This is a genomic window from Collinsella sp. Sow4_E3, assembly GCF_052116285.1.
GTDB lineage: Bacteria > Actinomycetota > Coriobacteriia > Coriobacteriales > Coriobacteriaceae > Collinsella.
In genome coordinates this window covers 1-115,343 of record NZ_JBQKLJ010000004.1, presented here as the reverse complement: position 1 = coordinate 115,343, position 115,343 = coordinate 1, and the positions used below count along the sequence as shown (strand labels likewise).

General features: G+C 59.6%; 87 protein-coding genes and 4 tRNA genes (1 of these 91 running past the window's edge). 7 read left to right on the top strand and 84 right to left on the bottom strand.

The genetic code is table 11. The annotated features are described in order from the left end of the window. Nucleotides 1–675, top strand: the final stretch of a protein-coding gene (locus ACTQ48_RS04435; protein WP_441570227.1) for a L,D-transpeptidase. It extends 783 nt beyond the left edge of the window; 675 of the gene's 1,458 nt are visible here — the last part of the coding sequence; its start codon lies beyond the left edge, outside the window; it ends in the stop codon at nt 673–675. Nucleotides 676–926: 251 nt separating this feature from the next. Here the strand turns inward: ACTQ48_RS04435 and ACTQ48_RS04430 are convergent, their stop codons facing one another. The 12 genes from ACTQ48_RS04430 to ACTQ48_RS04375 form a co-directional block, all read right to left on the bottom strand. After that, nucleotides 927–14,894 (bottom strand): SpaA isopeptide-forming pilin-related protein, encoded by a 13,968-nt coding sequence (locus ACTQ48_RS04430; RefSeq protein WP_441570226.1) that lies wholly within the window; start codon nt 14,892–14,894, stop codon nt 927–929. Between the two features lie 246 nt (nt 14,895–15,140). Further along, nucleotides 15,141–16,802: a sensor domain-containing diguanylate cyclase gene (locus ACTQ48_RS04425; protein WP_441570225.1), complete on the bottom strand. Its 1,662-nt coding sequence runs from the start codon at nt 16,800–16,802 to the stop codon at nt 15,141–15,143. 194 nt (nt 16,803–16,996) lie between these two features. Then, nucleotides 16,997–17,608 (bottom strand): TetR/AcrR family transcriptional regulator, encoded by a 612-nt coding sequence (locus tag ACTQ48_RS04420; protein ID WP_154515566.1) that lies wholly within the window; start codon nt 17,606–17,608, stop codon nt 16,997–16,999. Nucleotides 17,609–17,744: 136 nt separating this feature from the next. Continuing rightward, the gene (locus ACTQ48_RS04415; RefSeq protein WP_441016276.1) at nt 17,745–19,037 is read right to left on the bottom strand and encodes a lysylphosphatidylglycerol synthase transmembrane domain-containing protein; all 1,293 of its coding nucleotides are present in this window, start codon (nt 19,035–19,037) and stop codon (nt 17,745–17,747) included. A gap of 151 nt (nt 19,038–19,188) precedes the next feature. Beyond that, nucleotides 19,189–19,265 (bottom strand) — tRNA-Glu (locus ACTQ48_RS04410). A gap of 22 nt (nt 19,266–19,287) precedes the next feature. After that, a tRNA-Glu gene (locus ACTQ48_RS04405) sits at nt 19,288–19,364 on the bottom strand. Nucleotides 19,365–19,590: 226 nt separating this feature from the next. Next, nucleotides 19,591–20,985, bottom strand: a complete 1,395-nt coding sequence (locus ACTQ48_RS04400; protein WP_441570224.1) for a CCA tRNA nucleotidyltransferase — start codon at nt 20,983–20,985, stop codon at nt 19,591–19,593. Nucleotides 20,986–21,177: 192 nt separating this feature from the next. Then, nucleotides 21,178–22,110 carry a 1-phosphofructokinase family hexose kinase gene (locus ACTQ48_RS04395; protein WP_441570223.1) on the bottom strand — a complete coding sequence of 311 codons (933 nt, stop codon included), beginning with the start codon at nt 22,108–22,110 and terminating at the stop codon, nt 21,178–21,180. 226 nt (nt 22,111–22,336) lie between these two features. Further along, entirely contained in the window at nt 22,337–23,269 is a 933-nt protein-coding gene (locus ACTQ48_RS04390; RefSeq protein WP_427793762.1) for a 1-phosphofructokinase family hexose kinase, read from the bottom strand. A gap of 74 nt (nt 23,270–23,343) precedes the next feature. Further along, entirely contained in the window at nt 23,344–25,047 is a 1,704-nt protein-coding gene (gene ptsP / locus ACTQ48_RS04385) for a phosphoenolpyruvate--protein phosphotransferase (RefSeq protein ID WP_427793764.1), read from the bottom strand. 133 nt (nt 25,048–25,180) lie between these two features. Beyond that, the gene (locus ACTQ48_RS04380; RefSeq protein WP_022094575.1) at nt 25,181–25,444 is read right to left on the bottom strand and encodes an HPr family phosphocarrier protein; all 264 of its coding nucleotides are present in this window, start codon (nt 25,442–25,444) and stop codon (nt 25,181–25,183) included. A gap of 529 nt (nt 25,445–25,973) precedes the next feature. After that, entirely contained in the window at nt 25,974–27,983 is a 2,010-nt protein-coding gene (locus ACTQ48_RS04375; protein WP_441048795.1) for a fructose-specific PTS transporter subunit EIIC, read from the bottom strand. Between the two features lie 271 nt (nt 27,984–28,254). On the opposite strand from ACTQ48_RS04375, the gene ACTQ48_RS04370 reads away from it, so the two are divergent. Then, the gene (locus tag ACTQ48_RS04370; protein ID WP_427795869.1) at nt 28,255–29,112 is read left to right on the top strand and encodes a MurR/RpiR family transcriptional regulator; all 858 of its coding nucleotides are present in this window, start codon (nt 28,255–28,257) and stop codon (nt 29,110–29,112) included. Between the two features lie 220 nt (nt 29,113–29,332). On the opposite strand, the gene ACTQ48_RS04365 is transcribed toward ACTQ48_RS04370, so the two are convergent. The 25 genes from ACTQ48_RS04365 to ileS all read right to left on the bottom strand — a co-directional run bounded on the left by ACTQ48_RS04365 (nt 29,333) and on the right by ileS (nt 55,290). Further along, a complete protein-coding gene (locus ACTQ48_RS04365; protein ID WP_441570222.1) occupies nt 29,333–30,961 on the bottom strand; it encodes a DNA repair protein RecN in 1,629 nt (542 codons plus the stop codon). Beyond that, nucleotides 30,951–31,811, bottom strand: a complete 861-nt coding sequence (locus ACTQ48_RS04360; protein WP_427728169.1) for an NAD(+)/NADH kinase — start codon at nt 31,809–31,811, stop codon at nt 30,951–30,953. Before ACTQ48_RS04360 ends, ACTQ48_RS04365 begins: the two co-directional genes overlap by 11 nt. After that, on the bottom strand, nt 31,808–32,611 hold the full coding sequence (locus ACTQ48_RS04355) for a TlyA family RNA methyltransferase (RefSeq protein WP_441570253.1): 804 nt from the start codon (nt 32,609–32,611) through the stop codon (nt 31,808–31,810). The genes ACTQ48_RS04360 and ACTQ48_RS04355 overlap by 4 nt, the downstream gene beginning before the upstream one ends. A gap of 8 nt (nt 32,612–32,619) precedes the next feature. After that, nucleotides 32,620–32,886: an exodeoxyribonuclease VII small subunit gene (locus ACTQ48_RS04350; protein WP_154515533.1), complete on the bottom strand. Its 267-nt coding sequence runs from the start codon at nt 32,884–32,886 to the stop codon at nt 32,620–32,622. Nucleotides 32,887–32,888: 2 nt separating this feature from the next. After that, nucleotides 32,889–33,473, bottom strand: a complete 585-nt coding sequence (nusB, locus tag ACTQ48_RS04345; RefSeq protein WP_427717322.1) for a transcription antitermination factor NusB — start codon at nt 33,471–33,473, stop codon at nt 32,889–32,891. Between the two features lie 3 nt (nt 33,474–33,476). Beyond that, nucleotides 33,477–33,839 (bottom strand): Asp23/Gls24 family envelope stress response protein, encoded by a 363-nt coding sequence (locus ACTQ48_RS04340; protein WP_427793770.1) that lies wholly within the window; start codon nt 33,837–33,839, stop codon nt 33,477–33,479. 24 nt (nt 33,840–33,863) lie between these two features. Continuing rightward, nucleotides 33,864–34,427 carry an elongation factor P gene (gene efp / locus ACTQ48_RS04335; RefSeq protein ID WP_154515524.1) on the bottom strand — a complete coding sequence of 188 codons (564 nt, stop codon included), beginning with the start codon at nt 34,425–34,427 and terminating at the stop codon, nt 33,864–33,866. 159 nt (nt 34,428–34,586) lie between these two features. Then, nucleotides 34,587–35,717, bottom strand: a complete 1,131-nt coding sequence (locus ACTQ48_RS04330) for a M24 family metallopeptidase (RefSeq protein ID WP_441570221.1) — start codon at nt 35,715–35,717, stop codon at nt 34,587–34,589. Between the two features lie 132 nt (nt 35,718–35,849). Beyond that, complete coding sequence (locus tag ACTQ48_RS04325; RefSeq protein ID WP_441570220.1) at nt 35,850–36,959, bottom strand: hypothetical protein; 1,110 nt, start codon at nt 36,957–36,959, stop codon at nt 35,850–35,852. Then, nucleotides 36,956–37,489, bottom strand: coding sequence for a shikimate kinase (locus ACTQ48_RS04320; RefSeq protein ID WP_154515515.1), 534 nt, complete (start codon nt 37,487–37,489; stop codon nt 36,956–36,958). Before ACTQ48_RS04320 ends, ACTQ48_RS04325 begins: the two co-directional genes overlap by 4 nt. 8 nt (nt 37,490–37,497) lie before the next feature. Further along, nucleotides 37,498–37,995: a YqeG family HAD IIIA-type phosphatase gene (locus ACTQ48_RS04315; protein ID WP_441570219.1), complete on the bottom strand. Its 498-nt coding sequence runs from the start codon at nt 37,993–37,995 to the stop codon at nt 37,498–37,500. Nucleotides 37,996–37,997: 2 nt separating this feature from the next. Further along, complete coding sequence (mltG, locus tag ACTQ48_RS04310) at nt 37,998–39,431, bottom strand: endolytic transglycosylase MltG (protein WP_441570218.1); 1,434 nt, start codon at nt 39,429–39,431, stop codon at nt 37,998–38,000. Then, nucleotides 39,424–39,852 (bottom strand): Holliday junction resolvase RuvX, encoded by a 429-nt coding sequence (gene ruvX, locus ACTQ48_RS04305; protein WP_441570217.1) that lies wholly within the window; start codon nt 39,850–39,852, stop codon nt 39,424–39,426. The genes mltG and ruvX overlap by 8 nt, the downstream gene beginning before the upstream one ends. 17 nt (nt 39,853–39,869) lie before the next feature. Then, on the bottom strand, nt 39,870–42,527 hold the full coding sequence (gene alaS / locus ACTQ48_RS04300; protein WP_441570216.1) for an alanine--tRNA ligase: 2,658 nt from the start codon (nt 42,525–42,527) through the stop codon (nt 39,870–39,872). 148 nt (nt 42,528–42,675) lie between these two features. Continuing rightward, nucleotides 42,676–44,085, bottom strand: coding sequence for an AI-2E family transporter (locus ACTQ48_RS04295; RefSeq protein WP_441570215.1), 1,410 nt, complete (start codon nt 44,083–44,085; stop codon nt 42,676–42,678). Beyond that, nucleotides 44,082–44,873, bottom strand: coding sequence for an RNA polymerase sigma factor SigF (locus ACTQ48_RS04290; RefSeq protein WP_427717298.1), 792 nt, complete (start codon nt 44,871–44,873; stop codon nt 44,082–44,084). The genes ACTQ48_RS04295 and ACTQ48_RS04290 overlap by 4 nt, the downstream gene beginning before the upstream one ends. Before the next feature lies 1 nt (nt 44,874). Further along, complete coding sequence (locus ACTQ48_RS04285) at nt 44,875–45,252, bottom strand: ATP-binding protein (RefSeq protein WP_154515503.1); 378 nt, start codon at nt 45,250–45,252, stop codon at nt 44,875–44,877. After that, nucleotides 45,245–45,835: a hypothetical protein gene (locus tag ACTQ48_RS04280; protein WP_441056195.1), complete on the bottom strand. Its 591-nt coding sequence runs from the start codon at nt 45,833–45,835 to the stop codon at nt 45,245–45,247. Before ACTQ48_RS04280 ends, ACTQ48_RS04285 begins: the two co-directional genes overlap by 8 nt. A 100-nt stretch (nt 45,836–45,935) precedes the next feature. Beyond that, nucleotides 45,936–47,285, bottom strand: a complete 1,350-nt coding sequence (locus ACTQ48_RS04275) for a replication-associated recombination protein A (protein WP_118237456.1) — start codon at nt 47,283–47,285, stop codon at nt 45,936–45,938. A gap of 60 nt (nt 47,286–47,345) precedes the next feature. Beyond that, on the bottom strand, nt 47,346–48,593 hold the full coding sequence (locus ACTQ48_RS04270) for a deoxyguanosinetriphosphate triphosphohydrolase family protein (protein WP_441570214.1): 1,248 nt from the start codon (nt 48,591–48,593) through the stop codon (nt 47,346–47,348). A 31-nt stretch (nt 48,594–48,624) separates the two neighbouring features. Further along, on the bottom strand, nt 48,625–49,047 hold the full coding sequence (locus tag ACTQ48_RS04265; RefSeq protein ID WP_441041128.1) for a prepilin peptidase: 423 nt from the start codon (nt 49,045–49,047) through the stop codon (nt 48,625–48,627). A 77-nt stretch (nt 49,048–49,124) separates the two neighbouring features. After that, complete coding sequence (locus ACTQ48_RS04260) at nt 49,125–50,420, bottom strand: glycosyltransferase family 2 protein (RefSeq protein WP_154515488.1); 1,296 nt, start codon at nt 50,418–50,420, stop codon at nt 49,125–49,127. A gap of 82 nt (nt 50,421–50,502) precedes the next feature. Further along, nucleotides 50,503–51,516, bottom strand: coding sequence for an RluA family pseudouridine synthase (locus ACTQ48_RS04255; protein WP_441570213.1), 1,014 nt, complete (start codon nt 51,514–51,516; stop codon nt 50,503–50,505). Beyond that, entirely contained in the window at nt 51,516–52,055 is a 540-nt protein-coding gene (lspA, locus tag ACTQ48_RS04250; protein ID WP_441570212.1) for a signal peptidase II, read from the bottom strand. Before lspA ends, ACTQ48_RS04255 begins: the two co-directional genes overlap by 1 nt. Before the next feature lie 457 nt (nt 52,056–52,512). After that, complete coding sequence (gene ileS, locus ACTQ48_RS04245) at nt 52,513–55,290, bottom strand: isoleucine--tRNA ligase (RefSeq protein WP_427794734.1); 2,778 nt, start codon at nt 55,288–55,290, stop codon at nt 52,513–52,515. 510 nt (nt 55,291–55,800) lie between these two features. Between ileS and ACTQ48_RS04240 the strand changes: the two genes are divergently transcribed. Next, nucleotides 55,801–56,889: an iron-containing alcohol dehydrogenase family protein gene (locus ACTQ48_RS04240; RefSeq protein WP_441570211.1), complete on the top strand. Its 1,089-nt coding sequence runs from the start codon at nt 55,801–55,803 to the stop codon at nt 56,887–56,889. 130 nt (nt 56,890–57,019) lie between these two features. Here ACTQ48_RS04240 and ACTQ48_RS04235 read toward each other — a convergent pair whose 3' ends face one another. Next, complete coding sequence (locus ACTQ48_RS04235) at nt 57,020–57,472, bottom strand: DUF523 domain-containing protein (protein ID WP_441063418.1); 453 nt, start codon at nt 57,470–57,472, stop codon at nt 57,020–57,022. Between the two features lie 75 nt (nt 57,473–57,547). After that, nucleotides 57,548–59,440 carry an ATP-dependent zinc metalloprotease FtsH gene (gene ftsH, locus ACTQ48_RS04230; protein ID WP_195838531.1) on the bottom strand — a complete coding sequence of 631 codons (1,893 nt, stop codon included), beginning with the start codon at nt 59,438–59,440 and terminating at the stop codon, nt 57,548–57,550. A 92-nt stretch (nt 59,441–59,532) separates the two neighbouring features. Here ftsH and ACTQ48_RS04225 point away from each other — a divergent pair, with 92 nt between their 5' ends. Then, entirely contained in the window at nt 59,533–60,018 is a 486-nt protein-coding gene (locus ACTQ48_RS04225; RefSeq protein ID WP_441570210.1) for a cob(I)yrinic acid a,c-diamide adenosyltransferase, read from the top strand. 85 nt (nt 60,019–60,103) lie between these two features. Here the strand turns inward: ACTQ48_RS04225 and ACTQ48_RS04220 are convergent, their stop codons facing one another. The 4 genes from ACTQ48_RS04220 to thyA form a co-directional block, all read right to left on the bottom strand. Continuing rightward, complete coding sequence (locus tag ACTQ48_RS04220; RefSeq protein ID WP_441548346.1) at nt 60,104–61,453, bottom strand: MATE family efflux transporter; 1,350 nt, start codon at nt 61,451–61,453, stop codon at nt 60,104–60,106. A 126-nt stretch (nt 61,454–61,579) separates the two neighbouring features. Continuing rightward, a complete protein-coding gene (locus ACTQ48_RS04215; protein ID WP_441570209.1) occupies nt 61,580–62,494 on the bottom strand; it encodes a TrmH family RNA methyltransferase in 915 nt (304 codons plus the stop codon). 109 nt (nt 62,495–62,603) lie between these two features. Beyond that, on the bottom strand, nt 62,604–63,122 hold the full coding sequence (locus ACTQ48_RS04210; protein WP_441068690.1) for a dihydrofolate reductase: 519 nt from the start codon (nt 63,120–63,122) through the stop codon (nt 62,604–62,606). 9 nt (nt 63,123–63,131) lie between these two features. Then, nucleotides 63,132–63,980, bottom strand: coding sequence for a thymidylate synthase (gene thyA / locus ACTQ48_RS04205; protein ID WP_154515464.1), 849 nt, complete (start codon nt 63,978–63,980; stop codon nt 63,132–63,134). A gap of 218 nt (nt 63,981–64,198) precedes the next feature. Between thyA and ACTQ48_RS04200 the strand changes: the two genes are divergently transcribed. After that, entirely contained in the window at nt 64,199–64,963 is a 765-nt protein-coding gene (locus ACTQ48_RS04200; RefSeq protein ID WP_427794672.1) for a NifB/NifX family molybdenum-iron cluster-binding protein, read from the top strand. A gap of 116 nt (nt 64,964–65,079) precedes the next feature. Here ACTQ48_RS04200 and ffh read toward each other — a convergent pair whose 3' ends face one another. The 27 genes from ffh to ACTQ48_RS04065 form a co-directional block, all read right to left on the bottom strand. Further along, nucleotides 65,080–66,582, bottom strand: coding sequence for a signal recognition particle protein (gene ffh / locus ACTQ48_RS04195; protein WP_441570208.1), 1,503 nt, complete (start codon nt 66,580–66,582; stop codon nt 65,080–65,082). 10 nt (nt 66,583–66,592) lie between these two features. Continuing rightward, the gene (gene ftsY, locus ACTQ48_RS04190; protein WP_271807278.1) at nt 66,593–67,510 is read right to left on the bottom strand and encodes a signal recognition particle-docking protein FtsY; all 918 of its coding nucleotides are present in this window, start codon (nt 67,508–67,510) and stop codon (nt 66,593–66,595) included. Then, a complete protein-coding gene (gene smc, locus ACTQ48_RS04185) occupies nt 67,510–71,046 on the bottom strand; it encodes a chromosome segregation protein SMC (protein WP_441570207.1) in 3,537 nt (1,178 codons plus the stop codon). The genes ftsY and smc overlap by 1 nt, the downstream gene beginning before the upstream one ends. Nucleotides 71,047–71,056: 10 nt before the next feature. Next, nucleotides 71,057–71,782: a ribonuclease III gene (rnc, locus tag ACTQ48_RS04180; RefSeq protein ID WP_154515455.1), complete on the bottom strand. Its 726-nt coding sequence runs from the start codon at nt 71,780–71,782 to the stop codon at nt 71,057–71,059. Nucleotides 71,783–71,785: 3 nt separating this feature from the next. Continuing rightward, nucleotides 71,786–72,028 (bottom strand): acyl carrier protein, encoded by a 243-nt coding sequence (locus ACTQ48_RS04175; protein ID WP_154515452.1) that lies wholly within the window; start codon nt 72,026–72,028, stop codon nt 71,786–71,788. 117 nt (nt 72,029–72,145) lie between these two features. Then, nucleotides 72,146–73,162 (bottom strand): phosphate acyltransferase PlsX, encoded by a 1,017-nt coding sequence (plsX, locus tag ACTQ48_RS04170; RefSeq protein ID WP_154515449.1) that lies wholly within the window; start codon nt 73,160–73,162, stop codon nt 72,146–72,148. Between the two features lie 88 nt (nt 73,163–73,250). Continuing rightward, a complete protein-coding gene (rpmF, locus tag ACTQ48_RS04165) occupies nt 73,251–73,430 on the bottom strand; it encodes a 50S ribosomal protein L32 (protein WP_022094017.1) in 180 nt (59 codons plus the stop codon). 64 nt (nt 73,431–73,494) lie between these two features. Then, nucleotides 73,495–74,049: a YceD family protein gene (locus ACTQ48_RS04160; protein WP_154515446.1), complete on the bottom strand. Its 555-nt coding sequence runs from the start codon at nt 74,047–74,049 to the stop codon at nt 73,495–73,497. Then, complete coding sequence (locus tag ACTQ48_RS04155) at nt 74,049–74,546, bottom strand: ATPase (protein WP_154515443.1); 498 nt, start codon at nt 74,544–74,546, stop codon at nt 74,049–74,051. Before ACTQ48_RS04155 ends, ACTQ48_RS04160 begins: the two co-directional genes overlap by 1 nt. Nucleotides 74,547–74,614: 68 nt before the next feature. Next, entirely contained in the window at nt 74,615–75,112 is a 498-nt protein-coding gene (gene coaD / locus ACTQ48_RS04150; protein ID WP_154515440.1) for a pantetheine-phosphate adenylyltransferase, read from the bottom strand. Beyond that, entirely contained in the window at nt 75,105–75,749 is a 645-nt protein-coding gene (rsmD, locus tag ACTQ48_RS04145) for a 16S rRNA (guanine(966)-N(2))-methyltransferase RsmD (protein WP_441570206.1), read from the bottom strand. Before rsmD ends, coaD begins: the two co-directional genes overlap by 8 nt. Continuing rightward, nucleotides 75,746–77,923, bottom strand: coding sequence for an ATP-dependent DNA helicase RecG (recG, locus tag ACTQ48_RS04140; protein ID WP_441570205.1), 2,178 nt, complete (start codon nt 77,921–77,923; stop codon nt 75,746–75,748). The genes rsmD and recG overlap by 4 nt, the downstream gene beginning before the upstream one ends. 10 nt (nt 77,924–77,933) lie before the next feature. Next, nucleotides 77,934–79,595, bottom strand: a complete 1,662-nt coding sequence (locus tag ACTQ48_RS04135; RefSeq protein WP_427728121.1) for a DAK2 domain-containing protein — start codon at nt 79,593–79,595, stop codon at nt 77,934–77,936. 27 nt (nt 79,596–79,622) lie between these two features. Beyond that, the gene (locus ACTQ48_RS04130; protein ID WP_187361832.1) at nt 79,623–80,012 is read right to left on the bottom strand and encodes an Asp23/Gls24 family envelope stress response protein; all 390 of its coding nucleotides are present in this window, start codon (nt 80,010–80,012) and stop codon (nt 79,623–79,625) included. A gap of 161 nt (nt 80,013–80,173) precedes the next feature. After that, nucleotides 80,174–80,248, bottom strand: a tRNA-Asn gene (locus ACTQ48_RS04125). Between the two features lie 33 nt (nt 80,249–80,281). Next, nucleotides 80,282–80,356 (bottom strand) — tRNA-Asn (locus tag ACTQ48_RS04120). 342 nt (nt 80,357–80,698) lie between these two features. Beyond that, nucleotides 80,699–82,042, bottom strand: coding sequence for an RNA polymerase sigma factor RpoD (gene rpoD / locus ACTQ48_RS04115; RefSeq protein ID WP_370450567.1), 1,344 nt, complete (start codon nt 82,040–82,042; stop codon nt 80,699–80,701). A 110-nt stretch (nt 82,043–82,152) separates the two neighbouring features. Continuing rightward, nucleotides 82,153–84,261 carry a DNA primase gene (gene dnaG / locus ACTQ48_RS04110; protein WP_441570204.1) on the bottom strand — a complete coding sequence of 703 codons (2,109 nt, stop codon included), beginning with the start codon at nt 84,259–84,261 and terminating at the stop codon, nt 82,153–82,155. Continuing rightward, nucleotides 84,254–85,261 carry a riboflavin biosynthesis protein RibF gene (gene ribF, locus ACTQ48_RS04105; protein WP_441570203.1) on the bottom strand — a complete coding sequence of 336 codons (1,008 nt, stop codon included), beginning with the start codon at nt 85,259–85,261 and terminating at the stop codon, nt 84,254–84,256. The genes dnaG and ribF overlap by 8 nt, the downstream gene beginning before the upstream one ends. After that, nucleotides 85,258–86,190 carry a tRNA pseudouridine(55) synthase TruB gene (truB, locus tag ACTQ48_RS04100; protein WP_441570202.1) on the bottom strand — a complete coding sequence of 311 codons (933 nt, stop codon included), beginning with the start codon at nt 86,188–86,190 and terminating at the stop codon, nt 85,258–85,260. The genes ribF and truB overlap by 4 nt, the downstream gene beginning before the upstream one ends. A gap of 15 nt (nt 86,191–86,205) precedes the next feature. Beyond that, nucleotides 86,206–87,249, bottom strand: a complete 1,044-nt coding sequence (locus ACTQ48_RS04095; RefSeq protein WP_427719632.1) for a DHH family phosphoesterase — start codon at nt 87,247–87,249, stop codon at nt 86,206–86,208. Next, nucleotides 87,242–87,652, bottom strand: a complete 411-nt coding sequence (gene rbfA, locus ACTQ48_RS04090; protein WP_006234038.1) for a 30S ribosome-binding factor RbfA — start codon at nt 87,650–87,652, stop codon at nt 87,242–87,244. Before rbfA ends, ACTQ48_RS04095 begins: the two co-directional genes overlap by 8 nt. Nucleotides 87,653–87,663: 11 nt before the next feature. Continuing rightward, a complete protein-coding gene (gene infB, locus ACTQ48_RS04085) occupies nt 87,664–90,339 on the bottom strand; it encodes a translation initiation factor IF-2 (RefSeq protein ID WP_441033496.1) in 2,676 nt (891 codons plus the stop codon). Between the two features lie 91 nt (nt 90,340–90,430). Further along, nucleotides 90,431–91,678 (bottom strand): transcription termination factor NusA, encoded by a 1,248-nt coding sequence (nusA, locus tag ACTQ48_RS04080; protein WP_154515419.1) that lies wholly within the window; start codon nt 91,676–91,678, stop codon nt 90,431–90,433. Between the two features lies 1 nt (nt 91,679). Then, nucleotides 91,680–92,174: a ribosome maturation factor RimP gene (gene rimP / locus ACTQ48_RS04075; RefSeq protein WP_441068673.1), complete on the bottom strand. Its 495-nt coding sequence runs from the start codon at nt 92,172–92,174 to the stop codon at nt 91,680–91,682. Between the two features lie 256 nt (nt 92,175–92,430). Beyond that, a complete protein-coding gene (gene leuS, locus ACTQ48_RS04070; RefSeq protein WP_427747319.1) occupies nt 92,431–95,007 on the bottom strand; it encodes a leucine--tRNA ligase in 2,577 nt (858 codons plus the stop codon). Between the two features lie 259 nt (nt 95,008–95,266). Further along, complete coding sequence (locus ACTQ48_RS04065) at nt 95,267–96,778, bottom strand: IMP dehydrogenase (protein ID WP_441570201.1); 1,512 nt, start codon at nt 96,776–96,778, stop codon at nt 95,267–95,269. A gap of 193 nt (nt 96,779–96,971) precedes the next feature. Here ACTQ48_RS04065 and ACTQ48_RS04060 point away from each other — a divergent pair, with 193 nt between their 5' ends. Then, on the top strand, nt 96,972–97,316 hold the full coding sequence (locus ACTQ48_RS04060) for a winged helix-turn-helix domain-containing protein (protein ID WP_427794685.1): 345 nt from the start codon (nt 96,972–96,974) through the stop codon (nt 97,314–97,316). 101 nt (nt 97,317–97,417) lie between these two features. Here the strand turns inward: ACTQ48_RS04060 and ACTQ48_RS04055 are convergent, their stop codons facing one another. The 14 genes from ACTQ48_RS04055 to ACTQ48_RS03990 form a co-directional block, all read right to left on the bottom strand. Beyond that, nucleotides 97,418–98,410, bottom strand: coding sequence for a PLP-dependent transferase (locus ACTQ48_RS04055; protein WP_441570200.1), 993 nt, complete (start codon nt 98,408–98,410; stop codon nt 97,418–97,420). A gap of 66 nt (nt 98,411–98,476) precedes the next feature. Next, nucleotides 98,477–99,142 (bottom strand): DUF4956 domain-containing protein, encoded by a 666-nt coding sequence (locus ACTQ48_RS04050; RefSeq protein WP_441570199.1) that lies wholly within the window; start codon nt 99,140–99,142, stop codon nt 98,477–98,479. 3 nt (nt 99,143–99,145) lie between these two features. Further along, nucleotides 99,146–99,937 carry a polyphosphate polymerase domain-containing protein gene (locus tag ACTQ48_RS04045; RefSeq protein WP_441570198.1) on the bottom strand — a complete coding sequence of 264 codons (792 nt, stop codon included), beginning with the start codon at nt 99,935–99,937 and terminating at the stop codon, nt 99,146–99,148. Further along, on the bottom strand, nt 99,924–101,693 hold the full coding sequence (locus ACTQ48_RS04040; protein ID WP_441570197.1) for a CotH kinase family protein: 1,770 nt from the start codon (nt 101,691–101,693) through the stop codon (nt 99,924–99,926). The genes ACTQ48_RS04045 and ACTQ48_RS04040 overlap by 14 nt, the downstream gene beginning before the upstream one ends. Continuing rightward, nucleotides 101,683–103,227: an exopolysaccharide Pel transporter PelG gene (pelG, locus tag ACTQ48_RS04035; RefSeq protein WP_441570196.1), complete on the bottom strand. Its 1,545-nt coding sequence runs from the start codon at nt 103,225–103,227 to the stop codon at nt 101,683–101,685. The genes ACTQ48_RS04040 and pelG overlap by 11 nt, the downstream gene beginning before the upstream one ends. Before the next feature lie 3 nt (nt 103,228–103,230). Further along, nucleotides 103,231–104,658: a GT4 family glycosyltransferase PelF gene (pelF, locus tag ACTQ48_RS04030; RefSeq protein ID WP_441570195.1), complete on the bottom strand. Its 1,428-nt coding sequence runs from the start codon at nt 104,656–104,658 to the stop codon at nt 103,231–103,233. Then, nucleotides 104,655–106,535 carry a DUF2194 domain-containing protein gene (locus ACTQ48_RS04025; RefSeq protein WP_441570194.1) on the bottom strand — a complete coding sequence of 627 codons (1,881 nt, stop codon included), beginning with the start codon at nt 106,533–106,535 and terminating at the stop codon, nt 104,655–104,657. Before ACTQ48_RS04025 ends, pelF begins: the two co-directional genes overlap by 4 nt. Next, nucleotides 106,532–107,437: a hypothetical protein gene (locus tag ACTQ48_RS04020; RefSeq protein ID WP_441570193.1), complete on the bottom strand. Its 906-nt coding sequence runs from the start codon at nt 107,435–107,437 to the stop codon at nt 106,532–106,534. Before ACTQ48_RS04020 ends, ACTQ48_RS04025 begins: the two co-directional genes overlap by 4 nt. Continuing rightward, entirely contained in the window at nt 107,434–109,572 is a 2,139-nt protein-coding gene (locus tag ACTQ48_RS04015) for a DUF4118 domain-containing protein (protein WP_441570192.1), read from the bottom strand. Before ACTQ48_RS04015 ends, ACTQ48_RS04020 begins: the two co-directional genes overlap by 4 nt. A 344-nt stretch (nt 109,573–109,916) precedes the next feature. Then, nucleotides 109,917–110,414, bottom strand: coding sequence for an RloB family protein (locus ACTQ48_RS04010; RefSeq protein ID WP_441570252.1), 498 nt, complete (start codon nt 110,412–110,414; stop codon nt 109,917–109,919). A 9-nt stretch (nt 110,415–110,423) separates the two neighbouring features. Beyond that, nucleotides 110,424–110,585, bottom strand: a complete 162-nt coding sequence (locus ACTQ48_RS04005; RefSeq protein WP_441570191.1) for a hypothetical protein — start codon at nt 110,583–110,585, stop codon at nt 110,424–110,426. Nucleotide 110,586: 1 nt separating this feature from the next. Further along, a complete protein-coding gene (locus ACTQ48_RS04000; protein ID WP_441570190.1) occupies nt 110,587–111,729 on the bottom strand; it encodes an AAA family ATPase in 1,143 nt (380 codons plus the stop codon). 449 nt (nt 111,730–112,178) lie between these two features. Further along, nucleotides 112,179–113,078 (bottom strand): hypothetical protein, encoded by a 900-nt coding sequence (locus ACTQ48_RS03995; RefSeq protein ID WP_441570189.1) that lies wholly within the window; start codon nt 113,076–113,078, stop codon nt 112,179–112,181. Continuing rightward, nucleotides 113,065–113,577: a hypothetical protein gene (locus ACTQ48_RS03990; protein ID WP_441570188.1), complete on the bottom strand. Its 513-nt coding sequence runs from the start codon at nt 113,575–113,577 to the stop codon at nt 113,065–113,067. The genes ACTQ48_RS03995 and ACTQ48_RS03990 overlap by 14 nt, the downstream gene beginning before the upstream one ends. 859 nt (nt 113,578–114,436) lie before the next feature. On the opposite strand from ACTQ48_RS03990, the gene ACTQ48_RS03985 reads away from it, so the two are divergent. Beyond that, on the top strand, nt 114,437–115,111 hold the full coding sequence (locus ACTQ48_RS03985; RefSeq protein WP_441570187.1) for a hypothetical protein: 675 nt from the start codon (nt 114,437–114,439) through the stop codon (nt 115,109–115,111). Nucleotides 115,112–115,343 lie beyond the last annotated feature (232 nt).

Here is a 115,343-nt window from a genome sequence, read left to right as displayed (position 1 = left end):
CCGGCCAACCCCACACTCGATACGTCGCAGATCGGTAGCTGGGCAGCCGAGCTCGCCAACGGCTTTAATACCGTGGGCACCACCCGCTGGTGGACGCGTGCCGACGGCAAAGAATGTGCCGTCGAGGGCGGTGACTTTGGCTGGTCCGTCGATAGCGACGCGCTTGCCAAGCAGGTCGAGGACGCCATTAACAACAAGCAGACCGGCGAAATCGAGATTAAGTACTCCCAGAAGGCCGACACCTATACCGCAAAGGGAGAGCCCGACTGGAAGGCGTATATCGACGTCGACCTGTCCGAGCAGCACGCGCGCTACTATGACGAGAACGGTAATATCGTTTGGGAAGCCAACTTTATCTCGGGCAAACCGGGAGAGGATGCCACTCCCGAGGGCGTTTGGCAGATCAATAGCAATGACGGCGCAAGCAAGCTCATCGGTGCCAAAGACCCAAAGACCGGAAAACCAAAATACGAAAGCCCCGTGTCATATTGGATGCCGTTTGAAGGCAACATGGTTGGTTTCCATGATGCAACATGGCAAAACGATCAGAGCTTTGACGACCCAAATTCGTACAAATGGTGCGGCAGCCACGGTTGCATCAACTTGCGCCTGGCCGATGCCAAGGCACTCCACGATTGCATCAACGTAGGCCTATGCGTGGTCGTGCACTCATAGCACATCACATGCAACACAACAAAGCCTCGTGTCACCTACCTTTTAATGCTGAAAGAAACACGTATACGCACCCGCCCCAACCGGCCGGACAGAGCGTCAACGAGAGCGCACGGTAACAGGCGGCACGATCATGGGCGAAAGCGATACGAGCGGCGAAGAACAGCTGCTAACGCGGGATGACGCATCAGACAAGAAAGGCGGGGCATACGGTGATGAACCGTATGCCCCGCCTTGGCGTAATTAATTACCGCCTAGCTGCGTCGACGCGTGCGACGCAAGCCAATGGCAAGCGCCATGAGACCAAGCGTTGCGAGCGCGTCAGAGACGGCAAACAGACTGTCGCCCGTGCCGGGCATGCCGTCCTTGGAACGCGAGACCGTATGGGCCTTATCGGTCACGGCAAGCTCAAGCGAGCCCGTGCCACTCATGGACCAGACGGCGGGGTTGCTCTCACCCACAGCGGACCAAGATCCGTCTGCGGCAACCGAGAAGGAGAACGATGCGCTCGCGGCGGTTCCGTCGCCGATCATGTAACCGGCAGGCGCCGAAGTCTCCGTCACGGTATAGGTCTCCCCGGCCACGAGCTGGGCCGAGCCAAGCGAGGCGATGCCATCGTCGCCGCAAGCAAGCGTGGCAACAGTGGAGCCGTCGGAGAACCGGCCTTCAACAGTAAAGACCGCACCGGGCAGCGCATCGCCGGACCCATTACGCTTGAGGAGCTTTAGGGCAAAAGCCGTATTGGTCACTGTGCCGCAGTCGAGCGGTAACTCGATGGAACCGGCCACATTATCTGCCGTAACGGTCAGTTCGTTTGTAGCGACTTCCTCGCGATCGAGGTAATAGCCAGCCGCGGGGGCGACTTCGACAAAGCGATAGGTGCCCCACGCGAGACCCGTCGCCACGATGGAGCCGTCTGTATCGGTTGCGCGGCCATCGCCCACATCGACCCAGTCCGAACCGCTCTTGAGCTGCAGCTTAAACGTTGCGCCGGCAATGGGCTGTCCGCCCTCGTCGACTTTGCGCATCGACACGCTACCCAGCAGCGGCTCGTTGGTAACGACGGGAGCCGAGCTGTCTGCCGTGGCGAGCACGTTGTCGACCCCATTGGCAGCATCGAGCACATCGAACGAGCTCACGAGCGAGCCGCCCGGCGCAACCGGTGCATAGCCGGTTGCGGAAACCGTCTCGATCAGCCGATAGCCGCCCTTCTTGAGGCCCGTCACCTTAAGGCAGCCGTCCGCATTTGAGGAATGCGCCGCCACTTGCGTGCCCGTCGCGTCGAGCACATATGAACAGCCGGTCTTAAGCCCGGAGATCGTCACGGAGTCAGTCTTGCCAAGCGGCGTGTAGACGAGCTCGAAGTCCGCACCGTTGACCGGAGATCCGGTAGCGGCATCGCGTTTCTCAATGGCGAGCCCCGCGTTGAACTCGCCGTTCTCGACCTTGACGGCCTTCGTCTCTCCCCTATCGCTGCCACCCAGCGTGAACGCGGTCACCGCGCCGGCCGCGCCGGGCTTCTTGGTGAGCGCGGACTCGCCCGTCTCCACCAGGTAGTAGTCGCCCGCGGGCAGGCCGTCGGACTGCCTGACAAAGTAGCCGGCGAGCACGCCAAAAGCGTCATCGCGGTTGAGCCATTCAGCGGAGCCGTCCGCGCGCCACTCACCATCGGCATCAGTCACGATCGCGGCGATCTTCACGCCGCCGCCGTCAACGGAGGAGGCATCGTAGGTGCCGCGGTAGAGGTCGAACGTCATGCCCGCGACCGGCAGCTCGGAAGAACCGTGCCTGTAGACCTTCTCCAGCGAGAAGGCGGAGCGGTAGAGCGGATCGGCCACCGTGATCTTGGCGGCGGAGGCGTCGAGCTCGACGCCCTCGGGAGCGCCCCCGAGCGTCACGACGCCCTCGGCATCGATCTTAACCGTGAAGTCCGCCACGGCGACATGGCCCGCGGGCACCACGGACTCGTGGACCCGGTACGTGCCGGCGGGAAGGCCCACGAGCCAGCCCGCGTCAGCGCCGGAGCCGGACTCGCCATAGCCAGACGCAACGGTCGTGGAGACCACGCCTTCATCGGAGCGCGCCCACGTGGCCACCACATCGGAGCCGCTCGAGAGCTCGAAGGCAACGCCGTTGAGGGCGGAGCCTGCAACGGCGCCCGTGCCCGAGCCGCCCTCCACCTTATCGAACGTCAGGCGGTTGCGCACGTTGTTGGCGACGATCGCACGACCGTCAGCCACGTCCCAGCCCTCGGGGGCCCGCGAGAGCGCCACGCCGCGCTCGTCGACCACAACAAGGCGCTCGCCGCGCTCGTCGAAGCGAACGTAGAGCGGAGCGTCCAGGCGCCCGTAGCCAGCCGGTGCGGCAGTCTCCTCGACACGGTAGACCTCGCCGTTGATGAGGCCGCGCAGCTCGACGGCGCTGTCCACGGGGCTGACGGTCTTTGAGCCGTCGGCGCTATCGGAGAAGCGCCCGGTGACGGTAAAGGTCGCACCGGCCACGAAATCGCCCGTCGCGGCGTCCGCCTTGGAGAGAGAGACGCTGTTGGCCCGATCCTTCATGGCGAGCGATAGCCTGCCCGTGCCGGAGAGCGACCAGATGCCGTGCTTGTAATCGCCAACGGCGGTAAAGGAACCGTCGGATCCCACCCTGAAGGAGACGGAGGCGCTCGCAGCGGATCCGTCGCCGATCTTGTAGCCCTCGGGCGCCGCAGTCTCCGTCACGGTATAGGTCTCCCCCGCCACGAGCAGGCCATCGGGCAGCGAAGCCGTGCCGTCAGCGGCGGTCACGAGATCGTGCGCGGCCGAGCCGTCGGAGAATGCGCCAGCCACCGTAAAGTGCGCGCCCAAGAGGCGCTCGCCGTCGTCGTTTAACTTGACGAGCCCGAAGCCGAGCCTCTTGTTGGTCACCGTGCCACAATCGAGGGGCGAAACGATGGAGCCCGCCACGTTATCGGCCCCAACGGTAACGCTCTTGGTGGTGACGCTGCCGCTCATGTAGAAGCCTGCGGCAGGCGCGACCTCGGCAAAGCGATAGGTACCCCAAGCGAGACCCGTCACGGTGATGCGCCCGTCAGCGTCGGTCGTATAGAGGCCGTCTGCCACATCGTTCCAGTCGCCGTCAGCCAAACGCTGCAGTTTAAATTGAGCGCCCGCGATCGCGTTGCCGTCAGTGTCCACCTTATGCATCGTCACGCTGCCCAGCAGCGGCATGTTGGTGACATCGGGGTCGGGGACAACATTTGCAAGCCCGGCCGAGCCCTCGCCCACGACAAACTCTCGCACCACCGTGCCATCGGCCCCAAGGGAGCCATAGCCAATCGCCGGCGCGGTCTCGACAAGCTGATAATGGCCCTTCTTGAGGCCCGTCACCCTGAGCGCGCCCGGCGTGGCGGGAACGGGGGCCAGGCAGCCCGTGCCCGCGGCGTTAAGCGCGTACGAATAGCCGGACTTGAGCCCGCCGATAGCCACAGCATCAGTGGAGCCCAGGGGCGTGTAGCGCAGCTCGAACGCGGCGCCGTTAACGGGAGCCCGCGTGAGAGCGTCCTGCTTATGGATCTCGAGCTGAGCGTTGAACTCGCCGTTCGTAACCTTGACGGCCTTCACCGCGCCCCTGTCGTTGTCGCCGAGCGTGAACTCGGTCACCGCCCCAGCCCCATCGGGCTTCTTGGTGAGCGCGGACTCGCCCGTCTCCACCAGGTAGTATTTGCCCGCGGGCAGGCCGTCGGACTGCTTGACAAAGTAGCCGGCGAGCACGCCAAAGGCGTTCTCGCGGTTCATCCACGGAACGGAGCCATCGGCAGACCACTTGCCGTTGGCGTCCGTCCTAATGTCGGCGATCTTGATGCCGCCGCCGTTGGCAGCGGAGGAATAGTACGCACCGCGATAAAGCTCAAAGCTCATGCCCGCAACCGGCAGCTCGGAGGAACCGTGCCTGTAGACCTTCTCCAGCGAGAAGGCGGAGCGGTAGAGCGGGTCGGCCACCGTGACGGTCACACCGTGATCGTCAAGCGAGACGCCCTCGGGAGCGTCCACCAAAGAGACCTTGCCCTCGTCATCGATCTTGACCTTAAAGTCGCTAACGGCAAGGTGTCCAGCAGGCACACGGGACTCGCGCACCGTATAGACACCGGCGGACAAGCCAAAGATTACACCAGCATCGGCATCGCTGCCGGCCTCGCCATAACCGCTCTTAACGGAAACGCTCACGTTTCCGTTCTCATCACGAGACCAGCTTGCAACAACGCTAGAACCCTTCAACAGCTCAAGCGTAACGCCGTTAAGCGAATTCGAGGTACCGGTACCGTTACCCGCGGCGTCAACCTTGTTAAAGCTCAAACGCGTCTTGCTGTCGAGCGCGGCAATCGCCTCGTTTTCGGCGATTTCCCAGCCGCTCGGAACACTCTCGAGCGCGTTGCCTTGGGCGTCCACCACGGAAAGCTTGCTACCGGCAGCATCAAACTTGACGTACAGGCTGGAGCTCAGGCGCCCGTAGCCAGCCGGTGCGACAGACTCTTCGATACGGTAGATCTCGCCGCCAATGAGGCCACTCAGCGTAACCGCACCGCTGGTGGGCTGCACCGTCTTGGCATCCTCACCCGTATCGGAGAACTTACCATACACGGTAAACGTCGCACCCGAAACAAACACGTGCGAGCTCGCGTCGGCCTTGGAGAGCGAAACGGCATTGGCCGTGTCCTTCATGGTGAGCTCAAGCGTGCCCGTGCCCGCCGCAGACCACACGGTGTTGGAATAGGTGCCGTCAGCCGCAAAGGTGCCGTCAGCCTTGACGGTAAAGCGGTAGGACGCGCTTGCCGCAGAGCCGTCGCCGATCTTGTAGCCCGCAGGGGCCTCGGTCTCGGTCACGGTATAGGTATTACCCACGATCAGTTGCGCAGACCCCAGCGAGGCCAGGCCGTTCGCATCGGTCACGAGCTCCTTGGAAGTCGTGCGATCGGCAAATGCGCCCCTAACGACAAAGCGCGCGCCCGGCAAATCGTCATGGGAATAGTTAACCTTGCGAATCTTAAGCCCGAGCGCATGATTGATAACGGTTCCGCAGCTCAAAGGCGTAGTAACGGAGCCCTCAACATTGCTTGCAGAGATGGTGATCTCATTGGTTGCAACAGTGCCAGAACCCACGTAGTAACCGTCCGCGGGGGCAACCTCCACAAAGCGGTAGGTACCCCAAGCGAGATCGGATACCGTAATGGCACCATTGCTATCGGTCACAAGAACATCACCGTCAACATCAATCCAATTATCACCGTCACGGCGCTGCAGCTTGAACTTTGCACCCGGAACGGCGGTGCCGTTGTCGTCGACCTTGTTCATCGACACGCTACCCAGATACGGTTCGTTGGTAACAACCGGGGCCGCTCCGCCGTTGGGTGCCAGGACGTTGGACGAGCCGTTTTGGTCGTCCGCCACGTAAAACGTAGCCACGTCGGCCTTACCGTCGCCACGCGCCTTATAGCCTGTAGCCGGCGCGACCTCGACAAGCTGGTAGCTGCCCTTCTTGAGTCCGGAGACTTTAAGGTCACCATCGGAGGCATAGGACGTCTTGCTCGAATCGAGCGCCGTACCCGTGCCATCAAGAGCATAAGATTGGCCGCTCTTGAGTCCCGTGATCTCAACGGGAGAGGTCGTATTCATCGGCGTATAGACCAGCTTAAACGTTGCCCCGCTAATGGCCGCATTGGTCTGGGAATCGCGCTTGGCAATGGCGAACCCCGCGTTGAACTCGTCGTTCTTGACATCGACCGAAATAGTCTTACCGCTGTCGCCCAGCGTGAACTTGGCCACCGGGCCGGCCACGCCGGGCTTCTTGGTGAGCGCGGACTCGCCCGTCTCCACCAGGTAGTAGTCGCCCGCGGGCAGGCCGTCGGACTGCCTGACAAAGTAGCGGGCGAGCACGCCAAAGGCGTCATCGTGGTTGAGCCATTCAGCGGAGCCGGCAGCGCCCCACTTGCCATCGGCATCCGTCACGATCTCGGCGATCTTCACGCCGCCGCCGTTCTGCGCGTCCGCGCTATACGAACCTCGGTAGAGATCGAACGTCATACCGGATACCGGCAGGGGGGACCCGCCATGCTCATACGTTTTCTTGAGTTTAAAGGCCGAGCGATAGACCGGATCGGGAACGATCACCGTAAAGTGATCGACAGTAACCTTAAGGTCACCCTGCGGGCCCACAAACGATACCTCGCCGTTGTCGGCGATCTTAACGTAAAAGTCCGCGACGGCGACATGGCCCACAGGAACAGCAGCCTCGTGAACCTTGTACTCCCCTGCCGGCAAACCCACGATCCAGCCAGCGCTTTTACCTGCGCCAGCCTTGCCATAACCGTTCTCGACACCAACGGAGACAGCACCACTCGTATCGCGCGACCACGTGGCAACCTTCTGACCAGTGTTATCGTAGATCTCAAACGTCACGCCGTTGAGCTTCGTATCGGCGACAACGCCCGTACCGCTTCCGCCCTCGACCTTGTCAAACGTCAAGCGCGTCGCAGCGTTGGTAAGCGAGCCATTATCATTCTGAGCGTTATACCAACCGGCAACGGACCCGTCGACCTCTTTCACGCTGTAGGAATACACCTTGCCGTTCTGGTCGGTCTGGGGCAATCCCGTAAACTTGTAGGTCCAGGTGCCATCTTCATTCTTGGTCCACTTAGGCGCCGCATCACGCAGGGTGCCAGTGGCATCGGCAACCTTGACAAGCTCCTCGCTGCCACCCGCAACCTTTCGATACAAATTGAGCTTAATACCGCAGGTAGAAGGATCAAGCGTCGAAGCAAGCCCCGTGCCCCAGTCATTCCAAGTCTTAGTACCGGTAACTGTGGTCGTCACCAGCGTGTTCACATAGCGCTGAACCCCTTCTTCTGAGGCCGGCACCAGCTCAAGACGCATCGAGCGGTCGTCGCTTATAGCGAGAACATCCGCCGAAACAGTCGTGGCCTCATAGCTGCCCTTAACCAGCTCCACTGCGCGGTATTGGTACTCAACGGCCTGACCGTTCACACCAACGCCTTGCGCAGGCAACTTATCAAAGGAAAAATTGGTATCTGCGACACTGACATTTCGGGTAAGCAGGTTATCGTTAAGAATCGAACCGTTAAATGGATTGTCGACAACGGACCCGTACTTGGTAAACCACTTCCACGTACGCCCGCCATCAGAAGAGCGCTGCAGGACAAACGTCGTAGCCCAGGAGTCATTTGGAGAAGACGTGCCCGGACGAGTTACCCAAGCGTTGCCACTGTCATTCCAGGTCTTTTGCACCGTAACAGAAGTGGTTCCCACTGTACACACATTCGTGATGTTTGACTTCCAGTTTGAGCTACTTGGCTCATGGGTTTCAGACTGAGAGGGAAGGTAGACACTCGCCGCGGAATTCTTAATTGAATAATTCCCGTCCCTATCGCACTCGAGGTAGACCTTGACGGTATTGGAGCTGCCTGCCTTCTTATCATAGATAAGCAGGCTCTCAACCACGCGGTACTCAACCTTAACCCCACCGCTCGATGTCTTGACTTCCAAGGGAAGATTCGTCCAAGTAGTGTTCGAGTCATACGTGGTGGAATCTGTAGCGTCCGCGGTGAGCTTATCGACCGTATATCGATTGCTGCCCGGAAGCTTATAGGCGATCAGGCCCGTATTGTCATAATTGGTATTTTTCTCGAGATCGACCTCGACAATCCCACACGAGACAAAGAACGAGCCGGCCTCTTGCCATTCATCGCTGGAGCCAAGCTCGCGAGCCTGAAGCGTGTAGTACTGAGCAGGACGCTGTGCCCAAGCGTCAACCTGATCCCAGCTCTTTTTAAACCCAACTTGACCCATCAACTCATTCTGGATCAACGGGAACTGAACGCCCTCGGAATTAGAACCATCGGTCGAAAGGCACGATCCGCCTTTATTCTCGGCATTGATTTTGTATTGGTATGGCATGTCAGCAGGCGATTCCGAGACCTCATACTTCCAAGCGGTACCGTCGGGCGCCCACTTCTCAAGGTTTTTGATGGTATAGGTCCAGATGTCTCCAGAGGATTTATCCCATTCGATGTAGTTAGCTCTAGAAGGATCGCTGCTTTGCAGCGTGACGCCGCCAGGGTTCTCTTCATCGGGGCCACCGCTCTGGTACCAGCGCTTAAGCGTCAGCTTGATAGATTCCGGACGCGTGCCAAAGATATTATTGCTGTCGACCCACTTCTTCTGGCCTTTTAGGTCAACCGAATCGACCACGTAGGCATTCTTAAACGTCTCGCTCACTGCGGAAGGGTTCTCATCAAGCTCAACGGTGGGACCCATGGAGAGGGTGCCTTTTACGTCCGTGGGAAGAACGACGTCATATTTATTCGCCCACTCATCCGAAGACTTAAAACCAGAAGCATCGGCGGCAAGCTCGCCTATGCCGCTCGTGGCGGTGTAGCCGTTGGGCACAACCTCAACGGCAACGTATTGCCACTTGGCACCTGAGGGCGCGTAGATGTCGAGGTTGTCAAACGTGACAGCACCGGACTCGGTGGCATGATTGACGTCCTTGCCCTTGAGCGTCTGCTCAGCCACAAAGGTCAGAGCGCTCTTGGAGTCATCATCCTTGACGTAGTAGCGGTAGAGCCTAAACGTCGAGTCGGGGTACTTAGTGTCAACGTGGGCACGCCCCGTAAAGACCTTGTACAGCGTGAGCTTGCCCTGCTTAGACTTATAGGTATTCCTGATCGAGAAGTCCGTATATCTAATATCGTAGACCTTGTCAAAGGCCTTCTCGAGTTCGCTTTCGGACGTGAGGTGCCAACCGTCCTTACCAACAATGCCATCGATGACCTCGCGCACACGGTACTCAATGCGACGTCCCTCGGCATCGTAGGCCGCGAGCTTATTATCGCTCGGCAGAGCGTTGCTATTGGAATTGTCCCCGTACTGGCCGATGCTGAACGTCCAGTTGTTGCCGTCCTTCTCAAGGCTGTCCGTCCAGGCCACAGCAGTCTTGCCGTCAAGGATCTCCTGACCAGAGTCGGTCTTACCCGTATTAGAGCTGGCCACGGTATAGCCCTTTGCCTGCGTATCATCCACAGTCAGTGCAAGGCCAGACCAAGGCAAAACAGTGACATCGGTCCAGTTGCCGTTAGCCCCGTACGAACCCGCAAGCAAGCGGCGCTGCACGTAGATAGAAATCGCCGGCAAGTCGTCTTTGGAGTAACCGACAGGGACGTTCTCCCACAGCTTCTCACCCGAGACCGTTACCGAGCCGTGGATATGGAAATTGAACGTCGAGTCCTCACGGTAAACGAGCTGCTGGTCGTTGTCTGCAAGGAGGCAATCGGCAAACGATCCAACCTCGTCATCTGCCTTATCCCACGAGCCGGGGTCCTTTGTATAGGAATCCTTCGAAACCGTATCGTCATCATAGTAGTCGAGCGCGCCCTTGGTATCATCCAGGACATTCATATCCACACGCGCGTAATAGACGTACTGTCCGCCGTTGCCGTCGTACTTGGGAAGGTTCTTGAACGTGGCGTATTGGGTAAAGTCACCCTTGGTGTCGTTGCGCAGGCGATCGGCTTGGTCGGACGACACCCACTCAAAGTGGCCGTCGTACTCGGAAGGAGAAACCGACGAGAGCGTGATTACGGGATTTCCTTTGCCATCTTTAATGATATTGCCGTTATCGTCATACGTATAAGCCGCACGATACAGCACCAGCTTAACGTCAGGGCGCTGGTTGAGGACGTCCTTGACGTAGTGGTCAAACCACTTGGTATGGAACGTCACGTCCTTGGTGCCCGTACGCTTGTTAGTAAACGAATAGTTGAGCTGGTCTTCCTGGTGCCAGGGCGAACCGAAGTCTGTGCTCGAAAGTCCGCCGACGGATCGATAGTCACCGGCATTGACGATATGCTCCTCGACCTTCCAATCAACGATGGCGCCGGAAAGATCGTACTTAGGAAGCCCCACGACGGAGAAGAAGGATGAGGCCTTGGTCACATCGACCGTAAAGGTAATGGACCTTGAATTCTCTGAAACAATCACATCGGTGTTTACGGAGGCGTCAGCAGACCCAGTTAGCGAGCTAACGTTGCCCTCCGAATCTTTTTTCTTTAGAGGCTGGTCTTTTTTACCGGCAACCCTAACGGACAGCTCCCGACTCTTGTCATAGACAAACCTAAACTCGGAGCTCGATGCGGGCGCAGAGATTGTTATCTGAGCTTTGGGGCGCTTGCTCGCAGCAGATCCAGCGTCAGCCCAGGTCTTATCGATAGAGATATCCACCGAACCAACGCGGCGATTCGTGACCTCGAGAGAATTTTTATCGCGATTTTCCCCATACGAAACCTCATACGAAAAGCCCTGCGAAAGGTTCTTGGAGATCATGCGAGTAGAGGTATCTGTCTCAGGCCAATTTCTAAGCAGCGAACGATAGGCCGCAATCTCCTCGGCAGAGCCGTCTGTAGCCCTGCGAACAGCAGTATCGCGATCGATGACCTCATATCTTAGGTCGTCTGGTGTATCGCTGCTATTAAGCGTAGACAGCTCTCTGATAGAGACGTCATCCTTGGAAAGCCCGCCAACTGGGACATTTAATTCGTCGTACCAAGAGTTCTCTTCGTTAAGAGTGGCCTCAGTAATCAGTTGTCCCTCTGCATAGGCCAACTGTCCATCCCTTTGAGAAACGATATCGTGCTTCGCATACAAGCCAATCTCAACAGGCACGCGGGAGGCAGCGTTGCCGCTATCAAGCCATTTCTTGGAGACCGCAAATTTCGAACTGGAGGCATTGCCTTCAATCACGGGCCGGTTATAAAACTTGGTATAGATATTACGAGACTCTGGGTCGATACCGCGAACCGTATGGTCTAGGTTAAAGCCATCCACCGATTCCTCAAGAAAGAGGTAGTCGTACTTAGATCCGTTGTCGTCATATTTGGGTAGACAGATAAACTCAACATGCCAAGGACTCCTCTCCTGCCAGCCAAGCTCCCAGGAAGAGCCAGGAATCGCCTGAAAATTGGGCGTGGGATCAACGCGACCGTCCAGCTCAATCTTTGCAAGCAGCGAATCGTTACGGATTACCTTGACCGTTACCTTTGGAGCAACGCCATTAACACATTGATTGGCATCCTGTGTCCAAATAGGATTGCCATCGGCATCAAGGGCCTGCCAATACTTATCAACGATCGCATCAACTGTATGCACGTAGCTGTTGACAAAGCATTTCTCTTTAGCATCATATTCGCCATTAAAGGAAAGGAGATTCTGGTTGCCGTTAGCATCAGTAAACGTGCCAAAAAACTCAAACGGGCCGTCCGGTGTGGTAGGCAAGGCAGAGAACCGGTCAGGATCCTGCGTGTCCAGCACCTCAACCTCTTGCCAGCGGTAAACGTACTCGTTGCCCAGCTCGTCATATCGGGGCAGACCGCTCTTCGAGAAGGACTGCTCAGAATTCTCGGCGCTCCAGCCGTTAAGCGTGACGCGACCGTCAGCGACGTCGTTCCAGGTATAGGTGCCGATAAGCGAGCCATCAGCTCCATACATGGGCTCTTCCTTAGAGAACCACTGTCCGTTGTTATATGTAGCATGCTCTTTAAGGATGCGCTGGAGCTGAAAGCTCACCTCGACGGTACCGAGCTGATCTTGATAGGCTCCGATATCCCAGCGCTTCTTAGCGCTAACGGTTTCGGTCTCAGCACGACGATTGGTGAGCGTACCGCCGTTGTAGACGCCAAAGTTGTCGGAATCGGAGCGCATCCATCCATCAAGCAAATACTCGGTGTATGTATCGCTTGCACTGAAATAGTTGGGACCGAGATCGCCCGTCGTGTTGCCCTCGTTGTCGACCTTGCCGAACACATGCTCATAACCCGAGAGGTTCGACTCGCGGAGCTGGTAGATATAGGGGTAGCCCTCGGGATCGTACTTGGCAAACTGCGTGAAGCCATCGGTGCCGTACTTATCGCGCAGCATCTTTCCAAGGTCCATCGTAGCGTTGTTGATGGAACCGTCTTCACTGCTGTAGCTCGCGCCCAGCTCATTATTCTGCTCGGCCGTGACCTCGAGCTTTACGAACTCGCCTTTGCGATCACCCGTCATCGCGACCACCTGCGCCGCGCTCCGCGCATCGTTGCCGGGCCTTGCGGAATAGCGCCACAGGGTATAGGTGGTCGCGGGGCGCGAAATCTCGTTGCCTTTGGAATCGGTCGAACCGGGCGCGTAGTCGTCGAGCCAGACCTTGGTAGCCTCAAACCGCGTGGTGCCCGTATGGCGCACCGTCATAGTACCGCCGCTGTAGCACGCGGAGATATCGCTCGCATAGTCGGGAACGACCTTGTTGTCGTAGGAGACCTCGTAGGCATCGCGATAGCCGGAGGTGCCGGAGTTATCTATTGTCTGCTGGATCAGGCGGTACTTCATCGACACGCCGGATGGATGGTAGGCCGGCATGCGACCGCTTATAACATAGTTGTTGGAAGCATTGTCATTCCAGGTAACACTAAAGAGCTGGTGTTCGATGAGCTGCAGAAGACCGTCCCCGTTGATATTGCTTACATCCTTGTCGTCAGACGCACCCATATGCCGCGCAGCCGTAAGGGTCAGGTACTGACCCCATGTCGAATACCAGCCATGATCGCCGGAAAGGTTGTGATCCACCATATCGTTGCCGATGTGGACATCGACGTTGAAGCTAACGTTTTTGAGCATCATCAGACATTCTTTGGCAAAGGGCTCCACATAGTCCGTACGGTCACTCAGCATGGAGGAGTCGGGCACGATGTAGTCGCCAGACTCAGAGCGCTGCGAAGGGTCGGCGTTGGAGTTAGGATAGAGCGTCGAGCCAGTTTTGACTTCCACGTCCCCATCGCCCGCCGTCACGTGGGAAATTGCATACGTGATGGGCTGTTCTTGCGCCGTGCCGTCGTCCGTTCGCCTCACGACCTTGGCGGGAAGCTTGCCAGCGAGTACCACGGACGCCTCGTATTCGGAGACCGTGGACGCTGCAACGCTTACCAAGTGGCCATCGGTCTTGGCGGCATCGAGGGTCACCTGGGTAAATCCGAGCTGCGTGGCCGCCTCATCGGACAGGTTATCCCCGTCCTTGGTGAGCGCCACATAGGTCTTACCGCCATCAAGAGAATAGAACACGCGGTATTCGTTTCGTTCCTGGAGAGCCTCCGCGGACGGGCGGTTGGCGTTGTTGTTATCGGCCCAAAACGTGGTGAACGTGATCATGCTGCCGTAAGAATCCACAGGGGTCACCTCAGAAACCGGATCCTGGGAGGTGCCCGCCACAGTGACGGCAACCGTTGAGGAAGCATCGGCCCTATCAATCCCAAGAAGCTCCTCAACATGGGAGCGCGCGGGAATAGTGAGCTCGCAAGTGCGCACGCCCTCGGTCTGCGTCTGTTGTATCGCCCAGTCAAGCGTTGACTCCTCGTCTTTGAGGAGCGCGGAATCGAGCAGTACATCGGCATCGACGGCAAAAGACTCTTTAGCCTCAAAGGAAAGGTCGGCATCGGTCTGCTCGTCATGCGGAGTAGCAAAGGCCACAGTAAGCTTAGTGGCAGTGAGCTGTGCATACCCAAGGCGGATGCGCGTGGTATTGCCCTCAGCATCCAAGCGGTAGAGGGCAATGCGCTTGATGCCATCATGGTCCTGGAGCTTGGCCGAATCGAGGTCGAATGTAAGCCCGGCGGGAAGATCGACGTTAAAGGTGTCGCCTTCAAGCAGCGCCGTGTTGAGAACACACTTGATGTTGAGCGAGGCAGGCAGCTGCACAGGAATTTGCTCGATGGGGCCTGCTCCAGCAAGCTCTCCCAAGCGCTTGTCAAAGGCAAGGCCCTCGGAGGATACCGTGAGCGCGCTGGCATCGTGCGACCAGTCGCGCGGGACCACGTCAACGGCATCCTGGTTGCCAGAAGTGTCCTCGTTGGAGGCGGTGGTGTTGTTGGAAGTGTTTGAGTCAGACTTATCGTCGTTCGAAGCACTCGCGCTAGCCTCATCCGAACTATCGCTCGACGAGACGCCCGATGCGGCGGGGGAGCCGGTCTTGTCATCCGACTCCCCCGCCGCATCGGTCTCGGCAAACGGCTGGACAATGTCCTGCCACGACTGAGCGTCCTCAAGCGTAAGGGCAACCGCGCTCGCAACGCCGTTACCCAAAAGGGCCTCGACGCACATGATAAAGGTGAGGGCAAAAGCCACAGCACGCTTAATCTGCCTCATCCCAACCTACTTTCGGTATTAGTGTCCCTAAGCCTTATATCTTAGCGAAACAACAACCGGAGAAAAATAGGATTAATGAAAGGCGGTGCACTATTTGCCCAGGCGAAATGCTTGTCTGGGCATTTTCAGACTGATTAAATGCAACATCCATCTGCTTGAAAGCGACATCACGAACCGCGCTGCCCTGTGCGGTCAAAGTCGTGAAATACCATTCAGTTTTACGTTTATATGCGCAGCTTTTCCCTCTCACAAGCTGTGCTTTCTCCGATCATTCCCTGCCGAGATGTAGTATTGCTTCTTGTTTTCATACATTTGCGCATCTGCGGCTTTCAGAAGCGACTCAAAATTCGTATCCTTTGTGCCGCTTATCGTCGTACCGAGGGACGCGGTAGCCCCCAGTTGGCTTTTTGCCGTTTCCAGTAGTTTCTGAAACGCCGGATGTGTGATGTTTGGCAGAACCGCAATGAACTCGTCTCCGCCAAGCCGATACACATGACGCTTTCCGAACACAGATTTCAGCGTCTGTGCGGTCTGCACAATGGCTTTATCACCGGCGTCATGTCCCTTTTGGTCATTTATTTCCTTTAGGCCATTTAGGTCGCACATGACAACCGCCAGGGGAAAGTACTTCCCCAGCTTTTCTGTGTACGCCCAATCCAGTGCTTTTCTGTTTTTACAATCTGTGAGCTGGTCATATAACGCACTGTGCTCCAGTGCATTCGCATTATCGCGCAGTCTTATCATAAAAGAGACCATAAACTCGATCATATCCATCTCATTCGAGATCTCGTGCAGTTTCTCTTTGGGAGGATTGTCCACACCGTAGAATCCGACCATCTTGCCGTTGATTTTGATTGGCCCTGTCACAAGGGTATTGACACCCTGAGGTTTCAGCCGTTCATAGATGGCTTCGTTTGTTTTTTTGCATTCTTCAATGTCAAGGATAATGGCATTGTTAGATTCTTGATATTGTGCAAACCATGTTTCAATGATGCCTTCATACGGCACATCCTGCAGGTTATCTTTTTCTTTGGGTACGCCCGCTTTGCACCACTCGTAGGTGTTGTCAAACGTTCCGCGGTCATTCTGTTCAAAGATGTACGCTCGATCGGCGGTCACACGCTGTCCGATATACTCCACCAGTTGATTCAGTACTTTGTCCGGAGTTGCTTCTGAAGCGGCATACCGAACCATGTCCGTGAGGAATCTCTCGTAATTCAGGAGTCGTTCCTGCGATTCGCGCTTGCTGACTTCCAACGCTTCCATTTCCTTATGGTACAGGATTATCTGGAGCTTGCTTCGCATCACCGTGGCAGTCAGAAACATACTCAGCACCCCGTACAAAATAACATTCACGAGGTTTTTGGATAGAATTGGGTTATGCTGCGCAAAGAAAGCAAGTCCGATATAGAGCAGCATGCTGCTCAGAATCAGCCCGTTCATGACCGCCGCTCTAGCGGTAAACAGCAGCGGCGCTACCATCATGAACACAATGTAGTTGACCGTGAGCTCCTCCGGCGTAATCAGCGTTCCCGTAATAATGCCAAACAGCAGCAGCACGGCAAAAAAGCTGTATACAACCAGCTCTTTCCCCATGAAGCTACTAAGTTGACAACGAGAAATGCAAAAATAGAGCAAAGAAAGGAACGTATAGGCCAGATACACCCATTTATATTTTCCGATACTCAGAGAAACCGCACTCAGCAGCGTTATGACTCCAAAGGCAACAAGCGCCACAACAGAATACAGCCGCATGGCTTTCCAGTTTTCTTCCCATGCATTCTGTTTTACTTTCTCATAATCACAACGACTAAACATAAACAAGGAAACGATATTATTCATACGTATTTTTTCAATCTCTGTTTTATTGCTACTTTGCCCGTTCATAACAAACATCTGAATATCCATCAGAATCAGGCCATAGTCACCGGGTTCAAAACAACCTAAATTAGGTTTTACCACTCTCCCGCAATAATTCAAGAAAACCGATACCGATCTTTCGGGTATCACCGGGCGTATTTACTCAGATTCATCCCAACCAATCGAGCATCACACTACGGATAGACGACCTAAACGGCAAGGGAGCCCCAGGGGATGCCGCACTAAGACAAACGGGTCTCTAGGCTCGACAGGCCGTTCAGGGTCAGGTCGTTGGCGACCGCCGAGACGCGCTCGATGGGAACCGATCCGTCGGATAATGCCCACGTGCGATAGATACCGATAATACCGGACAGCAGAAACGCCAGGTAGTAATCGAACATCTCGTCCTTGAGACCTTGGGGCAGCAGATCGCGCTCGGCAATCTCATGTTCGAGCGGCGCACGAAGACGAGCCATAAAGTCGTCGAGCGGAATGTTTTCAATCAGCTGGCGATTGAGCACCAAATTGTTGCACAGCGCCTCGTTAACGGTTTTGAAGAAGGTCGCCGCCGCTCCGAGTGCTCGCTCGTTGGTGTTACCGCCCATAGAGGAAAGCGTCTTCTCGACTGAGTCGACAATCATCTCGACCACATCCACGGCAATGGCATCGAGCAAGCCGTCCACCGTGCCAAAGTGCACGTAGAAGGTCTTACGGTCGACATTTGCCTCGCGCGCGATGGCGCTCACCGTAATATCGGCGAGGGGCTTTTCCATCAGCAGTCGCTCGAATGCCGAAAGAATCGCATTGCGACTGCGAACGATGCGGCGGTCAAGGCGCGGTTTAGTGGTGGCCATAGACGTGTCCCCTTCATGTCAACTGCCCACCTATAGCTCCTGTACAAGTGGGAGATAATCAACGTAAGAGGATTATCCTACATCTAGCATCGCAATGACGAGCGTCATTAAGAACGCACGACTCACCAACTGGGCTCTAGGGCCGCTTCTTTTTATTGAGCGCCGCAGGGGAAACGCGGATACCGTCGCCAGTCTGACGAACATAGGTCTTCCGTGCCGGTTTAGAGGCCACAGCAGTCTTTTGAGCATGCTGATTGGGGTCCACGGTAACCTGAGAGGTTGGATGTGCCTTAACGGACGCAGAAGGCTTCTGAGGAGTGCGCCCGAGCTTGCACATCATACGGTCCCAGCGCGCATGGATACTCTCGTTATGAGCGCTCTTAAGGCCCAAAAGAGGGGCGGCCAAAATGGTCGGCGCGATAAAGGTGATCAGACGCCAAAGCAGATATCCGGCAGTCGCTGCCGTGCCAAAAAAGTGACCCAGGAACAGCGCGAAGCCGCCCTCGGCACCACCGGTGCCACCAGGCAGCGGGACGGCGGAACTCAACAGCTGTACAAAAGCACTCGCCGCCATGACCGAGAAAAAGTCAACGTCGTACTGACCAAAGGCAAGCATCAAAAAATACGGAACCAGGTAGAAAAACGCCAGCTGCAACATGGTGATGACGACCGTGAGCAGCATGGACGAAAAATGGCCGGCAGAGAGTTTGAATTTCTCGGAGAACGAGTAGATCTCGCCATCGACAAAGGTACGCCAGCCCTCGATCTTAGTAGCGGAAACACCCATGCGCTCGAGCCAATTGATAATACAATGTGCGACGCGCGTGACGGTCTTGGGCATCAACGCCACGGCAAAGATGCCGAGAAGAATGCAGCAGTGGCCGCCAAAACTAAAGACGCAAAGCAGCGTCATGTCGCCATAGCGCTCGGCGAAAAACGGCATGCGGGCGAGCAGCAGAATGGCACCCCATGCCACCAAACCAAACTGGTACACGATAAAGCGGGTGAACTGCGTGGCACCCGCTTCGCCCACATTTTGGCCGGCTTTGGTCAGGCGATAAATCTGGGCAGGCGTGGAGCCCATCATCATGGGCGTCAGATTGCCAAAGAAGATGCCGCTCGCCTCGACCGAAATGAGGTCGCGGATGCCGACAGGCGAATTGGGATCGAGCCATACGGCAATCGCGTACGCCACGATGCCAAAAAACAAGTATAGGAACATGCAGAAGCACGCGGCAGCGAGCCACGGCGCCTGAACGCTAGCCATGGCGGCCCAGAACTGACCCATCTGACCGGTCACGACCAAATAGACGATATAGCCCGCCAGCACAATGCCAATAAAGATGGCACCACGACGTGCGCTCTTGTTGTCATCGCCGCCCGAAACATCGACTTGAGGCTGTGGGGTATGCTGAGAGGACTCCGTCATGAGGCTCCTTCTGACCGTCAATGTATCTGGCCTATTGTACCCGTATGGGAGATAAGCAAAACGTAAAGCTATGGGGCAAATGGGATTAACAGACAAGCCCGCAGGTAATAAAAAACCCGACCTTCAAAAAGAAGGTCGGGTATCAAAAACTTGGTAGCCCGTACCAGATTCGAACTGGTGATCTCCGCCTTGAGAGGGCGGCGTCCTAAACCGCTAGACGAACGGGCCATAAGCCTCAGCAGAAAAGAAGTGGTAGCCCGTACCAGATTCGAACTGGTGATCTCCGCCTTGAGAGGGCGGCGTCCTAAACCGCTAGACGAACGGGCCACATGACATCTGCACTGCCGTGCTGCGAGGACATATATTACGGGACAAAAAACGCGAGCGCAAGAAGAAATTCCAAATTGGCCAAATTTTGTCGTGAGGTTATGGAACACACAGGTCAACCTGGTAGCTAATTTGGGACGGGGCTTTTTTAGCTACCCCTGCCAAAATCACGATTGTTCGTCCTATTGACAGCGGGGGTAGCTAAAAAAGCCCCGTCCCAAATGAGCTACCCCAGGTTGAGGTGGGCCAGAAGGGCTTCGCGGGTATTGGGAACGTTATTCTCGATCACGGCGTCGAGGGCGACGTTGAGAAGCTGTCCCAGCTCAGGCCCCGGTTTGACGCCGGCGCGAATCAGGTCCCCTCCGTTGATGCCAAGCATCTTAAGCGTATAGGGCTCCCCCGCTTCCAACAGTTCGTGGGCGAGCGAACGCATCTCCTCGATCGTCTCGACGTAATAGAAGCACGACGGTGCCTTACCCAGCGTATCGGCACGCTTAAGGTCCATAAGCTCGTCAATCAAACGCGGCGTGTCGACGCCCTCACCCGAAAGCGAGCGCATCATATTGAGCAAACAGGAGCGCTCGGGGCGCAACGGCTTATCGTGATACCTGATAAGCAGACACACGTCGCGAACCAAATCGTGCGAAAGCGCCAAGCGATCCATAATAGCGCGCGCTTTCTTGGCGCCAAGCTCAGGATGACCGTAAAAGTGGCCGCTGCCCGCATGATCGACCGTAAAGCAATCGGGCTTGGAGACATCGTGCAAAAACGCTGCCCACATTAAGCTCGACGAAGGCGCCACGCCGTCACACAGCGCCAGCTCCCCCGCTACCGTCAAAACGCGAGCGATATGCTCGTAGACATTAAAGGCGTGGTAGACGCTGCGCTGGTCAAACCCACGAGCCGGCGCAAGCTCGGGCACGGCGGCGCAAACAAGCTCGGGATAGCGTAGCATCGCGTCTCCCCCGTGGCCGGTCGATAGAATCCCCTCGAGCTCAATGCCCACGCGTTCGCGTGCCACGGCATCGAGCAGCGACGAGCACTCGGCAAGCGCCTGTTTGGTCTTAGGCTCGATCATAAAATCCAGACGGCAGGCAAAACGCACGGCGCGCAGCATGCGAAGCGCATCCTCGTTAAAGCGACGCTTGGGATCTCCAACGGCACGAATCAGCTTACGCTCCAGGTCGCCCTGGCCATCATAACGGTCGACAAGACCGCGCTGGGGATGCCAAGCCATGGCGTTAACGGTAAAGTCACGACGTGCCAGATCGTCCTCAAGCGACGCCGCACGCTCCACACTCTGGGGATGGCGACCATCGGTGTAAAAACCGTCCAGGCGATACGTCGTGACCTCAATACGCTCATCGTCACAAAGGGCGGTAATGCCGCCAAATTTTATGCCCGACTCAACTACCGCAATGCCGGCTGCCTCGAGCGCCGCCTTGGACTCTTGCCACAGGCCGCTACAGCACATGTCAACATCGTGGCTGGGACGTCCCATCAGGGCGTCACGCACCCAACCGCCTACGAACCAGGCCTCGAGACCGGCGTCCTCAAGCGCACGTAGCACACGCAGGGAGGCATCTGTGGGCTGCGTACCGTTGAGCAAAACATTACACATACCTATGGCCTCCTTCGCTTGCGAGCGTTAAACGATGGTTCTCAAGCAGTCTAGCAAGAAACAAGCGTGAGCGCACATGAAATCACATCGTCGATTCGCGCGAACGAGACAGTAGAGCCCATGCGGCCAACAGATAAAAACACCCGCCTCGGAGATCCAAAGCGGGTGTTCGGCAACGATATGTCTAAACGGTTAGCAGACCTGGCGAACGTCGATGTGCTTCTTATATTCGTCCACCTTGGCAAAATCGCCCAAACCAGGGCACTCGACCACGTTGGCACCGGTTGCCATCGAGAGGCGCAGGGCGTCCTCGACGCACTCGGGGGCATCGTGCCACACGGACAGGAAGGCGGCAAGCGAGGAATCGCCGGCGCAGACCGTCGAGAGCAGCTTGACCTCAAAGGTGCGTTTGGCAAACCAAATGTGCTCGCCGTTGGAGAAGTACGCGCCGTCGCCACCAAGGGTCAGCAGCACATTCTTAGCGCCCTTGGCGTGCAGCTCAGCCATAGCGCCCTTAACGGACTCGTCGTCGCCACCGCTCACCTTAATGCCAAAGATGTCGAGCAGCTCGTCGTCGTTGGGCTTAATGAGCAACGGCTCCATGGCAATGAGATCGGCCAGCTGATGGCTCGAAATATCGAGCACGAACTCGGCACCCTTTGCCTTAACACGGCGAAGAACCTCGGCCAGGAAACCCTCGGAGGTGTTGGGGGGCAGCGAGCCGCTAATGACCAGGCAGGTCATGTCGTCGAGCGAGTCGATGAGCTCAAACATCTCCTGCTCGTTGGCAGCATTGATGGCAGCGCCTGCATTGACCATGTTGTACTCGGTATCGGGACCGGCGTTGAGGAAAACGTTGACGCGCGTGATGCCGTCAGTCCACACGGGCTTGACGGGCACACCCAGGGCCTCGGCGCCCTTGACGATATACTCGCCTGAGAAGCCGGCAAAAAAGCCCAGGATCGTGGTGTCTACACCGTAGTAATCGAGGGTGAATGAGACGTTGAGACCCTTGCCATTGGGCGTATAGACCGCGTTGCGCGTACGGGTGACGGTGTTGGCGGAAAGTCCGTCGCAGGAAATGTTGTAATCAATGGCGGGATTTGCAGTAAGCGTGTAAATCATGAATGTTCCTTTCACAAAGCAACGTGATAATGAAAGTATATTCCACGTCTTGTGAAAAGACCATAGCAACTCGGCGAACGGTGTAGAACGCGTGCAGGTCGACAGAAAAGCAGCAAGGCGGGGCAAAAAATCAGGAGTGCTTGCCCTGAAGCTCATTTGCAATTTACAAATAAGCGCCCCGGCTTAAACCGGGGCGCCATATAGCCACGAATATGTAGCGTTTCGCTTACTTGCGATCGAGCTTGCGGACAGCAACGCGCTTACTATACTCATCGACGTGACCGAAGTCGCCGATGCCCACGGACTCGGCAACATTGGCGCCGGTGGCCATAGCGAGCTTCATGGCCTCCTCGACGTTGTCGCGATCCCTGTACCACTTGTACAGGAACGCAGCGAGCGTGCAGTCGCCGGCGCAGACGGAAGAGACCAGCTTGATGTTGAACTCACGCTTAGCGTACCAGATGTCCTCGCCGTTGGAGAAGTAAGCGTCGCCGCGGCTACCACGGGTGAGCAGCACGTTCTGGACGCCGGCATCGTGAGCCATCTTCATAGCAACGCGGACCTCGTCGTCGGTGTCGACCGGCACGCCAAAGATGGCCTTCATCTCGTGATGGTTCGGCTTGATGAGCAGCGGCTTCTTGTGAGCGAGCTCCTTGAGCTTGTCGGAAGACAGGTCCAGGACGACGTCGGCGCCACGAGCCTGAGCGTGATCCATGACCTGAGCCAGGAAGTCGGGCGTAGCTTTGGGAGGCACGGAGCCGGAGACGATCAGGCACTCAAGATCGCCCGCGGTGTCCAGGATGTTGTAGAGCTCCTTCTGGTGCTCCGGCGTAATCGGGGCGCCGGGGTTAAGGATGCCGTACTCGTGCTGGCCATCGTTGACATAGGTGTTGATACGCGTGATGCCGTCGGTCCAGACCGGGCGGCACAGGCAACCCAGGTTCATGACCTCCTCGACGATGAACTTGCCCGTGAAGCCGGCGAAGAAGCCGAGCGCGACGGTGTCGACGCCCATCTTCTTAAAGGCGAAGGACACGTCGAGGCCCTTGCCGTTAGCCGTGTAGCTGGCCGAGCCGGTGCGGACGTTCTCGTCGGGCTCGAGCGGAGAGCTCGAAACCGTCATGTCGACAGCCGGGTTAGCGGTTAGCGTGTAGAACATTTACAGTACCCCCTGTATATTTGAGGGCCGCGCGGCCAGCCCATTCCAACCACGCGGTTACCTCTGATACCAAATTAGCGAGCGGCAGCCTCAAGCAGCGCCTTGACCTCTTCGGCAGTGGTGCAGGCGAGCGCCTTCTCGGCGAGATCGTCGCACTCGGCCTTGGTCCACTGGCTGATGGTCTTGCGGGCGCGAAGGATAGACGGAGCGCTCATCGAGAACTCCTCGAGGCCCCAGCTGATCAGCAGCGGCTCAAGCAGCGGATCGGCAGCGGCCTCGCCGCACATACCGACCATGATGCCAGCCTTGACGCCGCTCTCGATGATGTTCTTGAGCGAGCGAAGCACGGCGGGATAGTACACCTGGTACAGGTTAGAAATGGTGTCGTTACCACGGTCGGCACACATGGTGTAGCCGATCAGGTCGTTGGTGCCGATCGAGAAGAAGTCGGCGACCTCGGCCAGGCGGTCAGCGATCAGCGATGCGGCAGGCGTCTCGACCATAATGCCGACCTCGATGTTCTCGTTGAACTTGCGGCCCTCTTCGGTCAGCTCGGACTTGCACTCCTCGACGAGCTCCTTAACGGCCAAGACCTCCTCGACGCAAGTGACGAGCGGGATCATGATCTTGACATCACCGAAGGCGCTGGCGCGCAGCAGAGCGCGGAGCTGTACCTTGTACTGGTCGGGGTTGGCCAGGCAGTAACGCACGGCACGGAAGCCCATGAAGGGGTTCTCTTCCTTGACCATGTGCAGGTACGGGATCTCTTTGTCGCCACCCACGTCGAGCGTGCGGATGATGACCGGAGCGCCATTGAGCGCGCTGGCAACCTTACGATAGGCGTTGAACTGCTCCTCCTCGGAAGGAAGCTCGGCGGAGTCCATGAACAGGAACTCGGAGCGGAACAGGCCAATGGCCTCGGCGTCGTGATCGAGCGCGTTGGGCACGTCATCGGGGTTACCGATGTTGCAGGCAATGATCTTCTTGATGCCATCGGCAGTCACGGACGGCTTGCCACGGAAAGCCTCGAGGGCTGCCTTCTCGGCAGCGAAAGCCTCGGCCTTGGCGGTGTAGGCGGCAAGCGTCTCCTCGTCGGGATCGGCCTCGACGATACCCTTGCCACCGTCGACGACAACGGTCATGCCGTTGCGCAGCGCGGTGCAGCTGTTGGCAACCGAAAGGACAGCCGGAATCTCGAGGGCGCGGGCGATGATCGCGGAGTGCGACGTGCGGCCACCGGTCTCGGTGACGATACCGGCAACGTGGGCCTTATCGATCGTGGCGGTCATGGACGGTGTAAGGTCGTGCACGACAACGACCGTGTTTTCGGGCAGGACGGAGAGATCGACGACCTCCTTGCCCAAAAGCTCGGCCAGAATACCGGTGCGGATGTCGGCGATGTCTGCCGCGCGCAGGCGGAACATCTCATCGTCCATGGACAGGAACATGTTCTCAAACATGGTCGAGGTGTCCATGAGCGCCTGCTCGGCGCAGGTGCCGCCGTCAATGGCGGCGTTGATGGCGTCGGTCATGCCCGGGTCCTGAGCCAGGACAATGTGTCCGCTCATGATCTCGGCCTCGGCCTCGCCCACCGTCTCCTTCATGTGGTCGGCCTGAGCCTGGGTCTTCTCGCAGAAGACCGAAAGGGCGGTCTGATAGCGCTCCTTCTCTGCTGCCGAATCAGCAACCTCGTGCGGCTCAAACGTCAAGTCGGGTTCGACGGCAACCATGACGGTGCCGATACCGATGCCCTCGGAAGCGTTGACTCCCTGATACATTCCTATTCCTCTCTCCGTGTCATGTGATAAAGCGTTTTGCCATATCCATGACAAAAGAGCGCAGTTCCCTTTAAACAGGTCACTGCGCCCCCAAATATGAACTTAGTTGTTCAACATGCGACCCGTTTGAGTTCTACTCGCCAAGACCGCTCTTGATGAGCTCGATGGCAGCAGCCAGAGCCTCGGCCTCGTCAGCGCCGTCACACTTGACCTCGACCTCGGTACCGCAGGGGATGCCGGCAGCCATGAGGGCCATCGGGGACTTGCCGTTGACCTCCTTCTCGGGGGTGACGACCGTCACGTCGCAGGCGTACTTGCCCATGGTGGAGGCGAAGAGGCCAGCCGGACGCATGTGAAGACCCTGGGGATTAACGAGGGTAGCCTTCTCAGAAACCATAATTGACTCCTTTTTTGTGTTTAACCCCTATCAGCAATGCGACAGGAGCCATATTCACGACGTTGATTATATTAACTCACATCAAACGGTTTTTCATTATGTTTCGCACGAATTGTTGGACAGATGTGTTTGTCGTCCGCTTGCTCGCCCACAGGGGGCCGGGCGCGGCCAGTGAGATTTCCTGCTCTACAGTCCTGCTCGCACGAAGAGCACATTAAGTGCTCTTCGGCTCGTGCGGAACTCGCGATAAATCTCACTGGCCGCGCCCGGCCCCCTGTGGGCGAGCAAGCTGCGGAAACTCGGTCGGTCCAGAGCAATATCGTGCGAACGAAATTTTGGCTGATAATTTGTTCGCCTGGTTGATCTGGTTGATGCGGTTGTCTATACCCTCCTGTGAACTGAGGAGTATCCCGAACTGTCGGCAGGAAGGAAATGTCCCTCAGTACCGGGTAACTTGAAAAAAGGCGGGGACCCCTGTTGGAGTCTCCGCCTTATATACAGGGGGCGATGTTATTCGCAAGCTGCGGGATTAGACCAGACGGGCGTTGATCGTCTTAGCGATCTCGGCAGCGTCGGTGGAACCCTTAACGGTGGCACGGAAGCCCTCGTCCATGAGCGCCTCGGCGACCTTGGACAGGATCTTGAGGTGCGTGGTGCCGGCCTGGGCACCGGGGATGAGCAGGGCAATAGCCACGTTGACGGGAGCGCCGTCCATGGTGTCCCAACCGGTCACGCCAGAGTCGTCCTTGACGACGATGACGGCGGCCTCGGTAATGGCATCAGACTTGGCATGCGGAATAGCGAAGCCCTCCATCATGCCCGTGGTGCCCTCGGCCTCGCGGGCCAGGAAGGCGTTCATTACGGCGTCGGCGTCGTCAGCGATACCGGCCTTGACAGCCTGGTTGGAGACAAAGCTCAGGGCCTCGTCACGAGAAGCAAAATCCTCGGCGACAAAAACGTTCTCGACCTTCACGAAGTCGGAAGCCTCAGCCTTGGGGGCCTCGACGGCAGCGGCCTTGGGAGCCTCGACCGGCTTAGCGGCAGCGGCGGGAGCGGCCTTCTGATTCTTCTCGAAGTCATACTTCTTGAAAGCAACGAACAGGATGCCACCGACCACGGCGCCGATGAGGATCGCGAGGACCCACAGCGGACCGTTCTCGACAACGGGCAGGACCAGGAAACCACCGTGAGGCGCCGGATCGTGGACGTTGAACATAATGGTCAGAATCGAGGCGATGGAGGAACCGAGCATCATGATGGGCATGACGGGCCAGATGTTCTTGGTCATGAACGGAATGGCGCCCTCGGTGATGTGGGTGCAACCAAGGATGAGGTTGACGATACCGGCGTCATGATCCTCCTGGCTGAAGTACTTCTTGCCGACGATGACGGCGAAGGTGGTGATCAGCGGCGGAACGATGCAGGCGGCGGAGACGGCAGCCATGAAGTTGGTGCCAAAGTTATAGGTGTCGGTGCCGACACCGGCAGCCAAGGCCTCGGTGAGCATAGCGGTACCGGTGACGTAAGCAGCCTTGTTGACCGGGCCGCCCATATCAAAGGCGCACATGCAGCCAATGGCAAGACCCAGGACAACAGCGCCAGAGGCAGACAGACCCTTGAGGAAGTCCATCATGGCGGTGTTAATGGCAGCCATGGGGCCGGAGATGCCGAGCATGACCAGACCGACGATGGCGGTCGAGAACAGCGGGTACAGGAAGATAGCCTTGAGGCCGTCCAGGTTCTTGGGCAGCTTGGCAAAAACCTTCTCGAGCAGCAGGATGACATAGCCAGAGAGGAAGCCGCCGACGATGCCGCCCAGGAAGCCGAAGCCCACGCCGGCACCGCCGGCATCGATCATGCCGGTCTCGGCATTAACGGGCAGGCCCTGGATGGCGATCATACCGGCGACAAAGCCGGGAACGAGCGCCGGGCGCTTGCCGATGGACTCGGCGATATAGGCGGAAAGCACGGGAACCATGAGGTTCATGGCGATGCCGCCGATGATCTTGAGCATAGCGGCAAAGCTGTTGTAGTCGGCAGCCGTCGAATCGAAGGACGTGATGCCCCACAGGAACGAAACGGCGGTCAGAACACCACCGGCAACGACGAAGACCAGCATGTGGCTGACGCCGTTCATGAGGTGCTTATAGATGATGTGACCGATGGACTCCTTCTCCTCGACCTCATCCTCGACATCGGCAGCAGCCGCAACCGTGTCGTCGCCCTTGGCGGCGAGAGCACGGTCAATCAGCTTGCCGGCAGCCTCGACGGACAGGGCCTTGGAAACACCGACGGAAACCATGGGCTTACCGGCGAAACGCTCCGCCTGGACATCCTTATCGGCTGCGACGACGACGGCCTTGGCACCGGCGATCTCACCCTTCGTGAGTTCGTTCTCGACACCGACCTGGCCATGAGTCTCGACCTTAATGGTCAGACCGCGCTCGGCAGCCGCCTTCTCCAGCGCCTCTTTCGCCATGAAGGTGTGCGCGATGCCGGTCGGGCAACCGGTGGCGGCGATGATGTCAAACTTAGCCATGTGTCCCTCCTTCTTGAGTACTGCGCCCGCGGGCGCTCCCCTACACGCGCTACGGTGCGCGCTTTTCCACTCCTGAAAGATACCAAGCCACCGCTTATATGAGAAGCAATCAAGCCTATTTCTCCGGTGAAAGGTTCTTTCACAACCGTAAACGGTCGATGAAAGTTTACCATCAACTTTTGAAACAGCAAGGTGTATCTTGTAATTGAAATCCCCGTATACTAGAGCGGCACACAACAAGACAGCTTTTAATGCCAACCAGGAGTCATCCATGTCCGATAGCAGCAAGAGCGCACTCTCCCTTATTAGCACGCACAAGGGATACAGCGAGTCCGAGCAGCGCATTGTCGACTATATCCTAGAGCACCAGTCCGAGGCACCGCTCCTAACAGCCGCGCAACTCTCGCGCGCCGCCGCAACCTCCGAGGCCACCGTCTCGCGCTTCTGCCGCAAGCTGGGCTTTGGAAGCTTTCGCAGCTTTCAGTTTTCGCTGGCGCGCGATCTGGAGAGTCAGCGCAGTGAAGGCCTCACAGACGAGGTCTCGCTCGATAATATGGAGCAGAGCCTCAAAAACATCCTCGCCGCAAAGGTCAGTGAACTCAATGCGACCATCGATGGCATTGATCACGATACACTGGCAGCCGTCGTGCACGCGTTTAAGAACGCAGGGGCTATCGAGTTTGCAGCCGTAGGTAATACCAACGCCGTTGCGCTTGACGCGACGTTTAAGTTTTCGCAACTGGGCCTTCGCTGTATGTCAAGCACCATCAGCGAGACATCAATCGGCTTTGCGCTCACGTTGCGCCCCGGCGACGTTATCGTGCTGATCTCGAACTCTGGCAAGTCGCGTCGACTGAATCGCATGGCAAAAGCGGCTCGAGGCTGTGGTGCCACCGTAGTCGTCATCAGCAGCGACAGCAAGTCTCCGCTTGCTCGCCTAGCCGACTACACCTTTAATACCGTGAACCACGAGGCGCTGCTCACCACGGGCGACTTTGCGTTCTCCAAGATCAGCGCCACGATGATCATCGAGGTTATCTACAACTTCCTGCTGCCCGAAATCGAGGACGCCCGAGAGCACATTAGCTACTACGAGGAGCTTATCCAGCCGGATAAGGTCGTGGAATAGAAATTTTGGCGAGCCGACAAACGCCACTCGCCACGAAACCGGCCCATCTACTACGTTTTATCAGTATGGCCCAACCACATACCGAAAATAGAAAAACCGCAGGCGTTCTACCTGCGGTTTTCTTTTTGCAATTCAAGGCGTGGTTGCCGATAGCCTATTAAACGTAGTAGATGGGCCGGTTTCGTGGCGGCCGGGTCGAACATACATGTAACGGCTCGGCCTAAGCACGCGCTTCCTCGAGCATCTGCTTAGCATGCGCCAAGCTCGCCTCCGATTGATCGCCACTCAGCATACGGGCGATCTCTGCGGTACGGGCGTCCCCGGCCACCTCATCCAGATGGGTTTGGGGAACGTCGCCCGGCTCTTTGCTCACCACGTAATGTTTGTCGGCCATGACGGCGACCTGCGCCAGGTGCGTTACGACAATCACCTGATGCGTTGCGGCAAGATCTGCCAGAACGCTCGCAAGGGCGCGTGCAGTAGAGCCGCCAACACCGGCATCGACCTCGTCGAACACCAACGTATCCACGCCGTCCGCGTTACCCAAAACAACCTTGCTCGCCAGCATGACACGGCTCAGCTCGCCGCCGGACGCAATGCGGCGCAGGGGGCGCGGCGTCAATCCGGCACCGCTACGATACAAAAGCTCGTAGCTCGAAGGGCCCGCCGGCGTCCACTCGGCGCGCGGAAGATCGCGCGAGTCCCAAACGAGCTCGGCGCCGCCCATCTCCAGGCGCGCCATCTGACGGCCAACCTCGTGACAAAAGCGCGGGGCTGCCGTATTGCGTGCACGCTTAAGTGCCTTGGCGGCGGCGAACAGTTCGCGCTCTGCCGCGCCAAGCGCTTCGCGCGCCTTCTTAATCTGCTCATCACCATCGTCTACCAGCGACAACAGCTCTCGCGAGCTATCGCGCATGGCAAACACGTCGTCCATGGTGGGACCCCACTGACGCAAAAGTCCCTTAAGATCGGAATACCGCTCGCGCATACGAGCCAGCTCGCGCGGATCGAAGGCGACCCCATCTCGATAGGCGCGCAGCTCATTGGCACAATCCTCGAGCGAGATGCAGGCATCCGAAAGCGCATCGGCGATAACACCCAGCTTGCGATCGACAGTAGCCATGCGCGAAAGCTCCGCGACGGCACTGTTCACGGCATCGAGTGCTCCCCCTTCGGCAGCAAGCGACGCATGGGCATCGTTGGCCGTTGCCACCAACACCTCGGCATGCTCGGAGCGCGGCAGCAGCTCCTCGAGCTCCTCATACTCACCCGGCTTGGGGTCGACCTCGGCGATACGCTCCAGAGCGAAGCGCGCTTCCTCGACACGACTCCCCTGCGCGCGTGAGGCCTCTTCGACGCGACGGACCTCTTTGGCAGCCGCGCGAGATGCCTTAAGGCAAGCACGATAGCGATCGAGCGCCTCGAGCGCCGGGCGCCCCGCCCATGCATCGACCATGGCAACATGATGCGCCGGGTCGAGCAGGCGCTGGTGCTCGTGCTGGCCGCAAAGATCCATCATCACGCCGACGCGCTCCGAAAGCTCACGCACGCTGGCGATGCGGCCGTCAATTTTTACGCGGCTGCGACCCTCGGCAGAAAGGCTGCGCTGCACGGTGAAGCCCTCCGTATCGTGCGGGCCGTCAAACAGGCGCGCCTCGACGTTGGCAAGCGTCTCGCCCTCGCGCACCGTCGACGAATCCGCGCGCTCACCCAAAATGAGCTTAAGCGCCGAGAGCAAAGCAGTCTTACCGGCGCCGGTCTCGCCGGTCAGAACCGTTAAGCCCGCGCTCGGAACCAACGTCGCCTCGCGAATGAGGGCAATGTTGGAAACCTGCAGCTCATCGATCATGACGCACTCCGTAGAACACGCGGCTCACCGAGTTATAGAAGCTCTCGGGGCCGTAATCCAGCAGCAGTACATCGCCGGGACCGCGACGCACGGCCACGCTCTCGACCGTGCCATCGCAGGTAATAAACTGTCCATCGATGGCGATCGCAGGCACGCTCGGGCGGTCATCGGACATAAAGATCTCGACGACATCGCTTGGCGAGGTCAAAAAGGCGCGAGCCTGAATGGTATGTGGGGCGATGGGCACGCAAACCATGCCCGTGTAATCGGGACTGACGATGGGGCCGCCGGCGGAAAGCGCGTAGCCGGTGGAACCGGTCGCTGTCGAAACGACGACGCCGTCACCGCGCAGGCGGTCGATATGATGGCCAGACACCGTGATGTCAAACTCAACCATATCGGACAGGGGCCCGCGCGTAAGCGCCATATCGTTAAGAGCAAACGTGCGCACGACATCCTTCGTGCCATCTTCGCGTACCGAAACGATATCCGCGGCGAGGGTGGCGCGGCGACTCACATGGAGCTCTCCGGAAAGGGCATCGCTCACGACCTGCAAAATATCGCGATCCTCGGGGCTCGCAGCAGTCAAAAAACCCAAATGACCATAGGAAAGGCCCAGAATGGGGATCTCGCGGTAGTTGAGAATGCGGGCGGCACGCAACAGCGTGCCGTCGCCGCCGAGCGTAATGACCAGGTCGGCATCGTCAACATCGGGCGCACGCTGGATCTTGGAACGCTGATCGGCAGCCCATGCGACCTCGTAACCCTGGCGCGAAAGCCAAAGCTCGAGCATTAGGCCGCTCTCGACCGCCTCTTGCTTGTAGTAATTGGGAACCAGAAAGACCTTCATAGCGTTGCAGCTTTCTCGCTCAAAGCCGTTACCTGTGATTGCAGCTCATCGTCGGCACGCTCGCCAGAGGCAAACCTCGTGCCGTACAGGAAAAACTCGACGTTGCCCTTGGCGCCATGGATGGGCGACACGCACACGTCGAGCGGAAACAGGCCCTTGGCGGCAAAGAGCTCAATCGCCGCCATAAGCGTATCGCGGCGGACGGAGGGGGCGGTCACGATACCGCCCTCGCCCACCAGCGCAGCCGGCGCCTCAAACTGCGGCTTTACGAGCGTGCAGAACGAACCCGAAGGCTTCAGGCACGCCAACACGGCGTCGATGATATGCGCGATACTCGTAAACGACACATCGCAGACAGCCAAGTCGATAGCGCCGCCGTATCCAAGCTCGGGCAGCTGTGTCACGTTGGTGCGCTCATGGAGCGTCACGCGCTCGTCTTGGCGCAGCGACCAATCAAACTGTGCGCGACCCACATCGACCGAAACGACCGTTGCGGCGCCACGCTTGAGCAGGCAATCGGTAAAGCCGCCCGTGGAGCAGCCCACATCGAGGCAAGCAAGTCCCATGGGATCGATTCCAAACGCATCGAGCGCGCCCTCGAGCTTGAGCCCGCCGCGCCCCACGTAGGGAATACGGCCCTTCACGTGCAGGGGCAGACCGGGCGTCACCTTAAGGCCCGGCGAGGTCAAACGCTCGCCGCCACTCGAGACCAAGCCGGCCATAAGAGTGCGAAGGGCATCCGCGCGATCGGCGCAGATGCCCTGTGAAATCAGTTCGTCATCGAGACGCACGCGTTTCATGAATGCCATCAACCATTCGTATCCGGAGACGCGGCCTGGCTATCCTGGGATTCGTTTGCCGCATCCTCATCGTATTCCTGCTCGAGCTTATCGGCCTCACGAGGCGTCAACTCAAACTTGTCGACCATATCGACCGCACGGGAGCCAAGTTCGATCGCCTCGTCAAACAAATCGAGCGAACGCTCCAAGGACGTATCCTTGGAACGAACGGTAGCGATGATCTGGTCCAAGCGGTCCGAGATCTCGTCGAAGTTGCGGACGGAACCCTCTGGCATGGCTACTCCTCGACGGTACCGGTCTCGACCTCGGCGACCTCGGCACCCTCGTCGAGAACGCCGGCCGCAGCCTGAGCGGCTGCAACCTTGGCGGCAGCCTCGGCGGCCTGGGCCTCCTCGCGGGCGCGGTCCTCGGCCAGCAGCTCCTGATACAGGTCCTCGCCCGGCAGCTCCTCGCTACGCGCGATCTTGCCCAGCACGCCATTGACAAACGACGCGGACTGGTCGGTGCCATAGGCCTTGGCAAGCTCTACAGCCTCGTTGATCACGATGGCGTCCGAGACCTCCTCGTCGGTGAGGAAGCGCATCTCATAGACGGCGATACGCAGCAGATTGCGATCGGCGCCGGGCATGCGCATAAGGTCCCAGTTCTTGGCGATGGAGCGCAGGGCGCAGTCGATGCGGTCGATATACTCGTAGGCACCGCGGCACAGCTCCAGAGCGTAGGGGTCGAGGGGACCCTTCGAGATCAGGAAATCGCCCTCGAGGACGCGCTCGAGCGGGCTGTCCGTGGCCTCGGCCTGGAACAGCAGCTGCAGCGCCTGACTGCGGGCAAGCGTACGCCCGCGATAAACCTTAAGGCTCAAAGGTTACTCCTTGGGGAAAACGAGGCCGTCGATGCAAACGTCAACGCGCTCGACCTCGACGCCTACCTGGGCATCGATAGCTGCGACCACGGCGGAGCGAACGGCCTCGGCGAGTTTCTTGAACGGATAGCCAAAGAACACCACGACGCGCACGGTGAGTGCGAGCTTGTCGCCGATGACCTCGGCCTCTACCGGCGGCTCGGAAGCCGGGGCCTTGGACGAAAACATCATGGAGACAAGGTTGGTGGCAAGGTCCTTGACGCCCACGGAGGCGATGCCCTCGACATCCGTGACGGCGCGCGAGACGATGGCGGTCAGAACATCGGGCGAAATACCGATGCCGTCAATCTTGATTTCCTGGGGCATGAGTCCTCCTAGAAGAGTTGGTTGCTAGACGCGGGAGACGAACTTGCCGTCGCGGGTGTCAACCTTGATGACCTCGCCCTCGTTGAGGTACATCGGGACCTGGATGACAGCACCGGTGTCGATGGTGGCCGGCTTAGTGGAACCCTGAACGGTGTCGCCCTTAAAGCCCGGGTCGGTCTGGACGATGGTGGTCTCGATGAACATCGGCGGGGTCACACCCATGAGCTCGTCGTCGGCGAAGAGCAACTGGCAGGTGTCGTTCTCGCGCAGCCACTTGGAGTTCTCGCCCACCATGTCCTCGGGAACGGGAACCTGCTCGTAGGACTCGTTGTCCATGAAGATGTAGTCGGCGCCGTCGTTGTAGAGGTACTGGAACTCACGGGTGGTGAGCATGACGCTCTCGAACTTGGTACCGGCGTTGCAGGTGTTCTCGACGACACGACCGCTCTTGATATCGCGGGTCTTGTAGCGCACAAAAGCACCGCCCTTGCCCGGCTTGACGTGCTGGAACTCGACGATGGTGTAGACCTTGTCCTTAATGCGGAGACCGAGGCCGTTCTTGAAGTCGGCGGTAGAAATGGTAGGCATAGCGACCTTTCTTGTTATGGGTAGAACGCACTAGCGTCCAAATTACATACGAGCGAAATTATACACTTGCAGGCGGCGCCTGCGGCGAGCGCATAAAAAGAGAACGCGGGGCGCCCGAATCATTTCGGACGCCCCGCTTCCAAAATCGAACTGAATGGCTTAGCAGTCGATGACGTGCAAGTCGTGCGGGGTCTTGGTGAAGGGCTCATAGCCGTTCTCGGTGACAACACCGTAATCCTCCAAGCGCACGCCGCCCACGCCGGGCAGGTAGACGCCGGGCTCCATGGTGACAACCGAGCCGACCTCGATGATGTTCTTGCTGCGGTTGAAGTTGGGCAGCTCGTGGATGTCGATACCGACACCATGGCCCAGGCCATGGTTGTAGTAATCGCCATAACCGGCATCGCCGATGATCTTCTTGGAAAGCTTGAAGATATCGTTACCCTCGACGCCCGGATGGATAGCGGCGACGCACTCCTCGTGGGTGCGGCGCACGAGCAAGTACAGGTCGAGCTGTTCCTGCGTGGGCTCGCCCATCACGACGGTACGCGTCATATCGGAGCGATAGTCGCAGTAGCCCGCGCCATAATCCATGAGGACGAAATCGCCCTTCTCGATGACACGGTCGCTCGGGACGGCATGCGGGTTGGCGGTGTTGGGACCGCTCGCGACGATGGAGCCAAAGGCCAAGCTGTCGGCACCGTTGGCGAACATAAAGTTCTCGAGCTCGTTGCGGACCTGCTTCTCGGTCATACCGGGCTTAATAAAGCCGAGCATGTGCTGGAAGGCGGCATCGGTGATCGACTGCGCGTGTCGCATGAGCTCGATCTCCTCGGCATCCTTGATGGCGCGCATCTTACGAATGTCGTCATGCATCAGCGGCAGCATGCAGGCGACGGAGCGATCCTCAAGACCACGCTGAATACCCTGGTAAAAGTTAATCTGCATGTCATCCTCGACGGCGCAGACACGACACTTGTTGGCCGCGATCTTGTCGGCAACCCAACCGGGGATGGTGCCCTCGTCCATGTCGTAGACCCAGGGGCTGCCGGCGGGCGTGTTCTCCTCAAAGCTGTTGAGATAGCGCGAGTCGGTATGGAACAGGCATTGATCGGCCGTAATAAATGCGGCGTGCGGAAACTCGAAGGTGTAATCGAAGACGCCCTTCACACCCGTGAGCCAACGGAGGTTGGCCTCATCGCGCACGACGATAGCATCGTAGCCGCGCTCGACCATCAGGGCACGGACACGCTCGATACGACCGGCAGGACCGGCAGCAAACTCAGACATTCAGATTCCTTTCTTATTGTCCTCAAAAAGAGCAGGACGAGCTTCAAACGAATAGCCGAACCACAAGCGATTCGCAACCGATTGAAAACCCGTCCCTCAAAATGATACGAAAGACGATGGATGTCAATAAAGTTAAAAAAGTTCCTTGCGAGAAGCCAGATACGCCTGCGCATGGCGTTCGAGAATCTCGTCCTCGACATTTGTCAGGCGAATGGCGCCGAGCGCCGCGGGCAGCGGCAGCATGCTGCGGTTTGAGCGGGCAAACTGCTGCTTGCGGAACTCCTCGATAAACGCGGTGGGCTCCAAGTCGAAGGCAAGCTCTTCGATGCCAAAGTCCTCCAGGCAATCGTCGAGATCAAACACATTGTCGATATCGAAGTCGCAGGCATCATGTGCTAGGCGCGCCTCAAAGCGCATACCCTCGGAAAGGAGCTGGTATGCGGGAACGTTAGCCGCGGCCTCGCCCAGGCAGGCGCGAAGGGTGCGCTCCCCTGTCTTACCAAAATCGAGTGCATGGCGAGCACTGGGGTTCGTGGCCATGAGCACGTCTTTGCGCGCGGTCTGGGACCACTGCACAGCATTGACGAGCGCGACCTCCTCGCCGGAAAGAATCTCGGGAACAGTCTCGGTAAACTGATTCCAGCGGGACTTGCTGCTCGAAAGCATGGTGCCAACAAGCACCACATAGCCGAGCTTGAGATCCTCGGGGTCCGCCTCGCGAACAAGGTCGAGGTCACACACGACCAAGCCCGATTCGGGACGGAACGCGATAGCGGGAAGCGCATTCGACGACGAGGCGACGAGCGGCTTCATGGTCGTCGCGACCGTGAGCATGGCGTCGAACGTTGTCGGCAGCAAGGCGCACTCGGTGCGACCGCACCACTGATTAGCACACCAGCTAACAACCGAGCAGGTTGCGGCATCACCAACGGCGACAACCAGATCGTCGCAGGTAATGCCGTTGGCAGATAGGGCGCCAAAGATGGCATCGGCATCGGCCAGCGTGGCACCAGCAGGCGAAATCTCGAGTGGGAGCTGCGACACGACAAAACCGGCATCAACCAGCGCATGCTCGACGACCTCGCCAAAACGCTCTGACGTGGCGTCGCTCCAAACCACCAACGCGCGCTTAGGCTTGCCCACAGCCGAGGCAAACATGCGCGACAGCTCCTCGAACGCGCCCAATCCGACGCGGACATCGACACTGCGGTTTTGGAAATTGATCAGTTGACGGCGAATCATAGCAGCCCACGCTCCAAAAGCATCTCGGCACAAAGGTAGGAAACGTCCTCGAAAGACTTGTTGCGAATATCAAGGGTAATATCGGCGGCCTGGCGATATAGCGGACGGCGATGCTCAAACAGGCGCGCGGCATGCTCGGGCGAACGGAAATCGGGACGCGTGTCGGACCGACGAATCTGGCGAATCGAATCCTCAAAGTCACCTTCGAGATACACACAGATACCCATCTGGTGCATAAGCTCAATATTCACCGGAGTCTCGACGATACCTCCGCCGCAGGAAACCAGCAGGCTGCGCTCGCTTTGGAGCGAACGGAGCGCCGAGGTCTCAAGCTCACGAAAACGCTCCTCGCCCTCGGTCTCAAAAATCTCGGTCACCGATTTACCGCAACGACGCACGACAAGGCGGTCGGTATCGATAAAGCGACGTTTGAACATAGTGCCCACGTTGCGCGCAAGCGTCGATTTGCCCGCGCCCAAAAAGCCGATAAAGAAGATATGGTCGCAGCCGTGTTTGGTGTGCTGGGACATAGCGAGACCTATTCCTCGCAGGGAAGGTCGCGCAGGGCCCGGCGCTCAAAGATACGGAAGATCTGCGTATACCACAGGTCCTGAGTGGCCTGCGGCTTTACCAGGATGGTATCGACGCCGGCGAAATTGCCGCTCCATACGTCCGTGTAGAGCTGATCACCGATCAGCACCGCCTCGTCGGCCGTGGCGCCGAGGCGCTTAAGACCCGCCATGAGGGCAAACGGAGCCGGCTTCATGGCGTGGCTAATTGCCTCGAGTCCCAGCTCGCGTGCAGAGCTCATGACCTGGTCGCGATGCCAGTTGTTAGACACCATGCACAGCTTAAAGCCTTTGGCGCGGGCGGCGTCGAGCCAAGCGGAAACCGCGGCGGGAACCTGCTCGGTGTCGCGCGGCACCAGGGTGTTATCGCGATCGAGCAGAATGGCGCGTTTGCCGTCGGCCCACAGGGTATCAAGGTCGATGCGGTCGACGGATGCAACATATCGTTTGGGGCTGAAAATCCTCATGTTTAATTCCAAGACTGTTGGTGCTCTTCGTAGGTTTGCGAGAAGTACTCCTCGTCCTGCGTAATGTAGAAATACAGGTCATCGGAGTCGGTCGGCTCAAGCGTGGCCTTGAGTGCCTCGAGCGACGGGGAGCAGATGGGCGTGGGTGGCAGACCCTCGTGCTTATAGGTGTTGTACGGACTATCGCTCTGCAGGTCGTCGGCGGAAACCTCGCCACCGGTGACATACATCATGGTCGCATCGCTGTTGAGATAACGCAGACCATCGAGCTTGCCGGCAAGGCGGTTGTAGAAGACCGAGGCGACATGTGCGCGCTGCTCGGCGTTGAGACCCTCGCGCTCAACGATGGAAGCGAGATTGATGATGTCGTAATCGGACATCTCCACGCCGTAACGCTCTTTGATCTTGGCCTCGCACCCGGCAAAATCGAGAGACTTGTACTCGGTGTTGAACTGATCGAGCATGGCGCGGATAACGTCATCGGCGCTCGGGTCCTTGCCCAGCGAATAGGTCTTGGGGAACAGAAAACCCTCGAGCGAATCGTTGGCGGCGCCCTTAAGGAAGCTATAGTCGTCCACGTAGTTGGAGGCCTTGGCCTGGTTGAGGAAGTCTTCCTTAGAGATGCTGTCGTAGGCCTGGGCCACACGGTCGGCGACTTGATCGACCGTTAGACCCTCGGGAATAGTAAGCGCATTGTAGCCCGCATTGGGGCCTTCCATGAGCTGCTGAACAACCTTGGTCGCATCCATGAATGTGGTGAACGAATAGGTACCAGGCTTGAGCGACATATCGGCATTGAGCTTTTTGACCGCCGCATAGTAATCCTTGGGATTTTCGACGATATGGTTCTCGGAGAGGATCGAGGCGATGGTGTCGCCCGAAGCACCGTCGGGAATGGTCACCGTAACCTGCTGACCAGCCGTAACCTTCGTATCCTCACCGGCAAAGAAGCCCTTGACGGCCGGCACGACAAAGAAAGCGATCACAGCAAGCGCGAGCACCGCCACCACAACGCCGATGATCATGGGAACCGGAGAACTCTTCTTTTGAGCACCGCGTCGAGCACGCGTGTCGTAGCTCGAGCGGGTCGCCGGAGCAACGCCATGCAAACCGCGAGCATGATGCGAATGAGATTGGGTAGCCTGCGTTCGCCGGACAGGTGCCTGCTGCTTAAAGCGGGTACCGCCTGCGGGCTGGGCCGTACGAGCAGTGGGCTGCTGTGCCGCGCGAGAAGCCGGATGCTGAACCGAACGAGCAGTGGGCTGCTGACCCGTCCGTTGAGCAGGTTGAGCCGAACGAGCAAAGGGCTGCACCGGGCGCGCGCCAGGCTGAGCTGCGCGCTGCGTCGGCTGTGCCGGACGCTGGCCAGGCTGGGCAGGGCGCGACGCGGCCTGACGTGTACGATTCGGCTGGCGCGGATCGGAAGCGCTAGGCATGCGTAACCTCCTCGTTTTTACGATCGAGCCACGTCTGCAAAAACAGGCTGGCGGCAATCATGTCAATCTTGCCCCTCATCTGCTTTTCGTTGAGGCCCTGCTCGCGCAAGATACGCTTTGCCTCTTGCGAGGACAGACGCTCGTCCTCAAACTCCAACGGAAGATCGAGCTCGTCGGCGATCTTTTGCGCCACGGCGGCGACGCGCTCGGCCTGGGGGCCGGGCTCGCCGGCCATGGTCAAGGGACGTCCGCTTACCAGGATATCGGGCTCATAGTCCTCGACCAGGTAACGGAACGTCTTGGCCATACCGGTGACCTCGGCGGCCAGGAGTACCTTGACGGGCATCGCCATCTTGCCATCACGGCTCGAGACGGCAATGCCAATCCTGGTTTCCCCTATGTCCAGTGCGAGCGCGACCACAGCGACTACTTCGGTTCTTAGGCGCCCAGCGCGGTCTTAGCGGCCGCGAGGGCATCGGCGATACCGGCGGCGTTCTTGCCACCGGCCTGGGCCATGTTGGGACGGCCGCCACCGCGACCATCGACCAGGCCGGCAATCTGCTTGATCACGTTGCCGGCGTGGAAACCGGCCTTGACGGCATCATCGGAGCCGGCGGCGAGCAGCGCCGGGGTGCCCTTCTCGGTCACGCTGGCGACGACGCAGGCGACAGGGCCGGCGACCTTCTGGTGCACGGTGTCCCAGACGTTGCGCAGGTCGGCGGCCTCAAGGCCCTGGAGCTCGGCGACAACGAGCTTGTAGCCGTCGAGCTCGACAGCGCCGTCGATGGCACTGGAAATGGCGTCGGAGGAGCCACCGGTGAGCGCCTTCTTGAGCTTGCCGGCGGTCTCGCGCAGCTCGGCCTGCAGGTTCTCAACGCGGGCGGGAACCTCGTCGACGCGGCACTTGAGCGCAGCGGCAGCGGCGTCAACGAGTGCCAGGCGGTCGGCCATGTAATCGAGGGCACCCTTAGAGGTCACGGCCTCGATACGGCGGACGTTGGAGCCCGTAGAGGACTCGGAAATGATCTTGAACAGGCCGATCTCGGCAGTGTTGGCGGCATGCGTGCCACCGCAGAGCTCGCGGGAGAACGGCTGGTCCTCGGCGCCTACGGAAACGACGCGGACAACGTCGCCGTACTTCTCGCCAAAGAGGGCGACAGCACCGGCGGCCTTGGCCTCGTCGATGCCCATGACGCGGTTCACGACCGGCTTGGAAGCGAAGATCTGCTGGTTGACCAGGTCCTCGACAGCCTTGAGCTGCTCGGAGGACAGGGCCTCAAAGTGCGTGAAGTCAAAGCGCAGGTGCTCGGGCGTCACCAGCGAGCCGGCCTGGGAGACATGCTCACCCAGGACCTGCTTAAGCGCGGCGTCGAGCAGGTGGGTGGCGGTGTGGTTGCGGCGCAGGAAGCCACGGCGCTCGGCGTCGAGCGCGGCGGTCACGGTAGCGCCGACGGTCAGCGTACCCTCGGCAACGTGGGCGACGTGGGCATACAGGCCGTTGTGGTTCTTGGTGTCGGCAACCGTCAGCGTAACGCCCTCGGCGGATAGCTTACCGGCGTCGCCCTGCTGGCCGCCCATCTCGGCATAGAACGGGGTGCGGTCGAGCACAACCTCGACGTCCTCGCCGGCGGCAGCGGACTCGACGGACTCGCCGTTGCGCACGATGGCGACAACCTTGGCACCCTCGATGACGTCGTTGTCATAGCCGTCGAACTCGGTCGCGGCAACTTTGTCGGAAAGCTCGACCCACACGTCGTTGAAGCTGCCCCAGGCGTCGCCCTTGGCGTTGGCGCGGGCGCGGGCCTTCTGGTCCTCCATGCAGGCGGTAAAGCCGTCCATGTCGACGTCGTGGCCAGCGGTACCGGCGATCTCGACGGTCAGGTCGATGGGAAAACCAAAGGTGTCATGCAGCTTAAAGGCAACATCGCCCGGAAGGACAGCGCCGTCGGCGAGCGCGGCCAGGGCCTCGTCCAGGTAAACGCGGCCGTTGTCGAGCGTCGTGGAGAAGCGCTCCTCCTCGGAGGCGACGATACCCTTGACGAGCGCGACGTTCTTGAGCAGCTCGGGATAGGCCTCGCCCATCTGAGCGTTGACCTCGTCGATGAACTTGGTCAGGAAGGCGCCCTCGATACCCAGCAGGCGACCGTGGAACACGGCGCGGCGGAGCAGGCGGCGAAGGACGTACTCGCGGCCCTCGTTACCGGGGAGGATGCCGTCCGAGATCATGAAGTCAACGGCACGGGAGTGATCGGCGATGATACGCAGCGAGCGGCTGGCACCGGAGTAATCGTCGGCGTCATAGGTCTTGCCGCTGATCTCCTCGCCCAGCTTGATAAGATGCTGCATCAGATCGCCGTCGTAGTTAGCGGTCTTGTGCTGCATGATAGCGGCCATGCGCTCCAGACCCATGCCCGTATCGAGGTTGCGGTGCGGCAGCTCCGGCATGGAGCCGTCCTCCTGGCGGTCGTACTGGGTAAACACGAGGTTCCAGAACTCCAGGAAGCGGTCGCAGTCGCAGCCGGGCTTGCAGTCGGGGCTGCCGCAGCCGACCTCCTCGCCCATGTCAAAGTAGATCTCGGAGCACGGACCGCAGGGGCCGGTGGGGCCGGCGGCCCAGAAGTTGTCGTCCTCGCCCAGACGCGAGATGTGATCCTCGGCAACGCCCAGAGAGCGCCACACGTCATGGGTCTCGTCGTCCTCGGTAAAGACGGTGAAGTACAGGCGGTCGAGCGGCAGCTTGAACTCCTTGGTGATGAGCTCAAAGGCCCAAGCGCAGGCCTGCTGCTTGGAGACGCCGCCAAAGGAGAAGTCGCCGAGCATCTCAAAGAAGGACAGGTGACGACCATCCTCGCCGATACAGTCGATGTCGTTGGTGCGGACGCACTTCTGGCAGGAGATAGCGCCGATCTCCTTCATGGTCTTCTTGCCCTGGTAATACTCCTTAAACTGGTTCATGCCGGCGTTGGCAAGCAGCAGCGAAGGATCGTCGGGGACGAGGGACGAAGAAGGATAGAGCTTAAGACCGCGCTCCTCAAAGAAGTTGAGGAACTTAGAGCGAATCTCAGCCGTAGTCATTGACGGGTAGTCAGCACTCATAGAGGGAATCTCCTCGGTTTCACATCGAAACAGTTCAAACGTAACGATATTACCATCCCACCGCGCAAGTGCAAAAAAGAGGGCCGCCAAACAGCGACCCTCCAGCGAATTTGCACGTTATTGCCTATGAACTTGAACTTGAAATGACTTACTGCTCATCATCGTCCATGGAACCGTCGATGCCGGTATTGGTATCGTCGTCCGAGTTGGAATCGTCGTCTTTGGCGAAGGGATTCTTGAAAAAGCCCGTAGCATCGGGCTGAAGGCCCGAGAGCTTGATCCAGGGGTTATCGAGCTCGGGTTTGGGCATGGCCTGGGCCTCGGGCGCAGTCTCGTTACCGATGAGCTCGGACTCATAGATGAACGTATCGTCTCCAAGCGCGTCATAGGCGGCAACCGGGTTGCCCTCGGTATCGCGATAGGGCGTGCCCTTAAACACGGCCCCGTCGTATGCCACGAGCTGGCGGCCGGTCTCGTTCTCAAAGTAGTAGACGAAAATGCCCTTGAGGGCCGCGCACAGCGGAATGGCGATGACCATGCCGATGGGGCCCATGAGTGCCGAACCAATAACGAGGGCCGTCAGACTCATGATGGGATGCACCTGGACCGAGCTCTGCATGACCTTAGGCGAAATGACGTTGTCGGTGACATTTTGTGCCACCATAGTCACGATCAAGGTCCATAACGCCAGCATCGGGCTGAACATAAAGCCGAGCACCGTGGCGATCGCGGCGCTCACCCAGGGACCGACAACCGGGACCAAGTGCATAATGCCCGTAAAGATGGCCATGAGCGCCGCGTAGGGATGGCCAATGAGCGTAAAGCCGATAAAGGCCAAAAAGCCACCGCAAATCGACGTGATGACCATGCCACGCATATAGCCGCCGACCGAGCGTGAAAGGATGGCAACCATAAAGCGGTACGAGGTCTCCTTTTCCTGACCAATGATGGTGCAGACCTCGTGGTGCATACGGGGATAATCGCAGGCCAACCAATAGGCAAGCACCAGACCGAGGAAGATGACGAACAGCTGCGAGGCCGTATTGGTAATGAACGGGAATACACCGCGACCAAGCTCGGCGGCAATCTGAGACACATACTTGGACGCCACGGTAACCAGCGAAGAAAGATTATCGTCCAGAAACTCTTTGAGCGGCGTGTTGTTGAGCGTCTTGGCATGCGAGACCATCTCGTTGAGATCACCGCCCGCAACACGAAGCTGCTCAGGCAGGCGACTCAGGACTTCCATAATCTGGCCAAAGAGAATCGGCGACAAGATGCAAACGACACCGACGAGCACAGCAACGACCACGATCAGCGCGATAAGCGAACCAATGCCACGGTTGACGCCGTGATGCTCGAGCCAGTTAGTAATCGGCGACATCACAAAAGCGATGATGGAACCAACAGCTAGAAACTCGATAACCGGCGCCAAGATACCCATAAGGTTAAAGATGACGGCGGCGATGACAATGCAGCCGACGACGGCCCAAATGCGAAGCGTCAGAATACGGGTATCGCGCAGCGCGCGATCGGTTTGTTGGGGGTGTTCACTCATGAACGAACCATCACTCCGTCGGGGTCGATCTTGTCCTGAACTTTCTTAAGGGTACGGCGCAGCAGGCGCGAGACCTGCACCTGCGAGATGCCCAGCTTCTTGGCGATCTCGATCTGGGTCATGCCCTTTACGAAACGCAGCTCGATAACCTCGCGCTCGCGCGGCGAGAAATCGCGGATGGCCTCCTCAATCACCAGGCGGTCATCGGTGAAGTCGAGCTCGTTGTCGTCGTCGGCGTAACGGTCGAGAATTGAAGGCGCGTCGTCAGAATCGGACGCACCGGGGGCCTCGATGGGCACCGAGGTATAGGCCGAGGACGATTCCATGGCCTCCAGCACCTCGTCAACGGTCACGTCTAGGTACTCAGCGATTTCCTCCACCTTAGGCGAGCGCTGCAGCTCGTTAGTGAGCTTGTCGGTGGCCTGGTTAACCTTGGCAGAGAGCTCCTGTAGGCGACGCGGAACGCGCACACTCCAACCCTTGTCGCGGAAGTGACGCTTGATCTCACCCAAGATGGTGGGCGTGGCAAACGTGGTGAACTCAAGTCCGCGCTCGGGGTCAAAGCGGTCGATAGCCTTGAGCAAACCCAGATAGCCGACCTGCATGAGGTCGTCGAGCGGCTCGCCGCGATTCTTAAATTTGTTGGCAAGAAACCTTACCAGGTTCATATGGGACATGACGAGCTGCTCGCGGGCGTCCGGATCACCGGTCTCTTTGTAGCGACGAAACAGCTCGCGGGTTTTCTCCTTGTCCCAAGCGGTCTTACCGCTCCGGGAACGTTCGGTCATATTAGATATCCGCCTTGAGATCGAGGGAAAGCGTCAGAGGCGCCGCAGTCTTTTCGTAGGAATCGCACACGCTTGCCAGAATGAGCTCGGCATATACGGCGGCCTGGTCATCCTCATCGACAGTCGCCTGGTCGCCAAAGGTGAAGGTCATGCCCACGTGAGACTCGTCGACATCGAATTTGATCGAGATAACGTCAGAATCAACGGCCGTGCAGCCAAAGATGAAGGCCTCCTCGGCAGCCATACGAATGTCCTCGATACGATCGACGGACATGGAACACAGAGCGCCGACATTAGCCGCCGTCATGCGCACCAAGCGTGCCAGACGCGGATCCCCGGCAACAGTCAGCGTGATAGAGCAAGTTGCTTCACTACTCATCGCAGGACTCCTCGGAGGTCTCGGCGGGCGTGTAGGTGTAATACCGGGCTGCTTTAGCAGCAGGCTTCTGTGCATCATCGTCACCAGCAGCGGCATCGTCCCCGGCTTCGCCAATCAGGACACGCTCGGTCGGCTGCTCGGCTTCGGCGGCAGCGGAAAGATTGCGCTCGGCGTCGACCGCGGGAGCCTTCACCTTGTTAAAGAGTTTCTGAACGGCACCGGCCGCAGAGTCGGTCACGCTCGACACGGCATTGCTGGCCTCGGCCATGCTGCCCGTAACCTCGGAAATGTCGCGAACCACGGCTTCGACCTCTACGAGATTGGAGGTAAGGGCGTCGACGGCGGTCTTGCTCGACTTGAGGAGCGGCTCAACCTGCGCCAGCGCGGGGGTGAGCTCATCGACGGCGCCATCGAGCTTTGCTACCACGGGCTGAGCCTCGGCAATGGTGTTGTTAAGGTCGCTCACCGTCTTGTCGAGCGAATCAACGACAGTGCGGGTCTTTCGCAGCGTGAGCGCGAGCTCGATGACAGCCCACACGCCGGCAACGGCGAGCAGCAGCAGGGCGATTTGGATGGGACTCATACAAGCCTCCCGAAGGAATCGAAATACAGACGCTGTTCATGGTACCCCAAAGGGGACCGAACATGCCAAAAGCAGCAACGTGAGACAAAATTACCAGCAGCTACTTCGGTGCATTCCCGCTACGGTCGCGCTCGCTTTGCTCTACACGCCACTCTTCCCAGCCGCGGCCGGCAGGCTGCCAAAACGCACCGCGCTCCAGCCCCTCGGGCAAATAGCGTTGATCGACCCAGCCTTCGGGATAATCATGCGGATACTTATACACACCGTATTCGTCGCTGCCCGGGCGATGACGATCGCGTAGATAGCTCGGCACCTCGCGCAGCCCACTTGAATGAATATCGGCCAACGCCGCATCAATCGAGGCCTCACACGCGTTGGATTTTGGCGCCAAGCACACATAGAGTGCAGCCTGAGCCAGGTTAATGCGGCACTCGGGATAACCGATGACCTCGGCAGACTTAAACGCGGCATGCGCCACCAATAGCGCCTGCGGGTCGGCGTTGCCAACATCCTCAGAAGCCTGAATCATAATACGGCGAGCGATAAACTTAGGATCCTCCCCCGCATCGATCATGCGCGCGAGCCAATAGATCGTGGCATCGGGGTCGCTGCCGCGCATAGACTTAATAAACGCGCTGATGATGTCGTAGTGCATGTCGCCGTTTTTGTCATACGAAAAACCACGGCGCGGATTGGCAATCTTTACGTCATCCACGGTAATGGGATAACGCTCCCCCGCCGCCGGCGCTGGCGTTCCCTCGGTATCGGGACGCGTGACGGCAATCTCGCTCGCAAGCTCGAGCGTCGTGAGTGCCGAGCGAGCGTCACCCGCAGCCAGCGTGCAGATGGTCTTAACCGTATCCTCATCGGCCGAGAACTTGCCGTTCAAACCCTGCGGCGCCTCGAGCGCACGCTCGATAAGCGTGGCGATATCCTCGTCCTTTAAATGTTCAAGTTCCACCACGCGACCGCGCGAGAGCAACGCCGAGTTGACCTCGAAGTACGGGTTCTCCGTCGTGGCGCCAATCATAATGACGGTACGGTTCTCAACCGCATGCAGCAGGGCATCCTGCTGCGACTTGGAGAAGCGGTGAATCTCGTCGATGAAAAGAATGGTGCGACGGTCGTACGTATTCAGGCGCGTCTTGGCCTCGTCAATCACGCGGCGCAGGTCCTTCACAGTGCCCGTCACGGCGCTGACCTCAACAAACTCGCTCTTGGTATGGTTGGCGATAATGTGGGCCAGTGTCGTCTTGCCCGTACCGGCCGGCCCATACAGAATCACACTCGACAGCACGTCATGCTCAATCGCGGCACGCAACCACGAGCCCTTACCGACGGCCTTTTGCTGGCCCACGTACTCGTCGAGCGAATTGGGCCGCATGCGCACCGCAAGCGGCGCATTCTGAAAGGAACGCTCGCGCGTCGAAGCAGAAAAAAGGTCGTCCATAACCATCCCGTGCATCAATCAAAAACGTTTTCCACGAACAGTATACCGAATATATACGAACTACCGTTCGTTAATATAGGTACGGTGCGGAAACATCAATCCCGGGAACAGCTTGCTCGTGAGCTCGCAGAAATAACCGTCCGTCATGCTCGCAATGTAATCCACGACCGCCTGGTCCTTATCGTCCTGCCATGCATAGGTGCGATCGTAGTAGGAAAGCTGCTGCTCAATGCGAGAAATGTGGTGCTTAAAGATATACGAGGACTCGTCGCCTTCGTTTATGTCCCGCAGGCAACGGTCATAGATCTTCTCGAAGGCCTCGCGCAGCTCCGCTTCGGAGTCGCCTTCTATGCCGCCCTTGCTATAGATCTTCTCGTAGTTCTCGCGCTTGGCCCGGCGGATCTCCTCAAACAGGTCCTCGCTCATCTCGATGCGCGGCTTGCCATAGCTGTGCTCGACGATATCGATAGAGGCATGCGTAAGGATCCAGCTGTTGTATGCACCGCCCAGGTCATCGTCAAAGGCGTCGGGTGACAGCAGGCCCGCCGCAATGGCGTCTTGACGATCGCGCCCAACGTAGGCAAGGATATCCGAGATGCGAACCACGCAGCCCTCGAGCGTCATGGGGCGCAGGTGCTCAATTGCGCTATAACCCGTGGCAATGCATTCCTCGACGGTTCGGTCGAACTGGTCAAAGGAACCCATGTCCGAAAGCTCAAAAACACGCTGTTCGTACTCGCCGTTGTGGCACAGTACGCCATCGAGCGTCTGGAGCGACACGTTGCGGCCGTACAGCGCGTCGAGCACGCGGACCGACTGCACATTATGGAAAAAATAACGCCCCGTGCGCTCATGATAGATGTCGTTGAGGAAACGCTCACCGGCATGGCCAAAGGGCGTGTGGCCCAAGTCGTGGCCTAAGCCAATCGCCTCGATCAGATCGCAGTTGAGCCCCAGAGCACGCCCGATATCGCGAGCGATGCGCGAGACAAGCTGCACGTGCAGGCCGCGGCGCGACAGATCATCGTTGCTGCGAAAACTGAAGACCTGCGTTTTGCCTGCATAACGTGTGTATGCTGGCAGATGCAGAATCTTTTCGATATCGCGCATAAAGGCCGGACGCATAAGCGTGCCCTCGTCTGCGGACCGATCGACACGGCGGATGGCCTGGTCGTCACCGCATCGATAGGGATTAACGACACCCGAGGCGCGGTCGGCGGCAATGCGCTCGACCAGCTCGGGCGACAACGCCGCGGGAATGCGATCCAGGCGCGCCTTGATGGCGGCTGTCTGTTGATTGATTGCCATGGCATGCTCCTTAAAAAGGGCGCGCAAACGGTTACAGCGTACTACCCACGAACTCGATTATGGCAAATATTGGCACCAAAAACGGCAGCAAAGGCAGCGAGCGCGATTTTACGATGAGACAGGCAGCGGCAAGGGTCAGGAGCGCAACCGCAAACGCGACGACGCCGCCCAGGGGATCGAAGGTGCAAAGGGCAAAGAGCGCCTTGGCATCCCCCATGCCAATGCCAGGGGCATGGCGAAGGCGACGCCAGAGTGACTCAGTAAGCACAAGGGCAAGGTAGACGATGACCGCAAGACCGGCGTGGTCAAGCGCCATGTTAACGCCCTTGTCGAGCCAGACGCCTGCAAACGCCGCCACCGCACACGCGCCGGCAAGCTCATTGGGAAACCGCCGCTCGCGGGCATCAATCGCCGCGCCGGCAAAGATGCAAATCCAAAACGGGATATAGAACATCGAAACCCCTCAACTGAGCGCTCAAACGTAAAACCACCGCAAAGGTTCTATCCCCTTTGTGGTGGTTTTGATGGTGGTTATTTGGCGCCCTGCATGACCTCGTCGAGGGTAACGCTTACGGCGTGCTGCGTCGGCACCCAGTCGACCTTCAAGAACAGCGCTGCCACCGTAATGGGGATATAGCTGAACATAAAGATCGGGAAGGTAAACAGGTTGGTTACCAGACGCCACTTTTGCGCGCAGTGAATATGCTTGTATTCAAAGATAGTCGTGAGCAGCGCCAGAATAAAGAAAGTCTGATACATCATAGCGAAGGTCATAATGAGCGAAGCGGCACACGCCTGCATCTCGACTTCGGTAGCCAAGAAACCGTGCGAAAGGCCGCCCACGATGAGGAACGTCGCATTAGCGAGCATCGAGATCAGAGAGAGCAGCATGCCCGGCGCGATCGTCATAAACATGTCGTAGGCGGCAAAGCGATGATAGCGGAAGGTCGATTTGACCAGGTGCTTACCGTACGTAAAGAACACCTGGTAGAAGCCCTTGGTCCAACGCATACGCTGTTTCCAGGATGCCTTAAACGTCACGGGCTGTTCGTCAAAGAACTCCGCCGGCGCATAGCCAATGCGAATACCGTGAATGGCACAGAACGTGGTGAACTGAATATCCTCGGTCAGCGTGTGGAACTGCCAGCCGTGCATACCCTCGATAACGCTGGCGGAGATGAGGTAGCCCGAACCCGAAACGGCGCAAGACGTCTTACAGATGTTGCGCGCATTGTTGAGAAAGCGCGCCTCGCGCAGATACCACGTGGCATTAGCTGCCGAGATCCACGAGCTGCCAAAGTTCTTGGAATTGCGATAGCTCGTAACAACATGGAAGCCCTGGTCAAAAGCATCGTTCATCTTGGACACGTAATCGCGGGCGATAACGTTATCGGCATCGAAGATAAAGTAGCCTTCAAACGTATCGGGATACTCGTTAAGGATGCGGTCGAAGCCATAGTCCATGACCCAGCTCTTGCCTTTACGGGCCAAGTCATTGCGCTCATAGACGACGGCGCCCGCCTCGCGCGCGAGCTGCGCCGTGTTGTCGGTGCAGGCATCGGCGACCACGAAGACCTCGATAAGCTCGGACGGATAATCTTGGTCCTTAATGGAGCGCACGAGGTTGGCGATCACGGCCTCCTCGTTATGCGCCGCGATAAAGAAGGCATAACGATGGAGCTTCTTGGCCTTGGGAGGCGCGACCTCACCACGAAGAGCGCCGATGACAAAGAAGACCACCTGGTACAGAAAACAGACCGTAAGCAGCGTGACGACAATCTGGTTGAAGATCACGATGGGTGTGTTGGTTTGTAAAAAGGCGAGCATGCAGGCTCCCAGGAACGCGTGACGTAAACAACCGTATATCTTACCGCAGGCTTACGGAGTTCAAGAAACCACCTAATACTGGCTAGGCCTCGAGCAGACCGAGCTGAGGGACGATTTCGTTGCCAGCGGCAGTGCGACCGAGCGAACGCGGGGCCAGATCATCCAGAACCGCCGCAAGATCCCATGGCAGCTCGTCACGGCACTCGATGTGCTCCCCCGTCACGGGATGATCGAACGCCACACGCCAGGAATGCAGGAACTGCCTGGTCAAACCCTGATCGGCACGAGCATCGCACTTGCCATAGAGTGGATCGCCCACGCAGGCGTGGTTGATATGGCGCATGTGAACGCGAATCTGATGCGTGCGGCCGGTAAACAGGTGACACTCGACAAGCGTGTAGCCGTCGTCGAAACGCGTGGAATCAAAGCGCTCAAGGACCTTAAAGGTCGTGATGGCCTGGCGCGCAAAGGGGTCATCGGAAACCGCCATCTTCACGCGGTCGCGCGTGGAGCGAGCGATACCAGTATTGATAGTGCCCTCGTCCATGGCAATGTGCCCATGAACGAGCGTAATGTAGCGACGGTCGAGCGTGCGCGTGCGGATGAGATTTTGGAGCGCACGCTGGGTGTCGTCGTCTTTAGCCGCGAGCATAAGACCCGAGGTATCGCGATCCAGACGATGCACGATACCGGGGCGGTCCTCGCCCTGCACGGTGCCAAGATGGTCGATGCCGCAGTGATAGACCAAGGCATTCGCAAGGGTGCCGCTCTCATGACCATGCGCAGGATGGCACACCAGGCCGCGCTGCTTGGAGAGCACCATGAGATAGTCGTCCTCATAGCGAATGTCGAGCGGGATGGCCTCGGGGATCACGTCGGTCGGGTCATGCGGCTCGGGCAGGTCGACCGAGATGCGGTCACCGGAGCGTACGGCATACTTTTTAGATAGGCAGGTCTCGCCGTTGACGGCAACGGCGCCTCTCTCGATCAGATGCGCGCAGGCAGAGCGCGTGGGGCAGCCATCGTTGGCGCCCAGATAGGCGTCGAGACGTTGACCGGCGCAATCGTCGGCAACGAGAATATGGATGTCGGCCATTAGCGCTCATTCCTTTCGCGAATCTTGCGGGCACGCTCCCCACGCTGCTTAGCTTTACGTTTGGCGCGGGCCTCGTCACGGGCATTGAGCTCGGCGGTCGCATCGACCTCGCGAGCGGCGGGACTCAAGAACATGTATCCGATGAGCGCCAGCACGACACCGGCGGTAATGCCGATATCGGCCACGTTAAAGACGGGGAAATCAATGAAGGTAGTGGCAATAAAATCAGTCACAAAGCCCATGGCCAGGCGATCGATCGCGTTGCCGATGGCGCCGCCCGCAACCATGGCCATACCCACGACCTCTAGGCGAGCGAGCTGAGGAGCACGGAGCAAGTACACGGCAATGGCGACAATGGCCGCAAGCGCCAGCACGGCAAACGCTATGCCATGGCCCTCGCCCATGCTAAAGGCAGCTCCGATATTGCGGACAAACACAAAATCGATCACGCCGGGGATAGCGGTCATATGCAGGGTATCGCCCACGGCACGAACCGCAAGCTTGGTCAGCTGGTCAACAAGCAACACAAAGAGCGCCACCCCACCAGCAACACCTAACCGCCAACGCAAAGGCGGCGTCATATCCCCAGTACGACCCAAATCAATCCCCTGCCCTCAAAACAATCGAATTCCATTTAACGCAAATAACTATCTTATATTGCCATACGCAGAACGCACGACATATCCACCAATGCGACAAAGGGGCTGTCCCCTTGTCCCTTCACCGGGCAGTCTTTTTGGCAGTCTTTTTGGGACGGGGCTTTTTTAGCTACCCAGTCCAGCGCTTTCGAAGATTAAGTCCTTATTTGAGGTAGGGCAGCTAAAAAAGCCCCGTCCCAAAAAGACTACCGACACCGAAAACCCGCCAGAGCGAGCATGGTGCCTTGAAGCAAGGCGGCATAGACCTTCTGGTCATGCCGCCGAAGCTGAAAGGCAGATTGCCGCTCTGGCGGGTTTGCAGCGTCAACCTGTTACACGGTTTGGTAAAACCGCGTAACTACAAGGCATTCGCGCAGCGCTTGCAGATATGCGCGTGACCGTTGTACTCGCCGACGGTGGTGCGATAGTTCCAGCAACGGTCGCAGCACTCGCCCTCGGCGGCCTCAATAGCGACGGAAAGCTCCTCGCCCTGGGTTAGCTCAACATCGGAGACGATGTAGAACTCGGCCAGATCGACGGCCTTGTCGCCGGTCAGCAGCGCATACATCTCGGCGGGAACGACCGCCTTGACGCGGACCTGCTGGCTCTTGGTGAAGGTGCCGGCGGAGCGGGCATCCTCAAGGGCCTTGGTCACAGCGCTACGGAGCTCGAGCGAGGCCTCGAGCACGCCCTCGAACTCATTGGCCTCGTCGACCGTGATGGGCGACTTGTACCAATCGAGCAGCGCGGCGTACTTCTGGTGATCGACGCAGCCGGCGGGCGCATAGGCCATGGCCTCGTCGACCGTGTAGGACAGGATCGGCTGCAGGTCGCGCATGAGCATCGAGAAGAGCTCGGCCAGCACGGTCTGGGCGCTGCGGCGCTCGAGCGAGCCGGGCTTGTCGCAGTACAGGCGGTCCTTCAGGGCGTCGAGGTACACGTTGGAAAGCTCGGTAACCACAAAGTCGTAGAGCGCACGGTAGGCGCGCGGGAACTCGTAGCTGGCGTAGGCGTCGTCGACCTCGGCCTGGACCTGGGTCAGACGGGCAACCATGAGCTTGTCGAGCGGCAGCAGGTCGGCAAAGGCGACGCCGTCGGTCTCGGGCTCAAACTGACCCTCGAGCTCGGAGAGCAGGAAGCGCAGCGTGTTGCGGAAACGACGGTAGGCATCGGACGTACGAGCAAGGATCTCGTGGTCGATGGAGACGTCGGAGCTGGTATCGACCGAGGCGACCCACAGGCGGATGATATCAGCGCCCATCTCGTCGCAGACCTTGTTGGGGTCGATGACGTTGCCGAGCGACTTGGACATCTTGCGGCCCTGGCCATCGAGCGTGAAGCCCTGCGAGACGACCGCCTTGTACGGGGCGTGGCCGTTGGCACCCACCGAGGTGAGCAACGAGCTCTGGAACCAACCGCGGTGCTGGTCGGAGCCCTCGAGGTACACATCCGCCGGGTACTCAAGCTCGGGGCGATACTCGCAGACGGCCTTCCAGGAGACGCCGGAATCCCACCACACGTCGAGGATGTCCTTATCGGCCTTGAGGTGATGGCCGCCGCACTTGGGGCAGACGCAGGCCTCGCCCAGGTAGCTCTCGGGAGCGTCGGTGAACCAGGCGTCGGAGCCCTTCTCGTGGAAGAGCTTGATGACGGCGTCGAGCGTGGCGTCGTTCATGACCTTCTCGCCGCAGTCGGCGCAGGTGTAGCTGGGGATAGGCACGCCCCAGTTGCGCTGACGGCTGATGCACCAGTCGGGACGCTGCTCGACCATGGCACCGATGCGGTTGGCCGCGTGGGCCGGATACCACTTGACGTTCTCGCGGATCTCTTTGCCAGCCTGCTCGCGCAAACCGGTTTTGTCCATCGAGACAAACCACTGGTCGGTAGCACGGAAGAGCACCGGGTGCTTGCAGCGCCAGCAGTGCGGATAGCTGTGCGTGATCTTCTTCTCGAGGACCAGGGTGCCGCGCTCGCGCAGGAACTCGATGATGTGCGGATTGGCCTCGTCGGTATCCATACCGCTGAAGGGGCCACCGGTACCAAACTCTTCGCCGGTGTAGAACTTACCGTCGTCATCGACCGGCATGCAGATATCGGTGATGCCCTCCTTGAGGCAGGCGAAGTAGTCGTCGACGCCGTGGCCGGGCGAGTTGTGGACGATACCGGTACCGTCATCGACGCCGACGTAATCGGCCAGCAGTGCCACGCCCTCGACACCGTCAAAGATCGGCTGCTTGTAGTGGATGTGGTGGAAGGTCTCAGCGGGAACCACATAGGGCTTACCGTCGACCATGACCGGGGTGTACTCCCAGCCAAACTCCTCACAGCACTTGGGAGCCAGGTCCTCGAGCATGACCTCGGCACGGCCATCGTGCTCAACGGCAACATAGGCGGCGCCGGGCTTAAGGGAAACGGCCTGGTCGGAGGGGATGGTCCACGGCGTGGTCGTCCAGATGATGAAGTCAACCGGGCCGTCGAAGTTCTCGAGACCGGCAGGCTTAGTGGTCATCTCAAAGCGCACGAAGATGGACGGGCTCGTCTCGTCGGAGTACTCGATCTCGGCCTCGGCCAGCGCGGTGTGGCAGTGCTTGCACCAGTGGACGGGCTTATGACCGCGATAGATCATGCCCTTGTCGAACATGGCCTTAAAGACCTCGATGTCGGCGGCGTCATGCTGGTGATAGAGCGTCAGATACGGGTTGTCCCAGTCGCCAAGCACGCCCAGGCGACGGAAGCCGGCCTTCTGCAGCTCGATGTTCTCGACAGCGAACTTATTGCAAAGCTCGCGGATCTTAGCCGTGGAGGTCTGGTTGAACTTCTCGGTGCCGAGCTTCTCCTCGACCTTGTGCTCAATCGGCTGACCGTGGCAGTCCCAACCGGGGACATAGGGAACCTCATAGCCCTGCATCATCCAGTAACGGTTGATCATGTCCTTAGAGATCTTGTTCATGGCGTGGCCGATGTGGATCGGGCCGTTGGCATACGGAGGGCCGTCGTGCAGCACGAACTTCTTGTGACCCTTGTTCTTCTTTAGAACTTGCTCGTAGACCTTGTTGTCCTGCCAGTCCTTGAGTCGCTTGGGCTCGGACTTGGAAAGACCGGCACGCATGGGAAAACCGGTCTTGGGCAGATTCATCGTCTGCTTGTACTCGTTTGCCACGGTACCCCTTTCTTGTCATGGGCGCGCACGCCCTCTGGGCACCAAAAAAGCGCCCGTCCCTGCAAGCTGGGACGAAGCGCCACAAGACAGGCAGTCTGCCCGTAAAAGCTCTTCGCTTAACCACCCAGCTTAGATGCCCTCGCCCGCGTCGCCGCGCGCTCGCATCCGTTACTCGGCTGGCCTGTATCGACGACCATCTCGGCGATATCTACTAAGACGTGCCTGCGCGGCACGTCCGTTGGGACCGCAGCTCCGGGGTGATTTTCATCGGTCGCATGCACGGGTTCTCAGCACTCCCCGCTCTCTGTAGCATGCGGACGGCCGACTACTCGTCCCCATCAACGCTTATGCGGAGTATGCTAGCACGTTCCGCGCCGACGAAAAACCCTCAACACTGGTTTTATACGTTCGAAATTTCTCGCGGCTGTGGACCTTCTCTAGGAGCAAAATACCTGAAAGCACTTTATCGAACGAAAGAAGGTTGCTATGCGCACGATCGGAATGAGCGACTATACCGTCGGCGAGGACTGCTTCGACGAGCTGCCCGGCGCGCTGGCCGAATACGGAGCGACCAAGGTCGCAATCATCGGTGGCAAGCGAGCACTGGCTGCAGCACTTCCCGGTATCGAAGCCGCGCTGGCAGGCACCGGCGTCGAGGTTCTGGAGACGCGCGTCTACGGCACCAACAGCACACGCGCCAATATCGCCAAGGTCGTAAACTCCCCCGCCTGCCAGGAAGCCGACGTGCTTATCGCCTGCGGCGGCGGCAAGGCACTCGACACCGTGAAGACGGCGGCCATCGAGCTCAAGAAGATCGTCTTTACGGTCCCGACGATCTGCTCTAACTGCTCCGCCGCGACCGCCATTGCCGTTGTCTACAACGACGACGGCTCGCTCGAGGGCTATTCGTACCCCAACCGCCCCGCGCACATCTTCATCAACCCCAAGATCATCGCCGAGGCACCGGCAGAGTACTTCTGGGCCGGCGTGGGCGATGCCCTGTCCAAGCAGCCCGAGGTCGAGTACGCCACGAGCGCCGGAAATTTGGAGCACACCGCCGGTCTTGGCCTGGCACTCGCCCACACCTGCTCCGAGCCGCTGTTTACCTATGGCGTCCAGGGTCTTGAGGACGTGCGCCAGGACCTGTCGAGCGAGGCCGTCAAGCAGATCGCGCTCGACATCGTGGTCAACACGGGATATGTCTCGAACCTGACCAACCAGAACGATTACTACTACAACTCGAGCGTGGCACACGCGTTCTACAACGCCACTTGCAGCATTCCGCGTGAGGGCACCTACCTGCACGGCGAGGTCGTAAGCCTGGGCGTGCTCGTGCTGTTCGCCTACACGGGCGACACCGATAACCTTGAACGCTACGCGGCCTTTAACAATCAGATGGGCCTGCCCGTGACGCTTGAGCAGGTCGGGCTTTCCGAGGCCGATATCCCTGCCCTGTGCGAGTACGCGCACGCCACCAACGAGTGGAAGCAGGGTAACCCCGAGCCCTTCACCGACGAGAAGTTCGCCGCCGCCATCAAGGCAGCCAACGCCTACGGCCACACGCTCCTCGCCTAACCTACCAAATAGGGACAGGTTTATTTTGGCAGGTTTTATCTGGGCAAACGCCATTGAAGATCAGTTGAAATTGTTTAGATTGCCAGTAAAGGGGGCGACCATCTACTCGATGGCCGCCCCCTTTCATTTGCTATTCCAACATGCTCGGGTCAAATTCACTTGCGGGAATCACACGGTACCCGTGGCGCAGGAGCAGGTCGACGAAGACACCGTTGCCCGCGGTGAGCGTGCCGCTAAAGGTGCCATCGTAGACGCGACCTGCACCGCACGAGGGGCTACGGTCCTGTAAGATGCACGCGGCGATCTCTTCCGGCCCGCCCGCCTGCTCGCACATGTCGAGTGCGCGCTCGGCACCCAGGCGAAACTCACGATCGACCGAGGCGCCCTCGCAGGTACGGACTTCGCCGTTCACAATCTCGGACGGCTTGCGCGGTGTGGGCAAGCCACCAAAAACCTCGGGGCATACCAACAGGACCTCGGTTCCCGTGCGCTCACAAGCCTCGACCAGCTCGCGATGGTAATTATCGAGCCCGTTATACTTGCAGCTCTCGCCCATCAAGCAGGCACTTACCACGATCTTCATATACAACCCTTCCCAAGCAAAACGCCCCATTTGAGGTGGACACTCAAATGGGGCGAAAGCACCGCGCAACTAGTATTACTGCTGCTTTGGCATCAGCGGATTCTCACGCGTGAGGAGATTCATAAACTCCTCGCCCGTGATCGTCTCCTTCTTGTACAGATAACGAGCCAGCTCGTGGAGCTTAAACTTGTTCTCCTTCAGGATCTGCAGGGCGCGGTCGTGCGCATCCTCGATCAGCTTGGCGACAATCGCGTCCACGCGCTCGGCCGTACCGGGGGCGCAGGTGAGCGACGTATCCTGGTTAAGGTACGCGTTCTGCACGGTACCGAGCGCCATCATGCCAAACTCATCGGACATACCAAAGCGCGTCACCATGTTACGGGCGAGCTTGGTGGCCTGCTCGATATCGTTGGCGGCGCCGGTCGTCATCTCGCCAAAGATGAGCTCCTCGGCTGCACGGCCACCGCAATAGACGGCGAGCTTGTCCAGGATCTCCTGGCGCGTGGTCAGGAAGCGCTCATCCTCCTCGACCTGCATGGTGTAGCCCAGAGCACCGCTCGTGCGAGGCACGATGGTGATCTTCGTGACCGGCGCAGAGCCCTTCTGGCGAGCGGCAACGATGGCATGGCCGATCTCGTGATAAGAAACGACCTGCTTCTCGTGGTCGGACAGCACCGTGGACTTGCGCTGCTGGCCGGCGATGACGACCTCCACCGACTCCTCAAAGTCGTCCTGCGTGGCGCGCTTGCGACCCTCGCGGACGGCACGCAGGGCGCCCTCGTTGATGATGTTGGCCAGGTCGGCGCCCGAGGCACCGGGCGTGGCGCGGGCAATCGCGGTCAGGTCGATCGGCGGCTGCGTCTTCACGCTCTTGGCGTGCAGCTCAAGAATGTTCTTACGGCCGGTCAGGTCGGGCAGCTCAACGGGAATGCGGCGGTCAAAACGACCGGGGCGCAACAGGGCCGGGTCAAGGCTGTCGGGACGGTTGGTGGCAGCGAGGACGACGATACCCTTGTGGTTATCGAAGCCGTCCATCTCGGTCAGCAGCTGGTTGAGCGTCTGCTCGCGTTCGTCGTTGCCACTAAAGCCGCCGCCGTCGCGCTTCTTGCCAATAGTATCGATCTCATCGATAAAGACGATGCACGGGGCCTTTTCCTTGGCCTGCTTAAACAGATCACGAACCTTAGCGGCGCCGCGGCCGACGAACATCTCAACAAACTCAGAGCCCGAAATACTAAAGAACGGCACACCAGCCTCGCCCGCCACAGCCTTGGCAAGCAGGGTTTTACCGGTACCCGGAGGGCCGACAAGGAGGGCACCGCGCGGCAGCTTGGCGCCAATCTCCTCGTAGCGCTGCGGCTTCTCCAGAAAGTCGACAACCTCCTTGAGGGACTCCTTGGCCTCTTCCTGGCCAGCAACATCCTTAAAGGTCACGCCCACGTCCTTGGAGGCAATCACACGCGCGCCGGACTTGCCCAGTCCACCGCCGCCAAAACCGCCGCCGCCAAAGTTCATCGACGGGCCGTCATCACCCATGGCCTTCTTCATGCGGCGGTTGAGCCACCAGCCGATCAGGAAGAAAATCGCCATGGGAAGAATGAGGGTGAGCAGGTAGTAAGTCATCAGACCCGAGTTCTTATCGGGAACGACCGACTCAAGCGAGGCGCCAGATTCAAGCACGCGATCGGTAAAGCCCGCATCATTCGGCACACCGGTCGTCTTGTAGGCGATGTTCTCGTCCTCGCCCTTCTTGGTGTAATAAATCGAGTAATCGTCCGTGTTGTACTCGACCTTATCGACGCTCTTCTTGTCGAGCGCTTTGACAAACGTCGAGTAATCGGTCTTCGTAATCTGCTGCGTGTGACCGATGTTGGGGAACAGAACGGTCGAGAGCACGAGGTAGACGACGAAGGCGATGAGCACGTAGAGGATCATATTCCGTCTACGTTTGTTGTCATCCATCTCCATCTGCTTGAACTCCATCTACTGGGGTTGATAATGCTAACTAGAATACCCAACCCGGCCGGCGATAAACCGACACCGGGCACGAAAGGACAGAGATGGCATCACTGGAAATCGGCAAGGTTCAAATCTATACGGGCGACGGCAAGGGCAAGACGACGGCTGCGCTGGGGCTCGCGCTGCGCGCCACGGGCTATGGACTTAACGTGCTCATGCTTCAGTTTGCCAAGAAGCTGCACTGCGCCGAACATGACGCAGCTCCTCGATTGGGGCTTTGCATCGTACAAGCCGACCGCGACACGCCCGAAGCCTGTGCCGCACAGATCATGGAGCTGGCGCGCGAGCAGATTAGCCAAGTCGACGTGCTGATCTTGGATGAGCTGGGAGAAGCCATGCGACGGGGCTTTGTGACGCGCGAGGATGTCGAAGCGTTGATCGCGATGAAACCAACCACCACGGAGCTCGTGCTCACTGGCCGCGGCTTGCTGCCCCTCGCCGACCTTGCCGACCTCGTAACCGAAATGCGCCCCGTCAAACACTACTTCGACGAAGGCCTCCTGGCCCGCCAAGGCATCGAATACTAATTGATCCAAAGGGGACGGAGGAAAACGAATCATCGACATCACCACGGAGCGCAATGATCCGTTTTCCTCTGTCTCATACGGATCATTAGGCAGTGGCGCGGCCTAGCCAGTTGCCGCTGTGGTGGTAGATGGTGAACATCGTGGCCGTGATGAGCCAGGTTACGGGGTAAACCAGCAGCAGGAGTTCAAGCGACGGATCGAAAGGCATGATCGCAAACACCCAGATCACCCTGAGCACGACGGTGCCGAAAATCGTGAGAATCATGGGCTGCAAGCTCACGCCGGCACCGCGAATGGAGCCCGACGCGTTTTCGATAATCGAGAAAATCGCATAGAACGGCGCAATAAAATGGATGATGGTCGTGGTGTAGGCCGAAATCGAAGCATCGTCGACAAACAGACGCGACAGAGGACCCGAGAACACCAGCAGCACGGCAGACAGGCCACCAATGAGCATAAACGACAGCACGAGCGACGTATGGTAGCCCTTGCGCATGCGCTCGTAGTTGCGCGCGCCAAAGTTCTGTGCCGAGAACGTGGTGATCGACACGCCAAGCGCCTCGGTAACCATCCAGACAATGCCATCTAAGCGGCCAGAAAGACCCCAGGCCGTGGTGACATCGGCACCAAACGAGTTGACCGACACCTGAATCAAAACGTTGGAAATCGAATACGCAGCAGACTGAAAGCCAAGCGGCAGACCACACGAGATCATGCTCTTGCAAATACCAGGATCAATGCCGAGTTTGGACAGTGAAAGCCGCCACGCACCCGGTGCGTGCATCATGCGAATCACGATCATCGTGGCGTTGGAGCAAATGGTCAGCGCCACCGCGATGCCGCAGCCCAAAGCCTCCATATGCAGCACGGCAACAAAAATGATATCCAGTACCACGTTAACGAGGCAGCCGGAAGCGATGATCACGGCAGGTCCACGCGTGTCGCCCACGGCGCGCAGCAGTGCCGTTCCCATATTGAGCAGCAGCGCCGCAACCATGGCGGCAAAATAGCAACGAGCATAGGCCACACCCTCGGCCAATAGTTCATGCGGCGTATTCATAAGCACCAGCATGGGCTCAACGAACACTATGCCCAGAATCGAGACGACGATACCGCCCACCAGAGCGAGCGTCATGGCCGTATGGACCGAACGACTCAGTCGCTCATCATCGTGCTGGCCAAAATACTGACCCGTAATAACAGCACAGCCGGCGCCAACACCGACGCAAAAACCGATGCAGAGCTCCGTGAGCACCATCGTGGCCTGGATGCCGCCCAACGCGAGCTTGCCGCCAAACTGACCGACGATATAGGTACCGATAAGTGTGTAGGCCTGCTGAAAAAACGAACTAAAGAAGATGGGAACGCACAACGAAAGCAACTGCTGCCAAATAACACCCTGTGTTACATCGATAGCCGTAGATTTCTTAGCCACACGCCCTCCCCACCAGCGCACGTCAAACAACAAAACGTCAATTTGATGACCAAAGCCGACACCAGCTTAGCACCGACCGGCGTCAACCGAAACACACGGAATCAGAGCCCCGTGCAAAATATCTGCCTAGTGATACAGTCCCGGCTGGTAGTGATACTCGTTGCTCACGTGCGGACACAACTGCCAAAAAGCGACAGCACTCGCCGCGGCCACGTTGAGCGAATCGACCCCGTGCGCCATCGGAATACGCACAGCCCGGTCACAGCCCGCGATGGTCTTGGCGCCCAGACCGGCGCCCTCGGTGCCCATAAAGATCGCCAACCGGTCAATCTCCCGCAACGCGGGATCGTCCAACGACACCGAATCATCCGTCAATGCCATGGCGGCACACGAAAAGCCGGCATCGTGCAGCGCCGCCAGCCCATCATGCGGCCATACGCGCGCCTCGCTGCCAATTCGCGTCCAGGGCACCTGGAACACCGTGCCCATGCTCACGCGGGCCGAGCGGCGGTACAGCGGGTCACAGCAAGTGGGGCTCACCAAAATGCCATCGACATTCAACGCTGCCGCCGAGCGGAAAATCGCACCCACATTAGTATGGTCGACAATACCCTCGAGCACGCACACGCGCACCGGGCGCTCACCCGCCACCTCGACGACGCCGCCCAAGAACTCATCAACCGGAATCTGACGCGGGCGACGGAACGCCGCGAGCGCACCGCGCGTCACGTTAAAGCCCGTCAACTGCTCCATGAGCTCCATGGAGGCCACGAACACAGGAACTGGACCTGCGCCCTCGCGTACAACCAGACGCTCGAACAGCGGCATCATCTGATCGAGCCAGCGCTCACCCAAAAGAAAGCTCACCGGCTCGTATCCGGCACGCACCGCACGCTCGATGACCTTGGCGCTCTCGGCGATAAAGATGCCCTTTTGCGGCTCCAGCACGCAGCGCAGCTCGCGCTCCGTCAGTCGCACGTAGGCGTCGAGCCGCTCATCATTAAGGGAACCGATTCGCAGCACCTCAACGGCATCAGTCATAGCAGCCAGCCCGCACCCTTCTTTACAGCACATCTATACCAAACGAGGCGACGCTAAGCGCCGCCCCATGCATTCAATCAACCCGGTGATACCGTTCACGCCAGACGATTTAAGCATCAACACGACGATATGTCACGAACTCATAATCGAGGCCTTCGTCACCCTCGCCCGCGGCAATCGTGGCAACCCCGTCGCGCCGCGCAACTTCCCACGCAGGATCGACATCCAAATTGGGAAAATACGTGTCCACGGCATGGGTGCAATGGTTGTGCGTGACCTCGGCCTCCACGCAGTACGGCAAAAACTGCCGATAGACATCGCCGCCACCGATCACCCAGGCAACGGGCTCATCGGCAACCGCGGCCAAGGCCTCGTCAACGCTATGCACTACGTCGACACCCTCGGGGGCAAAGCCCTCGTCGCGCGTGAGCACAATGTTGCGGCGGTTCTTGAGCGGACGCCCGCCGGGAAAACTCAGCAGGGTCTTGCGTCCCATAATAACCGGACAACCCTTGGTGCACGCCACAAAATGGCGCATGTCGGCACGGTTGGACACGACCATGTCACCCTCGCACCCAATGCCCCAGTCATCGCACACGGCGACAATGGCAGAAAGCTTACACGTCATGCGCGTCACCTACACCGCAATGGGGATGTTCTTGACCTGCGGGCCGTGCTCATAGCCCTCAACGATCAGATCATCAGTCGTAAACGCGTAGAAATCATGCACATCGGGGTTGAGCGTTACCTTAGGAGCCGCAAACTGCGGACGCTCGATAAGCTCGCGGACGATATCGACATGACGGTCGTAAATATGGGCATCGGCGATCACATGCAGCAACTCGCCAGCGATCATATCGACCGACTGCGCGACCATCATCAGCAAAATGGCGTACTGGCACACATTCCAGTTGTTCGCGGCCAAAATGTCCTGGCTGCGCTGGTTGAGAATCATGTTGAGTGTGGGCTTGTCATCCTGCGGGCGCTGCGTGACGTTATAGGTCACGCTGTAGGCGCACGGATACAGGTGCATCTCGGACAGGTCGCTAAACACGTACGTATTGGTCATGATGCGGCGGCTGTACGGCGTGTGCTTAAGGTCGTACAGCACGCGGTCCATCTGGTCAAAGTCACCCTCGGCATAATGGCTCTTCTGCCCAATCTGATACCCATAGGCCTTGCCGATGGAACCGGTCTCGTCGGCCCACTCATCCCAAATATGGCTGTTGAGGTCATGCACGTTATTGGACTTCTTTTGATAGATCCATAGAATCTCGTCCATGGCAGATTTGAGGGCCGTACGACGCAGGGTAAGCGCCGGAAACTCCTCACGCAGGTCGTAGCGCGCCGTAACGCCAAAGTTTTTAATGGTATAGGCAGGGGTGCCGTCCTCCCACACCGGACGAACCTTTTGGCCCTCGGTAGTGGTGCCATGGTCCAGAATATCGCGGCACATGGCTACAAACTGTTGATCAGCTTTGCTCATTGACCCTCCTGTCAGTCGCCTATAAGCGATTTTTATTGTAGCCCAGGCGCGCAGCATCGAATTGCACACTTGGGGCGGCACACGCAATGCACGGCAGTACGGCACCGCATTCGCAAATGCTGCACCTTTAGCTTTTTTGACATATGCCAAAAATAGCTTGAAGGGTTTCGTATACGCGCTATCTCCTATTGTTGACATATGTCAGATTTGGAGAGTGTATGGCAGGAAGACGCGAAAAATTGCGCCGTGTTGGGATCATTCCCGAATATCGCGGCTTTACCCCTGACGGCCTTGCCAGCGGAGACGCCATCGACATGACGGTCGACGAACTCGAAGTCCTACGGCTTTGCGACCTGGAAGGCCTCAATCAGGAGGCCGTCGCCCAGCAAATGGGCATCGCCCGTGCCACCGTGGCGGCCATCTGCAGCCGCGCGCATCGTAAGGTGGCAAACGCGCTGGTCAACGGGCGAGCACTTAGTATCGAGGGCGGCAATATCGCATACTCCCCCACACCTACGACGACGGCCATATGGCCAGCAAAGGAGGTCGGCACCATGAGGGTGGCAACGACGTACGACAACGGCAACATCTTTATGCACTTTGGCCGCAGCGAGCAGTTCAAAATCTATGACATCCAGGATGGCAAGGTGCTCAACGAGCAGGTCGTAGGCACCGGCGGCACTGGTCACGGCGCCCTAGCGGGTCTGCTCGCCAACGGTGGCGTCGATACGCTCATCTGCGGCGGTATCGGCGGCGGCGCCATCAACGCGCTCACCCAGGCAGGCATCACGGTCTATGCGGGCGCCCAGGGCAGCTGCGACGCCTGCGTCGAGGCCCTCATTGCCGGCACGCTCGCGCAGACCGGCGAGGCCACCTGCGACTGCCATGGGCACGAGCACGAGCACGCCCACGAGCATGGCGAGTCCTGCAGCTGCCACGGCCACCACGACCATGATGGGCACGAGGGCTGTGGCTGCCACTAGTGGCAAGCACCTCAACGCCAACACGCTTCCGCGCGTGAGAAAACCTGCGAACGAACGGCGAAGGCCGCCTGGAGTACCATCCAGGCGGCCTTCGCCATACTCGACTCAACCAGTCGTTACTTTTTATTACGCATCTGCGCTTCCATCTGGCGCAGCAGGTCCATATCGGACTTGGGACCACCTGTTCCCATGCCACCCATGCCACCCAGGCCACCCAGGCCGCCCATGCCGCCCAGGCCCATGGCATCCAGACCGGGAATATTGGGCATGCGCATCTTTTTGCCTTTTTTACCCTTCTTGCCCTTCTTGCCGCCGGCTTGCGCCTGGTTGGCCATCGAGCGCACGCGGCCCATCATCTTGTTCATCTCGCCCCACTGCTTCATAAGGCTATTGACCTCGGTGGGGGTCACGCCGGCACCCTTGGCGATGCGGGCGCGACGCTGGCCGTTGATGATGGAAGGACGCAGGCGCTCCTCCTTGGTCATCGACATGATGATGGCCTCGTTCTTGTCGAAGATGCCCTCATCCAGGTTGCCGCCCATCTGGTTGAGCGCGCGCTGGCCGCCGGGAAGCATGCCCAGAATGCCCTTCATACCGCCCATCTTCTTGACGGCCTTCATCTGGTCGAGCATGTCGTTCATGGTAAAGCCCTCGCGCAGCATGCGCTCGGCAGCCTCGAGCTGCTCGGCATCGGCTGCCTCCTGGGCTTTCTCGATAATGCCGACGACGTCGCCCATGCCCAAGATGCGCTTGGCCATGCGATCGGGATAGAACGGCTCCAGCGAATCGGGCTTCTCGCCCATGCTCACGAACTTGATGGGCTTGCCGGTCACCTGGCGCACCGAAAGCGCGCCGCCGCCACGGGCATCGCCGTCGAGCTTGGAGATGATCACGCCGTCAAAGTCGGTGCGCTCGGCGAAGGTCGAGACAACATTGACGATATCCTGGCCGGTCATGGCATCGACGACCATCAGCACCTGATCGGGCTTGACGGCCTTCTTGATGTCCACGGCCTCCTGCATCATCTGCTCGTCGATCTGCAGACGACCGGCGGTATCGACGATGACCACATCGCGCAGGTGGTCGACGGCCTCCTGGATGGCGCCCTTGGCAATATCGACCGGGTGCTCGCCGTCACCGCGGAAGACCGGCACGCCGATCTCTCCACCAAGCGTGGCCAGCTGGTCGGCAGCGGCGGGACGGTAGACGTCGCACGCGGCGAGCAGCGGCGAGCGGCCCTGCTTCTTGAGCAGGTATGCCAGCTTTACAGCCGCCGTGGTCTTACCGGAGCCCTGCAGGCCCACGAGCATAATGACGTTGGGAATGCGGTTGCTAAAGACGAGCTTGCTCTCGGTGGAGCCGAGCATCTCGGTGAGCTCGTCGAGCACAATCTTGACGACGTTTTGCGCCGGCGTCAGCGATTCCATGACCTCGGCGGTCATGCAGCGCTCCTTGGTCTTGGCGACAAACTCCTTGACGACCTTAAAGTTGACGTCGGCCTCGAGCAGCGCCATGCGAATGTCGCGCATGGCCGAGGTGATATCGGCCTCGGTCAGCTTGCCCTTGCCGCGCAGGCGGTCAAATGTGTCGTTGAGGCGATCGCTCAGAGAATCAAACACTGGTCACTCCTTAGTTGGACTCGCCCACCAGGGCGCGGCAGAAATCTTTGGCATTAAACTCCTGCAAGTCATCGACCTGCTCGCCCACGCCCACGCGCAGGATCGGGAGCTTGAGCTTCTCGGCCACGGCCATGGCGATACCGCCCTTTGCCGTGCCGTCGAGCTTAGTCATGATAATACCGTCCAGACCCAGCGCCTCATTAAACTCGAGCGCCTGGTTCAGGCCGTTTTGGCCCGTCGCGGCATCGATCACGAGGACGACCGAGACGGGCATGGGGCCGGCGGCCATATTGGCGGCGCGCTTACGCGTCACGTTGACCACCTTGGCAAGCTCGCGCATGAGCTCGGGGCTCGTGTGCAGACGACCGGCGGTGTCGATGAGCACCAGGTCGCTGCCGCGCTTATCGGCCTCGTCGAGTACGTCGTAGCAAACGCTTGCCGGGTCTGAGCCGCGGTCGCGCTTTATGACGGGGACGCCGGCGCGCTGGCCCCACACATCGAGCTGTTCGATGGCGGCAGCGCGGAAGGTATCGGCCGAGCCGATCACGACGTTCTTGCCGCGGGCGGCCATGGCGCTCGCGATCTTGCCGACCGTAGTGGTCTTGCCGGCACCGTTGATGCCCACAAACAGCACGCAGCTCGGCGTGTCGGCGAACGGATCGCGCTCGACGGGTACAAAATGCTGCTCGAGCTGCTCGGCCAGGGCCCGACGGAGTTGCGGGGCGGTCTTGAGGTTCTTCTTGGCCGCGGCATCGCGCAGGTCGTCGGAGACCTGGATGGCGACCTCGGCACCCATGTCACCCATGACGAGGGTGTCCTCTAGGTCCTCCCAAAAATCCTCGTCGACCTCGCCGCCAAAGTAAAAGACCTCGTTGAGGGCCTCGCGGCTGCGCTCAAGTCCGCGCGAGAGAGCATCGAAGAATCCCATTATGCATTCACGACCTTTCCGGTTTCGCGATCGAGTTTTTGCGAGACGACGCGACTAACGCCGTCAGCTTGCATCGAGACGCCGTAGAGGACGTCAGCGTCCTCCATAGTACGGCGCTGATGCGAGATAACCAAGAGCTGCGTATCGGAACGCAGCACGTCAAGCGCGCCGATGAGCTTGGACAGGTTGGCGTCATCGAGCGCCGCCTCGACCTCGTCCAGCACATAGAACGGCACCGTACGCGTGCGATACACGGCAAAGAGCAGGGCGAGCGCCGTCAGGCTCTTCTCGCCGCCCGACATGAGCATCATCTTGGTGATGCGCTTGCCGCGCGGCTGCGCCACGACCTCGATGCCCGTCTCGGCCGGATGCTCAGGGTCGGTCATCTCCAGATGCGCCTGGCCACCCGGGAACAGCATGGCGAAGATCTCGCGGAAGTTCGCATCGACCTTTTCGAAAGTCACCAGGAAGGCTTTGCGCATCTTGCGGTCGATGGCCACGGTAATCTTGGTGAGCGCCTTGCGCGCGCTCTCCAGATCGGCCAGCTGCTCCTCGATGTAATCGGCGCGGCGCTTGAGCTGCTCGTACTCCTCCATGGCAACCTGGTTCACAGGGCCCAGGTTGTTGATCTGGCGCACGAGCTGGTTGAGCTCGCGCTCGGCGGCGTCGCTGTCGGTGGGAGCAGGAAGCATGAGCGCTTCCTCGAGCACGGTGGTGCCATCGGCGGTAATGGCCTTGATGGCCGCCTCTACCTGCACCTCGAGCTTGCCGCGCGCGACCTTGAACTCGTTTTGTGTCGCTGTGGCGGCATCGACCCGCTCCTTGGCGCGGGAGACCTCGGCCTTGGCATCCTCGATGGTTTTCTTAAGCGAAGCCGAGTCTGCCTCCTCGAGTGAGGCCTGGTCACGCAGGCGCGCGGCCCAATCAGATGCACGCTCCAGCAGGGCCGAATAGCGCTCGTGCATGGGATCGACACGCAGGCGCAGCAGCTCGAGCGAGCGCGAAGCCTGACGTGTTCCGCGGATACGGCGGTCAATGCCCTCCAGGCGATGCTCCAGATCGGGCACGCGGCCCTTCAGCGAACGCAGGCGCTCGCTCGTCTGGGCCAGGCGCACCTTGGCATCGGCGAGCTTACCGGCTGCCTCGGAATCGTCACGGCGCACGCGATCGAGCTCGTCGTTGGCTTCGGCAATCTGGAGACCCAGGTCGCTTGCCTGCGCACGGGCCTCGTCGCGCGAACGGGTGAGCTCGTCAACGCGCGGGCGCGCGGCGCGAACGGCCTCGGCCGCCTGCTCGCGGCGCCTGGAGATGCGCGCACGCTCGACCTCGGCGTTGTTGGCGCTTTGCTCCAGGCGGCCAATCTCGGAGAGCAGCGAGCGGCGCTCGCCCTCAAGACGGGCGATCTCGCCGGCGGCATCACCCTCGGCGACACGCGCCTCCTCGACGGCCGCATTGGCCTCGATAACCTGGTTCGACACATGCTCAAAAACGGCAGCCAAATCGGGCTCCAGGCCTTCGAGCTCGCGAATGCGGCGCTTCCGCTCCAGGGCACCCGAGGCCTCGCCGGCATCGAGCCCCACGCGCACCAGGCCACCAAAGCTCACGCGAGCGCCATCGGGCGTCACATAGGTCACACCGTCAACGACTGGTGCCGCCAGCGCACAAGGCAAGTCATCGACCACGTAATAGCCACCGAGCAGTGCCTCGACAATCGGGCCATAACCGGCACGCACGGACAGGCGATCAACCAGACGCGAACCGGCAGCGCCCTCGGCAGCAGCAGAGCCGCTCACACCACGCGCCACCAGCAGTGCCTCGCCCGAGGCCTTCTTTTGGTCTAAAGCCGCACGACCGGCACGCTCAAGCGTGGCGGCGTCATCAAACAACAGGGCATCGATATCGCCGGCAAGCAGCTGCTCGACCAGGCCCTCAAGCTCACGCGGCGCCTCGAGCACGTCGCCCAGACGGCCCGTTACGTCATCGCCCAATGCCCCTACCAGACGGCTCACCAACGGCGAGCTATCGGCCATACGGGCATCGAGCTTCTTTTGGCTCGCAAGCTCAGAGCGCACCTCGGACAGCTTGTTGCGCGACTCGCTCTCACGGGCGCGCAAGTCCTTCAACGCCGCACGGGCGACCTCGGTGGCCTGGCGCGCATCGACCTGGGCTTGGCGAGCCTGATCGAGCGCGCCGTCGAGCTCCTCGGCACGGTCGCGACGACTCTCGAGCGAGGCCGTGACCTCCTCGAGCTGCTCGTCAATCTGCTCCAGGCGCGAGGCATACATGTTGTCCTCGACCTCGGCATTGCTCAGCGAGTCTTTCACCTTGGCAAGCTCGAGCGCAGCCTTGTCGGCCACGCGCTGCACATCGCGTTGCTCGCGCGTAAGCTGCGAAATCTGATTGTCGAGCGCAACACGGCGCTCGTGGAGCTCGGCGGCGGCAGGGCCGGCGGCGTCAACGTCGTCCTGGGCCTGCATGTGCGCACCGGTCACTTCCTCTAGCTGGGCACGTGCATCCTCGAGCTCCTCGACCACGCGACGACGCTGATGCTCGGAGCTCGAAATCTGGCCGCGCATATCGGACAGGCGCGACACCATATTGTGGCCCTTTTCCTCGAGCAGGCGCATATCGGAGTTAATACGGCCGACCACATCTTGCATATGACGGCGCTGCTCGCCCAAGTCACCCACAAACAGGCCCTTTTCCTCGAGCATCACCTGGAGCTTCTCGAGCTCGCGCTCCTTTTCGCCCAAGCGGTACTGCGCAAGCTCCAGCTCGGCGGCACCCTCTTTGGAACGGCTCTCCAGATCGTTCCACTGCGACTGCAGCGAACGAAGCTCGTCAACGGCCAGCATCTGCGTAAGCTCGTTCGCGCGCGAGGACAGCTCTTTGTACTTGCGCGCGCGATCGACCTGACGCTCCAACGGTCGCAGCTGACGGGCAATCTCCTTATTGATGTCGCGGGCACGAGTAAGGTGCTCGTCCATCGACTTAATCTTTTTGAGCGCACGCTCCTTACGGCGCTTGTGCTTGGAAATGCCGGCAGCCTCCTCGATAAGGACGCGGCGCTCCTCGGGACGGCTCTGCAAAATGGCATCGAGCTTGCCCTGGCTGATAATGGAATGCGTATCCTTACCCAAGCCCGAATCGTGCAAAATGTCCTGGATATCCATCAGGCGGCACGGACTCGAGTTGATGAGGTATTCGCTCTCGCCCGAACGATACATGCGGCGGGTGATGGCAACCTCATCAAAGTCGACAGGCAGCACATGGTCCGAGTTATCGAGCACCAGCGTGACCTCGGCAACGCCCACCGGCTTGCGCGCCGACGAGCCCGAGAAGATGACGTCCTCCATGGCCTGGCCGCGCAGCTGCTTGGCGCTCTGCTCACCCAGTACCCACAGAATCGAATCGGAGATATTCGATTTTCCCGAGCCGTTAGGACCGACGATGACGGTCAGGCCCGGCTCAAACGTCATATGGGCGCGGTCGGCAAACGACTTGAACCCTTTGAGCGTAAGGGACTTGAGATACACGGTTCCTCGCTTAAACGGGCTTCTTGTTGAGAATCACACCGTTGGTGGTGTAACCCATGCGGTCGAGCGCCTCGAGTGCAGCGGCTCCCTCGGCCTCTTTCTTAGAGGCGCCGGTGCCGCGGCCCTGACGGATACCGTCGACAAGCACCACGGCGGTAAAGGTGGGCGCATGTGCCGGGCCCTCGGAGCCTACCAGCTTGTATGCCGGGGGCTCGTGACCGTCTGCCTGCACGCACTCCTGCAAGAACGACTTGGGGTTCGCGGGGTGCTCGGCACGCTCGGAGGCCAAATGGGGCTTAAGCGTGCGGTGGATGAACTCCGCCGCCGCATCCCAGCCGGCATCGAGGTACAACGCACCCACGAGCGACTCATAGACGTTCTCGAGCGCCGAGTTAAGGCCGCGCGCGCCGGTACCGGTCTCGGAGGCGCCAAAGATGATGATGTCGTCGATGCCCAGCTCGTGCGAAACCTCGGACAGCGTGGCACCCGAAACAAGCGATACCTTCAGACGCGTGAGCTTGCCTTCATCGAACTCGGGATAAGACTCAAAGAGCGAACGGGCAACCACGGCGCCCAGAATGGAGTCACCCAAAAACTCAAGCCGCTCATAGCTGGCAGAGACCGGCTGCCCCTCTACTGCCGAGGGGTGGGTGAGCGCCGCGCGTAGCAGCACCTTGTTATTAAACTCATGGCCCAGGATTTCCTGAGCGCGCGTGAGTCGTTGAGATAAAGCCAAGACCTAGGCCTCCCTGGCGTTTTCGATAGCGTCGACGGCGTCGGCAACGGAGGTGAGCGACAACAGGGTCTCGTCATCGATCTCGAGGTCAAACTCGTCCTCGATGGCCGTCACCAGCTGCAGGCGCTCGAGCGAATTGGCATCGAGGTCATCAAAAGTTGTCTCATCACTGATCTCGGCAACGTCGACGCCCAGCACGTCGGCAGCGACCTCGGCGATCTTGTCAAAGATTTCGGAGCGATCCATAGCGCATCCTCTCATAAGTCGTGGAATACAATGTGTCGCGCGGGCGGAAGCCGCATTGCAGCACGGCTCCGATTCTACCCCACGATGCATAGCTTGAGCCACGTAACGGAGCTCTTGCTAAACGATACCTTCCATGGAATTGGCAATGCTTTCGATAAGCCCGGCTCGAACGGCCTGAGCCGCGGCGAGCGTACCGTTCTTAACGGCTTCGGCCGACGTGGCGCCATGGCCAATCAAAACGACGCCGCGAAGGCCCAGCAGGATCGCGCCGCCCTTGGCATCGCCCGAGAGCTTGGCTTTCATCTGGCGCATCTGCTTTTTGATGAGCAGCGCGGCGATCTTGGTACCGAGCGAAGACATAAAGGCGCCCTTGAGCTCTTGCAGCAAAAACTTGGCAGCACCCTCGGTTGCCTTGAGCGCAATATTGCCCGACATGCCGTCGGCGACCACAACGTCAAAATTGCCCGACGTAAGATCGGTGCCCTCGCAGTTGCCCACAAAACCGGGGACCGCGGCTTTCATAGCCGGGAAGCACGCCTTGGTAAAGTTAGAACCCTTCTCGTCCTCGGTGCCGTTGCCAAGCAGGCCCACACGCGGATGTTCGATACCCAAGACCACGCGGGCATAGGCTGCACCCATCTGGGCAAAGCGAACCATGTCGTCGACCTCGACATCGGGGTTGGCCCCCATGTCACACAGTACCGTAAGGCCACCGGCGCGGTTGGGCAGCGCATTGGTGAGGCATGGACGCACCGGCTGCTTCTTACCCTCTACCAAATATCTAAACGGCGTCACGTAGGCGGTGGCGGCAGCCGTCATGGCGCCGGTCGACCCCGCGGAGAAAAACGCGTCCGCGTTGCCCTTCTTAATAGCACGGCAGGCAAGCACGATCGAAGACTTACGCTTGGTCATCACGGCGCGGATGGGATCGTCGTCCATGGCGATGACATCGGGGGCCTCCAGAGCCTCCACGCGCGCGTGCGCCGCGGCAAAGGGGTTGACGATATCGGCGGGGCCAACAGCAATGACCTCGATATCGGGATCGGCGGCAAGTGCGGCCTCAATACCGTCGAGGACAACTTGGGGCTTCTCGTCTCCGCCCACAACGTCTACACAAACGCGAACGTTACTCATTTCAAGTGCTCCTTATACAAAAATGGCCGACTCATTGAGCCGGCCATTGTGGTTCCAGTTGGAACGGCATCGTATCCAGAGTATACAGTTACTCGGTAACGATAACCTCGCGGTCCTTGTAGAAACCGCAGCTGGGGCACACGTGGTGCGGGAGCTTGACAGCGCCGCAACGGGGGCACGTGGACTGAGCCGCAGCCGAGATCTTCATGTTGGCGGAACGACGGGTATGGGTGCGGATACGACCCTGCTTTTGTTTAGGTACGGGCATAGTGACCTTCCTTATGAACTATCCAGTGTGGCGATTACGCGCAAGTAGCGATACTACCACATTTTTACTCATCAAGATTGAGATTCTTCAATGCTGCAAATGGATTTTCCGTGGCAGCGGCCCATTCGGCCTCGGCCTGGGCGGCGCAATCGCATTGCTCGACGTTGAGATTGATGCCGCAGGTGGGGCACAGGCCGCGGCAATCGGGCTTGCAGAGCACCACAAACGGCGTGTCCATGACAACGGCGTCGTTAATGGGCTCCCCCAGATCGACAATGCGGTCCTCGCCCAAAAGCTCGTAACCGTCCTCGTAGGCCTCGGGATCCTCGGGCTCCTCAAAGAGGTAGAACTCCTCGATCTCGCCGGCGATATCAAACGAGGCGAGCTCAAGGCAGCGGTCGCATTCGCCGGTGGCGTGCGCTCGAACCATGCCGGAGAGCAGAACACCGGTGCCCGCATTGGTAAAAACCACGTCGTAAGCAATGCCGTCCTGCAGCTGGTACTCCTTCTCGCCCACCGTGTAGGTGGCGACATCGACCTTGCCGGTCAGCGGATACGAGTCTCCGGGAAACTCGAGCTGCTCGGAAAGATCGACGGTAACGCTCGGGAACTCAGCCATTACCACTGACCGTTCTGCTGGGCGGCACCCTCGTTGAGCTGCTGACGGCAACGGGTAACGGTGCCGGTCAGGCTCTTGAGGTTCTCCTCGAGGTGCGTAAAGACCTGCTCGGCATAATCCTCGGCCGCATAGCGCGTCTCGCGCTCGTACTGCTGGGCACGATCACGGATATCGTCGGCCTGCTGCTGCGCCAAGCGGACGATCTCCTGCTCACCGGCAATGGTGAGTGCCTGCTGCTGAGCATCGGCAATGATGGAATCGGCCTGAGCGGCGGCGGAAGCCATAAGCTCGTCGCGCTCCTTGAGGATGCGACGGGACTTCTGCCACTCCTCGGGATAGCTCATACGGATCTCGTCAAGGATGTTAAAGAAGACGTCGGCATCGATAACCTTCATCTGGGCATTCTTGCCGAACGGCGTCTTAGCCTCTTCGATGAGCCCCTCGAGCTCCTCGACAAGGCTCACGATCCTGTCGCCAGGAAAATTCTCGCCCGGCATCCGGTCTCCTTTCATAGGTAACATGTCATCGTGTTAGTTTACCACATGCCATCAGGCAATATGAAACGTCACGAAAAGCGATGTTTAAGCGCTTCGACCACATTGGGCGGCACAAACGTCGACACATCGCTTCCGAGCGATGCGATCTGACGAACCACCGAGCTCGAGATATAGCCGTACTGCGGCGCACTCATGACAAAAATGGACTCAAGCTCGTTGTCCAGGCGATAGTTGAGGTCCGCCTGCTGCAGCTCGTACTCAAAGTCGGTCATGGCGCGCAGGCCCTTGACCACAGCACCCGCACCCTGCTCACGGGCAAAATCGACCAACAGGCCGGTAAAGGGCAGTACCTCGACACCGTCAATATCGCCCAGGGCCTCGCGGGCCAACGCCACGCGCTCATCGAGCATAAAGGTGGTGCCCACGCCGTTTTTGCCCTGCGACTCCGCCACGGCGACAATCACGCTGGGAAAAATGCGGCGGGCGCGGCGGATTACATCGATGTGACCAAACGTGATGGGGTCAAACGTACCCGGAACGATCACGCGGTTGATAGTGTCATTCATGGGTATCCTCCAAAGGCACGTCCTCGTCAATATCGCTGTCATTAGCATGGTCGCACTCGTCCGCGGCCACCCAGCGCAGCAAGTCAACCGAGGTAATGCCGTAGCGTTTCTCTCGCACGGTCTCAAAACCAGCCGGATGAGCGCCCGCGTCGCTTGCGGCATGCTCAAACAGGGCAAAGGCCCCTGGTGCCAGCAAGCCCTGCTGGGCAAGATTGCGCAGCAGCTCCTCGACCGGCTCGGCGCCAAAGGCATAGGGTGGATCGAGCAGGACCAGATCAAAGGGGCCGCCCGAAACACGGCCGCGCGAGGCGCTCGCTAACACATCGCCGGTAACGACGCGCCAACGCGAGCGGTCGCGACACAGCGACTCGATATTCTTAGTGATCAGTCGGGCGGCATTGCGATCGATCTCGAACGTGATGAGCGAGCGAGCGCCGCGCGAGAGCATCTCGATTCCCAGGGCACCGGAGCCGCCAAAGGCATCCAGCACGCGGACCTCGTCCAGATCGAAATCGAATGCCGACATGACCATGGACGCACATGCCTCGCGCACGCGGTCGGTCGTGGGACGGGTGACATCGCGCCCACGCGGCTCTTCGATCTTGCGGCCACGCCATTCACCGCCGATGATTCTCATCCTCCGCTGACCTCCTTGAAGATATGTCGATAACGCGTGGCGACCGCATCGCGCAAGGGACGCGTCGCCACGGAGTCAAGGTTGCAAGCATACCGCAAGAGCTCGACCGCGTCCAAATGGGCCCATTCGATAAGATCCTCGTCGGCGTCCAGGTCCACAAAACGCAGGGTCACACCGCCATGTTGGCGATAACCCAAGATTTCGCCCTCGTGGCGCAAACGCAGGTCCATCTGCGCAAGTGCAAAACCGTCAGCGGTCTTTTCGAGCGCCCGCAGGCGGTCTTGCGCAGCAGACACACCGCCATTGCCCTTGGAATGCGTCATGACCAGGCACGTGCCCGACACGCTGCCGCGGCCCACGCGGCCTCTAAGCTGATGCAGGGCCGCCAAGCCAAAGCGCTCGCCGTTCTCGATAACCATGACGGTGGCATTGGGCACGTCGACGCCCACCTCGACCACCGTAGTCGAGACGAGCACGTCGATCTCGCCGCGCTTAAAAGCGTCGATCACGCGGTCCTTCTCCCTCGCCGGCATGCGGCCGTGAAGACGCTCGACGGAAAGCCCCGGCAATGCCAGACGCAGGCGGTCGAGCTCGGTCGCGGTGTCGTGCAACGGCACGGGCACCGTCACGCGACCTTCATCGTCGCGAGCAATGCCGGGAACGTCTTCCAAATCGTCCGCGGAGTCACTTGGCTCCACAAGCGGGCAGATAACGTAAGCCTGCTGTCCTTGGGCATGCGCCTCGCGAATGGCACCGTAGGCCAGGTCGCGGCTCGACTCGGTGAGCACGCGCGTCGAGACGCCGGCCCCGGGAACGGGGCGATGACGAATGATGGACGTGTCCAGGTCGCCATAGACCGAAAGCGCCAGTGTGCGCGGAATAGGCGTGGCCGTCATAACGAGCAAGTCCGCACCTGGGCCTTTGGCACGCAGGGCATTGCGCTGCCCCACGCCAAACCGATGCTGCTCGTCGATAACGACGAGTGAAAGATGTTTAAACGTTACGTTATCCGAAAGGACCGCATGGGTACCAAAGAGCACATCGAGCTCACCAGACTGCAGCTGTGCATGGATGCGCTCGCGCTCGGCGGCCGGGGTAGCACCCGTCAGGAGCGCCCAGGACATACCGGCCTGCGAGAGCAAAGGGCCGGTCTTATCGGCATATTGACGCGCCAGCACGCCCGTGGGTGCCATGACGCAGGACTGGGTACCCGAATCGGCCGCGACTGCCAGCGCGCAGGCGGCGACGGCGGTCTTGCCGGTACCGACATCGCCCAGCAGCAAGCGGTTCATCACGTGGTCGCCATCGCACATGTCATGCAGGATGTCTTGGAACGCGGCCTCCTGCTCGTCGCTCAGCGAAAATGGCAGGGCCCGCCTAAGCGCCGTCAAATGACCACCCGCGGTGTGGGTGTAGGGAACCACCTCGACCATACCGCCGTCGTTGCGCAGACGAAGCGCCAGCTGAAGATAGAGGCATTCCTCATAGGCAAGCCGTGCGCGCGCGATATCGCGCTCGGCCATACTCGAGGGAAAGTGAATCGAACGCAGCGCACGGGCGCTGCTCATAAGGCGGCGCTTGGCGCGCAGGGGCGCGGGAATCGGGTCGAAGGGATTGCCGACAATCTCGAGCGCGCCGCTCACGATACGGCGCATCCAAGCCTGGCTCACACCGTCGCTCACATAGTGAACCGGAAGGATGGTGCCCGCGGCACGCCCGTCCTCGAGCTTTTCGAAATGCGGCGAGGCCATCTGCTTAAAGCCGTAGGCAAATTCGACCTTACCCATCACGGCCAGGCGGTCGCCCTGCTTGAGCTGCTGGGCAATCCAGGGCTGGCGGAAAAAAGCGACTTGCAGCACGCCCGTCTCGTCCACAAGCGAGACCTCGGTAACCTGCATACGCGGGCGGGGCTGCTTTTGAACGATACGATCGACCGTGGCGACGATCGTGCACACCGTACCGATAGGCGCCATCTCGATGGACCAGGAGCGTGTAAAGTCCAGATATCGATGAGGGATATGGAGAAGGAGGTCCCCCACCGTCCTAATTCCCAGACGGCGAAGGGCCTCCTCGCGTTTACCCGAAACATATTTGAGTCGCGCGATATCCTCGTCGAGCGCATTGCTCTGGGCAAAGCGCTCCGAGACGCGCGGCACGGAGCACAGCTCGGACATGGGCAGATGCCTACTCGATCGAGAAGATCACGGGATAGAGCGGCTGCTCGCCACGATGGGCGTCAATCTCCAGGTCGGGCTGAGCCTCCTCGATGGCGTCGACGATCTCCTGGAAGGCCTCATCGGACAGCTCCTCGCCGGCCAGAATCGTCAGCGCGTCGCCCTCCTCTTCCTCCTGCATGCGGTTGATACAGTCGAGCGTTACCTGCTTCACATCGGAGCCGACCACGTCGATGGAGCCGGCAATGATACCCATGACGTCACCGGAGTGAATCGGCGAGCCGTCAGAGGCGCTGGAATCGCGCACGGCACGGGTGACCTCGCCATCGCGAACCTCGCTGATGGCATCGACCATGGCGGCGACGGCGTCCTCGAGCTCGGAATCGGGCAGCACCGCGAACAGAGCGGAGAACGCCTGCGGTACGGTCTTGGTGGGAACCACGGCGACCTTTTTGTCGGTGCAGGCAGAAGCGGCAGCCTCGGCAGCCATACGGATATTGCCGTTATTGGGCAGGATGATGACCGAAGTCGCGTTGACCTGGTCCACCGCGCCCAGCAGGTCGGCGGTGGAGGGGTTCATGGTCTGGCCACCCGAAACGACCACGTCGACGCCGAGGGACTTGAGGATGTCGGCCTCACCGGAACCGGCGGCAACGGCGACAAAACCCAGGGCCTTCGCGGGCTCGGCGGCCTTTTGCTGGTCCTCGTGGATCTTAGCGGTACGGTCGTGGGCCTCCATCTCCATGTTGTGGATAAAGACCTCGTAGATCTGGCCAAGCTGCAGCATGTGCTCGAGCACCAGGTTGGGGGTGTTGGAGTGCACGTGGATCTTGTAGTCGGGGTAGGCGCCCACGAGCAGCTCGCAGTCGCCCATGGAACCCAGGAACTTAAGGCACTCGTCCTCGTCAAACGGGGCGTCGGCCTTAAAGAGGAACTCGTTGCAGTAGCGGAACTCCGAGCCCTCCCAGTCGTCGTTGGCCTCGATCTCGACGCGACCGAGGGCCGCATCGCGGGCAGAGCCAGCGGAATCAAACGTGGTGGAGAAATCCTCGACAACGGTGCTGCGGCCCAGAGCAGCGGCAACGAAGTTTTCCAGGAAGATGGCGAAGCCAAAGGCGCCGGAGTCGACCACGCCGTTCTCCTTCAGAACGGGCAGCAGGTCGGGCGTGCGAGCCACAGACTGGTAGGCCTCGACGACGATGGCGTCGAGCGCGTCCTCGGCCGAGAACTTCTTCTTCTCGCACTCGTCGGCCTTGGTCGAGACGTCGCGCAGGACCGTAAGAATCGTGCCCTCGATGGGCTTGCGGACGGCCTGGAAGGCGACCTTGACGGCGCGACGGAAAGCATGCGCGATGTCGGCAGACGTGATGGGCTCATCGGCAGAGACGAGACCCTCGGCCACGCCGCGCAGGATCTGCGAGGTGATAACGCCGGAGTTGCCGCGGGCGCCCATGAGGGAGCCGTGGGTGATGGCGCCGGCGATGGCCTCCATATCGGCATCGGCGGGAAGGGCGGAAAGCTCCTTGGTCACCGAGGCGAGCGTGAGCGACATGTTGGTGCCGGTGTCGCCGTCGGGCACGGGAAAGACGTTGAGTTTATTGATCTCCTCGGCCTTGTCGGAAACGGCAGCCGCAGCGATCGGAAAACAGGTGCGAATGGTCTTTACAATCATGAGTATTTGAATCTCCGTTTTCGGATGCTAGTTCAGACGGCTCTTGAGCGCGTCGATGTGAATGCCGATCTTAAGGCTGGCGGGATCGATCTGGGCGATCTCCTGCAGGGTGAAGGCAACGGAGCTCGAAAGATTGTGGCAGACGGACTTCATGTTGACGCCGTTCTCGAGCACGACGTGAAGGTCGACCGTAAGGCCGTTCTCGTCGGCGGAGACAAGCACGCCCTTGCGGAGGCGCTGACCGGCAAGCAGGCGCACGCTCTCGGCGCCCTGGAGCTGCTCGGCCATACCGACGACGCCATAGCACGTCATCGCGGCATAACCGGCAATATCGGCAATAACGTCGTTCGAGACGCTCAGGCTGCCGTTAATGGTCTCAGACACAAGAATCTCCTTATCTGGTGCTCGCGGCACCATGTCGTGGGAGCAATCATTGCAATATTCTACAACGACCGCGCCATGTTGAGGTGGTGGGTCGCGGGATTACATCCTCGACACGAAATGTTGATATGGCAACGTTTGCGTTAAGCAATCGCGGCATGAAAAAACCCGCCGCAAAAGCGACGGGTTTTACAATCTGGCTCCCCGGGTAGGACTCGAACCTACAACAGCGCGGTTAACAGCCGCGTGCTCTACCATTGAGCTACCGAGGAATATAAAGCCCAGCAGATTGGGCTGAGAAATTCTGGCTCCCCGGGTAGGACTCGAACCTACAACAGCGCGGTTAACAGCCGCGTGCTCTACCATTGAGCTACCGAGGAATAGGTGCATGCTCTCAAGCAACGAAGTTTATTATACGGACGAATCAGCTCAGGGCAAGAACTTTTTTAAGAAATTTTCCGACCCAGTCATTGGGGACGTTCTTAAACGACTAGTCATTCAAGAACGTCCCCAACGACAAATCAACCAGACGCCCAGGGTAGTCTTTTTGGGACGGGGCTTTTTTAGCTACCCTATCTCAATGAGCGCCTCAAGCTTTAAAGGCCCCAGATTGGGCAGCTAAAAAAGCCCCGTCCCAAAAAGACTACCCGTGCCCCAACTGCCGGCCCTTGTTACATGAAAGCGCCCTCAAGCGGATGTGCTTGAGGGCGCTTCTTGCATGACTAGCTTTCGATATAGTCTTTGAGCTTGCTGGAGCGGCTGGGGTGGCGGAGCTTGGCCAGGGTCTTGGACTCAATCTGGCGGATGCGCTCGCGCGTGACCCCAAACTCGCGGCCGACTTCCTCGAGCGTGCGGGGATGTCCGTCGACAAGTCCAAAGCGCAGCTCAATAACCTTTCGCTCACGATCGGCAAGCGAGTCGAGCACCTGGGTGAGCTGCTCCTGCAGCATGGAGAAGCTGGCGGCATCGGGCGGAACGATGGCCTGGGAGTCCTCGATAAAGTCGCCCAGCTGGGAATCCTCTTCCTCGCCGATAGGAGTCTCGAGCGACACGGGCTCCTGCGAGATCTTCTGGATCTCGCGGACGCGGTCGGCACTCATGTCCATCTCGGCACCGATCTCCTCGGGGGTCGGGTCGCGACCCAGATCCTGGAGGAGCTGGCGCTGCACGCGGACAAGCTTGTTGATGGTCTCGACCATGTGCACGGGAATACGGATGGTACGGGCCTGGTCGGCGATAGCGCGCGTGATGGCCTGACGGATCCACCACGTGGCGTACGTGGAGAACTTGAAGCCCTTCTGGTAGTCGAACTTCTCGACGGCGCGGATCAGACCGAGGTTGCCCTCCTGGATCAGATCCAGGAACAGCATGCCGCGACCGACGTAGCGCTTGGCGATGGAGACGACCAGACGGAGGTTGGCGCTGATGAGCGCCTGCTTGGCCTCGAGGCCCACGTTCTCGATACGAGTCAGACGACGCATCTCGGCGCGAGTGAGCTCGATCTCGCCCGCCTCGGCGGCCTCGAGCTTCTCGGTGGCCTCGAGACCGGCCTCGATCTTCATGGCCAGATCGACCTCTTCGGAGGCGGTCAGCAGGTCGACCTTGCCGATCTCCTTAAGGTACATACGAACCGGGTCACCGGTCAGCATCACCGTGGAGGCATCGATGCCACGCACGCGAGAACGCGAACGGGACGTGCGGACGGTGCGCTTCTTTTTGCTCTTGCAAGAACCCATCTCGGCATCGGCCTGACGGGCCATCTTAAGCTCATGATCGTCGAGCGAGCCAGAATCGTGCTCCTCGTCGTCATCGAAATCGTCGGTATCGTTATCGTCATCGTCGACGTCCATGGGGGCGTCGTCGTTTCCGCTCGCGGAGATAATCTGGATGCCGCTGTTGCGCAGCGCGGAATAGACCGCGTTGAGCTGCTCGTCAGAAACATCGATATCCTTCAGGACGACCTGGATCTCGTCCTCGGTTACCGAAGTCCTGTTTGAGCCGTTGCCCATGAGCTTAGCAACGTAGGATTCCAGCCCAGTACCCGTGCTCTCAGTCTTATTTGGCACAGATTCTCCCTTCGTAGTCCACAGGACACATTACTTTAGCACACACTTACACGTCTATACCCAAAATTCAGACTGGATATAGCAGATAACATGCCGATTGACCACAACATCTAGGCCTGATCGGGACCCGCGGCCTCCAAACCAATCAACCGGAACGGATCGGCCACGCCGCCAATCGACTTCTGGAGCTCGCGCTGGCGCGCAGAATCCTGCGCGGCCTGCATGGTCAATGAACGGCGCGCGTCATCGTCGAGCGACCGGTCCTGGCGCAGCTTGGCCTGAGCAGCCCGCATACGGCGCTTGATGGTGTAAAGCTCAAGCGTATCGAGCATAAAGACGATGTTCGTCTCGGTGGGGTGCTTGCTCGTCGCCGAGATGCGCCCGGCGCTGACAAGCGAAGCCGCCTCGGGACACACCGCGCGCGCGGCGTCCATGCACGCCGCGGGATCGGTGCCCGGCGGCGTCGCGAGCACGGCCCACGCGATGGACTCGTGACGGGGGTCCACCCACTCAACCGAGCAGATGCGATCGGCGTACGTGCGGAATAGGTCGGGGTAGCTGGTGAGCATCGTCAACAGCTCGCGCTCCCCCGCCAGAGACTTCCGCTCCAGATCGGTCAGCACGATCGACGTCGCCGGAACGGAAGCGGTCGATGCAGACCCCGTGGGCGCCGCGTCCATGCCAGCAGGCACATCGATCGGCGGCATATCGTCGACGACCTCGACCGGCGCGGCCCCGTAGGCCTCGAGCGGCACATAGTCGTACGGTTCCTCCTCGACCGGTGTGGATACCGGCGGCGTCGTCCCCGACGCCCAGGCGCCGCGAGATGCCCCCTGCGGACCAGACGCCCGACCGCCCGCGCTGCCTGCGCGCACGGCCTGTGCCCGCTGGCGCTCGTAGTTCTGCTCGCGACGACGCTCGGCGTCCTCGCGTTTGGCGACATCGCGAAACACACGGCCCGAGCTCGAGCGTACCGTCTCCAAATCCAGGCCCAGGAGGTCGGCTATCTGGATAAAGTACGTATCGATCATGTAGCTATCGCGCAGCGGATAGATGAGCGTCAGCGCATCCTCGAGCGCCTTGGCGCGACCGCCCGGCGTGGTAATGTCGCTCGACTCCTGCAGTGAGCGGTACACAAAGTCCATGAGGGGCTCGGCGGCGTCGATACGCGCCTGCAGTGCCTCGCCACCATGCGCCGTGATGAACTCCATGGGGTCGTTGCCGTCGGGAAGCACCACGCAGCGCAGGTCCATCGAATCCTGCTCGATAAACTGAATCGCGCGGCGCGCGGCCTTTTGACCGGCGGCGTCACCATCGAACATATACACGATGCGCTTGGCAAAACGGGTGAGCGTCTTTACGTGATGTTCCGTCAGCGCCGTGCCCAGCGTGGCGACGACGTTTTTGATCCCCGCCTCCCAGCAGGCGATGCAGTCGGTATATCCCTCCACCACGATGGCGGTATCCTGCGCGACGATAAACTCCTTGGCCCAGTTAAAGCCGTAGAGGTTTCTCTTTTTATGAAACACACTCGTCTCGGCGGTGTTGAGGTACTTGGGTTGGCCGTCGCCCATAATACGACCGCCAAAGGCGATGTTATGACCCTGTTCGTCAAAGATGGGAAACATCACGCGGTCGTAAAAACGATCGGCAAGCTGTCCTCGCCCGCGGCTCACGGCCACGTTGGCGTCGATCATCTCCCGCGGGGTAAAGCCCTTCTGCGACAGATGGGCCACCAACATATTGCGACCCGGCGCAAAGCCCAGGCAGTAGCGACGGCAGACGTCGCCACCCATACCGCGGCTGGCAAAGTACTCGCGCGGACGGCTGTCCTTACCGCGCATGAGCATGGTGTGATAGAACTGGGCCGTCTCGGCGCACAGGTCATAGATGCGGGCGCGCTTGGTGCCGCGATCGCGCTGCGCGCCGGTATCGTGCAGCTCAATGCCGGCACGATCGGCCAGGTAGCGAATCGACTCGGGAAAGCTCAGGTTCTCGCGCCTCATGATGTAGGTGAAGACGTCGCCGCCCTCGCCACAGCCAAAGCAGTGCCACACCTGCGTAGCGGGGATAATGTGAAACGATGGGGTCTTTTCGCCATGGAAGGGGCAGCAACCCCAAAACTCATGGCCGCGGGGCTTGAGCTCAACCGTTTCCTGCACAATGGCAACCAGGTCGGACGCAGCGCGCACCTGGTCTTTCTCCTCATCGCTAATCACGGATGCTCACCCCCTGCTCACCCAAGTTATGACGGATATCGTCAATATTACCCTCGACGGTCGCAATAAGCTCGTCAAGCGAATCGAACACGCGCGAAGGACGCAGCCAACGCGTAAACGCCAACGAAACCGAACGTCCATACAGGTCGCCCGCATACCCGATCAAGTTGGCCTCGAGATGCGCCGAAGCGGCATCGTCGGCATACGTCGGCGGCAGGCCCACGTTGACGGCAGCAGGCCACACGGTATCGTCGACCAGCACAAGGCCCTCGTAGACGCCATCGGCAGGCAGCTGGATTCCGTTTGGCACCAGCAGGTTTGCCGTCGGAAATCCCATATCGGAGCCCTCGTGGCGACCGCGAATCACGCCGCCGCGCACCATATAGGGACGGCCGAGTAGATCGGCTGCCAGCTCAACGTGGCCCAGGCTCAGCTCACGTCGAATGCGGGTGGCGCAGATAGCCTCGCCGGCCTCGCACAGCAAATTGTGCCCATACACGTCAACACCGCGCTCGACACCCCATGCCTGCATCTCGGCAACGCCCGAGGCACCGCCGCGGCCCAGCCTAAAATCGCTGCCAACGCGAATGGAGCGAATGTCGACAACATGCGCCAACAGCTCAAGAAAGCCCACGTGATCGAGCGACGCTACCGCAGGCGTAAAGGGAACAGCCACCACGGCATCGACCCCAGTCTGAGCCAGGGCATGCAGGCGGTCGGCCGTCGTCATCAATTTTTGAGCGGGCGCAGGGCTCACCACAACATCTGGATCAGGGTCAAACGTTACGACAACCGCTTTGCAGCCGCGGACGCGCGCATCGCGAATGACCGCGTCGATCAGCTCACGATGTCCCCTATGCACGCCATCGAACACGCCGATGGCAATCGAGGCGGCACCCATAGACTCGCAGTCACCAAAAGCATCAGCCAAAACGATGCGGGCCTCCGCCGCCGCGCCCACAAAAAATGTGCGCGCGAGCTCGTGAGGGTCCAGCATCATCGAACACCGCCGATCGCCTGCGGAAAGACGTGCTCCATCACAAAGCGACCATCCTCGATACGCGCCAAAGCCTTGAGCCCGCCATCGAGCACCAGCGCAAACGGTGCCTTCGACGCATCGAAGCCGGCGAGCGCGCGATCAATAGGAATACGACGACCGCACAGCAAATCTTCGGCAAGATTGCCCGGCAAGTCGACACGCGTGGCGCCGAGGGCCGCAATGGGGTCCAAGGCAAAGCCGGCAGCGGACTCGGCAGAAAGCTCCTCGACCGCATGGCAGGCACCGATGGAGACAATGCCAGAAGCGGTACGGCGCAGCGCGGAAATATGCGCGGCACTATCGCAGGCGCGACCCAGGTCGCGAGCGAGCGCACGGATATAGGTGCCCTTGCTCACCGAGAAGGCAACGGTCCAAATGCAGGAATCGCCCTCGCCACTCACGGCGATCAGGTCGGCAGAATATACCTCGACCGGGCGCGCAGGCAACTCAACGGCATTGCCCTCACGTGCAGACGTATAGGCGCGCACGCCGTTGACCGAAATAGCCGAAAACGCCGGCGGGACCTGCATCTGAGGGCCCAGCATGGCGCTCAAGCGCTCACGGGCATAGGCCGGATCGCGCAGCTCGGGTGCAATGGCAACCGTACGGATGGCCTCGCCTTCCGCATCGTCGGTATTGGTCTCGGCGCCAAACGAGATATCGGCGACGTAACTTTTGGTATCGAGGGTAAGCATGCCCAGCAGACGCGTAGCCTGGCCCACGCCCACCACCATGACACCCGACGCCATGGGGTCGAGCGTGCCGGCATGACCGACGCGCCGCTCATGGAGGGCGCGCCGGCACCGCGATACCACGTCGTGGGACGTGCAGCCCACCGGTTTATCGACGGCGAGCAGCATATTCAATTGAGAAGGCGTACGACGAGCCATGTACCATCCAAAAAGTTAGAGCTCGACGGTCACCGAAGCGGGATCCTCCCCCACCAGCTCGGCCAGCATGGGAAGTGCCGCGGTGAGCGTCTCGAAAATCGTTCCGTTATTGGTAAAGCCGGCAGCAGCGTGATGTCCGCCTCCGCCAAAGTTGGCCGCAATCTCGGAGACATCCATGTCGCCTTTGGAGCGCAGGTTTCCGCGCACCTTGGTATCGCCCTCGATGCCCTTAAGGAACAGGCAGACCTCGACACCCATCACCGAGCGCACCACATCGACCAAGCCGTCGCACTCATCCGAGGTGACGCCACATTCCTTAAGGTCGCTTTCGTACGCGTAGCTATACGCCACGCGCCCGTGCGCGACCGTCTTGATGCGGCCCATGACGATGGACTTGAGGTGCAAGAACTCGACGCGCATGCTCTGATAGACCTCGAGCGCGACACGCGCCGGGTCGGCACCGTGCGCCACCAGGCGCGAGGCCGCATGGAACGCAGCGGCATCGGCATTCTGATACTGAAAACGACCGGTATCGGTAACCAGGCCGCAGAGCAGACAGGTGGCGATGCGATCGCGAACGACAATGCCGCAATCATCCAAAAAGCGGTCGATGATCATGGCGCACGCCGCAGCATCGACACGCCTCAGGCTTACCTCGGCAAACTCCTCGCGCGCCGGATGGTGGTCAAAGCACACCACATGTTTGGAGCGGCGGAGCACGTCGGCCGAGTTGTTCAGACGCTCGACAACCGGCACATCCACCGAGATAAACAGGTCGGGATCGCCCGTAAAGCTCGAAGCCGGCACCAGACGATCGGCGCCTTCCATAAAGCGGTAAATACGCGGAACGGGATCGTCGTCTGCGAGCAGCAGCGCGATGTCCTTGTCGGGGAACGCCTTCATGAGCGAGAGGCCCAAGCCCAACACGGAGCCCAGGGCATCGCCGTCGGGAGAGGTATGGCCCGAGATCGCAATGGAGGACGCACCCTCGATAAGCTCGAGGATGCGTCGTTTAATATCTGCAGACTCGCACGAGACGAGGTCGGCGGAATTAGTCATCTAAAGCTGCCTCCTGGGCGGCATCCGCTATGGGATAGCCGTCCTCGTCCTTTTCGATCGCCAGCGTGGCCGGGACATTCTCCAGCGCACGCGTAATGCGCTCGGCCTCATCGGTCGAGCGATCGATGCGAAAATCGAGCTCGGGCGTGACGCGCCAGTCGAGCGAGCGAGCCAACAGGCTGCGAATGCGGCCCTTGGCGCTGGCGAGCGCCTCCATGACCTCATCGTAGCGGCTCGCATCGCACGACACGTACACGCGCGCGAACGAACGGTCCACCGCGACCTCGACCGCGGTCAGGGTGACCAGGTCGAGACGCGGATCGGAAACCTCAAAGAGAAGGATATAACCGAGCTTCTCGCGAAGCTGCTCGCCCAGACGGCGGGTTGCCTGCGTTTGCTTCATAGCGCTACCCCCTACTCGGTACGGGCAACCTGGTCGATACGGTAACCCTCGATCTGGTCGCCGGGCTTGATGTCCTGGAAGTTCTCCAGGCCAATGCCGCCCTCGGAACCGCTCTTGAGGCTCTTGGCCTCGTCCTTGTAGTGGCGCATCGAGGCGATCTTACCGTTAAAGACAACGATGCCGTCGCGCACCAGGCGCACGGAATCGGTCGCGGCAATCTCGCCCTCCTCGACGCGGACACCGGCGGCGATACCGACTTTGGGCACCTTAAAGGTGTCCAGGACGGTCGCGGTACCCGTGGAGACCTCGACCTCGGTGGGCTTGAGCATGCCGATACGGGCAGCGTCGAGCTCCTCGAGGCACTTGTAGATAACGTCGTAGCAACGAATCTCGACGCCCTCGCGCTCGGCAGCGGAGCGGGCCTTACCGTCGGGACGCACGCCAAAGCCAATGATGATGGCGTTGGAGGCGTCGGCCAGGACGACGTCGGTCTCGTTGATGGCACCGACCGCGGAGTGAATCGTGTTGATGCGGACCTCGGACTGATCCATCTTGTCGAGCGAGTCCTGAAGGGCCTCGATGGAGCCCTGGACGTCGGCCTTGATGATCAGGTTGAGCTCCTTGACCTCGGCGTCGGCGATGGTCTCGAAGAGGTTCTCGAGCGTGACGTGCTTCACGCGGCTCTGCTCCTCGATGCGGGCCTTGAGCGAGCGCTCATCGGCCAGGGCGCGCGCCTCGCGCTCGTCCTCGAACACGCGGAACTCGTCGCCGGCGTTGGGGACGGACTGCAGGCCCAGGATCTCGACGGCGTCGGAGGGACCGGCCTCGGTGACGGCTCGGCCCTTGGGGTCGAGCATGGCGCGAACGCGGCCATAGGTAAGGCCGGCGACCAGCGTATCGCCCACGTGCAGGGTACCGCGGGTCACGAGCACGGTAGCGACCGAGCCGCGGCCCTTGTCGAGCTTGGCCTCGAGGACGTTGCCCGAAGCGAAGGTATCGGGATTGGCCTTGAGCTCGAGCACGTCGGCCTGGAGCAGCACGGTCTCCAGAAGGTCGTCGATACCGATCTTCTGCTTGGCCGAGATGTTGACGAACATGTTCTGTCCGCCCCACTCCTCGGGGATGACGCCGTACTCGGTGAGTTCCTGGCGCACGCGGTCGGGGTTGGCGCCGGGCTTATCGATCTTGTTGACGGCGACGACGATGGGAACGCCGGCGGCCTTGGCGTGGTTGATCGACTCGACCGTCTGGGGCATGACGCCGTCGTCGGCGGCGACGATCAGGATGACGATGTCGGTCACCTTGGCGCCACGGGCACGCATGGCCGTAAAGGTAGCGTGGCCCGGGGTATCGATGAAGGTGATCTTGCGGTCGTTGATCATGACCTGCGATGCGCCGATGGCCTGGGTAATGCCGCCAGCCTCGCCGGCAGCGACGCCGGTGTGGCGGATGGCGTCGAGCAGGCTCGTCTTGCCGTGGTCGACGTGACCCATGACGGTGACGACCGGGGCGCGGGGCTTAAGATCGGCGGGATCGTCGTAGAACGAGAAGGTGTTCTCCTCCTCGGGGGTGATGATCCTGATCTGACGGCCCAAGTCGTCGGCAACAAGCTCGACAAGGTCGTCGGACATGGACTGCGTCATGGTGAGCGGGGTGCCCAGCAGGAACAGGCGCTTGATGATGTCGTTGGCCGGAACGTCGAGCGCCTCGGCAAGCTCCTGGACGGTAACGCCCTGGGAGACCTTGATGGCGTCGAGCTCCTCGGGGTTCACGCCCTGGGCCAGCGCCTCCTCAATCTTGCGCTCCTCCTGAGCCCTAGCGGCCTCGCGCTCGCGCTTCTCCTTGCGCTTCTTGCGGCGACCGGTGGACTCGCGAGAGGCCTCCTCGACGGCGGCACGGGCCTCCTCGAGAACCTTCTCGCGGCTGTACTCCTCGGCCTCGCGCGCCATGCGGCTGTAGTGGTCCTCTTCGCTGTTGTGACCACCTTTGCGCTTCTTGCCCTTGCCCTGCTTATCGGGGTTGGGAAAATCCATGCCGGCAGCGACATTGTTGCTGGCGTTGGTGCGATGGCTGTGCGGGCGGTTCTCGGAGGCGTTGCGGTCGTTGCGACGGCCGCCACGACGATCGTTGTTGCCGCCGCGACGGTTGCCGCGCTCGGCCTTGGCCTTGTCCTCGGCGTCCTTCTTCTCCTTGAGCACGGTCTCCTGTGCGGCGATCTGATCGAGCAGCGAACGGAAGCGCGAACCGGAGTCGGAAGCGGGAACGGCGCGGCGCTGGGCCTCGCGAGCAGCCTCCTCCTTCTCGCGGGCAAGGCGCTCCTGCTCGGCCTTCTTCTTGGCCTCGGCCTCGGCACGGGCTGCCTCTTCGGCGGCCTGGGCGGCGGCAAACTGGCGGCGCTCCTCCTCGCGTGCCTTCTCGGCGGCAATGCGCTCGCGCTCGGCCTCGGCGGCACGCGCTGCCTCCTCGGCGGCGGCAGCCTCCTCCTCGGCCTGCTTGGCGGCCTCGACTTCCTGGGCGCGGGCCTCGATCACCGAGGCAAGCTGCTTGCGGACCATGGCAACATAAGCGTCCTCCAGCGCGGAGGAAGCAGACTTAGCGGGAATCTTCATTTCGGCGAGGTGACCCATCAGTTCCTTGGAGGTCATGCCGAACTCTTTGGCCAGGGTGGACACACGGACTTTTGCCATATGACTTCACCTACCCTTTCTGGCACCTTGGGTGCCTAGAGACTGAACGAGTGTGGGATGTGCGCCGGAACCTGTCCAGCGCAACCGCGCGCTAGATCAGGTCCTCCGCATCATCGAAGGCATCGGTGTCGTGGACACCGCAGAAACGGGAACCGGGACGGGCCTGGTTACGGCACTGGATGCCGTCCTCGGACACGTACTCGCAGCGACGGGCGTCGTCATCCTCCTCGTCACCGATCAGGTCGGCGGCAGGCTCCTCGTGAACGGGAACGTTCTTGAGGATGTCGGCGGCAAGGGTCTCGGACTTAATGTCGATGTGCCAGCCGGTCAGGCGTGCGGCCAGGCGGGCGTTCTGGCCCTCCTTGCCAATGGCGAGCGAAAGCTGGTCGTCGGGCACGATGACGCCGGCATAGGCCTTCTCCTCGTCGATAAGGACGCGAGTGACCTTGGCGGGCGACAGGGCGTTGGCGACGTAGACGGCCGGATCGGCATCCCACAGGATGACGTCGACGCGCTCACCGCGCAGCTCACCCACGACGGCGCGCACACGGCTGCCCTTGGGGCCGACGCAGGCGCCCACGGGATCCAGGCGGTCGTCGAGCGAGTGGACGGCGACCTTGGAGCGCTGGCCGGGCTCGCGGGCAATCGACTTGATCTGGACGGTGCCCTCATAGATCTCGGGCACCTCCTGCTCAAACAGACGACGCATGAGCTCGGGGTGGGTACGCGAGATAACGATCGGCGGACGGCTGTGCTCGCCGCGAACCGGCGGAAGCGTGGAGTTGGGGTCGCGAACGTCAATGATCACGGCCTTGATGTGCTGGTTGTGCAGATAGCGCTCGCCCATGGGGCGCTCGTTGCGCTCGTTCTCGTAGCGGCGCTGATCAAAGTGCGGAAGCTCGGCCTCGACGCCTTCGCGGATCTTGACGATCGTAAAGTCGGGTGTGGACTGCAGTACGGTACCGCTGATGAGGTCGCCGATACGACCGGAGAACTCCTCGTAGATCTGCTCGCGGGCGGAGTTGCGCACGATGGCGTTGATCTCGGCCTTGGCGTGCTGGGCGGCGATGCGGCTGGTGTTCTTGGGGGTGACGTCGATCTCCTCGAACTCGGTGAAGTTGCCCTCCTCGTCCATGGAATCGTCGATCGGCTCCAGGCGGTAGACATAGATCTTGCCGGTGGTGCGGTCGATGGTCACCTTGGCGCCCCACTCAAGATGCAGGATCTCGGCATAGCTCTTGGCGAGCGACTGCTCCAGGCGGTCGATCAGGTAGAGCTGGTCGATGTGCTTCTCCTGGCAAAGCTCCATCAGGGCGGACATCATGTCGGATGCTGCCATGTTAGTTTCCTTCCTTCGCGGGCTTGAAGTCATAGACGGGCTTCAACTTGCACTTTTTAACATCGGAAAAATCGAGGGTGACAGACTCGCCGTCCTCGAGCTCGAGGGTTACGTTGGTCTCGGTCGCGGCGGCAATCTTGCCGGAGTACTTGCGACGGCCCTCGGTGGCGGTGGAGGAAAGCTCGCAGTCCTCGCCCACAAAGCGGGCAAAGTCACGCGGACGGCGCAGCGGGCGCGCCATACCCGGGCTCGACACCTCGAGCGTATAGCTCGAAGAGATGGGGTCGAGCTCCTCAATCACGTCGCCGACCCACTTGGTGTTGGCCGTGACGTCGTTGAGCGACAGGCTCTGACCCTCGGCACCCTCGATACGCACACGCACGCAGGGGGCCTTGGTGGCACCCACGAGCTCAACGTCGACAATATCGACATCGTGCTGGGGAGCGACGGCCTCGAGCGCGTCGATGATCGCCTGCTCGATCTTGGTCTTGACCATTGCGGCACCTCCATCCATACAAAAAAGAAGCGGGGCCGAAACCCCACTTCTTTCAATTACAACTTCATTTGCAAGCAAACTATACCAATACCTGCGAAAACGTGCAACCATAGCACAAACCCGCAGGTCAGCGTGAGCACAGGTTCTCCACAAGAAATGGATAATTGGATGTAGTCGCAAGTATCCATATCCAAAAAGAGGGACGACCCAGCCGGATCGTCCCTCGTCTATTGTGCATCAACTATATGCGCGAGGTTTACTTAACCACCAGGTTGACCAGCTTGCCGGGCACGCAGATGGCCTTGACGACCGTCTTGCCCTCGAGCCACTTGGCAACAGCGGCCTCGGCGGCAGCCTGCATCTCCTCGTTGGAGGCATCGCGGGCCACATCGATGCGGCCGCGGACCTTACCGAGCACCTGGACGACGATCTGCACCGTGTCCTCGATGGACTCGGCCAGGTCAAACTCGGGCCAGGCGGCGGTGTAGGCGTTGCCCTCGCAGCCGAGTGCCTCGTGCCACAGCTCATCGGCCCAGAACGGGCAGATGGGGGCAAGGACGCTCACGATGTCCTTGGCCACGCCGTAGCACAGTGCCTTGTCGCGCGATGCGCCCTCGGTGGCGTTGAGGTAGGCGCTCGCCGCGTTGACGAGCTCCATGACGGCCGAGATCGCGGTGTTAAACTGGCCGCGATCGAAGTCCTCGGTGCACTTGGCGATGGTGCGGTGACGCTCGCGATAGAGCTTCATCGCGGTCTCGTCGAGCACGGACTTGTCGAAGGCAACGTTGGCATCACCCGACTGGACAAGCTGCCACACGATACGCCAGGCGCGCTTGATAAAGCGGTTGGCACCCTCGACGGCCTTGGGATCCCAGTCAAAGTCCTTCTCGGGCGGGGCGATAAACAGGATCGCCAGACGCATGGTGTCGGCGCCGTAGGGCTCGATAACCGAGCTCGGGGGTACGACGTTGCCCTTGGACTTGGACATGGTGTCGCCGTTCTCGTCCTTGACCATGCCCTGGCACAGCAGGTTGGTAAAGGGCTCGTCCACGCTGAGCAGACCCAGGTCGCGCAGCGCCTTGGTAAAGAAGCGGCTGTAGAGCAGGTGCAAAATGGCGTGCTCGATGCCGCCGATGTAGTTATCGACGGGCATCCAACGGTCTGCCGCCTCGCGGGAGAAGGGCAGCTCGGTGTTGTGCGGGTCGGTATAGCGCAGGTAATACCAGCTGGAGCAGGTGAAGGTGTCCATGGTATCGGTCTCGCGCTTGGCCGGGCGGCCGCAGACCGGGCAGGTGGTCTCGTAGAAGTCCTTGCACTCGGCGAGGGTCTCGCCGGCGCCCAGGTCCAGGTTCTCGGGCAGCGTCACCGGCAGCTGGTCCTCGGGCACGGGCACAATGCCGCAGTGCTCGCAATGGATGGCCGGGATGGGGTTGCCCCAATAGCGCTGACGGCTGATGAGCCAGTCGCGCAGGCGGAACTCGACCTTACGACGACCGCAGCCCATGGCCTCGAGGTCGGCCACGATGGCAGCCTCGCCCTCGGAGTGCTTACCGCCGCGCATGCCGGTGTACTTGCCGGACTGGACGAGCGTGCCCTCGGCAGCGTGGGCGCAATCCCAGTCGACGGTCTCGGCATGGAAGGTATCGATGGTCTCGCCACTGGCCTCGACGGCAGCGCGGTCGTCATCGTCCAGGATGATCGGGACGATCGGGAGGTCGTACTTGCGGGCAAACTCAAAGTCGCGCTGGTCACCGCAGGGAACGGCCATGACGGCGCCGGTGCCGTAATCGGCAACGACATAGTCGGCAACCCACACGGGAACCTTCTCGCCGTTGACGGGGTTAACCACGTAGCGGCCCGTAAAAGCACCGTGCTTCTCGAGGGTGCCCTGGGCACGCTCGACGGCAGAGATATGCTTGGAGTCCTCGACGATCTTGGTCACGGCCTCCTCGTACTCCGTGCCCTCGACGAGCTCGTGCAGACGAGCGTACTCGGGAGCCAGGACAAAGAAGGAGACGCCAAAGAGCGTGTCGGCACGTGTGGTGAAGACGGTGATCTTGCCCTCGTCGCCCTCGATGGGATCGCCGTTGGCATCACACAGGGTAAAGTCGACCTCGGCGCCCTCGGAGCGGCCGATCCAGTTGGCCTGCATCTGCTTAACGCGCTCGGGCCAGCCGGGGAGCTTCTCCAGATCGTCGAGCAGCTCCTGGGAGTACTCGGTAATCTTGTAGTACCACTGCTCAAGGTCGCGCTTCTCGGGCTCGGTGCCGCAGCGCCAGCACTTGCCCTCGGTAACCTGCTCGTTGGCCAGAACGGTCTTGCAGTTGGGGCACCAGTTGACCGGGTTCTTCTTGCGGTAGACCAGGCCCTTTTCCCACATCTTCTCAAAGATCCACTGGCCCCAGCGGTAGTAGTCGGGGCTGCAGGTCTTGACCATGCGATCCAGATCGTAGGAGAAGCCCATGCGCTTCATCGTGGCGAGCGCCTGGTCCATGTTCTTATACGTCCAGGCGGCAGCCTGCGTGTTGTGCTTGATGGCGGCGTTCTCGGCGGGCAGGCCAAAGGCGTCAAAGCCAATGGGATGAAGCACGTCAAAGCCGCGCATGCGGGCCTGACGGGCCATGGCATCGCCGATGGTATAGTTGCGCGCGTGGCCCATGTGCAGGTCGCCCGAAGGATACGGGAACATCTCGAGCACGTACTTCTTGGGCTTGCTGGCGTCGGTGTCGACGGCAAAGAGGTTGGAGTCCTCCCAGGCCTTCATCCACTTGGACTCAATGGCCTGCGCGTCGTAGGCAGGGATCTCGTCCTTATGATCTGTGCAATCGCACATATCAGCTCCTTTAATCTTAGCTGGGGTCGGTCGGCTTGGCTTTATTCGCTACTGCGGACAGTCCTGCGCAAGACGAAGAGCACATTAAGTGCTCTTCTTTGCGTGCGGAACTTGTAGCGAACAAAGCCAAGCCGACCGACCCTAAGGTTAACTTGACTGATGATAGCAAATACGACAAGCGAGATGCCTGCGACTTGCAGGCATCTCGCTTTATCTTAATAACGAGGTTGGAACTCAACCTTTATGTGCGGCTCTTATCCTATCGATAAGACACAGACTGCTGCGAATCCTTGACGACTACGTCGTGGGCGCCGCCTTCGACGATCGAGGTCGAGCTCACCAGGGTCAGGCGTGCCTTTTCCTGGAGCTCGGGGATCGAGAGGGCACCGCAGTTGCACATCGTGGACTTGATCTTGTAGAGCGTGCCGCCCACGCCGTCCTTAAGGGAGCCGGCGTAGGGAACGTAGGAGTCGACGCCCTCGACAAAGCTGAGCTTCGCGGCGCCGCCCAGGTCGTAGCGCTGCCAGTTGCGGGCACGCGCAGAACCCTCGCCCCAGTACTCCTTCATGTACTGACCGTTGACGTTGACGCGCTCGGTCGGGCTCTCGTCAAAGCGGGCGAAGTAACGGCCCAGCATCATAAAGTCGGCACCCATGGCAAGGGCGAGCGTCATGTGGTAGTCGTAGACGATACCGCCGTCGGAGCACACGGGCACGTAGACGCCGGTCTCCTCGTAGTACTCGTCGCGAGCGCGGCAGACGTCGATCAGCGCGGTGGCCTGGCCACGGCCGATACCCTTGGTCTCGCGGGTAATGCAGATGGAACCGCCGCCGATACCCACCTTGATAAAGTCGGCACCGCAGTCGGCCAAAAAGCGGAAGCCCTCGGCGTCAACGACGTTGCCGGCACCGACCTTGACGTCCTCGCCGTAGTTGGCGCGAATCCACTCGATGGTGCGCTTCTGCCACTCGCTGAAGCCCTCGGAAGAGTCGATGCACAGGACATCGGCACCGGCCTCGATGAGCAGCGGCACGCGCTCGGCATAGTCGCGAGTGTTGATGCCGGCGCCGACCATGTAGCGCTTGTCGCCGTCGAGCAGCTCGTTGGGGTTGGTCTTGTGGCTGTCGTAGTCCTTGCGGAAGACGATGCCCATGAGGTGATCGTTGTCGTCGACGATGGGCAGGGCGTTGAGCTTGTTGTCCCAGATGACGTCGTTGGCAACCTTGAGGCTGATGTTCTTGTCGCCCACGATGAGCTGCTCACGCGGGGTCATGAACTCGGAGACCTTCTTTTGGTGGTCATCGCGGCTGGGGCGATAGTCACGGCTGGTGACGATACCCAGGAGTTTGCCCTTGGGAGTGCCGTCGTCGGTGACCGGCATGGTGGAGTGACCGGTCTTCTCCTTGAGCTCGATGACCTGCTCCATGGTCATGTCGGGGGTCAGCGTGGAATCGGACTGGACAAAGCCGGCCTTGTGATCCTTGACGGCCTTGACCATGGCGGCCTCGGACTCGGGGGTCTGGGAACCGTAAATGAAGGACAGGCCACCCTCGGTAGCAAGCGCGACACCCATGTCGACGCCCGAGACGGACTGCATGATGGCGGAAACCATGGGGATGTTCAGGGTGATTGCCGGCTTCTCGCCGCGCTTAAAGCGGGTTAGCGGCGTCTTAAGAGAGACGTTGTTGGGGATGCACTGCGAGGACGAATAACCAGGGACCAGCAGATACTCCGAAAACGTGTGGGACTCAACGGGAAAGAACGTAGCCATGTTTCTCCTTTTTCCATGCGACCGGTCGGCTGCAGGCCTCGTAGGACCCAGCCCAACCTTGGGCGCCCAATACTGGGCAAGTATCTTAACGCACTTTGACTGCTACAATGCATGATTTAAGAAGAGCACACGAGGGTTTAACGCAGGCTTTGCGTTTGCCCAGCAGACACTTTAGCGGAGAGACGTGGAGCGCATGGAGTACAAGACGACGGCAAAACTGGTCATTCAGTCGTGCGACAAAGATCTGCCGGGCGTGTTCGGCCACGGCTGCGTCTTGCTGCTGCAGGGTATCGCCCGCGAACACTCGATCAACCGTGCCGCCAAGAGCATGGGCATGGCCTATTCCAAGGCATGGCGCATTGTGAACGAGGCCGAGGGGCAGCTGGGGTGCAAGCTCATCGAGCGCGACGGCGCCCGCGGGAGCTCGCTCACCCCCGCCGGCGAGCGAGCTATAGCGGCCTACGAGGAGCTGCAGGCCGACATAAACCAGGTCATAGCCGCAAGGGCCAACGACCTGATCGACACCATCAAAGAGTAGCTAATTTGGGACGGGGCTTTTTTAGCTACCCATCCAGAGCATTCTTAACTCATAGCCAAAAATTGACATTGGGTAGCTAAAAAAGCCCCGTCCCAAATTAGCTACTGTCGGAGGGCGTTATCGAGGGCGGCGGCTACCGTCAGGGGATCGTCGGTGCCGGCGAAGAGGCGGATGGTGTCCCCCTGCTTGCCACGTGGGGCCGAAAGACGCGTCGTTGCACCGCCGGCGAACGATGTGCGAAACTCCCCCGGCAAAGCGTCGAACAACTCTCCCGCGCTACGCTCGATAAGGTCAAACTCAACTGCCGGGCCAAAGCCATGCTCGAGGATTCCCGTTGCAACCGCATGGTCAGGATGCGAGCTCAGCCCGGGATAGCGCACGTTGCGCACCATCTCGTTCGCGGCCAGATACTCGGCCAGCGCACGGGCGCGGTCGAAATGCGCCTGCATGCGAGCGTTAAGCGAGGAAAGCCCGCGCTCCAGCACGTCGGCCTCCTCAGCAGAAAGATCGAGCGCCGACGCACCGCAGCCCGCAAACAACGCATGCGCGCACTCAGCCGCGGCATCCACACGATGGCGCTTGAGCTGCGATCGCGCCACCGAAGCGGCAACGAGCTTACGCGGGGCCTTACCGGCACACACGCGGTCGAGTGCCTCGAGCGACAGCACGGCGCCCAAGCTCAGCGGATTGCAGCCAAAAGCCGACGCCACCGTGTTATCCACCACGAGCAGCGCATGGACCTCGCGAGCCGCCCGACCCAGAGCGCGCAAATCGGGCACACGAAGGCCATGCCCGCCGATGGAGTTGACGAACCACCACAGGTGCGGCCCCTCGGCATCAAGCGAAGCATCAAAGCCCTCGGACGCAGCAGCAAACGCCTCGGCGGACGGCGAGCCCACCAGCACGACATCGCAGCCCTCAAAGCCGCAAGCAAACGCTTCGGCAAAGTCATCCGCAAAGGCCACCAGGCGATCGCCGGGGCGCACAATCCCCAGAAGCGAAAGCGCCGCCGGCACATGCGAGGCTGCAACCAGTCGCGCCTCGCGCGCGCCAGCCCTTGCAGCCCAGGCCTCTTCTAGCTGTTGTGCGTCCACGTGACACCGTCCCTTCAAAACAAAAGCCCACGATGCGGATGTTTCCCCAATCTACTCGATAGGGTTCTAGCCGTGGTATTCGCCGTTGTATTGGATGAGCGTTAGGTCCTCCACGCCATCGAGGGCACGGATGGCGTCTGCATAGGGCATATCCACACCGTCAGAGAACACCTCGACGGCCATCTCCACCTTGTCGCCGCGCATAGTCTTGGACTTAACGGTGAACTTGGTGCGCCCAAACGCGCGCACGATATCGTCGCCAGCGGTCTGGCCCGTGTAGTGAATGACCATCATGTACACGCGCGACTTGTCCTGGCGGCTCGCAAAGCCGGCGATCATCAGCATGATCACTGCTGCCGTGAGCCCCACGAGTGCATACATGCCGGCTCCCGCCGTAATGCCCGTGGTAATGGACCAAAACAGATACAGCAGGTCGAGCGGGTCCTTGACCGCCGTACGGTAGCGGACGATGGACAGAGCACCGACCATACCGAGCGAGATGACCACGTTTGTCGAGATCGCGAGCGTGACCATGCAGGTGAGCACGCACATGCCCACGAGCGTCACGGCAAAGCTACGCGAATACACCACGCCGGTAAAAAAGCGCTTGTACACGTAATAGATCAGGATTCCCATGGCGAGCGCCACGAGCAGCGACAGGCCGATCTTGGCAGGGTCGACCTGACCAAACGCCTCCAAGACGGAGTTCTTAAAAAAGTCCCTGGTGCTCATGGTCTAAATATCCCCTCGGTTCTCAAAATCCGATTCCCAGTAGTCAAAACCGCGCAGGTAGGCGGTCTTTTCGTAACACAGGCAGTACTTGGAGACCGCCGTAAGCTCGGCCGCGCCCGGCGGCACCATATCGCGCACCAGCTGCGGACAAAACTCGGTAAACTTGACCTCCATCACCAGCTTGCCGGGCTCCAGCACGGGCAGCGCGGGCAAGGTCGCGTCAAAGATGTCAAAGCTACCCACCGCGGCACGCACGTTCATGTCAAACGTAATGCGCACGGTGCCCTCATCCATCACCCACGGCTCGCGCTCGTAGTCCACGATGGTCCGCGGGCGCATCATGTTGCAGATACACTCGATGTAGAACTCGCGGCAGAGTTGGTGCGGGCTCCTCAGCAAAAAGCCGTAGTCGCCAGCCAGGATCTGCTCAAACTCGCCGCGCGTGAGCGGCGCGTCCTCCTTGTAGATCCAACTGCCGTACTTCTTTTTGCGCTCGAGCTTAATCACCCTGTCGCTGCCGTTATAGATGCGCACGCGATACTTTTTGCGCATGAGAATACCGGCGTCTTTTTCCTCGTAGGCCGAGTTGCAGTAGTCGTCAAAGTACAGGCTGCGAATGGTGTAACCACCCGAGCGCGCATGCTTGTCCAGTTTAAAAACCGGCGCCATGCGACAGGCAAGCGCGGCGTGCTCGCCCTCGTTAATGAGATATTTGAGCTCGTGGCGATAACGCTCCTGCGTGGCACGCGCAGGCGGGGCCGCCAGGCGCTCAAGCAACGCGCTAGCCCTCCTCATACGTGTCCTCCACGACCTTACCGCCGTCTTGCACGTAAAAGCACTTCATGCCGTACTGCTTGCCATCGTCGGTCACATAGCAGTCAAACGCATCTTGCGTATAGCCGTCGGAGTTGGTGGCACGCACGCGCACAAAGTACTGACCGGTATCGGGCGCATCGCACGTTACCTCCGGCAGCAGCACGTCCTCGGCCTTAAAAAGCACGTCATTGATGGCGTAGTCGCGCGCAAGCTCCACGGTATAGCGAATATCGCGCGCCTCAAAGTCGTACGCGGCATCCCAGTTCACACGCAACTTGCCGTTTTCAATCTGCGGCACGCCAATGTAGAACGGCATGGGCTTTTTATAGCTTTCGCAATAGCTCTTGTAGTTCTCCTCGATCTCGGAGGGAATCGCCGCGGCGATCTGCTCGTATTGGTCCTTGGTGACAGGCAGATTGTCGATATCGGGCGAGGCAAAGACCAGGGATTCGGTAACCTCACGGTAGTGCTTGATCATCCTGGCCAGACGTTCCTCGGTCAAATACGAGCGCAAGTCCTTGACGGCACGGTCGAGTTCGCTGCGGAACGACTTACTGCGCAACGCGCGGTTAAACAGCACGTTGCCCCAGTAGTTGCTCACGCCGCGCTCCCAGTTCACAAAGTCCGAGAACCCCTTCAGGCTCAGCTCAAGCTTACGCAGCATGCTGTCGTTATCCCAAGCCAAAAAGTACCAGGTATTTGAGTTGAGCGGGCTGTACAGATAGCAGTTACGGCTCTGCGTATCGCAGTTGCCCGTCAGGATCTGAAACGCCAGCCAATAGACCAGATTCTCGGTATCAAAGTAGGTCGCAAGCACGTCCTCGATCTTTTGAGTGTCATCGTTGAGCGCATCGAGCATCTCGATGAGCTTGGTGTGGTCCGAGTCGCCCTTAATCTCGAGCATGCTCTCAAAAGCCGCCTGGTTGTAATCGGGATCGTCGGCAAGCTTAATGATGTCCTCATAGCGACGGAACTCAAAGAAGTTCAACTTGTACAGGTGTCCATTCTTATCTAGGCCATGTGCCTTAAGCGCCGTCTTATTAAGCTGCTCTACCTGTGTAAACAGGCCGTAGTCCTCAAAGGTGTCGTTGGACTTTTCGGTCTGGTCGCACACCCACAGGTGCACAAACTGCGTGCGCAGGCCCATCATCTGGGGAATGCCACGGATCAGATCGTAGGCCATCTTGTTACGGAAGCGCAAGCCCTCGCCCATGTGCTTGTTAAGCGCAATCGCGCGCTGCTGGCGCCAGGTACCCTTGCCCTTTTTGAGCTCCACCTTGTAATTTTTCTGAGCATAACGGCTCGACGTCTGACCGCGCACTTGCACGGTAGCATTGGGCGCTTCCTCGCCATAGCCAACCTCGCCGGCAACTGGGCCGTCTTCGTCGCCCGCCTGCAAAAGGCCCATAACCTGATAGCGCGCCGCACCCATGTCGGCATAGTCGTACACCGAGTACGTGTTGATCTCGGCCCAGCTGTGGTCGGTGTTCTCGGAGCTGTTGCCGCGCGAGACCGTCAGGTACATGGTCACAATGCCCGAGTCGTCGTAGACCTCGTACAGTTCGTCCTTATCGCGCAGGTGCTTGGACTGGCCGGAGGCCTCGGCCTTGTTAATCTTGCCCTGCTTTTTGACCTTTTTGGTCGAGGAGTCTTCCTGCACCGAGCAGCCCGAAAGCAACAGCGCACCGGCAGCCGCTTCAATCAGGCGACGGCGAGACATCATCCTATCGGTCATCAGAACCTCCCCAAAGGTTGCGATACACACGGACCACCGTGCGTTCAAAAGCGCCGTGCGGCTCGCCCTTATGGCGGGCTTCCTCATAGCGCCGCTCGGCACGGTCGAGCCAGCGGCCCAGCTGTGTAAAGCGACCCGTCTTGTCGGTCGCCACCATGGGCTGTTGACTCAGAATACGATACGGCAAGTTGGCAGTATAGGTATCGAGCCGCATCAGCGCCACGATAAAAAACACCGCCGCACCCAACAAAAAGCCAAAGCCGTAAAACTGCTGCGGCAAGAGCAGCGACACGGCAGTCGCCAGCCCCGCCACACCGGCAAACAGGCCCGAGGCCAGCACGGCCCCCTTGTAGTCGGTAAAGTACAGCAAGATGAGCATCACCGTATTGCCCACGGCATACAGGCCATAGCCCACGCATAGCGTGCGAAAATACCCGTGCATAAGACTGTTAAAGCCCAGCGGCAGGGCCGAGAGCACCGTGGTCTCGAGCGAGATGACCGCCGCCGTCACAAACAGCTGCTTGAGCGCGCAAAAGCGCAGTTCGCTGTTGAGCGTGGAGAGCATCTCCTCCTCGGCCACCACAATATCGCCCACCACGCCACCGTCGTTGAACAGGCTGTAGTAGTCGCGGTAGCGCGGATAAAAGTTGACCTCGACCGAGACCACAAAGTTGACGGTCGTGACCAGGACCGTCAAAAACGCGATGAGCGCCGGTACATCGTGGTAGGGCGCGCCATAAAACAAGCCCTTGACCTGCACGCCAATGGGGCCGGCCCAAATAATTACCAGGTGCGCAAAGAGCCCCAGGTTGGTAAACAGGCCCGTGAGCGCCAGCGGCATAAACTGATCGAGCCAGCGCAAAAAGAGCCAGGGGCTGCGGTCGCTCTGCGGAAAATACCGGTACAGCAGCACCACGTCCCAGGCGAGCATGACGCCGTAGCCCAGGGCGATTGACGCCAGTAGGCCCTCGACCGGCGGCAGCCCCAAAGCCAGCGCGGCCAGGGCGCACAGGCACGCCACGCCAATGGCAGCCACAAAGCTGCACAGAATGCAACGGTAGTCCTTAATAGCGGTGAGGTAGTTCATGCCGTTCCAGTTGACGATCATAATGTTGAACAGCCACAGGCACAGCAGCCCCTGCAGCAGTGTGGCGCCCGAAAACAGCAAAAAGACGCCGTAGAGCGCCGTGCCCGTAACCAGCATGATGGCGTTGGAACCCCAAAACGAGGGCAAGACCTCTTCTTCGCGCTCGGCAAAGAGCATGTCCGCCAAAAAGCGCGTGACCGGCATGGAGAAAAAGCTTGTAAGCGTGAGCGACGCCAGCAGCGTATAGGTCACCATGCACACCAGCAGATCCTGGTTGGCGCGGCCCACACCCCACAGACCGCACAGCACCAAGATGCCCACCTGGAGCAGCACGCCCAGCAGCATGGGGCCCGTGCACACAATGCCGGCGTAGCCATAGGCGCGCATCGTGGCAAACAGACCCTTGCGCCTAAACAGGCGTTTGAGCTCAAAACCGATTCCGGCCACCGGCTACTCCCCCTCTCTGGGCAAATCATACGCACGCGCCGTCTCGTCGTACAGCGCGCGATAGTTGGCGAGCATCTGCTCGTGCAAAAAGTACGTGGCAACGCGACGCTGGCCGCGCTCCCCCATCTCGATACGGCGGGCACGGCTTGCGCACATGCGCTCCATGGCATCGGCCAAGCCCTTGCGATACATAGGCGGCGTCACAAATCCCGCCACGCCAAAGTCGTCGCCCGGGGCGCCTTCGAGCAGCTCACGGCAGCAGCCCACCTCGGTCGTCACGCAGGGACGACGCGCGGCAAGCGACTCCAGCACGCTGAGCGGCTGGCCCTCGGAGATGCTCGTCAAAATGGTAAAGTCCAGCTTTTCCATGTACTCGACCACGTTGACGCGGCCGGTAAAGATCAGGTCGCGCACGCCCAGGGTATCGACCAGCGCATGGCACTCGGCGCCGTACTCCTCGTCGTCCACGCCGCCCATGATATGCAGGCGCACCTTAGGGACGCGCTCGTGCAGCTCAAAGAAGGCATAGATCATGGTCTTGACGTCCTTAATGGGCGCCAGGCGCACCACCGCGCCAATGTCCACCCAGCCGTCATCGGGCTTTAAGGGAATGCCCTTAAAGCGGTCGAACTGGATGCCGTTGGGTATGACCAGGCATTTATCCGCGTCGCAGCCCATATCGATCTGCGTCTTGCGTGCATTGTGAAACAGGCTCGTCACGCGGAAGGCGCGGCGGTAGATCTCCTCCGAAAGCAGGTAGAAATAGCGAATCCAGCGGTCCTTAAACGACGGCACCACCCAATCGGCGCGAATGATCTCCTCCTCGCGCTCGCGGGTATAGATACCGTGCTCGGTGAGCAGCACCGGTGCATGGGAAACGCTAGAGCCCAGGCAAGCGAGCAGGCCGCCGTAGCCGGTCGAGATGGCGTGGTACACATCGGCCACCGGCACCTCACTGCCCAGCAGGTAGAGCACGGGCAGCAGCATAGAGCGCATGGTGTGGAATGCATCGGCAAAGGGCGTGTAGGGGTACTCTGTCAGACACACGTCGCGGAAAATATCCATAAACGTGCGGCTCTGCAAAAACGAGAGTGGATGCACGCGGCGACGCTGGAAGATATCGAACAGCACGTCCCAATCCGGATTGGAAAGCGACACCAGGCGGCGCAGCGCCTCGCGCTCGCGGTCGTTAAAGTCCACCTCTTCCTGCTCGCCCGAAAGATGCAGAGCGTCGTCCAGAAACACCTCGTGTACCTCGACCACGTTGCCGGGCAGCTCGTAGACAAACTTGCCGCGGTCGGCCGCATGCGCGCCAATCACCCATAGCACAAACTCGTGCTCGGGCATAGCGGTAATGTAGCCGTGCATCCAGCTAGATACGCCGCCGTACACATAGGGGTAGCAGCCCTCGAGCACCAAACAGATTCTCATTGACCGCTACCCTCCTTGCGCGCAATGGTCACCGTCTTGTCCGTGGCTTTGACCAGGTACAGGTCGCCCGTCAGATGCGTAATCTCGCCACCCGTGACTGAACCCGGCTCACCGTTGTTGGCGCGGAACATGAGCCACGCCTCGTCGTGGAAATTGCCCAGACTAAGCGTCCAGGCATCCGCGCTGGTATCCACATCCACCGTCACCGACGAAAAGCGCTGAATGGCGCCCGAGCACTCCGATGCCGTCTGGTGGCGCAGGTCGGGTGCGGACGTGGTCAACCAGTCCAGGTAGTCAGTTAGGCCGCCCTTATAGACCTTCCAGCCCTCCTTGGCGCCGCGATCGGGATCGAGCATATCGTCCGGGTTAATAAAGTGCGTGCTCACATAGTGCATGTTGAGCTCGGACACGGCGGCCAGACGCATGTAGGTATCGTCGACCATGCCGCCCGAGACTATACGAGGCTGCTCCACGATGCCATCGCTCGACACACCAAACTCCTGCACGTACGGAAGGTCGGTGCCGTCCTCAAAATAAGTACTGGCGATGGTCTTAATGCGCGGAACATCGGTGCCGATAAGCTTGCGCGCACGGGCCGAAAGGATATTTGACGGCGGCACGTAGACCGATCCCTGCGCGTTGGGCAGCACCTCGTCCTGAAAGGCGATAAGCTCATTAAGCGATGCAACAAGCGTCTCCTTGTTCTTCCACGTCTTGTAGTCGTACAGCGTGCCATAGTCGGTATCCCAGAGCGCCAGCGGCTGATGGTTGTAGCCGCAAAAGCCCAGCTCTCCGCCCATTTGCAGCAGCATGCCGCCAAAATAGCGGAACTGTGCTGTATCCGCCTGACGCACGGGCTCGGTCTGGTTGACAGCGGCCTCGTAGTTCTCGATCATCGCGCCCGTGTAGCGAATGTCGTATTTTTGCGCGAGCTTTTGCAGATCGGGCCACCAGACCTTGGCATAAAAGTCGGCGACGGAAAGCCCGTAGTCGCGTTTAATATAGGAGCTGTCGCCCGAAGGCACGGGGCTGGGAAAGTCGTCCAGGTAGAACACGGCGCCATTGATGACCGGATATGCCGTGGCATCGCCCAAAAGGCTGATTGCCGCAGCGTAAAAGCCACGCATGACCTTGCTGTAAATGCCAAAGTTGCACACCACGGTATGTCCGCTGCCGCAATCGCTCGACCAAACAAGGGGCGTACCCGTATCGCCGGTTTTGGCCCACACGTGCGCCGTCTCGCGCAGCGAAACCAGCAGTGACGATTTAAAGGGGTCCGATAACTCGTAGCGCTGGCCACCACCGATCATAAAGTCCTTGCTCGGGACGATACTTTCTGCCGTGGTGTACTCATATCCAACGGTATCGATGCCAAACTTGGGTGCAACGGCTTGCATATAGCCGGAGTTCTCCGGCGTCATACCCAGCATGAGCGAGCCGCCGGCATTCACCCAGCTCATCAGGTCGGTGAGGTGCGTGCCCAGCGCATCGAGGGATGGCATAAGCACAATCACGCGGTCAAACGACGTGAGTGAGGGAATCGCATCCGCGCCGTCCAGGGCAAGGTCCACGTCGCGGTGCGCGATCTTCATGTCGAGCAGAATCTGGTCGAACTGCTCCTTTACGTCCTCGACGCCCGTCTGATCGGAATCGGTAATGACCAGGCACGTGGGCTTTTGACCAAATATTGCCGAGGAGGCCGGCACCGCATCGTTGGCGGCAAGCATCCCCAGCTTATGCTGGCCCGCACTGTACTGCACGCCGGCACGCTCCACCAGCAGCACGGCGGCCATGGCAATAAAGACCGCCCACACCACGAGCAGGCCCATCCAGCGAAAATGGCCCGCACGGTCGCGGATATGCTGCACCACGCTCATCGGGCCTCCTCCCCGTCGCGCCAAAAAGCCAGCTCCTCGCGGTTGGCGGCGCTCAAGTACACATGCTGTTTGTCGATCGCATCGATCACGCGGTGGACCTCGTCACCGTCGCGGCGCATCACGGCCAGGCGCAGGCAAAGCATCCAAACCTCCTGCTCCTCGGGCGCGTCGAGCACGAGCTGGTCGGTCACGGCCTGCGCCTCGTCGATCTGGTCGACATCGGCCAGCGCCGCGGCATACCGAATACGCAGCTCAAAGGTGTCCTCGCGCTCGCAGCGGCGCGCAAGCAGACGTGCGTACTGTTGACGCTGAATCCGAGCCACGCGCCCCTCAGCCAAACCCGAGTCTAAATACTCACCAAGAAAATCGCAGTATTCGTTGAGGTTTTGCGCGCTCGGGTCGGTCTTAAAGGCGCGCTCCAGCTGCTGCAGTTTAAGGTCGGACTCCTTGGAGATCTGCGCCACCGCCGTCGCGGCATAGTGCGCCACTTCAACGTCGTCGTTCAGCTTAGCCGCCTGCAGCTGCGCCAGATACGCATCGGGCTCCTCGGTAAGCATGGAGAGCATGAGGCGGCGCCGGTCTGCCGGGTCGTTGACGATGAGCGCCTCCTCGAGCGGGATCACGCCCGCATCGGCTTCACGGTCGTGCACCAAGATGCTGCGATGCAGCTCGTCGTTAATGCGCAGCGACTCTAGCGTGGCGTCCTTAAGGTCCGTGCCAAACACGGCGCTACGCGTGATAAGCAGCACCACCAGCAGCGGTCCCCACAACGGCACGAGTACCATCACGGCCAGCATATGCCCGCGCACCGGCAGCAGGCCCAACTTCATAAGCGTCCACAACACCAGGCAAACCAGCGCATGAATCAGCAGCAAGACGGCAGCAACGACAAGCGAGATCAAGCGACATCCCCCTCACCGTCACCGGTGTCAGCGATGTGCTGCAGAAGCGCCACGATGTCCTCGCCGTCGACGGGCTCCACCGCAATCCGCTTCGCGCTCAGGCGCTCGCGGATAATGGGGAGGTCGCACGCCTTTGCCTGGCGCATAAGCAGGTAAAGCACGTCACCGTCGACCAGGCCCGCCGCATCGCTCTCGCGGATTGCCGACCCAATTGCGCCCACCAGCTCGCCGACAGGCTCCATGCCCGGCACCACGCGCAGGAGCAAAAAGCTGCCCATCTTGCCATCCGACAGCGCCTGCTCGGCCGCGAGCTCTTGACCAAAGGCCGCCTGCTTGAGCACGCACGTGCCATCGACGCAGCGTTTATCCTGCGCCACCGCCTCATAGTCAAAGGCACGGCCCAGCGCGCTTTCGACCAGGCCGCACAAGATGCGGAACAGGTTTTGGTAATAGAGCGTCATTTGGTTCTCGGCCGCACGACGCACAAAAATCAACACGGCGGGCGCCCCGTCACGCTCGATCGTATATCCAAACATGGGAAGCCCCGGCGTCAGCTCGCGATTGACCCACAGGTTCGAACGACCCCCGCCGCCCAAAAGGGGTGCAAGTTGCTCAAGCGTGAGCGAGCGCATGGCGTCTTCGGCAATCACGGGACTCGCCGCCACCAGACGTGCAAACGCCCCGCCCGAAACGTGGTAGATCGTCACCGAATTGTTTTCGAGAATCTCACCCATGAGCTCACAGCACTTGCGGTAGATGTCGCGCGGGTTGAGCACGTCGAGCTCTTGCGTCACGGCAAAGATCTTGCCAAAGCTATCGTGACGCCCCACAATCTGGCGCTTGTAGGTGCGCTTGTCCTCGATAGCATCGTGATAGAGCTGCGTGAGGAACGTATTGCGATTACGCACGAGCTCGTTTTGGTCGCGCTCCACCTTAATGGCCTCGTTGTTGCGCAGCTGCACGTAGCCGCATACGGCACCCACCACAAAGTACGCGATAAACGGCAGCCAGTTGGACGGCTCGTAAAAGAGGCCCTGGAAGGTATAGCCATACTGGGTAAAGTAGCTCACAGCCAAACCCACCGATGCCAGCAGCGCCGCAGCCAGACCAAAGTCCAAGCCATACAGCGTGCCGATGAGCACGACGTAGAGCAGGCGATAATCGAGCACGTTGAGCTGGGCAGATTGCGAGAACAAATACTCCAGCACCTCGAACAGGACCCAGGCGACGCCCGTCTCCAGGCATTTAATAGGCAGCGTGTGCATCTGGATGCGGTCGATAGCGGAGCGCAAGGGGTTGACCTTCCCTGCGCGGCCCGCATCCCAGCGAGCATGAATGGTCGAAAGATCACGAAACGGGTCGTAGCGCTGAAACCAGCCATAGCGAACGCGAACGATGTCGCTGACGGACAGGGCATAGCCGGCAGAATCGCCATAGGCAACTGAGAGCCCTGGGAACAGCGCCTTGAGGGCCTCGCCCACCTCACCTGACGTGTGATGAAAGGTATCGGCAACGTCGAGCGTCTCAAAGGAGGCATCCCAGCTGTCAAAGATGCGATGCACCAGCACCGCGAGCTCCTCGGCACACAGCAGCGGAAACGGCGCGTCCTCCGCGCCCTGCAAAGCGACCGATCCGGTTGAGCACGCGTCGAACAGCGGCACCAAAAACGGATCATCCAGCGCGGCAGACGCGGTATACAGGAACGGCACGCGCAGGATCTTGGTTTGAACGCCCTCGCAAGCAGCGTAGTAGCGGCACAGGTCGTTGGCTGCGCGCGCGATAATGCCCTTGCCCGTTCGCCCCATGGTATCGGCGGCACCCGCGGCACCCACGGGCCCCGCTACATACAGCAGCTGGACCCGGCGACCCGCGCACGCACGAAAGACCGAGCGCAGCAGCTCGATATCGCCCACGATATCGGTATGCGGGGTAAGGTAATTGGATAGGTAGACCACCCGGTCGAACTCGTAGGCCTGCTCCAAGTGCTGGATGAGCTCATTCCACGAGGCATGGGGCGACGATTCATCGCGGCGCGCTTCCGCGGCAGCGACGACCTTAACATGGTCCCCGGGGAACGCCTTGGCACAAAAGTCATCGTCAACATATGCGGTGTTGCCAACAACCAGCACCTCCATGGCGCACCCCTCCCCTTAATTCCATATTTGCCATAGTCAAACATGCGTATTGTACGCCGTCAACGCGAGCCGGGACGCCTTTAAGGCAGTTTTAAGAACATCTTCAGAGGATGTGGGGGCGACGAGGGTGCTGAATGAGCGCCCAATCGGGGGTGCGGTGAAAAACCGAGATCTGCCGACCAGACCCGGTTTTAGGCAGCAGCGGCCTGCGGTTTTGTTGCCTAAAATCGGGCTATGCTCGGCGAGTTTCGATTTTTCTCCGCACTTCTCCTACGCACAGGATTTGCAATAGCGCATCACAATCCGCCAATCGCCCTAACCGGAAAGCCAATCCACAGACTCGACTAGCCAACCAGATACGGCCCGATTACATCGAATATTTCGCCCACCTTGGTTGCAGGGTTTTGCGAAGATGGCTTAACGTTACCCAGCCCCCTATGGTATGTGACGAGGCGCCCAGCACGCTGCAACGCCTCGCCTCGTTTGCCGTCCACCACGTCGAACAGCCCTGCCAAGTTCTTGCGGTACTCTATGCCCAGGTCTTTAGACATCGCTTGAGCGAGGCTACGCTGGCACTCTGCGGCCGACATGGGGGCGGTTGTATAACGAAAGTGCAGAAGCGGCCACAGCTCGAAGCAGGGGTTCGACCACAACGCGTGGAAGGTCCTCGAACCATCGGAGAGCTCGTTGCACTTGCACTCCATCGCATCAAAGTCGGACGCAGGGAAGTCATCCTTGTCATACACAAGCCACACGTGGTCGAACGTCTCGGGGGCATAGCGGCAGTGTTCGACAGCGAAGTCAAGCAGGTCGAGCGTGTGTTTGCCCGTTCCCTTAACGATAACGGCAACCTAGCGTTCGTTTGCCGCGCACAAAGCAGCACGCACGCCCTCGAAGTAGCGAGGCTCAGTCTCCTTGCCCTCGGTCACCACGAGGTGGCGCGTCATCTGCACCATGCGCGGGCGAACCTCGCGTTTGCCACTACGCCAGACCTTCGACTTCTTCGCCGCCATGTTAATCCCACTCCTCGATGCGGGTGAGATACGGGTCGGCACCGTAACGACCAGACAGGTACTGCTTATCGAAAGCAGCGTTCTTGCTAACCAAGTTGCCATTAGCCTCGTGGATGTCGGCGAGCGACCACAGTTGGCTCGCCTCCCCCTCGCCGCGTGCGGCAAACCATATCTCGTCGCGGCGGAACACGTCGTTTCGCATTGTGGATACGTCCTGGGACGAGAAGATGAGCTGCGCGCCGCTCTTGTTGACCTCAGGATCCTTAAACAGCAGAATCACATAGCGAAGAAGCTTCGGGTGCAGTTTGGCGTCAAGTTCGTCGACCACAACGGTAGCACCGCGCTCCAGCGCAGTCATCAGATATGCAGCTAGCCCCATGAGCTTCTGTGTGCCGGCTGACTCCTCAGAAAGGCGCAGCTCATAGCCCTTGCCGTCCACCTCGTGCCTCACAAAGACGCGCTGGCCGCGCCATTCCGGGGCCTTCTCCACCCTAAAGCCATCGATGCGTACGTCGACGGCGCGCAGAAAACGCGCGACCTCGGGCGACTCCGCCTCGTCTAGCAATTGCTCGAGCATCCGCTCCAGGTAAGAGCTGTTGTAGTTCAGGAACACGCCATCAAGAAACCAGCTGGCAGCCTCCTTGATCACCGGCGCGTCAAAGTTGATACAGAGGAACGACAGGTACGGCAGACTCGGGTTGAATCTCGCAGCCGTAACAAGTTTGCGCAGCGTGGGACCGAGCTCGACCTCAGCACCCTCGCGCTCGAACAACATTGCCGTACGCGAAGCTCCCAATTTACGCCGCCACAGCCCTTCGGACACGATCTCATCGGCGTGTACGGACAAGGCATAGCGGTACTCGTGGTCGCCAGCGCGGTAGTAGAGCTCGAACTCAGTGGGCTCGGCAGCAGACACGTCATCGAACCCGAACGCAGAACAACGGGGTATCGATGGACGATCACCCTCTGGTGCATCAGCGCTGGCGGATAGTAATCTGATCGGTCTGGCCACCGCCGAACGAACGTAGTCGAGAGCCTCAAGCAGGTTAGACTTGCCGCCGGCGTTGGGCCCGTACACCGCAGCCACCGGAAGGAAACTCTGCCCATCTGGACACTCGATGAGGGAACGATCAAACTCCTTCATCGGCGTCGCCTGCATGGAAAGCTCCGCCTCGTCGCGATAGGATCTATAGTTCCTGAAGGAAAACTGACAAAGCATTGTCCTCAACATTCCCTTCATTGTTTTAAAAAGGATATCAGAGTTTTTCTTTGATTATAGACTTTAAGTATGCTAAATCAAGCGCTTGCTGCAGCCGCGACAGCAGACGTAAAGTGTCAAACCACCCACACTCAAGCATTCCATTGCCTGAATGGCGCTTAGCCAGCACGTCAAACATTACATGCATGAAAAAAGGGCAACACTCTCTTGTCGAAAGCGTCACCCTTAAAGCTCCGGAAGAGCTTTTGTATTACAGGTCGATATCCTACACCATCTCAATGAGACGGAAGGGCACGTCTAGGCTGTCCGGCAAAAGTGCAGACAGACCATAAATACAATCTAGACGAAGGAAGCGGTAGCAGGCAACCGAGAGGCTAACGGTCACCGCAATCAAAAGAGCCCAAATAATGCAGCACGCCCTTCACTCGCGGAGCATTAGGGTCATCACCCAAGAAATGGACGCTGTAAGAAGGACATCCAACGTAAACATGAGTCTTACCGGTCTCGCAACAGAACAAAATATCGCCAGCGCTGTTCTGAGTCAGGGTATTGTAATTCGAATAGTACTCAAGCTCGTCTGACGGGGCTTCTCCCACAACGATCAGCCGAGGTTCCAACTTATCTAGCCATGTCTTAGGAACGCGACCGGACTTCCGACCATGATGCGGCGCAAAAAGAATATCCACAGGCGAGAGCTCAATGTCGTCTTCGATCGCCACCATGTAGTCATTCACCATGTCACCAAGCCAAAGTGCACGGACCCCTTCCTCAAGCGAGTAGAGAATCGCAGGACTAATATTATTGGGTTTATCAGAGCTTTCTGCATCCCGCAAAGCATCCTGGAAGGTCTCATTATTCTCATCAGGCCAGAGGACGCTAATCCCAGCAGAGCCGCGCTCACTATCAGAAACGTTCATCCATTTACGCTTACACCCCTTGTATATTTTGTAGGCGCAAGACGACCCCTTCAGATCTTTGTACTTTTTAAAACTCTCAGTCTCCGTGGACTTAGAGACATCATTGTCAACGTAATAAAAATTCGGAATGAGCTTAAGCTCATCAAGATACTCAATACCCTGAATATGATCTTGGTCCGGATGTGTGCTAATAAAACGCACTATACCCTTATTACCTGCAAGGTTTTTAATCTCATCAAGGATTTCCGACTTACGCTCATCGGTAATATTACAGTCAATCATGCTGAAGTTATCAGAATTGTGATTGATATAAAACATGTCGCCGTTACCAACGGACAGAGACTTAATCTCGCTCATGATTATCACCTTCCTCAAGATTGAAGTTGATTCGTTTTTCCACATACCGCTCTTGCTTGACCCAGGAAGCAACAAATAAGGCGACAAAAGAGCACAGCGCCGCAGGAAGCCAATGAGATTCCGGCAACAATGACGCAAGCAGGATAATGACGAGCAGAACACCAGCCCCCGCCAGGCTGCGATACATGTTTGAAATCATTAAGAGCTGCTCGACCTTTGGATCGCGTTTCTGAGCATACGCAAAGGCAGAATAGTCCCGCTTTCCGGTCGATTTCATTTTGCGGACCAACGGCTCAATGCAAAGAGAGCCAATCCGCGACGCAATAAGACCGAGAACATAACTCATCACAAATAGTGCGAGCCAGTTAGAGCAGTCAATACAACTGCCCATCGACATCTGGCTGACGGAATATGTTACAAGTGCGCCCGGAATGAGCACATTGAACAGATCGTACGCAGAGATTTTCCCAAGAATATTATCTAGATAGTTATTGGCCAAAATAACGCACCTCCAAGAATCCAAAAACCATCCCTCGAATTTTTTACGGACTAACCCGCCCTGCCACACAAGTGTCAGGTTCTTGAAAAAAAGCTATTTGGAAATGATTTGAACAAACTGGGGCGCATACTGCTGTTGACCAATAAGCGCACACGCCCCTATATAAACTTAGTGGACCATCAACATGGCCTCAATTTTGACAGCTATCCCATCCAGCTCCTTTCGAACAATTAAGTTGTAGTGGGGAAACGACGTTTCACGTTAGATTAATTGTAGCCGTAAACACAATCTATATCCTGTATTGTATTTTGAAACTGAACACAAGATGTTGTGTTTTAGCAGGTAGATACGATTAAAGTTTTGTAGCAAAATAAACAGAAATAAGCGAGCCGTCTGATCCACCCTAGAGGCAGCTTTGTTGACCTGCATAAATTCAAACTGGGCTACGCGTGTTTACACACGGTGAAAGCCCATACATATCGAATACCTGTTCCAAATTAACAAAAGATTTTGCTTGACCAACATGTTGAGACACTCGCTTATTGTCCGGTCGTCAGCCGCAATCAGCCTAGGCGGCAGCCTCGTAGGCTTTTCCCGGAAGGTCTCTGTGTCGAGTCTCGAAGAGGCGCAAGGCGCCCCCATGTTGAAGTTACCGCATCGCGCATAGTCAGCGAAGCGCGGGCGGGACGCCGCCGGGGACCAAATCGGGCCCGCCGCCCTCTCCCCTCCCCAACATTCCCCAGAAAGTTCGCTAATGTTGACTGGGGTTCCCGTAAAATAAACCGCAACAAAATATGTGCGGAGTGCTGGCCTGGAGCTGCCTTCGAACCCTATTGGCTGCTCACCGAGAGGCTCCGCTATGAAACGACCCCTTTACTACCTGCTCTGCGCGATCGCGTGCACGTCCATGGTCAGCGCGACGTTGCCCATGACAGCCATTGCGGAAGCCATCCAGCCTCGGACAACAGCCGAGCAGCAAGCGCAAGCCGACGCTACGAGCAGCGACACAGACAAGGCTGAAGACGGCACCAACACAAATACGGCATCAGATACCGAAGAGGACAGCACCGCAACATCCACCGGCACCAGCACAGCCGACACGGAAAACGCTGACGCCACCGCCGCCGCAACCAACACGGCCACCACAGCCCCCACCCCATCCCTCCGCGCCCAAACCAACGGCACGCCCGAGGCGATCTCCGTTGCAGCAGAAACCGGCTATGCCCACTCCGCCACGGCAAGCCAAAACGGCGTCACCTTCACCGTATCGTGGAACGACGCCCCCGCGGGCACCGCGACGACCTTCCACGTAACCCAAACCAACGGCTCGTCCCAGGCCAAGGCGCGCATGGACGTGCCCACCTATTGGGACGGCGGCAGCCAGGAAAGCGTCTGCGACCCGCCGCGCCAGGCATGGGCCAGCTACTACAGCCTTCGGGCCCGCGCTCGCGATCGGGCCCAAAGAATCCACGTGGGACCACAATTCACTTGCATGGAGCTAGCGAAGGTGCCTATCCCAAATCAGAAATGGTAAAACCAGCAGCAGTGCGATGCGGAGGGGCGCGGCCAGCAGGGTGGCCACGCCCGAGTTGATGCGCTCGCGAATTTCTTGGGAGCTCAAGAGATGAGCTCGTTCACGCGCTTTTGCACAGACGCATAGAGGCTTCCGAGCTTCTTTGAATAGCAGGGGCGGGGGGGGGGGGGGGGGGGGGGGGGGGCGGGGGGGCGGCGTCCCTGGAGGTGCGCTGGACACACACATACACTAA

Coding starts and splice junctions, on each gene's coding strand:
- ACTQ48_RS04430 (WP_441570226.1), bottom strand. CDS start 14,894: ATGAGGCAGATTAAGCGTGCTGTGGCTTTTGCCCTCACCTTTATCATG.
- ACTQ48_RS04425 (WP_441570225.1), bottom strand. CDS start 16,802: ATGGATATTCAGATGTTTGTTATGAACGGGCAAAGTAGCAATAAAACA.
- ACTQ48_RS04420 (WP_154515566.1), bottom strand. CDS start 17,608: ATGGCCACCACTAAACCGCGCCTTGACCGCCGCATCGTTCGCAGTCGC.
- ACTQ48_RS04415 (WP_441016276.1), bottom strand. CDS start 19,037: ATGACGGAGTCCTCTCAGCATACCCCACAGCCTCAAGTCGATGTTTCG.
- ACTQ48_RS04400 (WP_441570224.1), bottom strand. CDS start 20,985: ATGTGTAATGTTTTGCTCAACGGTACGCAGCCCACAGATGCCTCCCTG.
- ACTQ48_RS04395 (WP_441570223.1), bottom strand. CDS start 22,110: ATGATTTACACGCTTACTGCAAATCCCGCCATTGATTACAACATTTCC.
- ACTQ48_RS04390 (WP_427793762.1), bottom strand. CDS start 23,269: ATGTTCTACACGCTAACCGCTAACCCGGCTGTCGACATGACGGTTTCG.
- ptsP (WP_427793764.1), bottom strand. CDS start 25,047: ATGTATCAGGGAGTCAACGCTTCCGAGGGCATCGGTATCGGCACCGTC.
- ACTQ48_RS04380 (WP_022094575.1), bottom strand. CDS start 25,444: ATGGTTTCTGAGAAGGCTACCCTCGTTAATCCCCAGGGTCTTCACATG.
- ACTQ48_RS04375 (WP_441048795.1), bottom strand. CDS start 27,983: ATGGCTAAGTTTGACATCATCGCCGCCACCGGTTGCCCGACCGGCATC.
- ACTQ48_RS04370 (WP_427795869.1), top strand. CDS start 28,255: ATGTCCGATAGCAGCAAGAGCGCACTCTCCCTTATTAGCACGCACAAG.
- ACTQ48_RS04365 (WP_441570222.1), bottom strand. CDS start 30,961: ATGATCGATGAGCTGCAGGTTTCCAACATTGCCCTCATTCGCGAGGCG.
- ACTQ48_RS04360 (WP_427728169.1), bottom strand. CDS start 31,811: ATGAAGGTCTTTCTGGTTCCCAATTACTACAAGCAAGAGGCGGTCGAG.
- ACTQ48_RS04355 (WP_441570253.1), bottom strand. CDS start 32,611: ATGAAACGCGTGCGTCTCGATGACGAACTGATTTCACAGGGCATCTGC.
- ACTQ48_RS04350 (WP_154515533.1), bottom strand. CDS start 32,886: ATGCCAGAGGGTTCCGTCCGCAACTTCGACGAGATCTCGGACCGCTTG.
- ACTQ48_RS04340 (WP_427793770.1), bottom strand. CDS start 33,839: ATGCCCCAGGAAATCAAGATTGACGGCATCGGTATTTCGCCCGATGTT.
- efp (WP_154515524.1), bottom strand. CDS start 34,427: ATGCCTACCATTTCTACCGCCGACTTCAAGAACGGCCTCGGTCTCCGC.
- ACTQ48_RS04330 (WP_441570221.1), bottom strand. CDS start 35,717: ATGTCTGAGTTTGCTGCCGGTCCTGCCGGTCGTATCGAGCGTGTCCGT.
- ACTQ48_RS04325 (WP_441570220.1), bottom strand. CDS start 36,959: ATGATTCGCCGTCAACTGATCAATTTCCAAAACCGCAGTGTCGATGTC.
- ACTQ48_RS04320 (WP_154515515.1), bottom strand. CDS start 37,489: ATGTCCCAGCACACCAAACACGGCTGCGACCATATCTTCTTTATCGGC.
- ACTQ48_RS04315 (WP_441570219.1), bottom strand. CDS start 37,995: ATGAGGATTTTCAGCCCCAAACGATATGTTGCATCCGTCGACCGCATC.
- mltG (WP_441570218.1), bottom strand. CDS start 39,431: ATGCCTAGCGCTTCCGATCCGCGCCAGCCGAATCGTACACGTCAGGCC.
- alaS (WP_441570216.1), bottom strand. CDS start 42,527: ATGAGTGCTGACTACCCGTCAATGACTACGGCTGAGATTCGCTCTAAG.
- ACTQ48_RS04295 (WP_441570215.1), bottom strand. CDS start 44,085: ATGAGTGAACACCCCCAACAAACCGATCGCGCGCTGCGCGATACCCGT.
- ACTQ48_RS04290 (WP_427717298.1), bottom strand. CDS start 44,873: ATGACCGAACGTTCCCGGAGCGGTAAGACCGCTTGGGACAAGGAGAAA.
- ACTQ48_RS04285 (WP_154515503.1), bottom strand. CDS start 45,252: ATGAGTAGTGAAGCAACTTGCTCTATCACGCTGACTGTTGCCGGGGAT.
- ACTQ48_RS04280 (WP_441056195.1), bottom strand. CDS start 45,835: ATGAGTCCCATCCAAATCGCCCTGCTGCTGCTCGCCGTTGCCGGCGTG.
- ACTQ48_RS04275 (WP_118237456.1), bottom strand. CDS start 47,285: ATGGACGACCTTTTTTCTGCTTCGACGCGCGAGCGTTCCTTTCAGAAT.
- ACTQ48_RS04270 (WP_441570214.1), bottom strand. CDS start 48,593: ATGGCAATCAATCAACAGACAGCCGCCATCAAGGCGCGCCTGGATCGC.
- ACTQ48_RS04265 (WP_441041128.1), bottom strand. CDS start 49,047: ATGTTCTATATCCCGTTTTGGATTTGCATCTTTGCCGGCGCGGCGATT.
- ACTQ48_RS04260 (WP_154515488.1), bottom strand. CDS start 50,420: ATGCTCGCCTTTTTACAAACCAACACACCCATCGTGATCTTCAACCAG.
- ACTQ48_RS04255 (WP_441570213.1), bottom strand. CDS start 51,516: ATGGCCGACATCCATATTCTCGTTGCCGACGATTGCGCCGGTCAACGT.
- ileS (WP_427794734.1), bottom strand. CDS start 55,290: ATGAATCTGCCCAAGACCGGTTTTCCCATGCGTGCCGGTCTTTCCAAG.
- ACTQ48_RS04240 (WP_441570211.1), top strand. CDS start 55,801: ATGCGCACGATCGGAATGAGCGACTATACCGTCGGCGAGGACTGCTTC.
- ACTQ48_RS04235 (WP_441063418.1), bottom strand. CDS start 57,472: ATGAAGATCGTGGTAAGTGCCTGCTTGATGGGCGAGAGCTGCAAGTAT.
- ftsH (WP_195838531.1), bottom strand. CDS start 59,440: ATGGAGATGGATGACAACAAACGTAGACGGAATATGATCCTCTACGTG.
- ACTQ48_RS04225 (WP_441570210.1), top strand. CDS start 59,533: ATGGCATCACTGGAAATCGGCAAGGTTCAAATCTATACGGGCGACGGC.
- ACTQ48_RS04215 (WP_441570209.1), bottom strand. CDS start 62,494: ATGACTGATGCCGTTGAGGTGCTGCGAATCGGTTCCCTTAATGATGAG.
- ACTQ48_RS04210 (WP_441068690.1), bottom strand. CDS start 63,122: ATGACGTGTAAGCTTTCTGCCATTGTCGCCGTGTGCGATGACTGGGGC.
- thyA (WP_154515464.1), bottom strand. CDS start 63,980: ATGAGCAAAGCTGATCAACAGTTTGTAGCCATGTGCCGCGATATTCTG.
- ACTQ48_RS04200 (WP_427794672.1), top strand. CDS start 64,199: ATGGCAGGAAGACGCGAAAAATTGCGCCGTGTTGGGATCATTCCCGAA.
- ftsY (WP_271807278.1), bottom strand. CDS start 67,510: ATGGGATTCTTCGATGCTCTCTCGCGCGGACTTGAGCGCAGCCGCGAG.
- ACTQ48_RS04175 (WP_154515452.1), bottom strand. CDS start 72,028: ATGGATCGCTCCGAAATCTTTGACAAGATCGCCGAGGTCGCTGCCGAC.
- plsX (WP_154515449.1), bottom strand. CDS start 73,162: ATGAGTAACGTTCGCGTTTGTGTAGACGTTGTGGGCGGAGACGAGAAG.
- rpmF (WP_022094017.1), bottom strand. CDS start 73,430: ATGCCCGTACCTAAACAAAAGCAGGGTCGTATCCGCACCCATACCCGT.
- ACTQ48_RS04160 (WP_154515446.1), bottom strand. CDS start 74,049: ATGGCTGAGTTCCCGAGCGTTACCGTCGATCTTTCCGAGCAGCTCGAG.
- ACTQ48_RS04155 (WP_154515443.1), bottom strand. CDS start 74,546: ATGCCGGGCGAGAATTTTCCTGGCGACAGGATCGTGAGCCTTGTCGAG.
- coaD (WP_154515440.1), bottom strand. CDS start 75,112: ATGAATGACACTATCAACCGCGTGATCGTTCCGGGTACGTTTGACCCC.
- rsmD (WP_441570206.1), bottom strand. CDS start 75,749: ATGAGAATCATCGGCGGTGAATGGCGTGGCCGCAAGATCGAAGAGCCG.
- recG (WP_441570205.1), bottom strand. CDS start 77,923: ATGTCCGAGCTGTGCTCCGTGCCGCGCGTCTCGGAGCGCTTTGCCCAG.
- ACTQ48_RS04135 (WP_427728121.1), bottom strand. CDS start 79,595: ATGATTGTAAAGACCATTCGCACCTGTTTTCCGATCGCTGCGGCTGCC.
- ACTQ48_RS04130 (WP_187361832.1), bottom strand. CDS start 80,012: ATGGTGCCGCGAGCACCAGATAAGGAGATTCTTGTGTCTGAGACCATT.
- ribF (WP_441570203.1), bottom strand. CDS start 85,261: ATGATGCTGGACCCTCACGAGCTCGCGCGCACATTTTTTGTGGGCGCG.
- truB (WP_441570202.1), bottom strand. CDS start 86,190: ATGGCTCGTCGTACGCCTTCTCAATTGAATATGCTGCTCGCCGTCGAT.
- ACTQ48_RS04095 (WP_427719632.1), bottom strand. CDS start 87,249: ATGACTAATTCCGCCGACCTCGTCTCGTGCGAGTCTGCAGATATTAAA.
- rbfA (WP_006234038.1), bottom strand. CDS start 87,652: ATGAAGCAAACGCAGGCAACCCGCCGTCTGGGCGAGCAGCTTCGCGAG.
- infB (WP_441033496.1), bottom strand. CDS start 90,339: ATGGCAAAAGTCCGTGTGTCCACCCTGGCCAAAGAGTTCGGCATGACC.
- nusA (WP_154515419.1), bottom strand. CDS start 91,678: ATGGCAGCATCCGACATGATGTCCGCCCTGATGGAGCTTTGCCAGGAG.
- rimP (WP_441068673.1), bottom strand. CDS start 92,174: ATGGTCAAGACCAAGATCGAGCAGGCGATCATCGACGCGCTCGAGGCC.
- leuS (WP_427747319.1), bottom strand. CDS start 95,007: ATGTGCGATTGCACAGATCATAAGGACGAGATCCCTGCCTACGACGCG.
- ACTQ48_RS04065 (WP_441570201.1), bottom strand. CDS start 96,778: ATGGCTACGTTCTTTCCCGTTGAGTCCCACACGTTTTCGGAGTATCTG.
- ACTQ48_RS04060 (WP_427794685.1), top strand. CDS start 96,972: ATGGAGTACAAGACGACGGCAAAACTGGTCATTCAGTCGTGCGACAAA.
- ACTQ48_RS04050 (WP_441570199.1), bottom strand. CDS start 99,142: ATGAGCACCAGGGACTTTTTTAAGAACTCCGTCTTGGAGGCGTTTGGT.
- ACTQ48_RS04045 (WP_441570198.1), bottom strand. CDS start 99,937: ATGAGGAGGGCTAGCGCGTTGCTTGAGCGCCTGGCGGCCCCGCCTGCG.
- ACTQ48_RS04040 (WP_441570197.1), bottom strand. CDS start 101,693: ATGACCGATAGGATGATGTCTCGCCGTCGCCTGATTGAAGCGGCTGCC.
- pelF (WP_441570195.1), bottom strand. CDS start 104,658: ATGAGAATCTGTTTGGTGCTCGAGGGCTGCTACCCCTATGTGTACGGC.
- ACTQ48_RS04025 (WP_441570194.1), bottom strand. CDS start 106,535: ATGAGCGTGGTGCAGCATATCCGCGACCGTGCGGGCCATTTTCGCTGG.
- ACTQ48_RS04015 (WP_441570192.1), bottom strand. CDS start 109,572: ATGGAGGTGCTGGTTGTTGGCAACACCGCATATGTTGACGATGACTTT.
- ACTQ48_RS04005 (WP_441570191.1), bottom strand. CDS start 110,585: ATGGCGGCGAAGAAGTCGAAGGTCTGGCGTAGTGGCAAACGCGAGGTT.
- ACTQ48_RS04000 (WP_441570190.1), bottom strand. CDS start 111,729: ATGAAGGAGTTTGATCGTTCCCTCATCGAGTGTCCAGATGGGCAGAGT.
- ACTQ48_RS03995 (WP_441570189.1), bottom strand. CDS start 113,078: ATGAGCGAGATTAAGTCTCTGTCCGTTGGTAACGGCGACATGTTTTAT.
- ACTQ48_RS03985 (WP_441570187.1), top strand. CDS start 114,437: ATGAAACGACCCCTTTACTACCTGCTCTGCGCGATCGCGTGCACGTCC.